This window comes from Klebsiella sp. SYXHC3, from assembly GCF_057196925.1.
In genome coordinates, this window is the sequence record NZ_JBXUNG010000003.1 from 55,617 (window position 1) to 169,362 (window position 113,746).

The window sequence follows — 113,746 nt, forward strand, 5'->3', positions numbered from 1 at the left end:
CAGGTGGGGTGAGTTTTTGACAGTAACCGGGATAAAGTGTTTCATAAAAGTTAGGTGGAAACCATATCCCGATATTGATGATACATATTTATCGACGTAACCCGAATCCATTCTATAAATTAATGGTGTTTGTATTGGTTAAAGTGGTAGGGAGAATGTTAATGTTTTTCTGGGAAATAAATTTGATGTTGGTTTGCTTTGTTGGTATTTAATAGAGAGAGTCGATTGAAATCAATAGTGCAGTTGTTCGGGGGGATTTATACTTCAAGTAAGATTACAACCGTCAGGATGTCACCTGTGTATTATGAGAACATGTAATAAATGTCTTAGATATATTCCAGTGTTGCGTGAAAATGATGGGGAAAAGAAATCGGAAATAAAACAACCACATGTGTGGTGAGGAAGCATTATGGATATCATGCTGTTTAACAGGGGCTGGAATAGAACCTGGTCAGATACAATGGTGAATTTGGAAGCCCGGAAACTTATAGAAACAGCAAACAGGCTGTCAGCATTCCATCTGCATGATGGCCTGACACGGATAAAGTTCGTTGAAGAGATAAAACAGGTCGTAGAAAAAGAATTTGCAGCAGCACGGCGGGCCAAAACAGACGAGGAATGTGTCGCATGCATCAAAAATCTGCGCGCTGAAACAAATAACCTGGAAGAACAAGGACGCCTGTTAAGAACCAGAGTCGCGCAGCTTTATGCAAAGATCGAGTTCGTTAGGGAAAATAATAAAATCGTCGGATATGTGATTTCAGCCATTCAAGTTGTGGTTTCTGGAATGGCTATTGCTGGCGGTGTTTTGATGGTTTCGACAATGACGCCTATAGGTATGCTGGCTGGAGCTATCCTTGTAATGGATGGAATCAATGGTCTCTCAAAAGAAATCATTCCTGGTATTTATGGCAAGGAATTTAAGACACAAGGGTTTGTAGCTGATGGTGCTATGGAAATGGCTCACTTTATGGGGTTCAAGCCGGAAACAGGACTAGCGCTTTATAACACACTTACATTAGGTGCGAGTGTTTATAGCATCTTCGGATTAGCAAGCAAACCTGAAGCGTGGAGGCTTTTTAGATGGATGCCTCGTGATTTCTATCGGCAGGTTGATACGATGAGTCGACCAAAAATAACAATGAAAATAGTAGGCTATGGACTCAAGGCTAAAGTTATTTTTGACTTGTTTTCCACAGAAGCGCCATACCATTAAACTCTATTTTTTCTCAAGAACCGCCAGGATTTGTAAGACAGGACTGGCGGCTGTATAAATAGAACAATGCCGATAGCGATCAGAATTGATATTCCACCACCAACCACGGTTTCTTTTGCAGAAAACACTACTAAAATGATAAAAACCATCAGGCAAGATGATGTTATCCATAAAATAACCCTGAATCGATTTGCCAGATCCTGGATCGCTTCCCCTAACGTTCCGCCGTAGCTTTCAATGTTGTTCTTTATCTTCTGCAAATCTGATGGTGTAAACCCAGAATGTAATAAAGCCTCATCAGTCACTTTCATATCCTATCATCCTTTATCTCGCAGAAAGTTGTTTCTCACTAGCTGATTGTGCAAACAATCATACTGATGGAATTTACTGTAAGCCAGCCAAAACTTTGCGGCAGACACTATCTAACGCTTGGGTTGATAAGAACTCCGATGGAGGTAGGAAGATTTCTGTCATGATGTGTTGTCCTTATTGTGGCCACTCTCCTCAGGGATATACTCAGTATGTCGGAACATCTCTAAAAGTGAATGGGCCGTTTTACCGGGATGCTTACACTATGACTGCCATCCTAACCCCCCCCTGATGGTGCGGGGCGGATATTTTTCGGGCAGAACATCAGAAGAGGGGGTGCTTGTTTACATTTTTCTCGTGGGGGGACAGGTGGGTTTCAGGATGTGGCGTGAGCCACACGCCGAAACCTACACTTCATCAAGATTTCAGCTATCACAGGAGCGCAACTATATACACTCCTGAAGTGAATCAAAATAAAACCCACATTACTTTAGTGGTAACACTTTTGTGATGCGAGAGTCGATCTCTACCGCAATTCTGTTTTGAAGAAAAACTAAGCAGACATTGCCATTTTCGCCTATTTGCCTATCAAACGATTCTAGTCATCAAAAGGTGCGATATAGACTAAATTAAACATGTCCCCATTAGATGTCCTAACAGTCAGTTTTTCCCAATCAACAATCGCATGGTCTGGAAGGTTGGGAGTAATCCATGCGCTTTGATATGTTCGATTGCCTTTTAATGTAAAATTACCTTTAGCGGTTAATTCTTGAGCAGGTCCTGCAAGAGGATTCAACTCATACCACCATACCCCTCCATCATTTCTTAAATTTCCATATAGTGGGTTTCCATCAGCATCTTGAATTTGATAAAAATCCTTTAAATCACTCATGTTTCTAACCTACCTCTATTTTTTATTGTCGACGGCAGTAATACCACAGGTCCATTATGATAGATTCTTTACTTAAGCTCAGTTGAGGTGGATGTAACGAGATGTTCCCAAGGTAAATCCTCATTGGCAGGCATCCCGGACAGTGTTCTTGCGTATAACTCAGCCTCGACATAGCTCCCGAAATTTTGGCTGGCGAGACATTCTGAGGCATACGACATAACTACGCTCCACCCTGCATCTCTTTCATAAATAGAGATAATCTTTCCGTCACTTTTCTTCATCTCTTGCATTACTCGTCCCATGACTCCCCCAGTAGAATGCTTTTTGATTAGTATATGGAATGTACCATTCATATTATCAATCAAATTCTTTCGAAAGCCAGATTTTAGACAATAGCAGCCATTTAGCGCCGCGATGGGACACCATAAAAGCGCTGTAGGCGCATCATTGGGGGAGGCAGGAACACCAATTGAGACAATCAGTAAGATGCTGAACCATAGCAGCCCAGCAGTCACTATAACGTACCTTGATATTACTCAGGACGAGGTGAACCAGATCTACCACGAGCTGAACATTTAAGGAGAGCGGGAAATGAAGAAGCTTTTAATATGTGCGCTGGCACTTCTGCCGGTGGCGGCTCATGCAGGTAAAATCACAATGAGCAACCCCGACGAACAAGAGTTAAAGGGCGGGAAGCGGCTTTGCACCTATGAGAACAGCATTTACCTGTTTACCTATGTTACTAAAGGAGAGTGTAAATATACGAAAACGTTCAACACCGAGGACAACGAAAAGTAGTTAACTTCAAGCACACCTCTTTCTCAAAGTTACCAGTAACTTGCACCTAATTATTTATAACAACGTCGAAGAAATCAGCACTCGATCAAATTTTGATTTTTTTTTCTGGTTTATTGACATCTTCTCCAGCCCTTATACGGCGTGGACTTAGCGATTATTACGCCTCCGCAACCTCAAATTAACGTCAAAATCAACCCTTGTGCTAAGAAGAATCCTTAATAGAATATTGCTTATGTAGTATCCAGGCATAATCAAGTTACTACATGTAGTGCCCGTGTCTGAATTTTAGACATAAAAAAGCCGGATTCACTTGTGCGAATCCGGCCTATGAAGCATGACCACCATGAGTTTGCAGACTCATAACGATTGTTAGCCTCGACATCATTTTTGACGACTTGATTGTGCCAGGCTTGGTTGGTTGTGTAAACCATAAGTTTTTACGCAAAAGGAATTACCATGCTTATTCAGAAAAAGCGAATTAGAAACATCAACAACTACATCACTGTTTTTGATGGCAGAGATGTATTTATCGCTCATGCACTGCCAAGCCAACAAAAGGGGCAATCAATTGGGTTCACTGCTAACCAATCTCTTGGAGAGGAAGTTCTTCCTCAAATCGTTGGTGCAATAACTCGCTTCAACGCCAACGGGAAATCAGTGCCAGACAAAACGTTGCCTAAAGAAACCGCTTATCGGCAGGTATCATGGACCTGGAAAAAATGGGTTGGTAGAGGCGAGACTGAAGAGGTCACTGAGACTCGAGAAATGGAGTATCAACGTTACCAAAGGATTTTCACTCCACCACCAAGTATCGAGTTGAAAATTGTTGAGAACTTGAATGGTCAAAAGCTAGTGATTTCACCTAAGTTGACTTTGACAGAAGAAAACAAAGACCTTGTAACACATTGCGTTAACTTGTTTTTAGAGTTATTTGGTCTTTGCGAAGTTGTTGACGAAGATCTCAACACTATCGTTACTACTCAATCTATAAAACTAAACTGGAGTCTCCTCCCTCAAGGACAATATCCTTGGACCACCATTGGTTCGCAAATTATGTCAGCTATCAAACCGAGAGGAAAAGGAAATGCTGCTGTTGTAGAGGGTAGACTTGAACTCATTAACAGTAAGCAACCTGATTTTGTCGCTGTCGGAAGAGCTGGCTTCCAGGGATATGTAATTTTTGGGTTCCCCAATCACAATACCTACGTATTGGAAAGCTCGCAATGTAACAATGCAACCTATATTTTTAACAACGATTGGCAACAATTATCCCAGCTAACTAAAGCTGAGATATTAGATGGAAATTTGCACCGCGCCAGAGTAATTCATCGAAGAAACTGGGCTGCTGAAATCCTCAGATACTTACCTTAACAGCCATGAGTGCGGGAGCTATGTTTCCCGCATTTTTCCTAATGATATACATTTAACTTCAGACAATAGAAGCCATAAAGCCCCGTTAGTGGTACAAACAACAAGCGGAGCGTAGCGACTTCATCAGGCCAACCTAGTTGGTTTCGCTTTGCGAAAGTCACCAGTGACCAAATCAGATTGTCAGAGGGTTCACACCTTATCAGGGTGCTCGTGTACCTTTCGGAGCGTGAGCGAAGCGCTTGCAGAGCCGGATCTGTAGCTTCCGGGGCATTACCACTATTCACCTGTTTACGCAGCCACAAGGCCGCACATCGGGCTTAAATGCGTGTGAACAATCTGTTTCGGGAGGATTTAGAGACGTTGGCAGCGTCATCAGCTTCGAGTTGATAGCGGTTCATGTGGACTGTTATCCGGTTCGATAATAAGCAGGTTACAACCCTGCGATAAAGATTATCGAATGAACCAATGGTTCACCGAGCATCGGCCCCGTTCACGCTTTGTACCTGTTCGAGCTTTACAACTACAGGCCGCTACGTGCTAACATCCCTGAGTAGCCACTGTTAACCATAGCGGCAACTGTTGGTCATAGAATCCCTTAAAAGAAGATCGTAACTTGAGAGGGAAATACTCTTTAATTTATTGTTTTTAATGGATTTTGTTGTGTGAGTGCCGATAATAGGAGTCGAACCTACGACCTTCGCATTACGAATGCGCTGCTCTACCAACTGAGCTATATCGGCCCTGAAAGGACGCGTTCACCTGCGTGAAGCACGGGATAGAAGGTTAAAACTAAGTGGGTGATGCGTCAATGCCCTTTCGAATCAAACGGCTACTTTTGCATCACCCGCTTAGCGTTAAGCACGAATGGTATCGTCGCCGAAACCAATCCACTTATAGGTAGTCAGCGCTTCCAGGCCCATCGGCCCGCGGGCGTGCAGCTTCTGGGTGCTGACCGCCACCTCCGCGCCGAGGCCGAACTGGCCACCGTCGGTGAATCGGGTAGAAGCGTTAACGTATACCGCCGACGAATCCACTTCATTAATAAAGCGATTCGCATGGCGCAGGGTACGCGTCAGAATGGCATCGGAATGCTGGGTGCCGTGCGCGCGAATATGGGCAATCGCCTCATCGAGGTCGGCGACAACTTTCACGTTCAGATCCAGCGACAAATACTCGTCGTCGTACTGCTCCGCTTTCACCGGCTCCACCTTCGCCGGACCATTCTGCAGGAGGGGCAGGGCGGCCGGGTCGGCGTGCAGCGTCACGCCGCTCTCCGCCATCTGTTTGCTCAGCGCAGGCAGGAAGGTATCGGCGATATTACGGTGTACCAGCAGCGTCTCGGCGGTATTGCAGGTGCTCGGGCGTTGGGTCTTGGCGTTAACGATGATCTTCAACGCCGGTGCGATCTCTGCCGAATCGTCGACGAAAATATGACACACGCCGATACCGCCGGTGATCACCGGGATCGTGGATTGTTCGCGGCACAGCTTATGCAGGCCTGCGCCGCCGCGCGGGATCAGCATATCGATGTATTTATCCATCTTCAGCATTTCGCCGACCAGCGCGCGATCCGGGCTCTCGATTGCCTGCACCGCGGCAGCCGGCAGGCCGCACTCCTGCAGCGCCTGCTGAATCACTTTCACCGTCGCGGCGTTGGTGCGCCAGGTCTCTTTACCGCCGCGCAGAATAGCCGCGTTGCCGGTCTTCAGGCACAGAGAGGCGACATCGACGGTCACGTTCGGCCGCGCTTCATAAATCACGCCGATCACTCCCAGCGGTACGCGGCGACGTTCGATACGCAGGCCGCTATCCAGCAGACCACCGTCAATCACCTGGCCGACCGGATCCGCCAGGCTACACACCTGACGCACGTCATCGGCGATGCCGCGCAGGCGCGCCGGCGTCAGCGCCAGGCGATCGAGCATCGCGTCGCTCAGGCCATTGGCGCGGGCGTCGCTGAGATCTTCGGCGTTGGCGCGCAGGATCTCTTCGGTCTGCGCTTCCAGATAATCAGCAATCTTGTTGAGAACCTGATTTTTCTCGCGGCTGGAAAGCAGCGCGAGTTGGTAAGAGGCCGCTTTGGCCGCAATGCCCATTTGTTCCAGCATTTTCAGCTCCTTAACGGGTAATCATATCGTCGCGATGGACGGCCACCGGGCCGTATTCATAGCCGAGGATGGCATCGATTTGCTGCGAGTGCTGCCCGGCGATCAGGCGCAGGGCGTCGCTGTTATAGCGGCTTACGCCGTGAGCGATATCGCGGCCTTCGCTACTGCGGATTCGGATAACTTCGCCGCGGGAGAAATTCCCGCTGACGGTTTTGATGCCTTTTGGCAGCAATGAGCTTCCTCTTTCCAGAATAGCCTGGGTCGCCCCGGCATCGACGGTGATTTCACCGGCCGGCGGCGCGCCGAAGATCCAGCGTTTGCGGTTCTCCAGCGGTGATTCCTGAGCGTGGAAACAGGTGCCCACCGGCAGGCCTTCCATCGCGTGGCCGATAACGTCCGGGCGGTTGCCGGCGGCGATAATGGTATCGATGCCTGCGCGACAGGCGACGTCCGCAGCCTGCAGTTTGGTGCCCATGCCGCCGGTGCCGAGGCCGGAAACGCTATCGCCTGCGATGGCGCGCAGCGCGTCATCGATGCCGTAGACATCTTTAATAAGCTCGGCCTGCGGATTGCTGCGTGGGTCGGCGGTAAAGAGTCCCGGCTGATCGGTTAACAGCAGCAGTTTATCGGCGCCGGCGAGAATGGCCGCCAGGGCGGAAAGATTATCGTTGTCGCCGACTTTGATTTCAGCGGTGGCGACGGCGTCATTCTCATTAATGACCGGCACAATATTGTTATCCAGCAGCGCGCGCAGGGTATCGCGGGCGTTGAGGAACCGCTCGCGATCTTCCATATCGGCACGGGTCAGCAGCATCTGGCCGACATGAATGCCGTAAATAGAGAAAAGCTGCTCCCACAGTTGGATAAGACGGCTTTGGCCGACTGCCGCCAACAGCTGTTTTGAGGCAATGGTGGCGGGCAGTTCAGGGTAGCCGAGGTGTTCACGTCCGGCGGCGATGGCCCCGGAAGTCACAATCACAATGCGGTGCCCCATGGCATGCAGCTGCGCGCACTGGCGCACTAACTCAACGATATGGGCGCGGTTCAGGCGTCGGGATCCGCCCGTTAAAACACTGGTGCCCAGTTTTACCACCAGCGTCTGGCTATCACTCATGATTTTCTGCCGTTCAAAAGGAATATCGAGATCGAGCTGATGTTGTAACAGGAGTCAGGCCGCTTGCCAACTGCTGGCGTATTGGTCAAGCCATTTTATTGCGCGGATCGGGCATTCTGCGCAGGCAAGGTGACATATTTATGACGGAAATATTTAAACATTCTTTTTTATAAAAAGTTCCATTTCGTCATAAATATTTAACACTACAGCGTTAAAAAACCTCCAGTTTTTGACGGGGCCTTCGCCCGGAATTGATAAGCGCGTGTAAATAAATCACCAGGACCACATAATGAAAAAGCGTTCACTGGCATTAATGATGATGGGTTTTGTTGCTTCTTCGGCTTCACAGGCAGCGGAAGTATACAATAAAGACGGCAATAAACTGGACGTGTACGGCAAAGTGAAAGCCATGCACTACTTCAGCGATTATGACAGCAAGGATGGCGACCAGACCTACGTTCGCTTCGGTATCAAAGGCGAAACGCAGATCAACGATCAACTGACCGGTTATGGCCGCTGGGAATCCGAATTCTCCGGCAATAAAACCGAAAGCGATTCTTCGCAGAAAACCCGTCTGGCGTTTGCCGGCGTGAAGTTAAAAGAGTTTGGATCATTTGACTATGGTCGTAACCTCGGCGCGCTGTACGACGTTGAAGCCTGGACCGATATGTTCCCGGAGTTCGGCGGCGACTCCTCCGCGCAGACCGATAACTTCATGACCAAACGCGCCAGCGGCCTGGCGACCTACCGCAACACTGATTTCTTCGGCCTGGTGGATGGTCTGAATATGACCCTGCAATATCAGGGAAAAAACGAAGGCCGTGAAGCGAAAAAACAGAATGGCGACGGCTTCGGCACCTCTTTAAGCTATGATTTCGGCGGCAGTGATTTCGCCGTCAGCGCGGCTTATACCAGTTCTGACCGTACCAACGATCAGAACCTGCTGGCGCGCGGCCAGGGCTCCAAAGCGGAAGCCTGGGCTACCGGCCTGAAGTACGACGCCAACAATATCTACCTGGCGACAATGTACTCTGAGACCCGCAAAATGACCCCGATCAGCGGTGGTTTTGCTAATAAAGCGCAGAACTTTGAAGCGGTCGCCCAGTATCAGTTCGATTTCGGTCTGCGTCCGTCTCTGGGCTATGTACTGTCGAAAGGCAAAGATATTGAAGGTGTCGGCAGCGAAGATCTGGTCAATTATATTGACGTCGGCCTGACCTACTACTTCAACAAAAACATGAACGCCTTTGTGGATTACAAAATTAACCAGCTGAAGAGCGATAATAAGCTCGGTATTAACGATGACGACATCGTCGCGCTGGGGATGACCTATCAGTTCTGATAAAACTGAGCGTAATAAAAATAAAAACCGCGGCCCTGAGCGCCGCGGTTTTTATTTGTCAGGATTAGCGGTTTTTCGCCAGATGCAGATCGTCGTTATTCATGGTGATCTGCGCGTTATATTCCTTCGGCAAGCGCCGCGCCTGATAAAAGACGCGGTTCCAGTACGGATTATCCAGAGACGAACGCATGACGCCCTGGCTGGCGGAGGCGTGCAGGAAGTTGTGGTCAGTATCGTAGAAACCGACGTGCATGCCGCCGTGAATGCGGAAGAAGACTAAATCGCCAGGTCGTAACTGCTGCTTGCTAACCCGCACGCCCATATGCAGAAGATCGCCGGTGGTCACGCGGTCCATTGGCAGATTGAAGCGGTCCTTCAGCGTACGCCAGACAAAGCCGGAACAGTCGACGCCGCTCTGGTCGGTGCCGCCCCATTCATAAGGGGTGCCGTCCCAGGTGTGCATCTGATCGTGCAGGGCGGCCAGCACCGGTATCAGATCGTCGGAGCCGCTGTCGATCGGCTCATAATGATGCTGCGCCACCGCCTTGGGCGGTTTTTTTGGGGAAGATGAACATCCTGCCAAAATCAATAAAGGAACAAGTAATAAAGCGTGGCTGAGTTTGGGCTTCATGTCGTTATTTTCATGTTAGGGATCGACCGTCGCCATTTATAGCGTATTCAGGGAAACGTCAGAATGATGAAACGCAAAATTTACGAAAACTTACGTACCGCAGGCATAAATTCGCCGGTACCGTAATAAGCACATTTTTCAGATAGTAAACGCGGTGATTTTATTTATTAATAAATGTTTACTATCTAAATCAAAATATAACAGGCCAGAATCAGGATGTTCTTATTTATCTGACGCGAGAGACAGGCGTGCCTCCTTTAAGATGGCGGATAAAAGAGGCTGGCGCATAGCCCATCGCTTTGCGGAACATGGCGGTAAACGCCGCCGGATGCTCATAGCCAAGGCTTAACGCCACGTCGGTAATGCTTCGCCCTTCTCGCAGGGCGGTGAGAGCGTACATCAGGCAGGCTTTATGACGCCAGTCGCGAAACGCCATCCCGGTCTCCTGCAAAAAGCGGCGGTTGAAGGTACGCAGGCTTTGACTCATCTTTTGGGCCCACAGCTCCGGCGTGCTGTGAATCTCCGGTTGGCGGAGAAACGCGCTGCATAGTTCAGCCAGCCGCGGATGTTGCGGTAGCGGCGTAAACATCGGCAGCGGCGGGGCGGCCTGCAGTTCAAACAGTAATAGGGCGATAAGCGCCGCATCATGTCCGCTCTCTTCATACAACAGCGGCAACTGGCAGGCGGCCAATAGCAGTTGATGTAGCAGCGGCGAAACCTGCAATACTTCGCAGCGTACCCCGGCGCGCGGCGCGTCCTGCGGTTCGATATACAGACTATGGGTGCTCACGCCCGGCATCCAGACGCGATGCGGTTTGTTAGCGGGTATCCATACGCCGCTGAACGGCGGCACCAGCCACTGACCGTCATCGGTTTCGACTTTCATCAAGCCATTCACGGCATAGAGAAACTGCGCTCGCCGGTGATGATGGCGCGGTAAAAGGGTGTCAGGCGGATAATCGCTACCCAGGCCTAATACCCGGCGCGGCAGATGATCGACATCATTAATCGCGATATTGCGCATGCGTACTCTCCTGGCTGAAAATCGTAATATATTGGCTTTTAATCGTAAGTCAGCCATTCCGCTATTCTATATCGTTACCTCCCTGAATGGAGGAACGGTATATGATATTTGGGCTTTTTGTTTGTGGACTGTTATCCGGGGTAACCACCTGGCTGTTTGGCTTCGGCGGCGGCTTTGTTACCGTGCCGCTGCTTTACCTGTTGCTGAGCCATCAGGGCACAGTAGGCGGTCAGGCGATGCAAATAGCGGTAGCGACGTCGGCGCTGGTGATGCTGTGCACGTCGCTGTTGGCAAGCGGCCGCCACCTGCGCGTCGGAACGGTTCACTGGCGCTCCCTGCTGCCGATACTTGGCGGCATCGCCATCGGCGGTATTGCCGGCGCGGCGCTGGCGCTGAGGGTTAACGGCGAGTGGATCCGCTGGCTGTTCATTTTGTACCTGGCGGTGACCATGGTGGATTGCTACGTTCGCCCCGGCTTTATGGCGCCGTCGACGGCTTGCGCACCGTCGAGTGCAGGGCGCGAGACTATCCTTGGCGGCGGGATTGGCCTGATTGCCGCCTTCCTTGGCGTTGGCGGCAGCGTGATGACCGTGCCGCTGATGCGCCGGCGTGGCGCGACGATGGCGCAGGCCGCGGCAATGGCCAACCTGCTGACGCTGCCGCTGGCGGCGACCGCCAGCCTGACGTGGCTGCTGATGGCGCCGATGGCGGCGCTGCCCTCCGGTTTCATCGGTAATATCTGGTGGCTGGCGGCCGGGCTGCTGGTGGCCGGGAGCTGGTTGGGATTGCGGGGCGCATCGCGCTGGCTGGCAAAACTCCCCGATCGCTGGCACGTGCGGATCTACCCGCTACTATTGCTACTGGTGCTGCTGGCGATGTGCTTTGGCGGGGTGGGCTGAAAGCGCTGGCGGATCATGCTCCTGTCATCTTCTTTATACATGCTCTCGCAGGCTTATATTACTGATTATGGAAAATGACCGATGTCTAATGCTGTGACGATTTTCGATCTGGATAACACCCTGATTAAAGGGGACAGTAGTACGCTGTGGAGCCAGTTTATGGTGCGCGAAGGCTGGGTGAGCGATCCGGAATATCTGGCGCGCGAGGCGCAACTGATGGCGGATTACGACCGCGGGGAAATGAATATCGCCGATTATGTTGCGCTGATTCAGGCGCCGCTGATCGGCATCCCGCAGGCGCAGGTGGATACGCTGGTGGCGCGATTCGTGCGCGAAAAGGTGTTGCCGCGGGTCTACCCGCAGGCATGGGACGTTATTCGTACCCTACAGGCGCGAGGGGAAAAAATGTTGGTGATCTCCGCCTCGGTGACGCTGCTGGTGCAGGCGATAGCCGCCGAGCTGGGGATTGAACAGGCGTTGGGTATTGATGTTGAAATGGCGGATGGCGGCTACAGCGGTGTGATTGTCGGTACTCCGAGCTATCAGCAGGGCAAAGTGACGCGCCTGGCACAGTGGCGGGAGGCGCATCCTGACTATACTGGCGAAGTCACTTTTTATACCGATTCGATAAACGACCTGCCCCTGTGCCTGCATGCGGATCGCGTGCGGTTGGTCAACCCGTGTCCGCAGCTGCTGGCAGCCAACGCCCGGCACGGCTGGCCGGTGCTGGCGTGGCGGATCGAATAACGAGACGTTTTCCCTGATTGGTAGCCCCGGTAAGCGTAGCGCCACCGGGGAGAGGGGGTTATTGCTGGCTTTGATACAACGGCACTACGCTGCCGCCGATATAACGGCGGCGCAGCCAGGCGGAGAGGGTGTCCATCACCATGACCACCGCGACCAGCAACAGGGTAATAAACATCACCACATCCCAGTTCCACAAACGCATATTTTCCGCGTAAATGAGGCCAATCCCCCCCGCGCCGACAAAACCTAACACCGCGGCGGAACGGGTGTTGGATTCAATCTGATATAAACTCAGCGCCAGGAAAGTCGGGAACGACTGGGTGAAAATGCCGAAGCGGTGTTTCTGCAGACCATTAGCGCCGACGGCGGTGAGGCCGCGGCCCGGCGAACGGTCTACCGCCTCGTGGCCTTCAGCATACAGGCGGCCCAGCAGGCCGGTATCCTGCATAATAATCGCCAGTACCCCCGCCAGCGGCCCGAGCCCTACGGCGCGCACGAAAATCAGACCCCAGATAGCCATATCGATACCGCGCAGCATGTCAAACAAGCGGCGCATCAACACGGCGATAATGCCGGGAATCACGCCGCGCATAATATTGCGCGCCGCCAGGAATGACAGCAACAGCGCGATGACCGTCGCGGTAATCGTCCCGGCGAAGACGATGGCAAGCGTAATGGCGATTTGCGTGAAGTAATAGGCAAACGGCCAGTTCCAGAAGTCGTGCCAGACAAACATCCGCAGCAGATAGCGCCCCATCTGCTGTAGTCCGGTAACCAGTTGTTCGCTGCTGATACCGAACTGCATAAAGAACCAGACGTAATAAAGTACGCTCGCCAGCGCCAGCAGGCCGACATAGCGCAGGTATCGCCCTTGGGTCTTATACAGCGCCTGATGCTGGCGGCGGCTGGCGGCGATATCCGGTTGATGTTGCCATTGACTCATTTTTTCCCCTCCAGAACCCACTGGCGCAGGCGGCCGGAAAGCATATCCAGCAGCGACACCACAATAATGATCAGCAGCAGCGTCATGCTGACCTGATCGTAACGATCGAGCTTAATGTTGGTCATCAGCTCCTGGCCGATCCCGCCGGCCCCTACCAGGCCAAGAATGGTGGATGAGCGGAAGTTGATCTCAAGGCGCATAAAACCGTAGGAGAGAAAAATCGGTTTCACCTGCGGCCACAGGGCAAAGCGCACCTTCTGCAGCGCCGATGCCCCGCAGGCCGCCAGCCCGCGCATCGGTTTATCCTGCGCGCTTTCCACCGCTTCGTAGAACAGTTTGGTCAGGCTGCCGACCGTATGCAGCATCAGCGCCAGAAAACCGGGGATCGCGCCGATACCGAACGCCATGACGAAAATGACCGCCCAGGCCAGCTCAGGCATGGTGCGTAAAAAGGCCACCAGCACGCGAACGGCGAAGCGTAGCGGCGCGGGTGACCAGGCATTATTGGCGGCGAGGAAAGCCAGTATTGTCGCTACCGCGACCGCCACCAGCGTGGAGGCCAGCGCCAGCTGCAGCGTCTCCCAAATCAGCGGTAGCTGAATCGGCAGGCGATACCCCCAGTACGCCAGCGAGCCTTTGGTATGTGAATCGGCTAACAGAACGCCCGGATGCAGCGTCGGCAGCGTCTCGAACATATAGTCGAGAAAGTTTGGCAGAGAACGCCAGATGGTGAACAGATTAAACTCGGCGGCATGCCCGGCGGCAAAGTAGAGCGCCAGCAGCACCAACGACCAGCCGAAGGTATCGCGCTTTTGCCGTGTCCTGACCTGCTGGTAATAACGTTCAAATTCGGTATGGGTATTATTCATGCGGCGAAAAGGTCTTTAACGTAGCGCCGCCGTCCGCATTGCGTCGCGGACGGCGGCATCGGTGCGGGATTAACGCGCGCTAACCAGCTCGCGTTTCATATCGATGATCTGCTGGAAATCGGCCACGCTGCCCGGGCCGATGTGCTGAGTACCGCCCATCGCTTTCACGAAACAGGCGTGATCGTCGGTATCCAGTTTTTTAAGCGCGGTGACGACTTTGGCTTTGAAGTCCGCCGGCAGCGCATTGCTAACGAGGATCGGGCCGTTCGGGATCAGAGGCGATTGCCAGATAATCCGGATTTGCTTCATCAGATCCGGATGATCCATGCGAATCAGGCGATTGAAAGCGCCCACGCTGTAGCCGCTGTTGTAGTCGCCGACCATTGAGGTCCAGGTGACCGCGCCGGCAAACTGGCCGTTCAGCACGCCGAGAATGTCCTGTTCGTGGCCGCCGGAGAAGGTGACGCTGGAGAAGAAATTATTGTATTTGTTATCCGCGTCGCCGCCGAATTTCTGTTTAAAGGCATGGTTTGGAATTAAATAACCGGAAGTGGAATCCGGGTCGGCGAAGCCAAAAGCTTTGCCTTTTAAATCGTCCAGCGTTCTATACGGGCTGTCAGCTTTGACGATGACCACCGAGTGGTAGCCGCGGGATTGATCTTTATCGTCAACGGCGATACCGACAATATCGACGGCTTTCGGGTTATTGATATAGACCGAGGCATAAGAAGAAGGCGACATACTTAATACGACATCGACTTTCCCGCCCAGCAGTCCCTGAATGACGCCAGAATAATCGGATGAGTTACGTAATTTGGTATCGACCTTCAGCTCTTTATCAAGAAACTGTTTCACGCACTGGTTATCGCCAATTTGCTGCGTGGCGTTTTGACCGCCGAGAATCCCCAGATTTAATTCCTTCGGCTGTTCAGCGGCGCTCGCTTGCCACGTCAGTAACAGAGCTGCGATTGCTGCGGATAAACGAACTGCGCCATTAATGTGTTTGTTCATTATTTTGCCTGTGTGTTTTTAACTAAAGGAAATTAATGCAATTGGCTAATTTCATCGCCGTACAACCGATGCAGGACATCCTGAGTCAGCTGTGCCGGATGATCGTCGAAAATGATGCGGCCTTTGGCGACGCCAATGACCCGGGTGCAGTACTCTTTGACCAGTTCGACCGAATGCAGGTTGACCATCACGCTAATCCCCTGGCCGCTGATTTCCCGCAGTACATTCATGATGCGCTGGGTGTTTTTGGGATCGAGCGAGGCGACGGGTTCATCCGCCAGCAGGATCCCGGGGTTTTGCATCAGCGCACGGCAAATCGCTACGCGCTGCATCTGGCCGCCGGAGAGGTTTTCCGCCCGCTGTAGGGCGTGCGGCAACATATTCATCCACTCGAGAAGGGAAATCGCGCGCGCCCGGTCGGCGTCGGTGAAAACCTTAAACAGCGACTTCAGGGTTGAGGTTTGACTCAGGCGGCCGAGCAGTACGTTAGTCAGCACATCAAGGCGCGGCACGAGGCAGAAGTCCTGGAAAATCATGCCGCATTCGCTGCGCCAGGCATTGAGCGCGCGTCCTTTCAGGCGTGAAACATCATGGGGCATACCGACTTCCGGAAAGCTGAGTATTTCACCGCCGGTGGCGCTATGAGTACCGTTCAGGACATGCAGCAGCGTGGATTTCCCGGCTCCCGAGCGGCCAATCACGCCCACCAGCTCGCCGGCATGGAGGTCAAAGCTGATGTTATCGAGCACGGTTTGCTGCGCATTATAAGATTTACTCAGGTTGCGCACGCTTAAGACTTTCCGCTGCCGGGTTGGGGCGATGGGCGTAGTTAGCGAAAATTCGGTTTCCGCCACCGCGGCAAGAGAGCTGTTCATAAGAGTGTCCTGGTTCGTCATAAACTGGTCACTATTAATCGCGTTTTGTGTGAACTTTCGATGACGGTAAGGCGAAAAAATAATGAAAGCGTGATGAAACGCTTACCTGCAAGGTAAAAGAAACATGCCAGCGGCAATCATAGCGTGATGGTCTACACTAATGAAAATGAGAGCAAATAAGAAAGAAATATGAGAACTAATCTCATTCTCTTAGATATCATTCTTTCATGGGATTAATAGTCCTCTGCAAGCGGTTTTTATGTTTGTGTTTAGGCATTTTGTGCGGTGCTTAAAACCATTCACGCAGCTTATGATTGGGCGGATCGTCTTGTAAATGGCTGTTTTGCGGTATTATCTTCTTAATTTTATGTGTTATTAAGATTTTTCGCAACGTCATTTATCTCATCCATTAAGAATATTCCTAATGAATTAGGGTTATGATCCTGGATGATATAATAATCGATTCGGATTGTAGGAATTTTCGATCAATAACCACATGAAATTAAATGTTTTTTGTTTTTGAGCAAAAAATAGGATTTCTGCAAAAAGCAAAAAATTGACATAAATGAGAATTAGCTTCACATCCTGCTTGTTGACACTTAATCAGAAAAAACCTAAATTTGAATCCAACAAAAAATATAAATCGATAAATAATTTCGACATTATTAATGATTAAATAATGCCGCTGGTGTTTTATTATAACCAATTTAAACAGGGGTAATTTGCAGGTTTAATCTCTGCAGGCCTGGCTATCGGCGATGGGGTGAAAGGTAGTATTCCAGGATGAAGAGGATAAACAGTATATGGACGATCAATGCTCCCTTGATAAGTGTATTTGGCCAGCACATGATACTTATTTTTTAAAAGGCTTGTCGGAACTCATCTTAGATATCGAAGAACTTATTTATTTGTCACTGGATAAAATATGTAAGGACTTTTTGTTTATCAATCTGAGTACCAATGCATTAAATTACTTTATTCGCTATGACAACGACTGGTTAGCCAAGGCCAAAGGCAAACAAATTATTCTGATTGCCGCGAGAAAGTCAGAAGCGTTAGCCAATTATTGGTATTACAACGGTGATATTCGCGGCGTGGTGTATGTCGACCTCGCGCGCGATATAAGAAAAGATCTGGCCTATGTAATTAATGGTCGGTTTCTGCGTAAAGATATTAAGAAAGAAAAAATTACTGACCGGGAAATGACGGTGATCAGAATGACGGCCCAAGGAATGCATCCGAAATCTATCGCCAGAATTGAAAATTGCAGTGTGAAAACTATTTATACCCATCGGCGAAATGCTGAGGCCAAGCTGTATTCAAAAATTTATAAATTAGTTATGTAACGTTTATTTAGTGGTACACCGGGACGACTTGTCCTTAATTAAACTCAGGATGAAAAAGCTATGAAAAAAAAGGTTATTGCTATTGCTCTGGTAACGGCGTTTGCTGGAATGGGTGTTGCTCAGGCTGCTGATGTCACTGCTCAGGCCGTTGCTACCTGGTCTGCAACCGCGAAAAAAGACACTTCCAGCAAACTGGTTGTTACCCCGCTTGGCAGCCTGGCTTTCCAGTATGCCGAAGGGATTAAAGGCTTTAACTCACAAAAAGGTCTGTTTGATGTTGCGGTTGAAGGCGATACCACGGCGACTGCCTTCAAACTGACTTCACGTCTTATCACTAACACTCTGACTCAGCTGGATACCTCCGGCTCAACGCTGAGCGTGGGCGTGGATTATAACGGCGCCGCGGTAGAAAAGAGTGCTGACACCATCATGATCGACACCGCTAACGGCGTACTGGGCGGCAACCTCAGCGCGCTGTCTAACGGCTACAACACCGCAGGCCGCACCACCGCGCAGGACGGCTTTAACTTCTCCATCATCAGCGGTACCACCGACGGCACCACCGCGGTAACCGATTACAGCACGCTGCCGGAAGGGATCTGGAGCGGTGACGTGAGCGTGCAGTTCGACGCAACCTGGACCAGCTGATTTTCTCGTAGCACCGGGCAGGGGAAATCCCCCTGCCTCTTCATGGACTGAACGCTTATGAAAAAACATCTTCTGGCCATTGGCCTGCTGCTGGGATTGGCGAATCCCGCGCTGGCGCTGGATGTCGGCGATATCTCTTCCTTTATGAACAGCGGCAGCAGCACGCTGAGTAAAGAGATTAAAAATACCACCGACAGCGGCCGCTTAATCAACATTCATCTGGAACGTCTCTCTTCACCGCTGGATGGCGGCAAAGTGATCCCGATGGATAAACAGGATGAAGTCCTGTTGACCCCCGCCAGCTTGTTATTGCCCGCAAAGGCCAGTGAAGTGGTGCGCTTTTTCTACAAAGGCCCGGCGGATGATAAAGAGCGCTACTACCGCATTGTCTGGTTCGATCAGGCCTTAAGCGATGCCCAGCGCAATGGCTCCCAGCGCAGCGCGGTGGCCACCGCTTCAGCCCGCATCGGCACCATTCTGGTGGTGGCGCCGCGTCAGGCTAATTTTCGCTACCAGTTTGCCGGCGACACGCTGACCAATACCGGTAACGCCACCCTGCGCATCATCGCCTACGGCCCGTGTCTGAAAATCGCTGATGGCAAAGAGTGCAAAGAAAACTATTACCTGATGCCAGGGAAATCGCGTCGCTTCACGCGCGTCAATATTGCTGACAAAAAAGGACGGGTCGCGCTCTGGCAGGGCGAGCAGTTTGTTCCCGTGAAATAGACATGTGTGCTGATGGATTAAGACTATGCCTTTACGACGGATCACCCCTGGACTGAACGCGCTGCTTGCCTCCGGCATGGTTCTTTTGCTGGCGCCTTATAGCGACAGCCTGGCCGCCGAGCGCGTGCAGCAAATCGGCGGCGTGATTATCCCGCAGGCTTTCAGCCAGGCTTTGCAGGACGGCATGAGCATTCCTCTGTTTATTCATCTTGAAGGCAGCCGCGATAATCAGAACGATCAGCGTATCGGCGCCGCGTATATCTGGCTTGATGGCGATGTGCTGCGGGTTCGGCAAATCACCCTCGAAGAGGGCGATGACAACGCTCGCGTCAGCGACGAGACACGTCAACAGCTCAGACGTTTATCCAATGAGGCTTTCAACGACGCGCTGAAGATCCCCTTAACCGATGCCGCGCAGCTACACCTTAGTCTGCGCCAGTTGCTGTTGCAACTGGTGGTGAAACGTGAGGCGCTGGGAACCGTGCTGCGGTCGCGCAGCGAGGATATTGGCCAGTCGAGCGTTAAAAGTTTCAGTAATAACCTTACCTACAACCTCGGGGTCTACAACAACCAGATGCGTAGCGGTGGCAGTAATACCTCCAGCTATCTGTCACTCAATAGCGTTAGCGCGCTGCGCGAGCATCACGTGGTGCTCGACGGCTCGCTGTACGGCATCGGCACCAGCCACCAGGACAACGAACTGTATAAAGCGATGTACGAGCGCGACTTCGCCGGGCACCGTTTTGCCGGCGGAATGCTGGATACCTGGAACTTACAATCGCTGGGGCCGATGACCGCGATTTCGGCCGGTAAAATCTACGGCGCGTCGTGGGGCAACCAGGCCAGCTCGACGGTATTTGATAACAGCCAGTCGGCGACGCCGGTGGTGGCATTCTTACCGGCGGCAGGCGAGGTCCACCTGATGCGTGACGGACGCCTGTTAAGCGTGCAGAACTTCGTCATGGGGAATCATGAAGTTGATACCCGAGGCCTGCCTTACGGTATTTACGACGTTGACGTCGAAGTTATCGTCAACGGAAGAGTGGTCAGCAAACGCACCCAACGCGTCAACAAGCTGTTTACTCGCGGACGCGGCGCGGGCGCGCCGCTGGCCTGGCAAATCTGGGGCGGCAGTTTCCATATGGACCGCTGGTCGGAAAGCGGTAAAAAGACGCAGCCGGCGAAAGAGAGCTGGCTGGCGGGGGCGTCGGCTTCCGGATCGCTGAGTACGCTCAGTTGGGCGGCCACCGGCTACGGTTATGATAACAATGCCGTCGGCGAAACGCGCATCACGCTGCCGCTGACCGAGGCGGTGAATATCAACCTACAAAACATGCTGGCCAGCGACAGCTCCTGGAGCAGCATCGGCAGCGTCAGCGCCACCTTACCCGGCGGCTTTAGCTCGCTGTGGATTAACCAGGAAAAGACCGTTATCGGCGATAAGCTGCGCCGCAGCGATGCCGACAACCGGGCGATCGGCGGCACGCTGAACCTGAACGCCCTGTGGTCAAAACTAGGCACTTTTAGCATCAGCTACAACGATGACCGCCGCTACAACAGCCATTACTACACGGCGGATTATTACCAGACGATTTATAGCGGCTCTTTTGGCTCGCTAGGCCTGCGCGCGGGCTTACAGCGCTATAACAACGGCGATAGCAACGCCAACACCGGGAAATATATCGCCCTCGATTTATCACTGCCGCTGGGCAACTGGTTCAGCGCCGGGATGACCCATCAGAACGGCTATACCATGGCTAACATTTCGGCGCGTAAGCAGTTTAATGAAGGGGCGATTCGAACCGTCGGCGCCAATATTTCGCGGGCGATTTCCGGCGATACCGGCGACGACAAAACCTTAAGCGGCGGCGCTTATACGCAGTTCGAAACGCGCTACACCAACGGCACGCTGAACGTCAACAGCGGCGCCGACGGCTACGTGAACACCAACCTGACCGCCAGCGGCAGCGTCGGCTGGCAGGGGAAAAATATCGCCGCCAGCGGGCGAACCGACGGCAATGCCGGGGTGATCTTCAATACCGGTCTGGAAGACGACGGCAAGCTCAGCGCTAAGGTTAACGGGCGCATCGTGCAGCTCAGCGGTAAACGCAACTACCTGCCGCTTTCGCCGTACAGCCGCTATGAAGTCGAACTGCAGAACAGTAAAAACTCGCTCGACAGCTACGACATTGTCAGCGGTCGTAAGAGTCACCTGACGCTTTATCCCGGTAACGTGGCGGTGATCGAGCCGGAAGTGAAGCAAATGGTCACCGTCTCCGGGCGCATCCGCGCCGAAGACGGCACGCTGTTGGCGAACGCGCGCATTAATAACCATATCGGGCGCACCCGTACCGATGAGAACGGTGAATTTGTCATGGATGTCGATAAAAAATATCCCACCATTGATTTTAGCTACGGCGGAAATAAAACCTGTGAAGTGGCGCTGGAGCTCAGCCAGGCGCGCGGCGCGGTGTGGGTAGGGGACGTGGTATGCAGCGGTCTCTCTTCATGGGCGGCGGTGCAGCAGACAGGAGAAGGTAATGAAAGCTAAGTGGCTACTCGCTTTGGCGACGCTGACGATTGCGCCGCTGGCGATGAACGCTAAGGCGGCGGTGACAAAATATTCTGAAGCCGCTGCTCCGGCGCGCGAATTTGTCTTTGTCGAGAACAACTCTGATGACAACTTCTTTGTCACCCCTGGCGGCGCGCTGGATCCCCGCCTGACCGGCTCAAACCGCTGGACCGGGTTAAAATCAACCGGTTCTGGTGATACCGCGTACCGTCAGGTCAGTCTGGGTTATATCGATGATGGTCACAACCATGGGATCTCCGCTAATTACCGGTTTGATATGTGGCTGGATAATGCGCCGGTCTCTCACCCTTTACTGGGCTTGCGGTGTATTAACTGGTACTCGGGATGCGACCTGGCAACCAGCCTGATTTTACCCCAGTCAACCGATGCTAATGGATTTTACGGCGTCTCAACGGGGAGCGGGACGAAATGGCGTCACGGGATGATGTCCGATGCCTTTTATCAATACCTGCAGCAGATGCCGATCGGCGGTACTTTTACGATGACCATTAATTCCTGTCAGACATCGGTCGCTTACGATGCGAGCAAAGGCGAGCGTTGCAAAGATCAGGCGTCAGGTACCTGGTATATCCGCGACGTAACCCATACCAAAGCGGGGCACTTACGCCTGATAAACACCCACTCACTGGCGGAAGTGTTTATCAATAGTGACGGCGTGCCCACGCTGGGCGAAGGCAATGCCGATTGCCGTACACAAACGATTGGTTCTCGTTCCGGTTTAAGCTGCAAAATGGTTAACTATACGCTGCAAACTAATGGGTTAAGCAACAGTTCGATTCACATTTTCCCGGCTATCAGTAACTCTGCGCTGGCATCGGCGGTAGGTAACTACGATATGCAGTTCAGCCTTGACGGTAACTCATGGAAACCGGTCAACGGCATTCTGCAGTATTACACTTTCAACGAGATGAAGAGCTCTGATTCTATTTACGTCTTTTTCTCGAGTAACTTTTTCAAGCAGATGGTGGCGTTGGGCATTAGTGACATCAACACCAAAGACTTGTTTAACTTCCGTTTTTATAACACCACTTCACCGGAATCCGGCTGGTATGAATTCTCGACATCCAATAGCCTGATTATCAAACCGCGTGATTTCAGCATCAGCATTATCTCCGATGAGTACACTTCGGCGCCGTCACGTGAGGGCTACGTCGGCAGCGGCGAACCGGCGCTGGATTTCGGCTACATCGTCACCACCAGCGGCAAAACCGCCGCCGATGAGGTGTTGATTAAAGTTACCGGCCCGTCACAGGCGATTAGCGGGCGCTCGTATTGCCTGTTCAGCTCGGCGGACGGTACCGCGCAGGTGCCATTCCCGGCGTCGCTCTCTTTCATTACCCAAAGCGGGGCGACGAAAAGTTACGACGCCGGCTGCGACAATAGCTGGCACGACATGACCGATGCGCTATGGCTGACCACGCCGTGGACTGATATTTCCGGCGATGTGGGGCAGATGGATAAAACAACGGTGCGCTTTTCGATTGCCATGGACGATCCTATCTCGCTGCGCACCATCACCGACAACGGCTGGTTTGGCGAGGTCAGCGCTTCAGGAGAGATTCATGTCCAGGCGACGTGGCGTAACATTAATTAAGCTGACGCTGGCGAGCCTGTGGCTGCTGGCCGCGCCGCTGGCGCAGGCGATTTCTGTCGGTAATCTGACCTTTTCGCTGGCCTCTGACGCTGAGTTTGCGGCGAAAAGGGTGATTAACAACAATAAAAGCGCGCGGCTATATCGGGTGTCGGTGGTGGGTATCGACCGGCCCGGCGGCCATGAGGTTCGTGCCCGCCCGGCGGACGGCGAACTGCTGTTCGCCCCGCGCCAGCTGACGCTGCAGGCGGGTGAAAGCGAATATTTTAAGTTCTATTATCACGGGCCGAAGGATAACCGCGAACGCTACTATCGGGTCTCGTTTCGTGAAATTCCCACCCGCAACCTGGTGATGCGCGCCCCGGCGGGCGGGCAGATCAGCATGGAGCCGGTGGTGGTGATGGATACCATTCTGGTGGTACGCCCGCGGCAGGTTCAGTTTAAATGGGCGTTCGATAAAGCGGCGGGGAGCGTCAGTAATACCGGCAATACCTGGTTTAAGCTGCTGATAAAACCGGGATGCGACACCACGGAAGAGGAAGGTGACGCCTGGTATCTGCGCCCCGGCGATGTCGTTCGCCAGCCGTCGCTGCGTAAGCCCGGCAACCACTACATTATCTATAACGAGAAATTTATTAAAATCAGCAATGATTGCCCGGTGAAATAGCCGGGCAATCGCCTGAATTATTCCTCGTTCAGCAACTCACTCACCAGCGCGATATGGGTCTTAATGCCGACCGCCAGCGCATCTTCGTCGATGCGAAAATGCGGGTTGTGCACGTTCCACGTCGCCCCTTTTTGCGCATTGCCGCAGCCGATAAACAGAAAGGTACCGGGGATTTTCTCCTGGTAGGAGGAGAAATCCTCGCTGCCGAATAGCGCCTTATCCTGCAGCTGCAGCGTACCTGCCGGGAAATGGCGGGCTATGGCTTCGCGGGCGATATGATTGGTGGCGTCGTGGTTGTTGCCCACCGCATAGCCCTGCTGCCATTTAATCTCGTAGCTGGCGCCGTGGGCGGCGGTGATGCCGTCGATAATCCGTGCCATCAGCGGCGGTACCGCCTCGCGCACCTGCTGGCTATGGGTACGCAGCGTCCCGGCCAGCCGCGCGCTGTCGGGGATCACGTTATAGCTATCGCCGGCCTGAAAAGTGGCGATAGTCAGCACCGGCGCGTTGCCCGGATCGATATTGCGGGCGACGATCTGCTGCAGCGCGCCGACCACTTCCGCGCCGATGGTCACCGGATCGATACAGTGCTGTGGCATCGAACCGTGGCCGCCTTTGCCGCGAATGGTGATATCAAAGTTATCGCTGGAGGCGACGTACACACCCTCTTTCAGGGTTATCACGCCAACCGGGCTGGTGGGGAAAACATGCAGGCCGAAAATATGTTCGACGTCGTCAACCACGCCCAGTTCAACCAGCTCACGTGCGCCGCCCGGCGGCACCTCTTCCGCAGGCTGGAAGATGAATTTAATGCTGCCGTGCAGCTGTTCGCGAAGCTGGCACAAGACTTTCGCCGCCCCCATCAGCATCGCGGTATGCGCGTCGTGACCGCAGGCGTGCATTACGCCGGGCTTCGTTGAGCAGAATGCTTCTCCGCTCTCTTCCTGGAGCGGTAGGGCATCGATATCGGCCCGCAGCGCCCACATCGGGCCCGGATGCGCGCCGCGCAGTACGGCAATCACGCTATTTTCCAGCGGGCGGCTTATCTCGAGACCGGAAAATAGCGCCAGCTCGCGGGCGATGTAATCGGCGGTCGGCTTCTCGTTAAACGACAGATCCGGATGGGCGTGGATATGGCGACGCCAGCGCAGCGCTTCCTCGGCCGCGGCGGAAATTAATTGTTCAGTGGCGTGATGCATCAGTGACTCCTTCAATCAATAACGGGCTGACTGACGACGGTTTTACGTTTCATGAGCGGCAGCACCGCCAGCGCGGAGCAAACCATCGCCAGTGAAAGAAACAGGAAAGCGCTGGCGTAACCGTGGGTTTTCTCCACCAGATAGCCAATGACGATCGGCGAGACAAAGCCGCCGAGAGTACCGCCGGTATTAATCAGACCGATGGCCGAGCCCATCATATTTTCCGGCAGGCGTTTCATCGGCAGGGTAAAGGCGGTGACGAAGGTCGACATCAGGAAAATTTCGCCGATAAACAGCAGCAGGCTGGCGGTCAGCGGCGTCCGGGCATGGAAGATAGCGAAGATCGCCACGGCGCTGATTAGCGCGCTAATCGCGATGACCAGCGGTTCGCGATTGAGAAAATATTTACCCACCAGCCAGCCGGTACCGAGCGATGAGATCCAGATCCCCAGACCGCCCGCGGCCACCACGTAGCCGGATGCAGACAGCGACATCCCCATACTCTGAACAAAAAACTTCGGTAGCCAGGCCATCAGGCCATAGCTGGGAATATTGACGCAAAAGATAGCCAGAAAGAGCAGGATTACCGTGGGGTTACGCCACAGGGCGGCGCCGGCGGCGCTCTGTTTCGCGACCACCGCCGTCGGTTGCCGGCGCGGCACGCGCAGGGCGATCAGCAGAGCGATGGCGCAGGCCACGATCCCCAGTACGGTGAACGAGAGATGCCAGCCGAGCAGCGCCAGCGCGTTAACGGCGATAATCGGCCCAATGGTCATCGCCAGTCCCGCTGACGACAGCAATATCGATTGGGCGAAGGTACGTTGTTCCAGAGTGAAGTTGCTTACCACCGCCTTGGCGCAGGAGCAGGGATAGCCTGAATGGCCGACGCCTGACAGAAAGCGGAACAGCAGCAGCAGGCCGAAGCTCGCTCCCAGCAGGCCAAAGCACAGCGCGAATATCCCCAGCGCCGCCAGCGACAGCACCAGCATCGTTTTGTAGCCAATGCGATCGTTAAGCCAGCCCGCCGGCACCTGAAACAGCGAATAGGCGAGAAAAAAGATGCCGGTAATGTAGCCCAGTTGTTCGGCGTTGAGCCCGAACTCCTTTTCGATAGGCAGCAGCGCGAAGCCGGTGACGGTTTTGTCGATATAAACGACCACGTAGCCGATAAACAGTAAGAAGATCATCTGAGACTGACTTTTCATTTTTTTCCGCCCGGTGTCTCATGGTTGCATGTGTTGTCGTGGGGGAATCCCCTACTGCATCCTCAGGCTTTACCCGCGCGGCGGGAAGATATAATTTTTCTATAGGTGATGCTTTTTTCTGATAGGGGTGAGCGGTGAAATATCTTCCCAAATTAAACCAGCTGCAGGCGCTACGGCAGGTGGCGCGTAGCGGCAGCATCCGCTCGGCGGCGCGTGAACTGGGGCAATCGCAGCCGGCGCTGAGCCGGACATTACGTGAGCTGGAGCAAATCCTCGGTACGCAACTTTTTCTGCGCAGTAAAGAAGGCGTCGCCCTGACCGAAGCGGGAATCGCTTTCTTACAGCGCGCGGAGTGGGTGCTGGAGGAGCTGCGGCGCGCGGCGGATGAGGTGGAACAGATTAACCATGTCACCCACGGTCGGCTGACGGTCGGCTTTTCGTCGTTGATTGCCCTGACGGTATTTCCTCAAGTGGCCGAAGGGTTTAAGCAGGCGCTGCCGCAGGTGCAGATGACGGTGAAAGAGGGGCAGCTTTCGTCGCTGCTGCCGGGCGTCCGCAGCGGAGAGATAGACCTGGCGATCGGATCGGTCGACCCGATGCATCCGCCGGAAGGGGTGATGCTGGAACCGCTGTTTACCGCGCCGTTCTGCGTCATCGCGCGCAAGGGGCATCCGCTGGCGCACGAGAGCGATCTGCTGGCGCTGCGTAAAGCCCGCTGGCTGCTGCCGGAGTCGCCGATGGGCTACTACCAGCAGTTACAAAACGAGCTGATTCACTTTTATCGCCAGGTGTCGATTACCCCGCTGCGCACCGACTCGGTCATTGTCGGTTTGCAGATGGTACTGGAATCCGATTATTTGACCATCGTCGCGCGCGCCATGAACCAGCCGCTGCAGCTTGGCGAAAAGCTGGTCACGCTGCCGGTATCCACGCTCCCGGCGGCGCAGTATTGCGCGGTGTGGTCGCAAAAATCGGCGCTCACCGCCAATGCCCGGCTGTTTCTCAATCGGCTGCGAAGCGCCTGTCAGCGCTACGCCTGGTAAAACGGCGGCTCGCCAGCTGGCTGAGGGCGCAGCACAGTAAATAGTAAACCGCGCCGGTAAAGACGAATATCGCCAGCGGGTAGATTTGCACCCGGTTATTGACCTGCCCGGCGACGGTAGTGAGTTCAGGCACGTTGACGATAAACGCCAGCGAGGTGTCCTTCAGCAGGCCGATAAAAATGCCGACCAGCGACGGCTGGACGTTGCGCAGCGCCTGCGGTAGCAGGATTAAGCGTAACGTCTGGCCAGGAGTGAAGCCCTGCGTCAGCGCCGCTTCATGCTGGCCACCGGGCAGGGCGCGCAGCCCCGCCAGCACCGAGTGCATCACCGAGGCGGCGGTGAACCACGCCAGCGCCAGGGTGACCGTTACTGCGCCCGGCAGATCGCCGCCGGTCAGCATCGGTAGCAGATACCACAGCCAGAAAATAACGAAGATCAGCGGGATACCGCGAATAATTTCCGCCCACAGGAATAGCAGACGACGGACCGCTCCGCCGTAGCGCCAGGCGGCGCAGGCTAGCAGAATACCGCCCGGTAGCGCCAGCGCGGTCGCGCCGATGGCCATCAGTAAGGTGAGCGCCACGCCGCCGGGTTGGCCTTCCGCCAGCCGTCCCCACAGCAGATAATCAAGGTTGTCGGCGATCACCGCGAGGTTAGCGTTCATGTTGTGCGCTCCGTGGCTGACGATATCCTGGACCGAAGCGCGTCAGCGCCAGTCCCATAACGATCCCTAGCGCAAGATATAGTGCGGTGCCGACAGCAAAGGCCTCCAGCGCATGGGCGTTATAGCTCTCGATTTGCCGTACCTGGTAGGTGAGCTCGGCGAAGCCAATACCGCTGGCCAGCGAAGAGAGTTTCATCAGATTCAGGTACTGGCCGACAATCGGCTGCCAGGCGTTAGCCAGCCCCTGCGGCAGCAGAATAAAACGTAATTCCCCCCACGGGCTAAATCCCTGCGACAGCGCCGCTTCGCGCTGGCCGTGGCTCACGGCGCGCAACCCGGCGGCAATCTCTTCCACCAGAAATGCCGAGGTAAATACGCCGAGCCCCCACATTGAGCAGAGAAATTCCGGCGTCAGCCACCAGACGTCGCCCGGTAGAATCGACCAGCTATGGGAGTCGTTGATAAAATCGCGCGCCGCCAGCGGCAGCAGGTTCCAGGCGGCGAAGTACCAGAACAGCAGTTGAACCAATAGCGGCGTATTGCGAAACAGCGATACCCACGCCGCCACCAGCCAGCGGCCGGGGCCTCCGCCGCCGAGACGCAGCGCCAGCAGTAGCAACGCCAGCGAGGTGGCCAGCAGTATCCCGGCCACGCCGACCCAGACGGTAGTGAGAAAACCGGAGATAATCCACTGCAGCGGCTGCCCGCTGAGCACGCCATGCCAGTCGAGAATCGCCATCACTCAACGCTCTCCTGATGTAGCGGGTCGAGCACCTTCTGCAGAAAACGGCGGGTACGCGCATGCTGCGGGCGGGCGAAAAATTCCGCCGGCGGCGCGGTTTCGAGGATTTCGCCACCGTCGATAAACACCACCCGATCGGCGATTTCGCGGGCAAACTGCATCTCGTGAGTGACCACCACCATGGTGATACCGCTGTGGGCCAGGGCTTTCATCACCTGCAGCACTTCGCCGATCATCTCCGGATCCAGCGCCGAGGTTGGTTCATCAAACAGGATGATTTGCGGCGAGGAGGCAAGGGCGCGGGCGATGGCGACGCGCTGCTGTTGGCCGCCGGAGAGCTGAGCGGGCATCTGCCGCGCTTTATCCGTGAGACCGACCTGGGTGAGTAATTCCAGCGCCCGCTTTTGGGCGGCATCGTGTTGCCAGCCGTGCACGCGCTCCAGCGCGAGGGTAATATTCTCCTGCGCCGTCAGGTGAGCGTAGAGATTGAACTGTTGAAAAACGAAACCGACCCGGCTGCGCAATTGGCGCAGCGCGCTGCCGGTCAGGCGGCGGGTCGGTTTGCCATCGATGAGGATCTCGCCGCCGCTTAAGGATTCAAGCTGGTTGATCAGGCGGATCAGCGTTGATTTACCCGATCCTGATGGCCCGAGGATCGCCACCACTTCGCCGGGATTGACCGTTAAATTAACGCCGTTTAGTACCTGATGATCGCCGTAGCGTTTAACCACGTCGCGAAAGGTAATACTGGCCTGCTGCAGATGCGAGAAATCCGCAGCCGAAGCCGCGGAGCGTGAAAATAAGGCGGAAAACATCTGGGTTATTTCGCTTCTATGGTAAAGGCGCGCGGCTGCGGAGAGGCGGTGCCAGGGCCAAACCAGGTGTCGTAGATTTTCGCCGCCTGGCCGGATTTTTCCAGCTTAACCAGTTCGTCGTTTACCGCTTTCAGCAGCGCCGGTTCGCCTTTTTTCACGCCGACGCCAATCTCTTCTTTGCTCAGCAAATCCGGCAGAATTTTAAAGTTGGCTTTATCCGGCGCGCCCGCCAGCAGCCCGGCGAGAATGGTGCTGTCCTGGGTTATCGCCTGCACGTTGCCGTTTCGCAGGGCGGTCAGCGCCAATGGAATATCGTCATAGGAGAGCACCCGCGACTGCGGGAAGCGCTGGTGCAGCGCCTGTTCGCCGGTGGTGCCTTTTACCGCGCCGATGCGCGCTTTGCTGTAGTCATCCAGTTTATCCGGCGACTTAGCCGGAACCAGGAACTGCTGGCCGGTCACAAAGTAGGGCGTTGAGAAATCAATGACCTGCGCACGCTCCGGGGTAATGGTGATATCGGCGACGATCAGGTCGGCCTTACCGGACTGCAGCAGAGGAATACGGTTAGCCGGGTTAGTGGCCACCAGCTCAAGCTTGACGCCAAGAGATTTCGCCAGCGCCTGCGCGAAATCGACGTCGTAACCCACCAGTTGATGGGTTTTGGCATCCACGGAACCAAACGGCGGGTTAGCGTCGAAGGTGGCGACCTTCACCACCCCGGCGGCTTTGATATCGGCTAACTGGTCGGCCTGAACCTGGGCGGTCAGCAGCAGCGCGCCCAGCGCAAAAGCGATTTTGGTATAAGTTTTATGCATCATCATTCCCCTGAATCCCTGTTTTGTTTTGTGTTTATCACGCTCCCACAAAAGCGCCTCGTCCGGCAAAGAAGAAAAAATTCTTATCTATAACCAAAATCTCTTAATAAAAATGGGGATATTGCTATTAACCAAATCGCTTTTACAGGAAGGGGTTAGTCACCGAAGCGCAGCGGCGAATATGCATCTTCCAGGATTACAAATTCGGAATTGATATTTCCCGCCCGTCGGCGATTGTGGTTGAAATAACAACAACGCAAACCCGACCGATGGAGGAGAAATGAAAGTAGCGCTGTGGCAACGGATTACCGGCTGGCTGGCTTTTTTATCTAACGGAGAAGCCGGGCAGCAAGATGGTCAACGGATGATGGAGGCGATCTTGCCGGTCGCCAGCCTGTATGGCGTGGATCTCGGCAACGTGGAAACCCGGTGGTTTCGCCATGACAAAACATACTGAGCGGCGCTGGACGCGCGAAGCCTACTGGAACGAGGTGTGCTCTGTGTAGCAGAAGGCTGCTTGCGGTTGCGGTAAAAAGGAGAGGCTCCGCAGCCCAAGCAGCTTTAAACCCAGGCTCCTACTCCTGTTCGCCCTGTTTTTTTCCCTTCCCCGTTTTGCAATTTCCCCGCCGTCACGGTATAAATGACCTTCATTTGGATGTTTAGACGTCCATACATAAAGAAGGCAATATGCAAACAACATCACAACAACAAGGTGGGCAACTTAAGCGCACCATGAAAACGCGCCACCTGATTATGCTCTCGCTGGGCGGCGTCATTGGCACAGGGTTATTCTTCAATACCGGCTATATTATCTCGACCACCGGCGCGGCGGGCACGCTTTTGGCGTATCTGATTGGCGCGCTGGTGGTCTGGCTGGTGATGCAGTGTCTTGGCGAACTGTCGGTGGCGATGCCGGAAACCGGCGCCTTTCACGTGTATGCCGCGCGTTATCTCGGCCCGGCGACCGGCTATACCGTGGCGTGGCTCTACTGGCTGACCTGGACCGTGGCGCTCGGCTCGAGCTTTACCGCCGCCGGCTTCTGTATGCAGTACTGGTTCCCGCAGGTGCCGGTGTGGGTCTGGTGCGTGATTTTCTGCGCGGTGATTTTCGCCCTGAATGTTATCTCTACCCGCTTCTTTGCCGAAGGCGAATTTTGGTTCTCGCTGGTCAAAGTGATCACCATCCTTGCTTTTATTATTCTCGGCGGCGCGGCCATCTTCGGCTTTATTCCGCTGACCGACGGTTCACCGGCGCCGGGGCTGCATAACATCACCGCCGAAGGCTGGTTCCCTCATGGCGGCCTGCCGATCCTGATGACCATGGTGGCGGTGAACTTCGCTTTCTCGGGCACCGAACTTATCGGCATCGCCGCCGGCGAGACGCAAAACCCGCATCAGGTGATTCCGGTCGCAATCCGCACCACTATTGCCCGGCTGATTATTTTCTTTATTGGCACCGTTTTCGTGCTCGCGGCGCTGATCCCGATGCAGCAGGCGGGGGTGGAAAAAAGCCCGTTCGTACTGGTGTTTGAAAAGGTCGGCATTCCTTATGCGGCGGATATTTTTAACTTTGTGATCCTGACCGCGATTTTGTCGGCGGCCAACTCCGGCCTGTATGCCTCCGGACGGATGCTGTGGTCGCTATCAAATGAGAAGACGTTGCCAGCCTGCTTTGCCAAAGTGAATAAACGCGGCGTGCCGCTAACCGCGCTGTCGGTAAGCATGCTGGGCGGCGTGCTGGCGCTGTTTTCCAGCGTAGTCGCGCCGGATACGGTGTTTGTCGCGCTGTCGGCGATTTCCGGTTTTGCGGTGGTCGCGGTATGGCTGAGCATCTGCGCGTCGCATTTTGTCTTCCGCCGCCGCCATCTGCAACAGGGCAAAGCGTTAAGCGAGCTGCACTATCGCGCGCCGTGGTATCCGCTGGTGCCGGTGCTGGGGTTTGTCCTCTGCCTGGTGGCCTGCGTGGGGCTGGCCTTTGACCCAAGCCAGAGTATTGCGCTGTGGTGCGGGATCCCGTTCGTCGCGCTGTGTTATGGTGCTTACTATCTGACTCGTACACGGAAATTAACTCAGGAGCCGCAACATGCCGCAGAATAATCCGCTAACCGCAATCCTTGAAACGCAACCGTTCGTGCTGCTGGATGGCGCGATGGCGACGGAGCTGGAAGCGCGCGGCTGCAATCTGGCCGATAGTTTATGGTCGGCGAAGGTACTGCTGGAGAATCCGCAGCTGATCCGCGATGTGCATCTCGACTATTTCCGCGCTGGCGCACAGGTGGCGATCACCGCCAGCTATCAGGCAACGCCGGCAGGCTTTGCCGCCCGCGGGCTGGATGAGGCGCAGTCGAAGGCGCTGATAGGTAAAAGCGTCGAGCTGGCGCGTAAAGCCCGCGAGGCGTATCTGGCGGAAAACCCGCAGGCGGGAACGTTGCTGGTGGCCGGGTCGGTCGGGCCGTATGGCGCGTATCTGGCGGATGGCTCTGAGTATCGCGGCGATTATCAGCGCAGCGCGGAGGCGTTTCAGGCGTTCCACCGCCCGCGCGTCGAAGCGCTGCTGGATGCCGGGGCGGACCTGCTGGCCTGTGAAACGCTACCGTCGTTTGCCGAAATCACGGCCCTGGCGGCGCTGCTGCGTGACTACCCGCGCGCCCGCGCCTGGTTCTCGTTGACCCTGCGCGACGCCGAACATCTCAGTGACGGCACGCCGCTGCGCGAGGTTGTTGCGGTATTGGCCGATAATCCCCAGGTGCTGGCGCTGGGGATTAACTGTATCGCGCTGGAAAATACCACCGCCGCGCTGCAGCATCTGCACAGCCTGACGTCGCTGCCGCTGGTGGTCTATCCTAACTCCGGCGAGCACTATGATGCGCTGACCAAGACCTGGCATCATCACGGTGAAGCCTGCGCGACGCTTGCGGCCTATTTGCCGCAGTGGCTGGCGGCTGGCGCCAGGCTGATTGGCGGCTGTTGTCGCACCACGCCGCAGGATATCGCCGCGCTGGCGGCGGGCCGCTAACACCTGTATTTCTTGCCCCCCGGATGGCGGCGCTCCGCGCCTGATCCGGGCTACCAGTACCGCGAGCCGGGGGAATCCATTTCTTTAATCCCTGTTTTTAACTATCTAATCCCGCTTTTCTTCTAAAAACGATTCGCTATTAGGCAGAATTTTTAATTACTTCATCTCCACGCTGATGCCGGAAATACTGCACCCATAACAACTAAGGGGAAGCAGACACTATGGCATTCACATCGCGAATTACTCTTCTGGCGGCGCTGGCTTTCGCTGCCTTCCAGGCGCAGGCGGTTAACGTCACCGTCGCCTATCAAACCTCCGCTGAACCGGCGAAAGTCGCCCAGGCGGATAACACCTTCGCCAAAGCCAGCGGCGCCACCGTTGACTGGCGTAAATTCGACAGCGGCTCCAGCATCGTACGCGCGCTGGCCTCAGGCGATGTGCAAATCGGCAACCTCGGTTCCAGCCCGCTGGCGGTGGCCGCCACTCAGCAGGTACCGATTGAAGTGTTCCTGCTGGCCTCAAAGCTTGGGAATTCCGAAGCGCTGGTGGTGAAAAAAGATATCACTAAGCCGGAAGATCTGATTGGCAAACGCATTGCGGTACCGTTTATTTCGACCACCCACTACAGCCTGCTTTCCGCGCTGAAACATTGGGGAATCAAACCGGGTCAGGTGCAGATTATCAACCTGCAGCCGCCGGCGATTATTGCCGCCTGGCAGCGCGGCGATATCGATGGCGCTTACGTGTGGGCGCCAGCCGTTAACGAACTGGAAAAAGAGGGCAAGGTGCTGACCGACTCCGCGCAGGTGGGGCAATGGGGCGCGCCGACGCTGGATGTCTGGGTCGTACGTAAAGACTTTGCCGAGCAGCATCCGGAAATCGTGAAAGCTTTCGCCAAAAGCGCCATCGACGCGCAGCAGCCCTATATCGCCAACCCGGAGGCGTGGCTGAAGCAGCCGGAAAATCTCAGCAAGCTGTCGCGACTGAGCGGCGTGCCGGAGGCGGATGTGCCGGTGTTAGTCAAAGGCAATACCTATCTTACCGCCGCCCAGCAGGCGCAGGAGCTTAACGGCCCGGTGAACCAGGCGATTATCGATACCGCGAAATTCCTCAAAGAACAGGGCAAAGTGCCGGCCGCAGGAACCGATTATAGCCAGTTCGTTACCGACCGTTTCGTGAAATAAAAGGAGGCTCTGATGCTGCAAATCTCGCATCTTTACGCTGATTATGGCGGTAAACCAGCGCTGGCGGATATCAACCTGACGTTGGACAGCGGCGAACTGCTGGTGGTGCTGGGCCCTTCCGGCTGCGGCAAAACCACACTGCTGAACCTGATTGCCGGATTCGTGCCTTACCAGCACGGCAGCATCACTCTCGAAGGCCGTCGCATCGACGGGCCGGGCGCCGATCGCGGCGTGGTGTTTCAAAATGAAGGTCTGCTGCCGTGGCGCAACGTGCTGGATAACGTCGCGCTGGGATTACAGCTGGCGGGAGTTGAAAAGACCCGACGCCGGGAAATCGCCGCGCAAATGTTGAAAAAAGTCGGCCTGCAGGGGGCGGAAAAGCGCTTTATCTGGCAGCTTTCCGGCGGCCAGCGCCAGCGTGTCGGTATTGCGCGCGCGCTGGCGGCGGATCCGCAGCTTCTGCTGCTGGATGAGCCCTTCGGCGCGCTGGATGCCTTTACTCGCGAGCAAATGCAAACCCTGCTGCTGCGACTGTGGCATGAAACCGGCAAGCAGGTGCTGTTGATTACCCACGATATCGAAGAAGCGGTATTTATGGCCAGCGAGCTGGTGCTGCTGTCTCCGGGGCCGGGGCGGGTGCAGGAACGCCTGCCGCTGGAGTTTGGCCGCCGTTTTGTCGCCGGTGAATCCTGCCGCAGCATTAAATCGGATCCGCAATTTATCGCCCAGCGCGAATATGTGCTTAGCAGGGTGTTCGAACAACGGGAGGCTTTCTCATGAGCGTGGTCCTTAATTATAAACCGCGCCAGCGCGCGCTGAAATGGCGCTGGCCGCTTTCACGGCAGCTGACCCTTAGCGTAGCGACGCTGGCAGTATTGCTGGCTATCTGGTGGGCGGTGACCGCGTTGCAGCTGATTAGCCCGTTGTTTTTACCCTCGCCGTGGCAGGTATTGCAGAAGCTACTGACCATTGCCGGGCCGCAAGGCTTTATGGACGCGACCCTGTGGCAGCATCTGGCGGCGAGCCTGACGCGTATCGCCATCGCGCTGGTACTGGCGGCGATCGTCGGCGTACCGGTGGGGATCGCCATGGGATTGAGCCCAACGGTACGCGGGATCCTCGACCCGCTGATCGAACTGTATCGTCCGGTACCGCCGCTGGCGTGGCTGCCGCTGGTGATCATCTGGTTCGGCATTGGCGAAACGCCGAAAATCTTACTGATTTATCTGGCTATTTTCGCTCCGGTAGTGATGTCGACGCTGGCGGGGGTTAAAAGCGCGCAGCAGGTCCGCGTTCGCGCCGCACAGTCTTTAGGGGCCAGTCGCGCTCAGGTGCTGTGGCTGGTGATCCTGCCGGGCGCGCTGCCGGAAATTCTTACCGGCCTGCGCATTGGCCTTGGCGTCGGTTGGTCAACGCTGGTGGCGGCGGAGCTGATTGCCGCCACTCGCGGCTTAGGTTTTATGGTGCAATCCGCCGGTGAATTTCTGGCGACCGATGTGGTGTTAGCCGGGATCGCGGTGATTGCGATAATCGCATTTGTTCTGGAACTGGGACTGCGCGCGTTGCAGCGCCGCCTGACGCCCTGGCATGGAGAAGTACAATGAGTGAACGTCTGAGCATTACCCCGTTGGGACCGTATATTGGCGCGCAGGTAGCCGGAGCCGATTTGACCCGTCCGTTAAGCGACAATCAGTTTGAGCAGCTATACCACGCGGTGCTGCGCCATCAGGTGGTGTTCCTGCGCGAGCAAAATATCACCCCGCAACAGCAGCGCGATCTGGCGTTACGTTTTGGCGATTTGCATATCCATCCGGTCTATCCGCATGCGCCGGGCGTGGATGAAATTATCGTGCTGGATACCCATAACGATAATCCGCCGGACAACGATAACTGGCATACCGACGTGACCTTTATCGATACGCCGCCGGCGGGGGCGATTCTGGCGGCGAAGGAGTTACCTTCTACCGGCGGCGATACCCTGTGGACCAGCGGTATTGCCGCCTGGGAAGCGCTATCCGAACCGTTCCGCCAGCTGTTGAGCGGGTTACGCGCGGAGCACGATTTCCGCAAATCGTTCCAGGAGTACAAGTACAACAAGACGGAAGCGGAGCATCAGCGCTGGCGCGAGGCGGTGGCGAAGAACCCGCCGCTGTTGCACCCGGTGGTACGTACCCATCCGGTAACCGGTAAGCAGGCGCTGTTCGTCAATGAAGGGTTTACCACCCGTATTGTGGATGTCAGCGAGAAAGAGAGCGAGGCGTTGCTGAATTTCCTGTTTGCTCACGTCACAAAACCGGAATTCCAGGTGCGCTGGCGCTGGCAGCCGAACGATGTGGCGATTTGGGATAACCGGGTGACGCAGCATTACGCCAACGCCGACTATCTGCCGCAGCGGCGCATCATGCACCGCGCGACAATTCTTGGTGATAAGCCGTTCTACCGGGCGGGATAAACGGCTAGAGATGCGCGCCGATGTAGCGCTGGTAGCGGTTGGCTTTCAGGTAGGTTAAATCCACCAGCACCAGCCCATCGACGCAGTGATTAAAGTCCGGGTCGCTGCCGAAATCGATAAACTGCACGCCGCCCGGCTCGCACACTTCCGAGTACTGTTTATACAGCGGCGGGATGCCGCAGCCGAGGTTGCCGAGCAGGGACTTCAGCCGCGTCAGGTCTTCGGTGTAATCCTCGCCGCCAAACTGCGCCAGCACCTCGGGTAGCGAAGCTGGGTAGGGGCGACGGGATTTGGCCAGTGGATGCGTCGCCGGAAACCATAAGCGGTAGAAGGCGACCAGCAAATCGCGGGCATCGGGCGGCAGTCCGCCGGAAATCGAGACCGGGCCAAAAAGATAGCGATAGTGCGGATTACGCGCCAGCCAGGCGCCGATGCCTGACCAGAGATAATCCAGCCCGCGGCGCCCCCAGTAGCGCGGCTGAATGAAGCTGCGCCCCAGTTCAATCCCGTGCTGCAGAATATCGTCCATCCGTGCGTCGTAGTGGAACAGGCTGTAGCTGTAGATGCCCTCCAGTCCTCGTTTCTCCAGTTGCATGGCGGTAGGCATAAAACGATAGGCGCCGACGATCTCCAGATCCTCTTCATCCCATAAAATCAGGTGCAGATAGTCATCATCGTAGCTATCGATATCGCGGCGTTTGCCGCTGCCTTCGCCGACCGCCCGGAAAGCGATCTCCCGCAGACGGCCCAGTTCGCGTAGCAGCGGCGCCTCTTCCTGGCCGTTGCGCTGCCACAGATAAATCAGCTTACCGTCCGCGGTTTTGCCCAGACATTCGGTTTTTGCCAGCTCGCGTTTGAGCAGCGCGCGGTCTTCCGGGCGGGCGATCGCGCTTTCGCTTTTAAACAGGCCGGGGTGTCCTTTACCGAGGCGCTCGACGTGGCGGTAGCAGCGGTCCGCCAGTTCGCGGGCGGAAAGCGGCGGCTGATGCCACGATGACCACGCGATTTGCTGGCCAATGCGTAACGGCAAGCTGCTATCGCGGCGGCGAAACATCTGCTGCATTAACAGCAGCAGCGGCAGATTCTCGGAGAACAGGGCGCTGGCGTAGAACAGCGGGCTGTTGTGGGCGCGGATCCACGCCGGCAGCAGAGGCGCGCGGTATTTCGCCGCCAGCTTGATGAAGCCGGGATGCCATTTTTTATCACGGATGCCGCGGCGGGTCAGACGCGAGACTTCCCCCGCCGGGAAGAAGATCAGCACGCCGCCCTGCTGAAGCTGTTGGTCCATCTGCTGCAGCGCTGCTTTGGCGGTACGGCCGTTGATATTATCCACCGGAATAAACAGCGAGCTCAGCGGTTCAAGATGGGTCAGCATGCGGTTAGTGACGACTTTGACATCGCGACGCACGCGGGAGACCGCATAGAGCAGAGCGAGACCATCGAGCGTGCCGGTCGGATGGTTGGCGATAATCACCAGCGGGCCATGTTCGGGGATTTGTTCGAGGTCATGCGCCGGAATAGCGCAACGGATATTGAGATGTTCGAGGACCTGTTCGACCGTATCCAGTCCTTTCAGGTGACGATGGCGGGCGGCAAATTGCTGGAACTCTTCTTCATGCAGAAGCTTTTTCAACACCTTTTTCTGCCAGGGGGCGGGCCTCGCCTGAGGCCACAGGTCATCGAGAACGTTGTCGAGACTAAACATAGTGACTCCTCCTCTGTCCTGCCCAGACAGTAGAAGGCGCAGATGTCGTTCAGATTACAATTCGGTGAAGATTCGGTCTCAGCAGGCGAGGTTTCCCGGATAGCGGCTTACGCCTTATCCGGGCTACGATCTGGCATTTGGTTGGTAGCCCCGGTAAGCGTTAGCGCTACCGGGGAGGATCCCCGGATAGCGGCTTACGCCTTATCCGGGCTACGGTTTGGCATTCGTTTGGTAGCCCCGGTAAGCGTCAGCGCCACCGGGGAGGATCCCCGGATAGCGGCTTACGCCTTATCCGGGCTACGGTTTGGCATTTGGTTGGTAGCCCCGGTAAGCGTCAGCGCCACCGGGGAGGGGCTATCGGCGTTCGCCGCAGCTAAGTTCAAAGCTTTCGCCAGCCCAGTTTGCAGGATATAGCCCGCGTTGGACATCTCGATGAAAGGTTGAAAATGGCCAATCTATAACCTGCGTAACCCAACCATGTTTTAATGGATTGATATGTATGTAATCAACATGGCGGCGATAATCTTCTTCATCACGTATAGCATGCTCCCAGAAGCGAGGTTGCCAGATATGTTGTCGTTTTAGTGTTCTGCTAAAGCAGCCTTTGATATCGCGCCAGCGTGAAGAAAAATCGTCATCATTATTGGGAAGTGTCCAGATACAGTGGAGATGTTCAGGCAATACCACCCAGGCATTAATGATAAAAGGGCGACGTTGTTTTACAACGGAGATGGAGTAGCGAAATAATTCAATTCTTTCAGTCAGAAGCATGCTTCTACGGTCCTTCAAATTAACGGTAAAGAACCAGGTTCCCCCCTTGATGTAATAGCGTCGATAAGCAACCACAGCTTCTCCTGGTAGGCAGCGTTTATAATGTGATTTAAGACGTTAAAGGAGAAGAGAAGGTTCGCCAAGGAGCCGTCACGGAAGATGGAAAGCAGCACGCAAAATCTGATTCCCGGATAGCGGCTCACGCCTCATCCGGGCTACAAGGTAGCCCCGGTAAGCGTCAGCGCTACCGGGGAGAGGGAAGGTTTAACGCAGGATTTTTTTCTCGGCCAGATCGAGGGCGAAATAGCTGAAGATCAGGTCCGCGCCCGCGCGTTTAATTGCGCCAAGGCTTTCCAGCACCACTTTCTCTTCGTCGATTGCGCCAGCCTGCGCGGCAAATTTGATCATCGCGTACTCGCCGCTGACCTGATAAGCGCCGAGCGGCAGGTCGGTGCGCTCGCGGATATCACGCAGGATATCCAGATAGGCGCCGGCCGGTTTCACCATCAGGCAGTCCGCGCCCTGGGCTTCATCGAGCAGCGACTCGCGAATTGCTTCGCGACGGTTCATCGGGCTCATCTGGTAGGTCTTACGATCGCCTTTCAGCGCGGTACCGGCGGCTTCACGGAACGGGCCGTAGAACGATGACGCGAATTTGGTCGAGTAAGACATAATCGCGGTATTGGTAAAGCCCGCGGCATCCAGCGAACGGCGGATCGCCTGTACCTGACCGTCCATCGCGGCGGATGGCGCGATGAAATCAGCGCCGGCGGCCGCGGCGACCACCGCCTGCTTACCGAGATTTTCCAGGGTCGCATCGTTATCGACGCCGTGCTCGCACAGCACGCCGCAGTGGCCGTGCGAGGTGTATTCGCAGAAACAGGTATCGGACATGACGATCATTTCCGGCACCGCCTGTTTGGCGATACGGGTCATCCGCGCCACCAGACCTTTTTCGTTCCAGGTATCGCTACCGGTCGCGTCGGTATGATGGGAGATGCCAAAAGTCATCACTGAACGAATACCGGCGTTGGCGATGCGCTCAATTTCGCGCGCCAGATGTTTTTCCGGAATACGCATGACGCCAGGCATCGCTTCGATGGCTTTGTAATCGTCAATTTCTTCTTCAACAAAGATCGGCAACACCAGGTCGTTCAAACTCAGTGTTGTCTCTTCAAACATGGCGCGCAGCGAGGCGGATTGACGCAGGCGGCGTGGGCGAGTGATTAAATCTGTCATGGTTTGCCTGATTTTGTGAAATGAAAGAAGGTAGTGTACCGCAAACGACAGCGGGATGTTTCGCCAAAACGATCCTTAACAATCAGTGGCAAAACATCCCGCAACGATTACTGGCTGGCGGTTTCCATATTCGGCTGCACGCCGCTTAAGGCGCTGACGAGATCGTTGACGCCGTCGCTCATGGCGCTGAAACGGGTTAACGCGGAACGGGTCACCACCACGAAGACCCCGACGTTTGCCTGCGGGTTCATCGCCATATAGGTAATAAATCCGCCGCCGCCGCCGGTTTTCTGAATAATGCCCGGATGGCCGTTTTTCGGCTTCATGTAAACCCAGCCCAGACCCAGCGCATCGGCTTTACCCGGTACATCCATGCCGATCACTCTGGTGAGCTGGGTACGTTGATAAATCAGCGTCTGCATGCGATCGGCCTGCTGGCCGCGGGTATAGAAATCTGAAGAGAGGAACTGCTGCATCCAGCGCATCATATCGCCCGGCGTCGAATACACGCCACCGCTGCCGATGGCCGCGAGGGTGTTATTACACGGGCTGGCGCCTTTCTCCGCCACCATCAGGCGCTGACACTGGTCCGGCGATGGGGTGAAGGTGGTGTCCTTCATGCCGAGCGGACGGGTGATTTGTTCTTCAAACAGCTGCGGGTAAGGCTTACCGGCGGCGGTCGATAGCGCATCGGCCAGCAGGTCGAAGGCCAGGTTGGAATAGGCCGCCTGCGAACCCGGCGTGGTTTTAAGCGTAGCCGTCGACAGCCAGTTCCAGCGCTGCTGGCGGGTCGGCCAGACGAAAACCGGGCGATGCGCCGCGCCGCCGGGCTGCTCGCGCGGCAGGGCGCTGGTGTGGGTCGCGAGGTTGACCAGCGTAATCGGTACGCCCTGGTAGGTTGGCACCCGTGCGCCAGGCGGCGCGTATTTGCTCAACGGATCGTCAAGCTTAACCACGCCCTGATCGAGGAGTTTCACCAGCATTTCACTGGTCATCAGCTTACTCAGAGAGGCGATACGGATAACGGAATCCAATTGTGGATGCTGATTGTTACCGGGACGCGTTTCGCCGAAGCTGCGGAATACGCGCTGATTGCCGTCGATAACCACCATCGCCATGCCGGTGGCGCCGCTGCCGTAATAAATATGTTCGGCGAAGCGGTCGACCACATCAGAAGTAAATACCGGATCAACGCTCGGCTGAACCGCCTGGGCTGAGGTCCAAGACGCCGCGCACAGCGCAGCAAAAATGAGCAAACTACGTTTCAACGGAGGCATCCATCGTTTATTAGGGGAATATACACTGTATTTATACTACGAAGTCGCAGCGAACAAAGTGGGAATAACGACAATATTCACAGAAAAGCGTAACGGTGCGTAAAAATGACTTTTTTCCGCTTTCAGATATCTGCTTTTCCGCCTGACGCGTATGATTAAGCTCTTATTCATCTTATAAAAGAGAGTGGTGATGGCATCTCAACGGGTTCTGATGGTAGTGGATATGCAAAACGGCGTATTCGAGACGCCGCGTGTCGATCGCGAACGCTGCGTGGCGCAAATCAATCGCCTGATTCACGCCGCCGATAGCGTTATTTTCATTCAGCACGCTGAAGCGGGTGGGCTGGAAGAGGGAAGCGAGGGGTTTGCGCTGCTGCCTGAACTGGCGCAACCCGCCGGGGCGCGCTACGTCACCAAAACGGCCTGCGATGCGTTTTATAAAACCGATCTTGAACAGGTGCTGCGCGAAATCGGAACTCACGCTTTTGTTATCTGCGGCTGCGCGACCGATTATTGCGTCGATACCACCATCAAAAACGGCACCAGCCGCGGCTACGCCATCACCATCGCCGAAGATGCCCATACCACCGCCAACCGCGCCGCTGCCGAGGCTAAAACGCTGATCGCTCACTATAACGAGGTGTGGCGGACTTTCACCCTCCCCGGTAATCCATTACGCGTGAAACCCGTAGAAACAATTCTTGCCGAATGGCAGACGAACTAAGTCGCTGATATCCGGTCTCATCATGGGTCCGCTTTACTTCGCCGCCGCGCGTTGCGGCGGGCGTACGTGTGGTACACAGCAAAAACAGAACGATAAGAAGTTAGCAGGAGAGTACGATGTTTAAAGCTTTTTTCCCCAAACCGGGGCCGTTTTTTATTTCTGCCTTTATCTGGTCGCTGCTGGCGGTGATCTTTTGGCAGGCGGGCGGCGGCGACTGGCTGCTGCGGATAACCGGCGCATCGCAAGATGTCGCCATCAGCGCGGCGCGGTTCTGGTCGCTCAACTATTTGGTATTTTACGCGTATTACCTGTTCTGCGTCGGCGCCTTTGCGCTGTTCTGGTTTATCTATAGCCCGCATCGCTGGCAATACTGGTCGATTCTCGGCACCTCGTTGATTATTTTTGTCACCTGGTTTTTGGTGGAAGTTGGGGTGGCGATCAACGCCTGGTATGCGCCGTTCTATGATTTGATTCAGAGCGCGCTGGCCACGCCGCACAAGGTCAGCATCAGTCAGTTCTACCACGAGATTGGTATTTTTCTTGGCATCGCGCTGATTGCGGTGGTGATTGGCGTGCTGAATAACTTCTTTGTCAGCCACTATGTGTTCCGCTGGCGTACCGCGATGAACGAACACTATATGGAACACTGGCAGCATCTGCGCCATATTGAAGGTGCAGCTCAGCGTGTGCAGGAAGACACCATGCGCTTCGCGGCGACGCTTGAAGACATGGGCGTAAGCTTTATTAATGCGGTCATGACGCTGATTGCCTTCCTGCCGGTGCTGGTTTCGCTGTCGGCGCATGTGCCGGACCTGCCGATCGTTGGTCATTTACCGTATGGACTGGTGATCGCCGCTATTGTGTGGTCGCTGATGGGAACCGGGCTGCTGGCGGTGGTCGGGATCAAGCTGCCGGGCCTGCAATTTAAAAACCAGCGGGTAGAAGCCGCCTATCGTAAAGAGCTGGTGTATGGTGAGGATGACGCCAACCGCGCCACGCCGCCGACCGTGCGAGAACTGTTCAACGCGGTGCGCCACAACTACTTCCGTCTCTATTTCCACTATATGTATTTCAATATCGCCCGTATTCTTTACCTGCAGGTGGATAACGTTTTCGGCTTGTTCCTGCTGTTTCCGTCGATTGTCGCCGGTACGATTACGCTCGGCCTGATGACCCAGATCACCAACGTGTTCGGCCAGGTACGCGGCTCGTTCCAGTATCTGATAAGTTCGTGGACCACGCTGGTGGAACTGATGTCCATCTATAAACGTTTGCGCAGCTTTGAGCGCGAACTGGATAACAAAGGGCTGCAGGAAGTCTCTTCAACCGTTAATTAATAAATGCAAGGAAGGTTTATGGCGCAGGTTTCTCGCGGTGTTTCACTCTCTTTTACGCTGCTGGCCGGGTTGGTGCTGAGCGCCTGTACCAGCCAGCAGGCGCCTAAGTTGAAAGAAGGCGAGAAGCCGGTGGATGTTGCCGCCGTGGTGCGGCAAAAAATGCCCGCCAGCGTCAAAGACCGCGAGGCCTGGGCGCAGGCGATTGCCAAAACCTTTGACAGCCAGAAGCTGGCGCCGACGGAAGAAAACGTCTGTTCGGTGCTGGCGGTCGCGCAGCAGGAATCAAACTATCAGGCCGATCCGGCGGTGCCGGGCCTGAATAAAATCGCCTGGCAGGAAATTGACCGCCGGGCGGAAAAAATGCATATCCCGGTATTTCTGGTGCATACCGCGCTGAAAATCACCTCACCAAACGGTAAAAGTTACAGCGATCGCCTGGATAACGTCAAAACGGAAAAACAGCTGAGCGCGATTTTTGATGACTTCATTGGCATGGTGCCGATGGGCCAGAAGCTGTTCGGCTCTCTCAACCCGGTGCATACCGGCGGGCCAATGCAGGTAAGCATCGCCTTTGCCCAGCAGCACACCGATGGTTATCCGTGGAAAATGGACGGCACCGTGCGCCAGGAGGTTTTCAGTCTACGTGGCGGGTTGTGGTTCGGCACCTATCATCTGCTCAACTACCCGGCTAACTACAGCGTGCCGCTGTACCGCTTTGCTGATTTCAATGCCGGTTGGTATGCCAGCCGTAATGCCGCCTTCCAGAATGCGGTGGTTAAAGCCACCGGCGTTAAGCTGACGCTGGATGGCGATCTTATTCGTTATGACAGCGATGAACCCGGAACGACTGAGATGGCGGTGCGCCGTTTAGCTGGGCAGTTGGGGATGAGCGATGGCGATATCCATCGTCAACTGAAGAAGGGGGATAGCCTGGCGTTTGAAGAGAGCGATTTGTATAAGAAAATATTCAAAATCGCCGAGAAAAAGGCCGGGAAAACACTTCCGCGCGAGATGTTGCCAGGGATCCAACTGGAAAGCCCGAAAATCACCCGCAATCTCACCACCGCGTGGTTTGCTAAGCGGGTCGACGATCGCCGCGCCAGCTGTATGGCGCGTCGTTAACGGTTATGGTACCAGCGCAGGATAAGCCCCAGCGCGCCGACCAGCAGGCTACCAAACAGGAACGGAATTAAACCGAACAGGGTACCGACGCCGAGCCCAATTTCAATACGCGGGCGGTTGGTATCCTGAATCTGAATGAGATGTTCGAATACGCCAGGCGCGTGTACCAGCATGCTCAACATTTGCGCGCCGGCCCAGATGCACAGCAGAACAAAAAGCGCGTAGGCAATGTTACCGCTGGTGACCGATACCTTCTTTTTGTTGCTCCCCATCAGCGTCTTTGAAAACGTAAATTCAGCCATATAAACCTCCGCAACACCTGTTCCGCTGGTTTTCCCCCAGCTCTATAGACAGGAATTCTGGCAGCGGCGGGCGTTTCCCTGTATCAGATTGCTGGTAATTTCTGCCAGGAATAATCCTGTTTTGACAAAACTGTCGGCGGGCCCGCATTGCCCAAAAGGGAGAGCGGCTTCGCATTGTGCGAACAATCTTGTTGGCGCGGCGGGCGGCTATGCGATGATGTTTTTTTTCTGCAGGAGTCGTTATGAAGCTGACCGACAAAATCCGCCGTGACTGGCACTACTACGCGTTCGCGCTGGGGTTAATTTTTATTTTGAATGGCGTGGTGGGGCTGTTGGGGTTTGACGCGCAGGGGTGGCAATCTTATGCCGTCGGTCTGGCGACGTGGGTCGTGAGCTTCTGGCTGGCGGGATTTGTTATTCGCCGCCGTCCGGCAGAAGAGGCGTAATATCCCCGGCAAGACGTGGTAGTTATTATTATCGGTTTGCGGTCGTTTCGACCTGGAAAAACGGTTGTTCTGTGCTGTTTCCAGGCACATTGCGCTCCTGATAATTCTTCTGCGTTATGTCTCTCATGGCGCAGGGAGCGCACAGAGGGCGGCCAGTCGCCGCCGCCATCCGGCGCGAAAGTGGCTTTTTACCCGCGGTTATTGCCCGGCGGCGCTACGCTTGCGCGGGCCTACAGATCACATGCCGGCGTAGATACTGTTATCGGTTTGCAACTTTTTAAGGGTTTTTCCCGGACGCGGCGCGTTGCGCCTTCATCCGGGCTACCAAATCGCAAAGCGCTGTAGCCCCGGTAAGCGGCAGCGCCACCGGGGGGTTGAGAGCACCAGTAGTGTCAGCCAGCGTGGTGAAGAAATTAACAGCAGGCCGCACGGACCGTAGGTCGGATAAGGCGTTAGCCGCCATCCGACAAAATAACGGCACCGCGGTAGCCCGGGTAAGGCGATACGCCGCTACCCGGGAAAGAGGCTTAGTTCATTGAGGTTTTCAGCGCGCGGTCGGCGGCGTGGCGTTCCAGCGCCAGCTCGATCAGGCGGCTTATCAGGCTGGTGTAATCCAGGCCGCTGGCCTGCCACAGCTTCGGATACATGCTGATGTTGGTAAAGCCAGGCAGCGTGTTGATTTCGTTGATCACTACCTCGTTATCTTCCGTCAGGAAGACGTCCACGCGGGCCATTCCGCTGCAGCCGAGCGTTTGGTAAGCGCGGACGGCGATATCGCGGATTTTGTCGTTGATCTCCGGGGCGATGGCTGCCGGAACCACCACCTGCGCGCCTTTGTCATCAATGTACTTGGTATCGTAGGCATAGAATTCGCTATTGAGAACGATCTCCCCGCAGGTGCTGGCCTGAGGATAATCATTGCCCAGCACCGCGCACTCGATTTCACGGCCCTTAATCCCTTGTTCAACTACCACTTTATGGTCGAATTCAAAGGCTAACGCGACGGCCTGCAGGTACTCTTCTTCGCTCTTCACCTTGCTGACGCCGACGGAAGAACCCTGGTTTGCGGGCTTCACGAACAGCGGTAACCCCAGCTTCGCTTTGACATCGGCAAAGCTGAACTGCTGGCGGTTGGCGCGAGTCAGGGTGATGAACGGCGCAATCGACAGACCGGCATCGCGTAGCAGGCGTTTAGTGACGTCTTTATCCATGCAGGCGGCGGAGCCCAGCACATCGGATCCGACGAACGGCAAATTCGCCATCCGCAGCATCCCCTGCAGCGAACCATCTTCGCCAAGGGTGCCGTGAACAATCGGGAAGATGACGTCGATGGCCGCCAGCGGCTGGCCGCTATCGGCATTGATCAACTGATGGGCATCGCGACCGGGAATTTGCGCCAGCGTCACGTCGGACGGGCGCAGCGCGATATGGGCGGGATCCTGCGGGTTCAGCAGATAGTTGCTGGCATCGTTGATATGCCAAAGCCCCTGTTTATCGATTCCCAGCAGCACAACATCAAAGCGCGTTTTATCAATTGCTTCGACGATATTTTTGGCTGACTGCAGCGACACTTCATGTTCTGCCGACTTACCGCCAAAAACGATCCCAACCCTCATTTTAGCCATTTCAACTTCCATCCTGATTACATCAAAACACATAACATAGCATGTGTTTTAGCGAGATGGCTGCCTGAATCTTTACCCTATGCTGCAGAGGGTTAAATGCTGCGCATTCGTCGCTATCCGCCGATGAGCCTCAGCACATCGCACTGACGAGAATGCGGTTATCTTCGATTATGTTTGTCTACTCCGCGGTCAGGGCGATAAAACACCAAACTCGCGGCATGCGCATCTCTGGTACTACGTGCGAAGACGGAAATTGCTAAGCTAGGTAATAATTTACGAAACACTAATGAATACGCGTAGTTATGGAATCCTGGAAGGTTAATCTCATTTCTGTCTGGTTCGGCTGCTTTTTCACCGGACTCGCCATCAGTCAAATTCTGCCCTTCTTACCGCTGTATGTCTCTCAGTTGGGCGTTACCTCACATGAAGCGCTGTCGATGTGGTCGGGCTTGACCTTTAGCGTCACCTTCCTGGTGTCGGCGATTGTCTCGCCGATGTGGGGGAGCCTGGCAGACCGCAAAGGGCGCAAACTGATGCTGCTGCGCGCCTCCCTTGGCATGGCGATAGCGATTTTGCTACAGGCTTTTGCGACCAACGTTTGGCAGCTTTTTATTTTGCGTGCGGTAATGGGGCTAACCTCAGGCTATATACCCAACGCCATGGCGCTGGTGGCCTCGCAGGTGCCGCGTGAACGCAGCGGTTGGGCGCTAAGTACGCTCTCGACGGCGCAGATAAGCGGTGTGATCGGCGGCCCGCTGCTTGGCGGTTTTCTTGCCGACCACGTCGGCCTGCGGGCGGTATTTTTCATTACCGCGATTTTACTGACTGTCAGCTTCCTCGTGACCTTGTTTCTGATTAAAGAGGGCGCCCGGCCGCAAATGAGCAAAGCTGAACGCCTGAGCGGTAAAGCGGTCTTTGCTTCATTGACCCATCCGGGGCTGGTGATTAGCCTGTTTTTCACCACCCTGGTTATCCAGTTGTGTAACGGCTCTATCGGGCCGATTCTGGCGTTATTTATCAAGTCGATGGCGCCGGATAGTAACAACATCGCGTTTCTTGCGGGGATGATTGCCGCCGTACCGGGGATTTCGGCGTTGATTTCCGCGCCTCGGCTGGGGAAACTCGGCGATCGCATCGGGACGTCGCGTATTCTGCTGGCGACGTTATGTTGCGCAGTGGTGATGTTCTTTGCGATGTCGTTCGTGACTTCGCCGCTGCAGCTCGGGGTATTGCGCTTCCTGCTGGGCTTTGCCGACGGCGCGATGTTACCGGCGGTCCAGACGCTGCTCTTGAAATACTGCAGCGATAACGTCACCGGGCGTATTTTCGGTTATAACCAGTCATTTATGTATCTGGGTAATGTCGCCGGGCCGCTCATTGGCGCTTCGGTCTCGGCAATGGCGGGTTTCCGCTGGGTGTTTATTGCCACTGCGTTGATTGTCCTGATTAATATCTGGCAACTGGCGATTATGTTACGCCGAAGCCGCCGCGCGGCCGTTTAAATAAAAATATTGGGCGCTCATAAGGGCGCCTTATATTAATCAGCTGATATAGCTATTAACCATTACCTTTAGTTATCCTTAAATAGTGCGACGCATATTCCATTATATTATTTACTATTAAATTTGGTTATAGAATTATCTTTTAGCTATTAATTATAGGAGCTTTCCCTTTGTTGTTCGGCGGTAATAAAAACGTTTCGCTGAATATTATTGCAGGAATAACCCTATTATTTGAAAATAATTCTGGTATCGATATGCCGATGTATGACATAACTAGGCCATTATGGATGTTGCTTAAGGATAATGCGTAATGAAAAATCTCATTGCTGAGCTGTTGGTCAATCTGGCGCAAAAAGAAGAAGAGGCAAAAGAGCTGACGGTACAGGTTGAGGCGCTGGAAATTGTCGTCACCGCGTTGCTGCGCCATATGGCTGAGGATGCGCAGCAACGTTTGATTCAGGATATCGAAACTGCCATGGAGCAGGTCAAGCCCGGGCCGCTGGTGGACGACCGTGACACCCAGCTTCTGCAGCAATATATAAAAAAGCTGCTCCGGCATCCTCGTAACTAATCATGTGACCAGTAAGGATGCTGTCATTTTTCTGTCACACCACTTTTATAAAGTCTCCCTCGTTTTGTTTTTTAAGTATTTTTTACATGGAGACGACAAAGTGAAATTATCTGCCCTCTTTATTGCCCTGTTACCGCTGCTGGCTCCCCCGGTTATTCATGCGCAAACCACTTCTTCGCCGGTGCTGGAAAATCGCGCGGCGCAGGGCGATATCACGACCCCTGGCGGGGCGCGCCGTTTAACGGGCGATCAGACCGAAGCGCTGCGCGCTTCGTTAATCAATAAGCCGGCGAAAAATATTATTTTGCTCATTGGCGATGGCATGGGTGATTCAGAAATTACCGCCGCACGAAATTATGCCGAAGGCGCCGGCGGTTTCTTTAAAGGTATTGATGCCCTGCCGCTGACGGGCCAATACACCCATTATTCTCTGGATAAAAAAACCGGCAAGCCGGATTACGTGACGGATTCCGCCGCGTCGGCAACCGCGTGGACCACCGGCGTGAAAAGCTATAACGGCGCGCTGGGCGTTGATATCCACGAAAAAGATCATCAGACCATCCTTGAGCTGGCGAAAGCCGCGGGTCTTGCCACCGGCAATGTCTCGACGGCTGAACTGCAGGATGCGACGCCGGCGGCGCAGGTGGCGCATGTGACCTCGCGTAAATGCTATGGCCCTGGCGTGACCAGCGAAAAATGCGCCAGCAACGCGCTGGAAAAAGGCGGCAAGGGCTCTATCACCGAACAACTGCTGAATGCCCGTCCGGATGTCTCTTTAGGCGGCGGGGCGAAGACCTTTGCTGAAACGGCGACCGCAGGGGAGTGGCAGGGGAAAACCCTGCATGAGCAGGCGGTCGCTCGCGGCTATCAGATTGTGACCGACGCCGCTTCACTCGCCGCTATCAGCGAAGCAAATCAGGGTAAACCGCTGCTCGGTCTGTTCTCCGATGGTAATATGCCGGTGCGGTGGGAAGGCCCGAAAGCCTCTTATCACGGCAATATCGACAAACCGCCGGTAACCTGTACCCCAAACCCGAAACGCGATGCTTCCGTACCGACGCTGGCGCAGATGACCGAAAAAGCGATTGATCTCCTGAGCCGCAACGAAAAGGGATTCTTCCTGCAGGTTGAGGGGGCGTCTATCGATAAACAGGACCACGCGGCAAACCCTTGCGGCCAGATTGGCGAAACCGTCGACCTCGATGAAGCGGTACAGAAAGCGCTGGAATTTGCCAAAAAAGAGGGTAATACCCTGGTGATCGTCACCGCCGATCACGCCCACTCCAGCCAGATTATCCCGGCAGACACGAAAGCGCCGGGTCTGACCCAGGCGCTGACGACCAAAGATGGCGCGGTAATGGTGATGAGCTATGGCAACTCTGAAGAAGAGTCGATGGAACACACCGGCACCCAACTGCGTATTGCCGCCTATGGCCCGCATGCGGGCAACGTGGTGGGTCTTACCGACCAGACCGATCTGTTTTACACCATGAAAGACGCGCTGGGCCTGAAATAACCCGCGGCCGGTAATGAATTTACGTTACCGGCTGGTTTTTTTGCTGATAGCGACCAGACTTACAGGGATCCACTAACAGAGGGATGGTGTGATGAAAATAACATTTCTGGTAACCCTACTTTTTGGTTTGGTCTTTGTTGCCGCGGTGAGTGCCGCAGATAAAACGTTAACGCCTCAGCAGCAGAAAATGAGCGCATGTAATACCGAAGCGGCGTCAAAGTCGCTGAAGGGTGATGAACGTAAAACCTTTATGAGCAATTGCCTGAAGAAGGATGCGCCAGCGGCCGGCAAGACGCTGACGCCTCAACAGCAGAAGATGAGCGCTTGTAGCAAAGAAGCGTCGTCGAAATCGCTGAAGGGTGACGATCGTAATAAGTTTATGAGTACCTGCCTGAAGAAATAAGATGACGGGTGGGGCGGTGGCGCCTCACCCGTAGTCTCTTTCAGGCTTATCAGGAACGACTCAGTTGCTCTGATTTTTCCATACACTTCGCCATCGCTTCGATAACGGCGGAACGGAAACCTTTCTCTTCCAGTACGCGAACCGCTTCAATGGTGGTGCCGCCTGGCGAGCAGACCATATCTTTCAGCGCGCCCGGATGTTCGCCGCTTTCCAGTACCATCTTCGCTGACCCCATGACCGCCTGCGCGGCGAATTTGTAGGCCTGTGCGCGCGGCATACCGCCGAGAACGGCGGCATCGGCCATGGCTTCGATAAACATAAAGACGTAAGCCGGCGCGGAACCGCTGACGCCAACCACCGGATGAATCATTGGTTCGGCGATGGTTTCCGCCTGGCCGAAGCAGCGGAAAATGGTTAATACTTCGGCGATCTCTTCCGTGCTGACCAGCGCGTTTGGCGTCACGGAGGTCATCCCAGCGTTCACCAGCGACGGGGTGTTCGGCATGGCGCGAATAATTTTGCGATCGTGGCCCAACGCGCGCGCCAGCTGATCCAGCGTGACGCCTGCGGCTATCGAGACCACCAGCGAATCTTTGTTCAGACTGGAAGCGATATCGCTTAACACCTTGGTCATGATCCCCGGCTTCACCGCGCCGAAGACGATATCGGCGACCTGAGCGACTTCCTGCGCGCTTTCCGCCGCATTAATACCGTACTGGTCATGCAGGGCGGCAACTTTGTCCGGCGATGGGGTATAGACCCAGATTTGCGCCGGTTGCACTTGTCCGCTGGCGATCAGGCCGCCGAGAATGGCTTTACCCATGTTGCCGCAGCCGATAAAGCCAATTTTCTTATCCATTACCTTTCCCCTCTGCATTTTTCGTTACGATCTCACTAGCTTATCATCCTGGCGCTTTTCTGGGGGAGAAAAGCAGGCGACAATGTCGCAACCTTTGCCGACGACAGGAGCCGAAATGGCGATTTGGGTAGATGCGGACGCGTGTCCGAATGTCATTAAAGAAATTTTGTTCCGCGCCGCCGAACGCACGCAGACGCCGCTGACGCTGGTCGCCAACCAGTCGCTGCGGGTTCCGCCGTCGCGCTACGTCCGCGCGCTACGGGTGGCGCAGGGTTTTGATGTTGCCGATAACGAGATTGTCCGTCTCTGTGAACCGGGCGATTTGGTGATCACCGCTGACATCCCGCTGGCGGCGGAAGTGCTGGCGAAAGGAGGTGCGGCGCTGAATCCGCGCGGCGAGCGCTACAGTGAGGCGACCATTCGCGAGCGCCTGACGATGCGTGATTTTATGGAGACGATGCGGGCCAGCGGCGTACAGACCGGCGGCCCGGATAGTTTATCGCAGCGCGATCGGCAGTTATTCGCCGCCGAGCTGGAGAAGTGGCTGCTTGCGGTTAAACGCCAGCAGGATTAAACCCAGCTGTCATCATCGCTACCGAAATCATCGTCATTGCCGAAGCCGGCGTCGAAATCGGAGTCGAAGGTATTATTGTCCGCCAGGAAAGGGTCGTCCTGCTGGCGGAACGGATCCTCGGCGGCGTTATTATCCAGCGTCGGGCTGACATCTTGTTGCTGCTGCGGCTGCTGTTCATCGATGATGTTCACAATCTCCTGCGGATGTGAACCACTGAACATATTGGTCAGCATATTGCCCAGCACCACGCCGCCTGCCACCCCGGCCGCGGTTTGTAGTGCGCCCGCCATAAAGCCGCCGCCGCTGCGGCCTGCCGCCTGCGGGGCATAGTTTTGCTGTGGCGCATACTGCGGTTGCGCGTTATTCGTCTGCGGGCGGCCATATTGCTCGGCTCCTGGGATCGGATCGGCGCCGCGGGACTGGCCGCCACCGAACAGGCCCGACAGGAAACCGCCGCTGCTCGGTTTTGCCGCCTGCAGCTGGCTAACCTGCGCCTCCAGCGCCTGAATGCGGTCGTTAAGCTGTTTGATAGCCGCTTCCTGAATCAGGATAGTTTGCGCCATATAGTATGGGGCCGCCGGCTGTTGGGTTACGTGCTGGGCAATCCGCTCCTCGGCGCTGGCGTCGCGCGATGCGCTGTGCGTCTCGGCCTCTTTTAAACGGGAAAACAGGCCATCAATAAGGCGTTGTTCTTCAGATTGCATGATACATTCCTCTGTCACACGGGTCATTTACCGTCAGAGTGCGACGGTCTGCCGGTGTTGTAAATATGTTGCAGCGTAAAGCTGTGCAGAAATGTGTTACCGTTTACGGCAAACGATGGATAAAAAATAATCCTTCGCCTTTAAGTAAAGCTGGCATAACACTAAATGCAATGATAAGTTTACATGCGGAATCCATTCAAACTCTGTGGTAAATAGGGTTTCCTAAAAAATGTAACGATTATTTTACGGTTATCGTGGCAGACATTTGCAGGTATCATGGCGTACTTTTCGCCTTTATTTCTCCGCGACACGCGGAACCAGGGGGTCTTCGGTAATGACACAACCAATTTTTCTCATCGGGCCGCGAGGCTGCGGTAAAACGACGATCGGCCATGCCCTGGCGCGCGCGCTGCATTTCCAGTTTTCCGATACCGATCATCGTTTACAGGCCCATGAGAAACGCACGGTAGCGGAAATCGTGCAACAAGAGGGCTGGGAGCGCTTTCGTGAACTGGAGACGCTGTCGCTGAAAGCCGTTACGTTGCCGGATACGGTGATTGCGACCGGCGGAGGGATTATTCTTGCTGAACGCAATCGTCTGTATATGCGTGAAAACGGCATTGTGATTTATCTGCAGGCTTCTGTTAACGCCTTGATTGAGCGGCTGGAAGCTTATCCGCAGGCGGAACAACGCCCAACGCTGACCGGTAAGCCTGTCCGTGAGGAAGTCGGCGAAGTGCTGGCGCAACGGGAAGCCCTGTACCGCGAAACCGCCCATCATACCGTAGACGCCACTGCGACGCCGGATGCGGTGGTTGAACAGATTATGACCATGCTGTGCGATGTGACGGTAAGTTAGGATTTTACCTGGGTCAGGGAAGAAAGCGGGGCCTATACTTAATTGTTCTGACAGCCGAAAAAGGAAGAACAATGCCAAACAGACCTCCTTATCCGAGACAAGCCCGCGTTGTCGCCGTTGAAAAAGGCGCCGCGGGTCAGACGGTCACCTGGTATCAGCTGCGTGCGGATTACCCGACACCCGATTCGCTGATCAGCGAGCATCCCTCCGAGCAGGAAGCGTTAGACGCCAAACGGCGTTACGAAGATCCCGAGAAAACCTAATCCCCCGGCCCGGTTTTCGTCATGAAGATGGCAATACCGGGCTCAGCTCACATTTTTAATTCATCAATGGTACTAATGAATACCTAACACACGGATTTTTCAGGAGCGACTCTGAAGCTTCTGGAATCTTTACATTCCGCAGCGGCGCTGAGCTGCTACGCTTCTCGACGGTTGATTTTTACTCACCAGGGGGGCGGATGTCGTGTGTGAAAAGCCTGTGTTGAAGCAGTGGTAGTGAAAAGGTACATGATATGAGTGCAACGATGGCAATTTTGACCATTGGCGTGGCGCCGGTGGCGGAAGTTTTGCCGCTGTTAACCGAACATATCAGGGAAGAGCAGATCACCCATATTAGCCTGTTAGGTAAAATGACGCGTGAAGACGTTATGGAAGATTATGCCGTGGAATCCGGCGACCAGGGGCTGCTGACCTTACTTAATGATAACCAACTGGTGGAAGTCTCCCGCCAAAAGGTGGAGCGCGATCTGCGCTGCGTTATCGAGATGCTGGATCGGCAGGAATATGATGTCATTCTTCTTCTCAGTTCCGAACAGTTGAGCGGCCTGGCGACGCACAACGCTATCCTTCTTGAGCCTGAACGGATTATTCCGCCGCTGGTGGCCTCGATCGTCGATGGCCATCAGGTGGGCGTGATTGTACCCGTTGAAGAAGTCTTGCCTCTACAGCGGCAAAAGTGGCTCACTTTAGAAAATACGCCTTATTATGCGCTGGCGAACCCGATGGGCGGCAGCGACAGCGATCTGCTGGATGCAGGAAGAGGTTTAGTCGAACAGGGGGCGGATGTACTGGTGCTCGACTGTCTTGGCTATCATCAGCATCACCGCGACGTATTACAAAAGGCGCTGGATGTCCCGGTATTATTGTCAAATGTGCTGGTTTCGCGACTGGCGGCAGAACTATTAGTTTAACCCGACGTTATCGATTAATTTTGCGTGACAGGGGCAAGGAGCGCCCCCTATATTGAAGCTTCAACCAACGATGATAAGGTCTTGTTTATGCTTCAAAGCAATGAGTATTTTTCAGGGAAAGTGAAATCTATCGGCTTCACCAGCAGCAGTACCGGCCGCGCCAGCGTTGGGGTGATGGCAGAGGGTGAATACGCCTTTGGCACCGCCCAGCCGGAAGAGATGACCGTGGTCAGCGGTGCGCTGAACGTGCTGTTGCCGGGTGAAACTGAATGGAAAGTTTACGCGGCAGGCGAAGTGTTTAACGTGCCGGGTAATAGCGAATTCCACCTGCAGGTGGCGGAACCGACTTCCTACCTGTGCCGTTATCTGTAATTTAAGCGCCTTCCTGCCGCGTCCACTTTCCGGGCCCGGCAGGAAGGTGGCGCGTTAGCGCTGGGCTTCGCCGCCCAGTCCTTCAACCAGGCTTTGAATCAATGCCGCCAGTTCGCCGGTCATCAAGATAAAGTCGGCGTCAAAACGCTGCGCAAAATCTTCGCGGTCAATATCTTCATTCTGGTCACGTAATTCGTCGCAGAACTTCAGACGTTTAATCGATGCGTCGTCGCAGATCACAAACTGGATACGCTGCTGCCAGTCGAGCGCTAGTTTGGTGACCACTTTACCTGCTTCGATATGTACGGCGATCTCATCGCTCACCAGATCCTGTTTTTTCGCGCGGATCACGCCGCCATCTTCCAGCATCGCTTTCAATTCGGCTTCGTCAAGCAGCTGGAAGCCCTGAGCCACGCTACCGGAGCGCACCCATTCGGTCAGCGTCAGCTCGATCGGATTTTCCAGCGTCAGCGGTACTACCGGCAGCGAGCCCAGCGTTTTACGCAGCAGCGCCAGCGTATCTTCCGCTTTCTTCGCGCTGGCACAGTCCACCATGATCAGGCCGTTGACGGTATCGATCCACATCATCGTCTGGCTGAAGCGGCTAAAGGCGCGCGGCAGCAGCGAGTGCAGAACTTCATCTTTCAGCGAATCTTTTTCCGTTTTCTTCAGCTTGCGGCCCTGATCGGCTTCGAGCTTGAGGATCTTTGCTTCCAGCGCCTGTTTGATCACCGGCGAGGGCAGGATCTTTTCTTCTTTACGGGCGCAGATAACGATCTGGCCGTTTGCCGTATGCGTCAGCGCGTCGCTGTGCGATCCCATCGGCGATACCCAACCGGTTTTCGCCATATCCTGGCTGCCACAAGGGGTAAATGTCAGCTCGGCCAGCTGTTTTTCCATCTCTTCGGCGCGCAATTCGATATCGCGGCTCAGACGGTAAACCATTAAATTTTTGAACCACAGCATGATAATTTCCACGGCTTTGTCGTTAAATCAGGCGGGCATGATAGCGAATTGTCGCTATGCTTGCATTGTTAATCGGGGTGAGGAGCAGACTGTGCGTATTGGTATTGATTTAGGTGGAACAAAAACAGAAGTCATCGCCCTGAGTGAGCAGGGCCAGCAGTTATTTCGCCACCGCTTGCCAACCCCGAGGGAGGATTATCGCCAGACTATCGAGACGATTGCCGCGCTGGTGGAGATGGCCGAGCAGGCGACCGGGCAGCGCGGCACCGTCGGTATGGGCATCCCCGGCTCGATTTCGCCGTATAGCGGGGTGGTGAAAAACGCCAACTCGACCTGGCTGAACGGCCAGCCCTTCGATAAAGATCTCAGCCTGCGCCTCAATCGTGAGGTCCGGCTTGCCAACGACGCCAACTGCCTGGCGGTTTCGGAGGCGGTCGATGGCGCGGCCGCGGGGGCGCAAACCGTGTTCGCGGTAATTATCGGTACCGGCTGCGGCGCGGGGGTGGCGTTGAACGGGCGCGCGCATATCGGCGGCAATGGCACCGCCGGCGAATGGGGGCACAACCCGCTGCCGTGGATGGATGATGATGAGCTGCGCTATCGTCAGCAAGTGCCTTGTTACTGCGGCAAGCAGGGGTGTATTGAAACCTTTATTTCCGGCACCGGTTTCGCCACCGACTATCAGCGGCTGAGCGGAAACCCGTTAACCGGCAGCGAGATTATGCGCCTGGTGGGTGAAGGTGACGAAAAGGCCGAACTGGCGCTGAGCCGCTACGAACAGAGGCTGGCGAAATCGCTGGCGCATGTGGTGAATATCCTCGACCCGGATGTCATTGTGTTAGGCGGCGGGATGAGCAATGTCGAACGCCTGTATCAAACGGTACCGGGGCTGGTGAAACAGTGGGTGTTCGGTGGAGAATGCGAAACGCCGATCCGCCGGGCGATGCACGGCGATTCCAGCGGCGTACGCGGCGCGGCATGGCTGTGGCCGCTGTGATCTCATTCCCTCTCCCCTGTGGGGAGAGGGTTAGGATGAGGGGAAGACTTCACTCCACCGCAAACGCTTTTTCCAACCGGCTGTATCCCAGACCGTTTATCTTCTTCACTTTAATCTGCACCGGGATGCGCTCTTTCATCGCCTCGACGTGGCTAATCACGCCAATCACTTTGCCGCTGGCGTTAAGCGCGTCGAGCGCATCCAGCGCGGTATCCAGCGTTTCGCTATCGAGGGTGCCGAATCCTTCATCAAGGAATAGCGAATCAATCCGCGTTTTATGGCTCACCAGGTCAGATAGCGCCAGCGCCAGCGCGAGGCTCACAAGGAAGCTTTCGCCGCCGGAAAGCGTGCGGGTATCGCGCACCGCGTCGGCCTGCCAGGTGTCCACCACTTCCAGCTCCAGCGCCTCGCTGGCTTTACGTTGCAACAAATAGCGGCCATGCAGGCGGTTGAGCTGCTGGTTAGCCAGCCACACCAGATTATCCAGCGTCAGCCCCTGGGCGAATTTACGGAACTTATCGCCTTCTTTTGAACCGATGAGCGCATTCAGCCAGGCCCAGTCTTCGACCTGCTGCGCGGCTTGTTCCATCTGCTGACGTAATGATTGCTGGCGCTGTTGGTTATCGCTGTTTTGCTTCAACTGCTGGCGGATCTCACCCTGACGGGCGCTGTTTTCCCGCAACTGGCGTGCCAGTTGCTCCAGCCTATTCTCTAGCTGCTCCAGCGGCTGGTTAATATCAATATCGGCGGGCGGCTGTTGCTGATGGCGTTCAAGCGACGTCTGCGCCCGCAGGGCCAGCGTTTGGTTCTGCTGAACTTCTTTTTCCAGCGTCTGCTTGAGTTGTTCCAGCCGCTGGCGGGTTGCCTCGTCAAGCAAAGCGGCAAGAAAGGCCGCTTGGTCGGCAAACGGGCTGGCGGCCAGCGCGGCAGTAAACTGCTTTTCGCTTTCCTTCACCTGTGCCTGCTGCTGGCTTTCTTGCTGGCCCAGCGTTTGCCACTGGCTCTGTAGCGCCAGGCAATCATCATGCACCTGCCGCCAGCCCTCCAGCGGCGCGGGATCCGCGGCTTCCGTTGACTCAGGCAGGGTTTCCAGCAGCGGCGTTAGCTGCTGGCGCTGTTCCTGCAGCGCGGCGGCTTCATTTTGTTTCGCCTGCCAGCCGCGGGTTTCGGCTTCACGCTGGGCCAGCCAGTCGTTAGCCTCCGCGGCAGGCGGCAGCGCCAGGGTATAAACGTCCAGCTCCGCCTGCAGCGCGCGACGGCGCTGTTCGAGATCCTGCTGTAACTGCTGCAGCTGCAGCTGGCTCTCCTGCTGTTGCGCCTGCCAGGCCAGCCGTTGTTGATGCTGATACAGCTGCTGTTCATGCTGCTGTTGGCTATCCAGCCAGCCGGCAATATCATCCTGCGGCGTCAGCGTAATCGCTAATTCCGCGAGGGTGGCTTGCCATTGAGAGGTGAGCGCTTGCTCCTGCTGCAGAAGCGATGTTTTCTCGTCAGCGTCTTTTTGTTGTTGTTTAAGCAACGCTTCAAGCTGGCCGCGCAGCTGCGCGCCTTCTTCCGCCAGCTGTCGCACGTCACGCTCCAGCGCGTCGCGGCGAGTTTGGTTGATGCCGGGCACCAGCGCCTGGTATTCCGCGACCGCCGGATGATGTTCAGAACCGCACAGTGGACAAGGCGCGCCCGGCTGCAGGCGGGCGCGCTCGGCTTCCAGCCCGGCGATACGCGCTTCCAGTTCGCAGATGGCTTTTACATCGCTGAGCTGTTGATTTTTTTCCTTCCACGCCTGACGACGCTGTTGTAGCGCGGCTTCAAGCTTCTCTTTTTCCTGCTGTGAGGCGTTTTCCGCGCTCTGTAGCTGCCGCAGACGCAGGAACAGCGGCTGCAGCTGGCGATGGAGGGTTGAGAGCTGCTGGCGCAGCGGGCGGGCGGCGGCATGCTGTGTCAGCTCGCGGCTGACCTGTTCTCCATCCAGAGTCAGCGCAGTGGCCGGCAATTCGCCGAGCTTACGGCTGGCATCCTGCAGGCGCTGCTGTAGCGTCAACTCTTGCTGAGCGTCGCGGTTAAGCTGCTGGAAGGTGGCTTTCCAGCCTGCCAGCGCCGTGCTCCACTGCTGGAATCGCTCGTGCGCTTTAAGCCACTCATTTAACGATTGCTGGCTGGATTCTAGTTGAGCCAGACGTTGTTGGGCAGCCAGGCGGATCCCGGCGCGACGGCGCAGGCTGTCCTGTAAGCGAGTATTTACTTCCTCAACCTGACGGCGAGTTTGCGCCAGCGCGCTACTGTGTTCCTGCAGCCGCGACCATAATGGACGCAGTTGCTCTGCCGGCTGCGCGGTTTGTAGCGCCGCCAGCTGCGGCGCGGCGGCTTCCTGCGCCAGCAGCGCCTGCTGTAAAGCAGCCTGCGCCTGGGTGGCTTCCGCGTTTAGCTCCTGACGGCGGCGCAGCCACTGTAGGCCATTTTGCTGGCAGGTCTGTTCGGCAAGCTGCTGCTGTTCTTCAGCAGTAAGTACTTGCAAACTTTGCTGTAACGCCTGCTGCTGCTCATCATTTAACAGTACGACGCCGGAGGCCTGCGCCTGCAGCTTTTCCAGCTCAATGCGGGCGAGTTTATGTTTTTCAAAGACCTGCGCGGAAATTTGCCCGTAAATTTCAGTCCCGGTCAGCTCTTCCAGCAGCTCGGCGCGCTCTTTCGGTTTGGCATTGAGGAAAGCGGCGAATTGCCCCTGCGAAAGCAGCATTGAACGGGTAAAGCGCCCATAGTCGAGGCCGGTAATTGATGCCGTCAGCTCCAGTTTATCTTTGACCTTGTCGGCAAGAATTTTCCCGTCGTCGCAGCGCGCCAGCTCAACGCGCGGCGCCTGTAGATTGCCATCCGGCTGGTTGCGGGCGCGGTTCTGGCTCCAGAAGGCGCGATAGGCGGTGCCCCGGACCTCAAATTCAACTTCCGCCAGGCACTCGGCGGTGTCGCGGGTCATCAGATCGTTTTGCGATTGCGATACGCTGCTCAGGCGCGGCGTTTCGTGGTACAGCGCGAGACAGATAGCATCTAACAGGGTGGTTTTCCCGGCGCCGGTCGGCCCGGTAATCGCGAATAACCCATTGCTGGCGAACGGTTCAGCGGTAAAGTCGATTTTCCATTCGCCTTTCAGCGAGTTAAGGTTTTTCAGGCGTAGGCTCAGGATTCTCACAGGCGTTCCTCACCGTTCAGGCTATGCAGCGTTTCCGTAAACAGTTGCTCCAGCCGCTGTTGCTGTGGAGCATCAAGAGTTTCCAGCGCCAGGCGGCGGGCAAACACCTCTTCGACCTGCAGTTCGCTCAGCGTTTCCCGCTGAACGCCGGCCAGAATGCGTTCACGCTGGGCGCGACTGCGACGCACCAGCAGCACTTCCACCGGCAGCGATTCGGTCTGCTGCTGAATTTTTCTTTGGATATCGTGCAGGTATTCATCGCTGGTGATTTCGATATCCAGCCATACCGGCGGCTGCTGCGCGCTATCCTGCCACTGCTGAAGTTGTTCGGTGATGCTGGCGAAATCGCCTTTCAGTACCGCCAGCGGCTGGGTGATCGGCACCGTTAGCGGGGTGACTTCACTGAGCTTGCCCTCGCTGAATGAGACCAGATTAACGCTTTTGTTTTTTCCGGTTTCATCAAAACTCAGCGGCAGCGGCGAACCGCTGTAGCGAATATGCTCGCAGCCGCCAACCAACTGGGCGCGATGAATATGGCCGAGCGCGATGTAATCGGCGGGCGGAAAGCGGTTGGCCGGGAAGGCGTCGAGGGTGCCGATATAGATTTCACGGACCGCGTCGCTTTTGCTGGCGCCGACGGTGGTGAGGTGGCCGCTGGCAATAATCGGTAGTGCCCGTTCGCCGCGCAGATCGCAGGCCTGCTGATATTGCTGCTGATAGTAGTCGCTGATGGCGGTGAGCAACTGCTGCTGTTTTTCGCCGCTGGAGTGGCCAGCCTGGCTGACCACCAGTTCGCGCGGGCGCAAAAACGGCACCGGGCAGAAGACCGCGCCGGGCTCGCCGTCGCGCCGCGGCAAGATAAAGGGCGCGTGGCCGGCGTTGGCGACCACGGTGGTTTTCAGAAAGGCGAGAATTTCGCGCGACTCGTTTAACGTCGCTACCGAATCGTGGTTGCCCGCCAGCACCACCAACTGGCAGCCGGTTTGCTGCAGCTGAACGACAAAACGGTTATACAGTTCGCGGGCGTAGCTCGGCGGAGAGCCGGTATCAAAAATATCGCCAGCGACGATAATGGCATCCACCTCGTGTTCCTGCGCGCGCGCCAGCAGCCAGTCGAGAAAGGCGGCGTGTTCGTCCGCGCGGCTTTTGCTATAGAAGTTCTGGCCGAGGTGCCAGTCGGAGGTATGAAGGATGCGCATAAAAATTCCGTTGCGATAAAAGCCAGGCGGCCATTATAACGTCGATCCCGCCGCCCGTATTCCTTTTGCCATATTACCGCGAGACTGGATGCGTTAAGTGCGTGTCATCATTCAAAATCCGCATTCATCAGACGGTCATTTTTTCATAAATCTGTCACAAATCTGACGCATAATGGCCGCGCACTTCTATACTGATGGCTAAAAAACACAGGGTAAATAATGGCGAGAAGAATTCTGGTCGTTGAAGATGAAGCTCCAATCCGCGAAATGGTCTGCTTTGTTCTGGAGCAAAACGGCTTTCAGCCCGTCGAGGCGGAAGATTTTGACAGTGCGGTGAATCAACTCAATGAACCCTGGCCCGATTTGATTCTCCTTGACTGGATGTTGCCGGGCGGATCGGGGCTACAGTTTATTAAACAGCTTAAGCGCGAAGCGATGACCCGCGATATTCCGGTGGTGATGCTGACGGCGCGCGGCGAAGAAGAAGATCGCGTTCGCGGTCTGGAAACCGGTGCGGATGATTACATTACCAAACCGTTTTCGCCGAAGGAGCTGGTGGCGCGAATTAAGGCGGTGATGCGGCGTATTTCGCCAATGGCGGTCGAAGAGGTGATTGAGATGCAGGGGCTGAGCCTGGATCCCTCCTCGCATCGCGTCATGACCGGTGAAAACCCGCTGGATATGGGGCCGACCGAGTTTAAATTATTACACTTCTTTATGACCCACCCGGAACGCGTATACAGCCGTGAACAGCTGCTGAATCACGTTTGGGGAACCAACGTTTACGTTGAAGACCGGACGGTGGATGTGCATATTCGCCGCCTGCGCAAAGCGCTGGAACATAGCGGCCATGACCGGATGGTACAGACGGTTCGCGGCACGGGATATCGTTTCTCCGCCCGTTTCTGAATTTTGACAGGAGTGTGACCCGTGCTGGAACGGCTGTCATGGAAAAGGCTGGCGCTTGAGCTTTTCTTATGTTGTATACCGGCCCTGATCCTCGGGGCGTTTTTCGGTCATCTGCCGTGGTTTTTACTGGCGGCGGTGACCGGATTGCTTATTTGGCATTTCTGGAATTTGTTACGTCTGTCGTGGTGGCTGTGGGTCGATCGCAGTATGACGCCGCCGCCGGGAAGCGGCAGTTGGGAACCGCTGCTGTATGGTCTGCATCAAATGCAGATGCGTAATAAAAAACGTCGTCGCGAACTGGGAAGCCTCATCAAGCGCTTTCGCAGCGGGGCGGAATCCTTACCCGATGCGGTGGTGCTGACCACCGAAGAGGGCGCCATCTTCTGGTGTAACGGCCTGGCGCAACAAATCCTTAATCTACGCTGGCCGGACGATAGCGGGCAGAATATCCTCAACCTGCTGCGCTACCCAGAGTTTGCTAACTATCTGAAAAACCGTGATTTCACCAAGCCCCTTAATCTGGTGCTCAATAACGCCCGTCATCTGGAAATTCGCGTGATGCCTTATAGCGATAAACAGTGGTTGATGGTGGCGCGCGATGTCACGCAAATGCACCAGTTGGAAGGCGCGCGGCGCAACTTTTTCGCCAACGTCAGCCACGAGCTGCGCACGCCGCTCACCGTACTGCAGGGTTATCTCGAGATGATGCAGGAGCAGGTGCTGGAAGGGCCGACGCGGGAAAAAGCGCTGCATACCATGCGTGAGCAAACGCAGCGGATGGAAGGGTTGGTGAAGCAGTTGCTGACGCTCTCGCGTATTGAAGCCGCGCCGGTGCTGGCGATGAATGATAAAATCGACGTCCCGATGATGCTGCGGGTGGTTGAGCGCGAGGCGCAAACCCTCAGCCAGGGTAAGCATCAGCTGCACTTTAGCGTCGATGAAACTCTCCAGGTGATGGGCAACGAAGAGCAGTTGCGCAGCGCGATTTCCAATCTGGTGTACAACGCCGTTAACCATACGCCAGCGGGAACTGAGATTCACGTCAGCTGGCAGCGGGCGCCACACGGCGCGCTGTTTAGCGTTGAGGACAACGGCCCTGGCATCGGGCCTGAACATCTCCCCCGGTTGACCGAGCGGTTCTACCGCGTCGACAAGGCGCGCTCCCGGCAAACCGGCGGCAGCGGTTTAGGGCTGGCTATTGTGAAACATGCGGTTAGCCATCACGAAAGCCGGCTGGAAATCGAAAGTACGGTCGGGAAGGGAACGCGCTTTAGCTTCCTGTTGCCGGAACGTTTAATTGCCAAAAATGTCGCCTGAGGCGGCGTCTGTCAGCTTTCCTTGCCAATGACCAGCTTCGGCTGGTCATTTTCATTTGCAGTCAACTTTTCGTTGCGTATTAAACGAACGCCTGGTTATTTATTGTTCGCATGATTAGCCACGCGTTTTGCGTCGTTATGGTCAATTAATCCAGGTTCAAAATCATAGTTAGCATAATCATCTGGTTTTACGATCCCACCTTGCTTTAAAACGTTATAAGCGTTTAAATTGCCCCCTATGCAGTCCCGGTAAGACTGCTTTTGCGTGGTAATTCAAAAAACAATTCTTTTCCACGCCGCTTCGAGAGCATATCTCGCTGAGTTTACAGGCAATGGCCGCTGTATCATCCCGAAAGGAAGGCACGGTATTTTTCCGTTTTTTACAACACCACATCCACAGGCAGTAATGAATTTATGACCCATCAGTTAAAATCTCGCGACATCATCGCGCTGGGCTTTATGACCTTCGCGCTGTTCGTTGGCGCAGGCAACATTATCTTCCCTCCGATGGTTGGCTTACAGGCCGGCGAACACGTCTGGACCGCAGCCATTGGCTTCCTGATTACCGCCGTGGGTTTGCCGGTGCTAACGGTAGTCGCGCTGGCGAAAGTCGGCGGCGGCGTTGAGCGTCTGAGCTCGCCAATCGGCAAAGTTGCGGGCATTCTGCTGGCCGTGGTGTGCTACCTGGCGGTTGGGCCGCTGTTCGCGACCCCGCGTACCGCCACCGTTTCATTTGAAGTGGGGATTGCTCCGCTGACCGGCGACGGCGCGCTGCCGCTGCTTATCTATAGCGTTATCTATTTCGCGCTGGTGATTCTGGTTTCTCTCTATCCGGGCAAACTGCTGGATACCGTCGGCAATTTCCTGGCGCCGCTGAAAATTATCGCCCTGGTCGTGCTCGCGGTGGCCGCGGTTATCTGGCCGGCCGGCCCGATTAGCGACGCGATGGAAGCCTATCGTACCGCGCCGTTCTCTAATGGTTTCGTCAATGGCTACCTGACCATGGACACGCTGGGGGCGATGGTCTTTGGTATCGTTATCGTTAATGCTGCGCGTTCCCGCGGCGTTAGCGAAGCCCGATTGCTGACCCGATACACCGTCTGGGCTGGTCTGATGGCCGGCGTGGGCCTGACGCTGCTGTACCTGGCGCTGTTCCGCCTGGGTTCCGATAGCGCGACGCTGGTCGATCAGTCGGCAAACGGCGCGGCTATTCTGCACTCCTACGTGCAGCATACCTTCGGCGGCGCGGGCAGCTTCCTGCTGGCGGCATTGATATTTATCGCCTGTCTGGTCACCGCGGTTGGCCTGACCTGCGCCTGCGCTGAGTTCTTCGCGCAGTATCTGCCGCTGTCGTATCGTTCGCTGGTGTTTATTCTCGGCCTGTTCTCCATGGCGGTTTCTAACCTGGGGCTCAGCCATCTGATTCAGATCTCGATTCCGGTGTTAACCGCTATTTATCCGCCGTGTATCGCACTGGTGGTATTAAGCTTTACCCGCGGTTGGTGGCATAATTCCTCCCGCGTTATCGCGCCGGCAATGTTTATCAGCCTGATGTTTGGTATCATTGACGGTGTTAAAGCATCGGCGTTCGCAGATATCCTGCCGCAATGGACCGCGAGCCTGCCGCTGGCAGCGCAAGGTCTGGCATGGTTGCTGCCAACCGCGGTGATGGCTGTGCTGGCCGCGATCATCGATCGCGCAGCGGGTAGCCCGGTGGTCTCAAAAGCCCACTAACCGACGCTTTACGCAGGTGTTTAACCACGGGACTTAAGGTCCCGTGGTTTTTTGTTTTTTTGGTCATTCCCTTTTGCGTTTTGCCCCCGCAAAGCACAAACGAGAAAAACGGCATGGAACACGATGGAAAGTAGTAACAAGCTTAAGCGCGGGCTAAGTACCCGGCACATTCGCTTTATGGCCCTTGGTTCCGCTATTGGTACCGGCCTGTTCTATGGTTCGGCAGACGCCATTAAAATGGCGGGGCCGAGCGTATTGTTGGCATACATTATCGGCGGCGTGGCGGCGTATATCATCATGCGCGCGCTGGGCGAAATGTCGGTGCATAACCCTTCCGCCAGCTCTTTCTCGCGTTATGCGCAGGAGAACCTCGGCGGGCTGGCCGGCTATATCACCGGCTGGACCTATTGTTTTGAAATCCTGATCGTCGCGATTGCCGACGTGACCGCCTTCGGTATCTATATGGGCGTCTGGTTCCCGGCGGTGCCGCACTGGATATGGGTACTGAGCGTGGTGCTGATTATCTGCGCCGTCAATCTGATGAGCGTGAAGGTGTTCGGCGAACTGGAGTTCTGGTTCTCATTCTTTAAAGTCGCCACGATTATCATCATGATCCTTGCCGGTTTCGGCATCATCATCTGGGGTATCGGCAACGGCGGTCAGCCAACCGGTATTCATAACTTATGGAGTAACGGCGGCTTCTTCAGTAACGGCTGGCTGGGGATGGTGATGTCGCTGCAGATGGTGATGTTCGCCTACGGCGGGATTGAGATTATCGGTATCACCGCCGGTGAAGCGAAGGATCCTGAAAAATCCATTCCGCGGGCGATTAATTCGGTGCCGATGCGTATCCTGGTGTTCTACGTGGGGACGCTGTTCGTCATTATGTCTATCTATCCCTGGAACCTGGTGGGGACTAACGGCAGCCCGTTCGTGTTGACCTTCCAGCATATGGGAATTACCTTTGCCGCCGGCATCCTGAACTTCGTGGTGTTAACCGCCTCGCTATCGGCGATTAACAGCGACGTATTCGGCGTTGGCCGTATGCTGCACGGAATGGCCGAGCAGGGGAGCGCGCCGAAAGTGTTCGCCAAAACGTCGCGTCGTGGTACGCCGTGGGTGACGGTGCTGGTGATGACCGTGGCGCTGCTGTTTGCGGTCTATCTCAACTACATCATGCCGGAAAACGTCTTCCTGGTGATTGCGTCGTTGGCGACCTTCGCCACGGTGTGGGTGTGGATTATGATCCTGCTGTCGCAAATCGCTTTCCGTCGCCGCCTGTCGCCGGAAGAGGTGAAAGCGCTGAAGTTTAAAGTACCGGGCGGCGTGGCCACCACTGTGGTCGGCCTGCTGTTCCTGGTCTTTATCATCGCGCTTATCGGCTACCATCCGGATACCCGCATTTCGCTGTACGTCGGCTTTGCGTGGATCGTGCTGCTGTTGGTTGGCTGGAAAATTAAGACCCGCCGCGATCGCCAGTTAGCGCAGGCGCAGTAATTCTCCACTCTTCCGGGTCCGGCTTTGCCGCGGCCCGGAAAATCACATCCTCCTCCTTTCTCCTCCCCCAATTATTCTATTGATGATGAGTTATACGCCTGTTCACTGTGGCAAGGTGTGGCCATTACGCAAAAAGAGGAATGATGATGTTGAAGGCCTGGCACCTGCCGGTTGCTCCTTTTATTAAAGAGCAGCAGGAACGACTCGTTATCACATTGTGGCTAAGCGGCGAAACAATGCCGCAGCGAATTACGCTGCGCGCGGAAGAAGACAATGAAGAGCTGTCGTTGCCCATGCAGCGCCTGCGCCAATCCCCACACGCCGATGTCGTCGCCTGGCGTGGAGAGATAAACCTGATGAACGGCCAGCCGCGCCGCCGCTATAGCTTTAAGCTGCTGTGGGCGGACCGTCAGTTGTGGTTTACGCCGCAGGGATTCCAGCGTTTCCCGCCCGCGAGGCTGGAGCAGTTTGCGGTCGATGTGCCGGATAGCGGCCCGCAGTGGGTCGCCGATCAGGTGTTTTATCAAATTTTCCCCGATCGTTTCGCCCGTAGCGAGGCGCGAGAAGCCGGGCAGGACGAGGTTTATTACCACCATGCGGCCGGTCAGGATATTGTGCTAAAAGCGTGGGATGAGCCGTTAACCGGCGAGGCGGGCGGTTCGACCTTTTATGGCGGCGACCTCGACGGTATTAGCGAGAAGCTTCCTTATCTGAAGCAGCTTGGCGTGACTGCGCTGTATCTCAATCCGGTATTCGTCGCGCCCAGCGTACATAAATACGATACCGCTGATTACCGCCGTGTCGATCCGCAGTTCGGTGGCGATGCCGCGCTGCTGCGCCTGCGCCACAATACGCAGCGTGAAGGGATGCGCCTGATCCTCGACGGCGTGTTTAACCATACCGGTGATTCGCACCCGTGGTTCGATCGCCACCAGCAGGCGAGCAACGGCGCCTGCCATCAGCCGGATTCCCCGTGGCGTGAGTGGTTTAATTTTTCCCCGGACGGGGTGGCGCATAACTGGCTGGGTTACGCCAGTCTGCCAAAACTTGACTACCGTTCATCGAGCCTGGTTAACGAAATCTATGCGGGCGAAGACAGCGTGGTGCGCCACTGGTTAAAAGCGCCGTGGAGTATGGACGGCTGGCGGCTGGACGTGGTGCATATGCTGGGCGAGGATGGCGGCGCGCGTAATAACCTGCGTCATATTGCTGGTATCACCCAGGCGGCGAAGCGGGAGCAGCCGGAGGCTTTTGTATTCGGCGAACATTTTGGCGATGCGCGCCAGTGGCTGCAGGCTGATGCCGAAGACGCGGCGATGAACTATCGTGGTTTTACCTTCCCGCTGTGGGGGTTCCTCGCCAATACCGATATTTCCTACGATCCGCAGCACATCGATGCGCAAACCTGTATGGCGTGGATGGACAACTATCGCGCCGGGCTGTCGCATCAGCAGCAATTGCGGATGTTTAACCAACTGGACAGCCACGATACCGCGCGTTTTAAATCCTTGCTGGGTAAGGATGTGGCGCGACTGCCGCTGGCGGTGGTCTGGCTGTTCTGTTGGCCGGGCGTTCCGTGTATTTACTATGGTGACGAAGTCGGCGTCGATGGCAACAACGATCCCTTCTGCCGTAAACCCTTTCCATGGGATCCGGCGCTGCAGGATGAAAACTTGTTGGCGTTATATAAGCGTATGACCACCTTGCGTAAGGGGCATCAGGCGCTGCGCTATGGCGGCTGCCAGGTCATCTATGCGGAAGATAACGTGGTGGTCTTTGTTCGCGTTTACAAACAGCAGCGGGTGCTGGTGGCGATAAACCGCGGTCATGCCTGCGAGGTGGTAATCGACGCATCGCCTTTGCTGGAGGGGAAAACGTGGCAGCGAAAAGAAGGCGCGGGCGACATGCACGATGATGTGCTGAGTTTGCCCGCGATTTCCGCAAGCGTCTGGTGTAGCCGTTAACGGTAGAGCTGGCTCAGACAGCTATCTTCGAGAATAGCCTCTCGCCACCAGCGCTGAGCCAGACCGTTATTGCCGCTACGCCAGGCCATATAGGTTATATCTTTCTCACGGCTCGAAATCACCGGTTTCTCCAGCAACTCACCGCTCTCCAGCCACGGGAGGGCGATGTGGCGGGGAAGGAATCCGCATCCCAAACCGGCGCGCAGGAGCGCGACTTTGGTGGCGAAATCATCTACCCGGATTTGCTCCTGCTCATCGAGCAGGTTGCTGTTCAGTGGATGACAGTAGCGGGCGCTATCGCTAATAACCACCGCGCGATGCAGGCTGAGTTGTTTGTTGGTCAGTGGCTGGGTTGTTGCCGCCAGCGGGTGGCCGGGCGCGACAACGAACACGTTGTCCATCGCGCCGAGCATTTTCCACGACCATTCCGCTGAAGTCGGCGGTTCGTTAATCGCCCCAAGAATAATATCCGCGCCGTTGTGAGTCAGCTCTTCCCACGAGCCCGCCAGGGTATGGTGGGTAAAGTTGAGCCGGGTTTGCGGATATTGCGCGTAAAATTTTTCAATCAGCGGCAATAGGGCCCGGAAAGGAAAAGAGTCGTCCAGCGCAATCGCCAAATCCCGCTCCCAGCCGGAACTCAGCAGCTGCGCCTGTTTTTCCAGATCGTTGGCGGCATTGAGCAGCAGGCGCCCCTTTTCCAGCATCATTTTACCGGTATCGGTAAATTTCGCCCGGTGCCCGGAACGATCCAGCAGACTGATGTTCAGATCGTTTTCCAGTTTTTGGATCATATAGCTCAGCGCGGCGGGGGTTTTAAATAGCGACTCCGCCGCCAGCGCGAACGAGCCATGCCTATCCAGAGCATCAAGAATCAAAAGTACATCAAGGTTTAAACGCATTAGTCTCGATCCGCCAGTCTAATAATAACGTTGTTTTACCGAAGGCCGATGTTCAATTCCAGTGAATAAATTAGAACAGTTCCCATTAATTTTTTGATTAGTCTTTTTTTATTATTCAAACGGTCACTATTTTTACTCAAGTGAATTAAAACGGAAAGATTTCTTTAATAACTCGTTAGAAATTACTGACTATACTCATCATGCGTTATTGGCCACAATCAGCACAGCACAACGGCAGTGTATTATCTTCCTAACTAATTGATTAATAGGATGTGTTATGTCTATTCGTGAACTGATTGATCCGTCTAATTCCACCCTTATTTTTATTGACCACCAGCCGCAAATGGCTTTTGGTGTGGCCAATATCGATCGCCAGACGCTGAAAAATAACACCGTCGCGTTGGCCAAAGCGGGCAAGATTTTTAACGTTCCGGTTATTTATACCTCTGTCGAAACCAAAAGCTTCAGCGGCTATATCTGGCCAGAACTGCTGGCGGTTCATCCTGAAGTGAAACCGATTGAACGTACTTCTATGAACTCCTGGGAAGACGCCGGTTTTGTTAATGCGGTGAAAGCCACCGGACGTAAAAAACTGATTATTTCCGCGCTGTGGACTGAAGTGTGCCTGACCTTCCCGGCGCTGATGGCGCTGGAAGAAGGTTATGAAGTGTACGTGGTAACCGATACCTCCGGCGGTACCTCCGTTGACGCTCACGAGCGCGCCATCGACCGTATGGTGCAGGCCGGCGCGGTACCGGTGACCTGGCAGCAGGTCCTGCTGGAGTACCAGCGCGACTGGTCACGTAAAGAGACTTATGACGCGGTGATGGATCTGGTTCGCGAACATAGCGGCGCCTACGGTATGGGCGTGGATTATGCTTATACCATGGTGCACGGCGCGCCGGAACGTAAAGCCTAAAACACTTCATCCTGCAAGCTGCCTCTTTGTTGGCTTCGCTTGCCCGCCCCGGTCACTGGCTGATGTCAGCGCTCGAGGGCGGGCAATCTTGCCGCCTCAATGCGGCATGAATGATTTTGTGTATTGTCATTTATGGCTGATGGCGGGAGAAATCCCGTCATTCCCCTGAAGCAAGGAACTCTTAATGGCGCAACAGAAATCAGTGACGCTGGTCATCAGTCATCATCTCGATCCACAAAACGGCCAGCGCTATGAAGCATGGTTGGGCAAAATCATGCCGGTTGCGGCGGAGTTTCCCGGCCATCTTGGCGCCAACGTGATCCGTCCGGCGGCCGGGCAAAATCTCTGGAGCGTGATAATTCGCTTCGACACCATTGAACATCTCTACGCCTGGACGCAGTCGGAAACCCGTCGTGAATTAGTCGCGGAAATCGCGCCGTTTCTCAATGATGGCGATCGTACCGAAATCCGCACCGAACCGGCGTTCTGGTTTACCCCGCCTGCGGCCAATATTCGCCAGCCGCTGCGCTGGAAACAGTTCCTGATAACCCTGCTGGTCATCTTCCCAAGTACCAACCTGGTACCATGGCTGACCGGCATGGCGCTACCGGAGTTACGGGGAAGCTTGTTACTGCATCTGATTAACGATGCCCTGGTGGTCGCGTTGGTGGTCTGGTTGTGGATGCCTATCGTGACCCGTCTGTTTGCCGGTTGGTTGAAAAAAAACTAGCTCAACCCGCTTAAAGGAGTGCGTTATGTCGCAAACTGCCACACTGATTCTGACCCACGGTCAGATTCATACACTCGACCGCGCGAACCCACTGGCGGAAGCCGTGGCCATCGCCGATGGAAAAATTCTCGCGACCGGAAGCCACGATCGAATCATGACGTTCGCCGCCGAGGGGACGCAAATTGTCGATCTTAAAGGCCATACGGTGATCCCAGGTCTTAACGACTCCCACCTGCACCTGATTCGTGGCGGCCTGAACTATAACCTCGAGCTGCGCTGGGAAGGCGTGCCATCGCTGGCGGATGCGCTGCGTATGCTAAAAGATCAGGCCGATCGCACGCCGTCGCCGCAGTGGGTGAGGGTGGTCGGCGGCTGGAGCGAATTCCAGTTTGCCGAACGCCGCATGCCGACGCTGGAAGAGCTGAATGAAGCGGCACCTGACACGCCGGTATTCGTGCTGCATCTGTACGATCGCGCGCTGCTTAACCGCGCGGCGCTGAAAGCCGTTGGCTATACCAAAGAGACGCCGGACCCGGCGGGCGGCGAGATCGTTCGCGATAACAACGGCAACCCGACCGGGATGCTGATCGCCAAACCTAATGCCATGATCCTGTATGCGACGCTGGCCAAAGGACCGAAGCTGCCGCTTGAGCTGCAAGTCAACTCCACGCGCCAGTTTATGCGCGAACTGAACCGTTTAGGATTAACCAGCGCCATCGATGCCGGCGGTGGTTTCCAGAACTACCCGGAAGATTACGAAATTATCGAGCAACTGCACGCCAAAGAGCAGATGACCGTGCGTATCGCCTATAACCTCTTTACCCAGCGGCCGAAGCAGGAGCTGGAAGATTTCGAGCGCTGGACCGACATGCTGAAGCCGGGGCAGGGCACCGATTTCTACCGTGCCAACGGCGCTGGTGAAATGCTGGTCTTCTCGGCGGCGGATTTTGAAGACTTCCTGCAGCCGCGGCCGGATCTGCCGCAAGGCATGGAGGATGAGCTGGAGCGGGTGGTGCGTCATCTGGTAGAACACCGCTGGCCGTTCCGTCTGCATGCCACCTACGATGAGTCGATTAGCCGAATGCTGGATGTGTTCGAGAAGGTGAACCGCGATATTCCATTTAACGGCCTGCACTGGTTCTTCGACCACGCCGAAACCATCACCGAACGTAATATTGAACGTGTGAAGGCGTTAGGCGGCGGCATCGCGGTACAGCACCGGATGGCCTTCCAGGGGGAATATTTCGTCGATCGTTACGGCAAAGAGGCGGTGAAACATACGCCGCCGGTGGCGAAAATGCTGGAACTGGACGTGCCGGTAGGGTTGGGGACCGATGCGACCCGCGTCGCCAGTTATAACCCGTGGACCGCACTGTACTGGCTGGTTTCCGGGCGTACCGTCGGCGGCATGGCGATGTACGACGATAACAACCGTCTGCCGCGCGACGTCGCCCTTGAGCTATGGACCGCCGGTAGCGCGTGGTTCTCCAGCGAGCAGGGTAAAAAAGGACGCATTGAGAAAGGGCAACTGGCTGACCTGGTGGTGCTGTCAAAAGACTACTTCAGCGTTGCCGAAGAAGAAATTAAGGGCATAGAGTCAGTGCTGACGGTAGTAGATGGCAAGGTAGTGTACGCGGCCGGTCATTTCTCGCCGCTGGCGCCGCCGCCAATTCCGGTATTGCCGGAGTGGTCGCCGGTGGTAAAAGTGCCAGGGCATTATCGCTCGGCGCCGCCTGCGGCCGCGAAGATTGGCGCGGTGGTGCAGATGCACCAGTGCTGCGGCAGCTGCGGCGTGCACGGACATCAGCATGATATTGCGCGCAAGTCGTCGATTCCGGTGGCGGATGAGCAGGCTTTCTGGGGCGTATTAGGCTGTTCTTGCTTCGCGTTCTGATACTTTTGCCCGGTGGCGCTGCGCTTACCGGGCTCACAGCGAATATAACAGGCACAAAAAAGGCTCGCATTTGCGAGCCTTTTTATGGAAACGTCTAGCCGATTACAGGCTGGATACGTTTTCGGTCAGGTATTTAGCTACGCCTTCCGGAGAAGCGGCCATACCTTCTTTTCCTTTTTCCCACTGAGCCGGGCAAACTTCACCGTGCTCTTCGTGGAACTGCAGCGCGTCAACCATACGCAGCATTTCGTCGATGTTACGGCCCAGCGGCAGGTCGTTAACAACCTGGTGGCGAACGATGCCGTTAGCGTCGATCAGGAAGGAACCACGCAGCGCAACGCCTTCGTCCGGATGCTCGATGCCGTAAGCTTTCTGAATTTCACGTTTGATGTCGGCAACCATCGCGTATTTAACCGGGCCAATACCGCCCTGGTCTACCGGGGTGTTACGCCATGCGTTGTGAACGAACTCGGAGTCAAAGGAAACGCCAACCACTTCTACGCCGCGTTTCTGGAATTCTTCGTAGCGCTTGTCGAAAGCGATCAGTTCAGACGGGCAAACGAAAGTGAAGTCCATTGGCCAGAAGAACAGGACGGTAGCTTTACCGTTGGTGTGCTGTTTGAAGTTGAATTTCTCAACGATTTCGCCGTTACCTAATACTGCTGCAGCGGTAAAGTCCGGAGCCTGACGAGTAACCAGAACCATATGATTCTCCTGTTATTACTAAGGTTAATTGGAACGCAACGCGGGCCAGTATAGGCAGAGGCGGGCAGGAACTCAATGCGGCGCTGACAATCGATGAGATAGGTTTTGCCTATTGATAATTATTCAATAACGCTTTCAGAATAATCGTTTTGTGAGAAAGCGCAAGGTTTTACAGCGTTCTCTTTTTCGCCTGCTCCATCATTCGCGGATAAAAACGCCAGAATTGCTGCTCCAGCTGCCCATAGTGGTTATCAAGGTCGTACCATGAATCACGCAGCGCATCGAGGCGCGGGCGGCGACTGGCCATACCGTTCAGGACGCGCTGAATGAATTCCATATCCTGATAACGTTCCAGCCAGCGTTCAGACCACATATATTCGTTGAGATTAACAAAGCGCGGCGGCGAATCCGGCAGAATTTGCGCTACCTGCGCGTGGGCGTAACGCACAAACTCGTTTAGCGGCAGATCCGGCGACAGCTGCGCCCAGTGATGCGACAGGAAATGATCCCACATGACGTCGAGGGAAATTGGCGCGACGCGGCGGGTCTCGGGGCGAAACCATTCGCGCGCCGTTTTAACTTCCGCCAGATTGTCGGTCATTACATCTATACGCCGATGCATATAAATGCCGTCAACCACATCCGCAGGATACTCGCCCTGCGGGTTACCGCGGACAAAATCGGCCAGCAGGTTGCCCGGCAGCGAGCTATCCGCAAGATGGGCGAGATGTAAATGCGCGAGAAAATTCATATCGACTTCAATCCTTCACACGGTCATGCCGTTCTTGCTGGTTAATCATGGTATTCCGCTATTATATCCAGCGTTGAATAGGGTAACGGTTGCAGGAAGACCCGCCCGGCACTAGACTACCCGCCTCTTTATTTAGTCTGAGTCATCGTCATGCGCGTTACCGATTTTTCCTTTGAATTACCTGAATCCCTGATTGCTCACTATCCGCAGCCGGAGCGCAGTAGCTGCCGCTTGCTGTCGCTGGACGGGCCGACGGGCGCGCTGACGCACGGTACTTTCACCGATCTGCTCGATAAGCTCAACCCTGGCGATCTGCTGGTCTTTAACAACACCCGGGTGATCCCGGCGCGTCTGTTTGGCCGTAAAGCCAGCGGCGGCAAGATTGAAGTGCTGGTCGAGCGAATGCTGGATGATAAACGTATTCTGGCACATATTCGCGCCTCTAAAGCGCCGAAGCCGGGGGCGGAGCTGCTGTTAGGCGATGACGAAAGCATTAACGCCACAATGCTGGCGCGCCACGGCGCACTGTTTGAAGTTGAGTTCAACGATGAGCGCCCGGTTCTCGATATCCTGAACAGCATCGGTCATATGCCGCTGCCGCCGTATATCGACCGCCCGGACGAAGACGCCGATCGCGAGCTGTACCAGACAGTTTACGGCACCAAGCCGGGCGCGGTCGCCGCGCCGACCGCTGGCTTGCATTTTGACGACCCGCTGCTGGAAAAACTGCGCGCTAAAGGCATTGAGATGGCGTTTGTGACGCTGCATGTTGGCGCGGGGACCTTCCAGCCGGTGCGCGTCGACAGCATCGAAGAGCACATCATGCACTCAGAATATGCGGAGGTGCCGCAGGATGTGGTTGATGCGGTTCTGGCGGCGAAAGCGCGCGGTAACCGCGTCATCGCCGTCGGCACCACTTCCGTGCGTTCGCTGGAAAGCGCGGCGCAGGCGGCTAAAAATGGCCTGATTGAGCCGTTCTTTGCCGATACGCAGATCTTTATCTATCCGGGATATCAGTACAAAGTCATCGATGCGCTGGTGACTAACTTCCATCTCCCTGAATCCACACTGATTATGTTGGTCTCCGCTTTCGCTGGCTATCAGCACACCATGAACGCCTATAAGGCTGCGGTAGAACAAAAATATCGCTTTTTTAGCTACGGGGACGCGATGTTTATCACGTACAATCCGCAGGCTATTTCTGAGCGTCCCTAAAAAGGCCGGCACGCCGGCTTTCTGACGCCTTGACGCATTTTTTAGCCACGGAATCATTCCGTGGCGAGTATTTAAACGTCGGACTGTTTTTCTGACGCAGGAGCAATAATGAAATTTGAACTTGATACCACCGATGGCCGCGCGCGTCGCGGCCGTTTGGTGTTTGATCGCGGCGTAGTTGAAACGCCAGCCTTTATGCCCGTGGGTACCTACGGCACCGTCAAAGGGATGACGCCGGAAGAAGTTGAAGCCACCGGCGCGCAAATCATCCTCGGCAACACCTTCCACCTGTGGCTGCGCCCGGGCCAGGAAATCATGAAGCTGCACGGCGATCTGCATGATTTCATGCAGTGGAAAGGGCCGATCCTCACCGATTCCGGCGGTTTCCAGGTCTTCAGTCTTGGCGATATCCGTAAGATCACCGAGCAGGGCGTGCACTTCCGCAATCCGATCAACGGCGATCCGATTTTCCTCGATCCGGAAAAATCGATGGAGATTCAGTACGATCTCGGTTCCGATATCGTAATGATCTTCGACGAATGTACGCCGTACCCGGCAGACTGGGATTACGCTAAGCGTTCGATGGAAATGTCTCTGCGCTGGGCCAAGCGCAGCCGTGACCGTTTCGATGGCCTCGGCAACAAAAACGCGCTCTTTGGCATCATTCAGGGCAGCGTTTACGAAGATTTACGAGATATCTCGGTGAAAGGTCTGGTAGAGATTGGCTTTGATGGCTACGCTGTCGGCGGTTTGGCTGTCGGCGAGCCGAAGGAAGACATGCACCGTATCCTGGAGCACGTTTGCCCGCAGATCCCGGCAGATAAACCGCGATACCTGATGGGCGTCGGGAAACCGGAAGACCTGGTGGAAGGGGTACGTCGCGGCATCGATATGTTTGACTGCGTTATGCCGACGCGCAACGCGCGTAACGGCCATCTGTTTGTGACCGATGGCGTAGTGAAAATCCGCAACGCGAAGCATAAAAGCGATACATCGCCGCTGGATGCCGAGTGCGATTGCTATACGTGTCGCAATTATTCACGTGCTTACTTGCATCATCTTGATCGTTGCAACGAAATATTGGGCGCGCGCCTCAATACCATTCATAACCTGCGCTACTATCAGCGTTTAATGGCTGGTTTACGCAAGGCTATCGAAGAGGGTAAATTAGAGAGCTTCGTGACCGATTTTTACCAACGTCAGGGGCGTTCCGTTCCTCCTTTGAACGTTGATTAATTTTAATAATGAGGGAATTTCAATGAGCTTTTTTATTTCTGATGCGGTAGCAGCAACCGGCGCGCCGGCGCAGGGCAGCCCAATGTCTCTGATTCTGATGCTGGTGGTGTTCGGTCTGATTTTTTACTTCATGATCCTGCGCCCACAGCAGAAACGTACTAAAGAGCACAAGAATCTGATGAACTCCATCGCCAAAGGTGATGAAGTCCTGACTAACGGTGGTCTGGTTGGTCGTGTGACTAAAGTCGCGGAAAACGGCTACATCGCTATCGCGCTGAACGATACCACCGAAGTGGTTATCAAACGTGACTTCGTAGCTGCCGTTCTGCCGAAAGGCACCATGAAGGCGCTGTAATTACCATTTTCCCTAAGGGAACTGCCGTGTTAAACCGTTATCCTTTGTGGAAGTACGTGATGCTGGTCGTCGTGATTATCGTCGGCCTGATTTACGCGCTTCCCAACCTGTATGGTGAGGATCCGGCTGTTCAAATCACTGGCGCGCGCGGCGTCGCCGCCAGTGAGCAAACGCTGATCCAGGTCCAGAAAACTTTACAAGAAGAAAAAATCACCGCGAAGTCTGTGGCACTGGAAGAGGGCGCAATTCTTGCGCGCTTCGACACCACCGACACTCAGCTGCGAGCGCGTGAAGCGCTGGTTAACCTGCTGGGTGACAAATACGTCGTGGCGCTAAACCTTGCTCCTGCTACCCCGCGCTGGCTGGCGGCGATGTATGCCGAGCCGATGAAGCTGGGTCTTGACCTACGCGGCGGCGTGCACTTCCTGATGGAAGTTGACATGGACACCGCATTAGGCAAACTGCAGGAACAAAACATCGATAGCCTGCGCAGCGAGCTGCGTGACAAAGGCATTCCTTACTCCACCGTGCGTAAGGAAGACAACTACGGTCTGAGCATCGTCTTCCGCGACAGCGCGGCGCGCGATCAGGCTATCTCTTATCTCAGCCCGCGCCATCGCGATCTGGTTATTTCAAGCCAGGGTAACAATGCGCTGAAAGCGGTGATGACCGACGAACGTCTGAAAGAAGCCCGTGAATACGCCGTTCAGCAGAACATCAACATTCTGCGTAACCGTGTAAACCAGCTCGGCGTGGCCGAACCGCTGGTGCAGCGTCAGGGTTCCGACCGTATCGTGGTTGAACTGCCGGGTATCCAGGATACCGCGCGTGCGAAGGAAATCCTTGGCGCGACCGCGACGCTGGAATTCCGTCTGGTGAACACCAACGTCGATCAGTCCGCTGCCGCTTCTGGCCGCGTACCGGGCGATTCGGAAGTGAAAGATACCCGTGAAGGCCGTCCGGTGGTGCTGTATAAGCGCGTGATCCTGACCGGCGACCATATCACTGACTCCACTTCCAGCATGGACGAGTACAACCAGCCGCAGGTTAACATCTCGCTCGATAGCGCGGGTGGCAACATCATGTCTAACTTCACCAAGGACAATATCGGTAAACCGATGGCGACCCTGTTCGTGGAGTACAAAGACAGCGGTAAGAAAGATGCCAACGGTCGCGCTATCCTTGCGAAAGAGGAAGAGGTGATTAACATCGCCAATATCCAGTCTCGCCTTGGCAATAGCTTCCGTATCACCGGTATCAGCAACCCGACCGAAGCGCGTCAGCTTTCTCTGCTGCTGCGTGCGGGCGCCCTGATTGCGCCGATTCAGATCGTTGAAGAACGTACTATCGGCCCAACTCTGGGTATGCAGAACATCAAGCAGGGCCTGGAAGCGTGTCTGGCCGGTCTGGTGGTCTCTATCCTGTTCATGATCTTCTTCTATAAGAAGTTCGGTCTGATTGCGACCTCCGCGCTGATTGCTAACCTGGTGCTGATTGTCGGCATTATGTCCCTGATTCCTGGGGCAACGCTGACCATGCCGGGTATCGCGGGTATCGTCTTAACCCTTGCGGTGGCGGTCGATGCTAACGTACTGATTAACGAGCGTATCAAAGAAGAGCTGAGCAACGGACGTACCGTTCAGCAGGCGATTGACGAAGGTTATAAGGGCGCATTTAGCTCTATCTTCGACGCCAACGTGACGACGCTAATTAAGGTTATCATCCTGTACGCGGTCGGTACCGGTGCCATTAAAGGGTTTGCGATTACTACCGGTATCGGTATCGCGACCTCAATGTTTACCGCTATCGTCGGCACCCGTGCCATCGTGAACCTGCTGTACGGCGGCAAGCGCGTGAAAAAGCTGTCTATCTGAGGAGTGCGTTGTGGCACAGGAATATACTGTTGAACAATTGAACCACGGCCGTAAAGTCTGGGACTTTATGCGCTGGGACTACTGGGCCTTCGGCATTTCAGGTTTTCTGCTGATTGTGTCGATCGCCATCATCGGCGTCCGCGGGTTTAACTGGGGTCTCGATTTCACCGGCGGTACGGTGATTGAAATTACCCTCGAAAAACCGGTTGATATGGACCAGCTGCGCGATTCGCTGCAGAAAGCGGGCTTTGAGGAGCCGCAGTTGCAGAACTTCGGCAGCAGCCGCGACATCATGGTGCGTATGCCGCCGGTACACGATGCCAACGGCAGCCAGGAGCTGGGCAGCAAAGTCGTTAACGTGATTAACGAATCGACCAGCCAAAGCGCGACGGTGAAACGTATTGAGTTCGTTGGCCCGAGCGTGGGCGCGGACCTTGCGCAAACCGGCGCTCTGGCGCTGATTGCGGCGCTGGTGTGTATCCTTATCTATGTCGGCTTCCGCTTTGAATGGCGACTGGCGGCAGGGGTCGTTATTGCACTGGCGCACGACGTAGTCATTACCATGGGCGTGCTGTCGTTGTTCCACATCGAGATTGACCTGACCATCGTCGCATCACTGATGTCGGTAATTGGTTACTCGTTGAACGATAGTATCGTGGTGTCGGACCGTATCCGTGAAAACTTCCGTAAGATCCGTCGCGGTACGCCGTACGAAATCTTTAACGTGTCGTTGACCCAGACGCTGCACCGTACCTTGATCACCTCCGGTACCACCCTGATGGTGATCCTGATGCTGTTCCTCTTCGGCGGCCCGATTCTGGAAGGCTTCTCGCTGACCATGCTGATCGGTGTATCCATCGGTACGGCTTCTTCTATCTACGTCGCGTCCGCGCTGGCGTTGAAACTGGGCATGAAGCGCGAGCATCTGATCCAGCAGAAGGTCGAAAAAGAAGGGGCGGATCAGCCGTCCATTCTGCCGTAATTTGGTTCAGTTGATATAAAGCAATCCCGGCCTCGATGGCCGGGATTTTTTTGCCCGCCAGAAACCTGCTGACAGTATGCTGTCAGGAGCCCTCTCGTACACTGCTTCTGAACTCACTAACGAGCTGGAGGAAGTATGAACAACGTCATTAACTGGTTTGAAATTCCTGTCGCAGATATGGATCGCGCCGTCGCGTTTTATGAGCCGGTAATGCAGGTGACGCTGCGTCGTGAAACCATGGATTGCGCGGACCTGGCCGTCTTCCCGCATCAGGACCCGGCCCCCGGCGGCGCGTTAGCTAAATTTGATGGTATCGCGCCATCGCCGCAGGGCGCTATTATTTATCTGCACACCGACAACCTTGCCGCCACACTGGATCGCGTCGCCTCGGCGGGCGGATTGTGCGTGTTTGGCCCGCTGGCGCTGCCGAATGATATTGGCACCATCGCCCTGTTTACCGACAGCGAAGGTAACCGCGTAGGTTTGCATCAACCGGCTTAACCTGACTATTTAGCGAAACGAGAAATGACCCGACGCGCCGACCGTTTATTTCAGATTGTACAGATCCTGCGCGGCAGGCGGCTAACCACCGCGGCGCTGCTGGCGGAGCGGTTGGGCGTGTCGGAGCGAACCGTCTATCGCGATATCCGCGACCTCTCGCTCTCCGGTGTACCGGTTGAGGGCGAGGCCGGGAGCGGTTATCGTCTGCTGGCGGGCTATGATCTGCCGCCGCTGATGCTGACCAGCAAAGAATCCGAAGCGCTAATCGCCGCGATTCGACTACTGAAGACCTGGGGCGGAGATGCGCTTTCGCAGTCGTTGGAGTCAGCTCAGGAAAAAATGCTGGCGATTTTGCCGGAAGACCGGCGGCGCAAAGCGGAGCAGACCCGGCTGTTTGCCCCTGACTTTGGCGCGCATCGTTATGCTAAAACCCATTTTGACGTTATCCATCAGGCCGTATCCAATCAGCAGGTGTTGCAGCTTCACTATCAGGATGAATCCGGTCAGGTAACGCGGCGTGAAGTGCTGCCGCTGGGGCTATTTTTCTGGGGGGAGCGTTGGCTGCTGGTGGCCTGGTGCGAACTGCGCAGTGATTATCGTAACTTTCGTCTCGATCGTTGTCTGGAGGTGAAGGTGATCGAACGTCGTTTCAGCGAGTGCGCCGACCGTTCACTGAGCGATTTCTTACGTAAGGTGAGATGTGAGGAGCGATAAAAAAACGCCCGGTAAGCGTAAAACGCGTCCCGGGCGCTGTCTTGCTGTATCAGCAATTAGAAGTTGTAACCGACAACGAAGTAGCCACCCCAGCCGGTAGAGCGAACGCTGAAGTCGCCGTCGCCGAAGTTCAGCTTAGCATCATCAGCCCACTGGCCGCCGTTATGGAAGTAACGCGCGACGATAGAGTAGTGCCAGTGCGCATAGTTCAGCGCCAGGATGTGGCTGGACGCGATAGAGTTGCTGGTACGCGCGTGCTTACCGTTCATATCGTAGAAGTTGTCGTCGCCAAGGTCAGAACCCCAGTCGAAGTTGGTGAAGCCAATATAGCTCAGCGAACCGCCCCACAGGTCGGTCAGCGGAACGAAGTATTTCACCTTGAAGCGGTAGCCGTCCCACTCGTTTTCGTTGGAGGCGCCGTAGTTCTGCCACTGGTATTTAGCATAGATATTCAGCGACAGGCTCATCGGCAGACCGGTATCGATGTCGGTACCCAGACCCATATACCAGGTGCTCTGCTCCTGAGAGTCGTTGCGGCCCATATCGTAGATATAGTTGTTCGCGAAGTACCACTCTTTGAACGGCCCGAAGCTCAGGTCGGTGTTGGTCAGCTTGTCGATAGAGAAACGCGGTTCGATCTCCATAAACAGCGGGGAGCCTTTGTTCCAGATACCTTTCGCCGTGCTGTTGCCGCCGAAGAAGACCGGCGCATCAATATAGCCGTAGAAATCAAACCAATCTTTTTTAGCAAACGCTTCGTATTCCAGATAGGTATCGTTACGGATCTGCGGTCCAAAACGAGTGTGGTAGCTACCGACCACGTTCACACTCTGGTGCCACCAATCAGACAGGTACTGCGGTTTTTCAGTTTCTGCCGCGCCAGCGGTGAAAGAAGCGGAAAGCGCCACAACAGCGCTCGCTGCCAGTAATGTTTTTTTCATGTTGATGCCACTGTTTAAATTAAGCCAAAAGGCGTTAAGAAAATTGCCGAAGCGTTGCTAAATATTTCGTCTTTCTGTGGGGGTCTATTATAGAAATCATTGCTCACAAAAATACGTGTTGTTTCACATAACCAGAACATGCGTAATCGATTGCGTTCACGATTCTATGCATTTCTTGACAAAATGCTACTGAAAATCGCCTTCAGGAGCGATTTCTAATGAACTCTTATGAAAAGTTGTAAATGGATAACTTCGATAGATGAAAAGCGGGCGCCGGGCCGTTTTGCCCGGCGTGAGCGCTTACTGCGCGCTGGCGGGTTGGATATCGTGGATATGAATAAAGCCGACTTTATCAGGCGTCACATTCAGGCGCAGCGGGATATCCACATCGCTGGGCGCCAGGATGCTGGCCGGGGCGCTAATCAGCTGATCCTGGACGTTGACTTCCTGATAGCTGTGGGTGGTGCCGGTAATCTGTCCGGAAGCGACGGTCGCGGTGAAGGCCGGGAGCGGATCGTTAGACTCGCCCTGGATGCGTAAGGTCAGGCGCGAACCGTCGCCATCTGGCGTAATGCTACCCACTGACATGCGCAGGGTGCCGATCTGGCTCTCCAGCCGCGCGGGGGTTTTGGCCTCCGGCAGCAGATAAACGCCGCGGGTTGATTTAGCATTCAGTGCGTTTTGCTGGGTGATTTTTATCGTTTGCTGATTCAGTTGGGTCATCTCTTTGCTCAGCGTACTGACGCTCTCGTTCATCTGACGAACTTCGCTTTGCTGGGCGCAGGCGGTAAGGGTGAACAGGCTGCTGATGATAGCCAGTTGTAGGTAACGTCTTGTCATGGTCAGGATTCCGTTTACAGAGGATGATTAATGGTAGCTAAACTGAATTGACCTACCATAGATCCTTTGTCTCAAAAGCTCTTTCTTTGTAGTCCGCTGACTTCAGGGTAAACTATCCTTCAGATTAACTACCTGTCAGGACGCGCCATGCATTGCCCTTTCTGTTTCGCCGTGGATACCAAAGTCATCGATTCTCGCCTGGTCGGCGAAGGCTCCTCCGTGCGTCGTCGTCGGCAGTGTCTGGTCTGCAATGAACGCTTTACCACTTTTGAAGTGGCTGAGCTGGTAATGCCGCGGGTGGTAAAAAGCAACGACGTGCGCGAACCTTTCAACGAAGACAAGCTGCGTAGCGGGATGTTGAAAGCGCTTGAAAAGCGCCCAGTCAGCGCCGATGACGTCGAAATGGCGGTAAATCACATTAAAACCCATCTGCGCGGCACCGGTGAGCGTGAAGTCGCGAGTAAAATGATAGGTAATCTGGTGATGGAGCAGCTGAAGAAGCTCGATAAGGTCGCCTATATTCGCTTCGCTTCCGTCTATCGCAGTTTCGAAGATATTAAAGAGTTCGGCGAAGAAATCGCCCGTTTACAGGACTAAGCCATGCAGGACGAAATGTACATGGCGCGAGCGCTGAAGCTTGCCGCGCGCGGACGCTTTACTACCCATCCTAATCCCAACGTCGGCTGTGTGATTGTAAAAGACGGCGAGATCGTCGGCGAGGGCTTCCACTATCGGGCCGGCGAGCCGCACGCCGAAGTGCACGCGCTGCGTATGGCCGGCGATAAAGCCAAAGGCGCGACCGCCTACGTCACCCTGGAGCCCTGTAGCCACCATGGTCGCACGCCGCCGTGCTGCGACGCGCTGATCGCCGCAGGCGTGGCTCGCGTGGTAGCGGCAATGCAGGACCCGAATCCACAGGTGGCCGGTCGCGGCCTGTACCGCCTGCAGCAGGCCGGCATTGACGTCAGCCATGGGCTGATGATGAATGAAGCGGAAGCGCTGAATAAAGGTTTTCTGAAGCGGATGCGCACCGGTTTTCCGTGGATCCAACTGAAGATGGGCGCTTCGCTTGATGGCCGTACGGCGATGGCCAGCGGCGAAAGCCAGTGGATCACCTCGCCGCAGGCGCGACGCGACGTGCAGCGCCTGCGCGCGCAGAGCCACGCTATTCTCACCAGCAGCGGGACCGTGCTGGCGGACGATCCGGCGCTGACCGTGCGCTGGCAGGAGCTGAGCGCCGATACGCAGGCGCTCTATCCGCAGGAGAACCTGCGTCAGCCGCTGCGTATCGTCATCGATAGCCAAAACCGCGTCACGCCGGAGCATCGAATTATCCAGCAGCAAGGTGAAACCCTGTTCGCTCGCACCCATGTCGATGAACGTGCCTGGCCTGACAACGTGCGTACCCTGCTGGTGCCGGAGCATAACGGCCATCTCGACCTCGTGTTGCTAATGATGCAGCTCGGTAAACAGCAGGTGAACAGCATTTGGGTGGAAGCGGGGCCGACGCTGGCCGGCGCTTTGCTACAGGCCGGGCTGGTGGATGAGCTTATCGTCTATATTGCGCCTAAACTGTTAGGCAGTGACGCGCGCGGTTTATGCGCGCTGCCGGGGCTTGAGAAACTGAGCCAGGCCCCCCATTTCAAATTCAACGAGATACGTCAGGTCGGGCCCGATGTCTGCCTGCATTTAACGACTGCGTGATGTATTCCTAATATTAGGAAGCAGCGCCCAGAATATTATGATAAAATCCGCCCCCCTTGCGGGGCACATGAACCCGAAGGAAGAGTATGAACATTATTGAAGCTAACGTTGCTACCCCGGACGCTCGCGTCGCCATCACCATTGCGCGTTTCAACAACTTTATCAATGACAGCCTGCTGGAAGGCGCGATTGACGCCCTCAAGCGCATTGGTCAGGTAAAAGACGAAAACATCACCGTTGTTTGGGTACCAGGCGCGTATGAGCTGCCGTTGGCGGCTGGCGCACTGGCAAAAACCGGTAAATATGACGCGGTAATCGCGCTGGGTACGGTGATTCGCGGCGGTACCGCCCACTTTGAATATGTGGCTGGCGGTGCAAGCAATGGCCTGGCGCACGTCGCTCAGGACAGTGAAATCCCGGTAGCCTTCGGTGTTCTGACGACTGAAAGTATTGAACAAGCCATCGAACGCGCTGGCACCAAAGCCGGTAACAAAGGCGCAGAAGCCGCGCTGACCGCGCTGGAAATGATTAACGTATTGAAAGCCATCAAGGCCTGATTTTTTGTAAGGGGAATTCCGTGAAACCTGCTGCTCGTCGCCGCGCCCGTGAGTGTGCCGTCCAGGCGCTCTACTCCTGGCAGTTGTCCCAGAACGACATCGCTGATGTTGAATACCAGTTCCTGGCGGAACAGGATGTAAAAGATGTAGACGTTCTGTATTTCCGTGAACTGCTGTCCGGAGTGGCGACTAACAGCGCGTATCTCGACGGTCTGATGAAGCCATACCTGTCACGTCAGCTGGAAGAGCTGGGGCAGGTAGAAAAAGCGGTACTGCGTATTGCGCTGTTTGAGCTGTCGAAGCGTGACGACGTGCCGTACAAAGTGGCTATCAACGAAGCTATCGAGCTGGCGAAAACCTTCGGCGCTGAAGATAGCCACAAGTTCGTCAACGGCGTGCTGGATAAAGCGGCCCCGGTAATCCGTCCCCGCAAAAAGTAAACTGCAGGCCGGGCTTTGCAGGATCTGATCCTGCGAACCCGGCCTTATTCTTTTCTTTGCTGAGGCATAACGTATGGCATGCGGCGAATTTTCCCTGATTGCCCGTTATTTTGATCGCGTTAAAAGCGCCCGCCTTGATGTTGAAACCGGCATCGGCGATGACTGCGCGCTCCTGAATATCCCCGAGAAAAAAACGCTGGCAATCAGCACCGACACCCTGGTGGCGGGCAACCACTTTTTAGCCGACATCGACCCTGCTGACCTGGCGTATAAAGCGCTGGCGGTGAACCTGAGCGATTTGGCGGCGATGGGGGCGGAACCGGCATGGTTGACGCTGGCCCTCACTTTGCCGGAAGCAGACGAAGCGTGGCTTGAAGCCTTTAGCGACGGTCTGTTTGTCCAGCTTAACTATTACGATATGCAGCTGATCGGCGGCGACACCACCCGTGGGCCGCTGTCGATGACGCTGGGTATCCACGGCTTTGTGCCGCCGGGCCGCGCGATGAAGCGTTCCGGGGCCAGGCCTGGCGACTGGATTTATGTCACCGGCACGCCCGGTGATAGCGCCGCCGGGCTGGCGCTTTTACAGGACCGGCTAACGGTTGATTCGCCAGCGGATGCCGATTATCTGCTGGCGCGCCATTTGCGTCCAATGCCCCGCGTGCTGCAGGGGCAGGCGCTGCGCGATCTGGCTAATTCAGCGATCGATCTCTCTGACGGTCTTATCTCTGACCTTGGTCATATTCTCAAGGCCAGCGCCTGCGGCGCGCGTATCGATCTCGATGCGATGCCGTATTCCGATGCCATGCTGCGCCAGGTTGATCCTGAACAGGCGCTACGCTGGGCGCTCGCTGGCGGCGAAGATTATGAATTGTGCTTTACCGTTCCCGAGCTGAACCGCGGAGCGTTGGATGTCGCGATTGGTCAGCTTGGCGCACGCTTTACCTGTATCGGCCAGATCGTGGCGGAAGCGGATGGACTGCAGTTTACCCGTGAGGGTAAGCCGATTAAATTGGATTTAAAGGGGTACGATCATTTTGGCACGCAGTAGAGACGAGGCGAAAAGCCGCCTCAATATGCGCAATCCCTGGCATCTGCTGGCGACCGGGTTCGGCAGTGGGCTGAGCCCGGTGGTGCCGGGAACGATGGGGTCTCTGGCGGCGATTCCGTTGTGGTATCTGATGACCTTTCTTCCCTGGCAGCTCTATTCGCTGGTGGTGATGATGAGCATCTGTATCGGCGTCTATCTTTGTCACCGTACGGCTAAGGATATGGGCACTCATGACCACGGCAGCATCGTTTGGGATGAGTTTGTCGGGATGTGGATCACTTTGATGGCGTTACCGACGATGGACTGGCAGTGGGTGGCCGCCGGTTTCGTTATTTTCCGCATCTTTGATATGTGGAAGCCGTGGCCAATTCGTTGGTTCGACCGCAACATCCATGGTGGAATGGGGATCATGGTCGACGATATCGTCGCCGGGGTGATCTCCGCCGGCGTACTGTATCTGATTGGCCACCACTGGCCGATAGGTCTACTCTAAATCTACGCCCCGGCTCGGCCGGGGTTTAAATTGCGGCGTTACTTGAAGCCGACGATTGGGTGGGGCCGATAGGGCGCCTCCAGCTTGTCGATCTGTTCTGGCGTCAGGGTTAAATCGACGGCATGCAGGAGCTCATCCAGCTGTTCCTGCCGCGAGGCGCCAATAATCGGCGCAGCCACGCCGGGCTTGCTTAATAGCCAGGCCAGCGCCACCTGCGCGCGGTTGGCATCTAATTCTTCAGCCACCTCCTCCAGCTTCTGTGCTATCTGCTCATCATTGGCGTCGGTGGCGCTATACAGCGATTTGCCGAATTCATCGGAGACGAGACGCGCGGTGGTTTCTCCCCATGGTCGTGTTAGTCGGCCGCGCGCCAACGGGCTCCACGGCATGACCGCAATCCCTTTGCGCTGGCATAGCGGCAGCATCTCGTTTTCTTCTTCGCGATAAATCAGGTTGTAGTGATCCTGCATGGTGACGAAGCGCGCCCAATTGTTCTGTTCCTGCAGGGCGAGCGCCTGGGCGAACTGGCGGGCATGCATTGATGATGCGCCGATATAGCGCGCTTTCCCGGCGCGTACGACGTCGCTGAGCGCCTCCAGCGTCTCTTCGATGGGCGTGGAGTAATCCCAGCGGTGGATCTGCAACAGGTCGACATAGTCCATTCCCAGACGACGCAGGCTATCGTCAATGGAGCGCATGATTTGCGCGCGAGACAGCCCCTGCGGCAGATCGCCGACCTGATGATAAACTTTGGTGGCGACGATCACCGAATCGCGGCGAGCGTACTCCCGCAGCGCGCGGCCGAGGATCTCTTCGCTGCTGCCGTCGGAGTAGTTGTTCGAGGTATCGAAGAAGTTAATTCCGCCTTCCAGCGCACGTTTAATCAGCGGACGGCTACTCTCTTCTGGCAGCGTCCAGGCATGATTGCCGCGGTCAGGTTCGCCGAAGGTCATGCAGCCGAGACAGAGTCGGGAAACGCGAAGATGGGTATCGCCAAGAGGAATGTAGTGCATAAGACGCTCCTGCTACTTTAAAAGGTATCCTTTAAGCATAGCAGGAGCGGTATGGGCAATTATGCCAACCAGTCGCGGATTTTGGTTTCGATCCCGGCGGCATCCAGGCCGAGGTCGGCGCGAACTTCTTCCTGAGTCCCCTGCGGGATAAAGAAGTCCGGCAGACCGATATTCAGCACCGGCACCGCGCGACGGTGGGCCATCAACAGCTCGTTTACGCCGCTGCCTGCCCCGCCCATGATGGCGTTCTCTTCAAGGGTGACCAGCACCTCGTGATCGGCGGCAAGCTGCAGGATAAGCGCCTCATCAAGCGGCTTCACAAAGCGCATATCGACCAGCGTCGCATTGAGTTTTTCCGCGACCTGAGCGGCTTCCGGCAGTAAAGTCCCGAAGTTAAGGATCGCCAGCTTCTCGCCGTTTCTTTTCACCACGCCTTTCCCGAGCGGCAGCGGCGCCAGTGGTTCCAGTTCCGCGCCGGTACCTGTGCCGCGCGGATAGCGTACCGCGCTAGGGCCATCGTTATAGTGGTATCCGGTGTAGAGCATCTGGCGACATTCATTTTCGTCGCTCGGGGTCATGATCACCATTTCCGGAATGCAGCGCAGGAAGGAGAGATCGAACGCTCCCTGGTGGGTCTGACCGTCGGCGCCGACGATGCCCGCACGATCGATTGCAAACAGCACCGGCAGCTTTTGAATGGCGACGTCATGGATCACCTGATCGTAAGCGCGCTGCAGGAAGGTGGAATAGATCGCCACGATCGGCTTATAGCCGCCAATCGCCATCCCGGCGGCAAAGGTCACCGCGTGCTGTTCGGCAATCGCGACATCGAAATAGCGATCGGGGAATTTTTTCGAGAACTCGACCATCCCGGATCCTTCACGCATCGCCGGGGTGACGGCCATCAGTTTGTCGTCTTTGGCCGCGGTTTCGCACAGCCAGTCGCCAAATATTTTCGAATAGGAAGGCAGGCCGCCGCTGCTTTTCGGCAGCACGCCGCTGGTGTGATCGAATTTCGGTACCGCGTGGAAGGTGATGGGATCTTTTTCCGCCGGTTCATATCCACGGCCTTTTTTGGTCATGATATGCAGGAACTGCGGCCCTTTCAGGTCGCGCATATTCTTCAGCGTATTAACCAGACCCAGCACATCGTGGCCATCTACCGGGCCGATGTAGTTAAAGCCCATCTCTTCAAACAGCGTGCCGGGCACCACCATACCTTTAATATGCTCTTCGGTACGTTTAAGCAGTTCTTTAATCGGCGGTACGCCGGAGAAGACTTTTTTGCCGCCTTCACGCAGCGAGGAATACAGCTTGCCGGACAGCAGCTGCGCCAGGTGATTATTCAGCGCCCCGACGTTTTCTGAAATCGACATTTCATTGTCGTTCAGCACCACCAGCATGTCTGGTTTGATATCCCCCGCGTGGTTCATCGCCTCAAACGCCATCCCGGCGGTGATAGCCCCATCGCCGATGACGCAAACGGTGCGCCGCTGTTTGCCTTCTTTTTCGGCGGCAATAGCGACCCCAATACCCGCGGAGATAGAGGTAGAAGAGTGGCCAACGCTCAGTACGTCATATTCGCTTTCGCCGCGCCACGGGAACGGATGCAGCCCGCCTTTCTGGCGGATAGTGCCGATTTTGTCGCGGCGGCCAGTGAGAATTTTGTGCGGGTAAGCCTGGTGGCCGACATCCCAAATTAAGCGGTCGAACGGCGTGTTGTAGACATAGTGCAGCGCCACGGTCAGTTCAACCGTGCCAAGGCCAGAGGCAAAATGGCCGCTTGAGCGGCTCACGCTGTCCAGAAGATAGCGGCGCAGCTCATCGCAAAGCTTGGGCAGGCTATCTTTTGGCAGCAGGCGCAACTCCTGGGTGGAATCTACCAGCGCCAGGGTTGGGTATTTGGCAATATCAAAACTCATCAGAGACTCATTTATTGTTTATTTATCGCGCTGAATAATGTAATTCGCGAGCGCTTCCAGTGCCGTGGTATCCAGCGATTGCGCAGCCAGTTCATCTAAAGCCTGGCGGGCATCGGCAATCAGATCGCGCGCTTTCTGCTGGGCTTGCTCAAGACCCAAAAGCGCCGGATAGGTACTTTTGCCTAACTGTTGGTCGGCACCCTGACGTTTGCCAAGAGTCGCAGTATCACCTACCACATCCAGAATGTCATCCTGCACCTGGAAGGCGAGACCGATATTCTCCGCAAAGCGATCGAGTGCTGGTAGCGCCTGACGGCCACGTTCGCCGGCGCTCAGCGCTCCAAGACGAACCGCCGCGCGAATAAGCGCTCCGGTCTTATGGCGGTGAATTCGCTCCAGCGCCTGTAGATCGACCTGCTTGCCTTCCGCCTCGAGATCCAACGCCTGACCGCCGCACATTCCGGCGACGCCGCTGGCCTGGGCCAGTTCGGAAACCATCGCCAGACGGTCGCGATCCGGTACTTCCGGCATCGGCGTATCACTCAGTATAGAAAATGCCAGCGTTTGCAGGGCGTCACCGGCAAGAATAGCGTTCGCTTCGCCAAACTTGATGTGGCACGTGGGTTGACCGCGGCGCAGATCGTCGTCGTCCATCGCCGGCAGATCGTCATGCATCAGCGAGTAGGCATGAATGCATTCGACGGCAGCGGCTGGGGCATCCAGTGTGGAACGGCTAACGCCGAACATCTCGCCGGTGGCGTAAACCAGGAAAGGACGCAGGCGTTTGCCGCCTAATAATGCGCCATAGTGCATGGCTTCAACCAGCGGAGTGTTCTGAAATGGCAGCGGAGAGATAAAGCGGCGCAGCGCGTCATTGGCCTGGGTGACACAGGTCTGTAATTGTTGCGGGAAGTCCATTTATTCAGCGTCCGGCGTAAAGGGAGTCAACGGCGCATCTTCGCTATCGGCTAGCAGGATTTGGACACGCTGCTCGGCCTGTTGCAGTTTCGTCTGGCCCTGGCGCGCGAGCTGCACGCCGCGTTCAAATTCGCTGAGCGCTTCTTCCAGCGGTAGTGAGCCGCTTTCCAGACGATTAACGATCTGCTCGAGTTCGCCTAAAGCGCTCTCAAAGCTGGCCGGGGCCTCATTTTTCTTTGGCATAGTGAATATAGACTCTTGTTATGTCTCGATGGCTATCAGTATGGTAACGGAGTCGGGCGGTTAAGCAAACTCGCGGCATTCACCCTACGGATACATTTTTGCGAAAATGCGCAATGCCAGGCGAAAAGCGAACAATGATGGTATACTCCGCGCCCTGGATGCAGACGCTGAATCGCGCCTGTACAACTTTTTTGCTTAAAGCCCCGTCGGGCTTGCCAACGAACTATTGTCGCCATGAAGTTTATCATTAAATTGTTCCCGGAAATCACCATCAAAAGCCAATCTGTGCGGTTGCGCTTTATTAAAATCTTAACCGGGAACATTCGTAACGTTCTCAAAAACTATGATGAGACGCTCGCCGTCGTTCGTCATTGGGATCATATCGAAGTTCGCGCGAAAGACGAAAACCAGCGGCCGGTTATTCGCGATGCGCTGACCCGTATCCCTGGCATTCATCATATTCTGGAAGTGGAGGACGTACCTTTTACTTCTCTGCATAACATTTTTGAACAGACGCTACCGCTGTGGCGCGAACAGCTAGAAGGCAAAAGCTTCTGCGTGCGTGTGAAGCGCCGTGGTAAACATGAATTCACCTCAATTGAGATTGAGCGCTACGTTGGCGGCGGCCTGAACCAGCATATCGAATCGGCGCGCGTGAAGCTCACCGATCCGGACGTGACGGTTAACCTGGAAATCGAAAACGATCGTCTGTTGCTGGTGAAAGGGCGCTATGAAGGTATTGGCGGCTTCCCCATTGGTACTCAGGAAGATGTGCTGTCGCTTATTTCCGGCGGCTTCGACTCCGGCGTCTCCAGCTATATGCTGATGCGTCGCGGCTGCCGCGTACACTACTGCTTCTTCAACCTCGGCGGCGCCGCGCATGAAATTGGCGTTCGTCAGGTGGCGCACTATTTGTGGAACCGCTTCGGCAGCTCCCATCGCGTTCGCTTCGTGGCAATCAATTTCGAGCCTGTGGTTGGCGAAATCCTTGAGAAAGTCGAGGATGGCCAGATGGGCGTGGTGCTCAAACGTATGATGGTGCGTGCGGCATCGAAAGTCGCTGAGCGTTATGGCGTGCAGGCACTGGTGACCGGCGAAGCCTTGGGCCAGGTATCCAGCCAGACGCTGACTAACCTGCGTCTTATCGATAATGTCTCAGACACGCTGATCCTGCGCCCGCTGATTTCTCACGATAAAGAACACATTATCAATCTTGCGCGCGAAATCGGCACTGAAGATTTTGCCCGCACCATGCCGGAATACTGCGGCGTTATCTCGAAGAGCCCAACCATAAAAGCGGTAAAAGCGAAGATCGAAGCGGAAGAAGAAAACTTCGATTTTAGCATTCTGGATAAAGTGGTTGAGGAAGCGAATAACATCGACATTCGCGACATCGCTCAGCAAACGCAGCAGGACGTGGTGGAAGTCGAAACCGTCAGCGGCTTCAGCGCGAACGACGTGATTCTCGATATTCGTTCTGTCGATGAGCAGGATGATAAGCCATTGAAAGTGGAAGGCGTCGATGTTGTTTCGCTGCCGTTCTATAAACTGAGCACCCAATTCGGCAACCTCGATCAGAGCAAAACCTGGCTGTTGTGGTGTGAGCGCGGCGTAATGAGCCGTCTGCAGGCGCTGTACCTGCGTGAGCAGGGCTTTACTAACGTGAAAGTGTATCGTCCGTAATTCGCCTGTACTACTTATGAAAAGCCTTCCCTTAGAGAAGGCTTTTTTACATCTATTGGCTGGCGTATCAGCGTAGCGTCATCGCCAGGGCATTCAACTGATCGATAACGATATTCCAGCCTTCAAAAAATCCCATCTTTTCGTGTTGCTCACGGGTTTCATCATCTGCATGCAGTACCGTAGCCGTATAGCGACAGCCGTCGTTTTCATCCGCAAAGGTAATAATAGCCGTCATAGCAAAAGGGGTAACGGCCGGCCGAAAGTTCTCGGTTAGCATTGAGGTCATGACTAATTTTTGCTGCGGAATGACTTCAAGAAAGCAGCCGGGGTTATCGCTACGTTCACCGTCAGGGCCGTGCATCACGGTGTGAAAAGCCCCACCTGGACGCAAATCAAAGGCCAGAACGTCGGTATACCATGGCTTCGGGCACCACCAGGTTTTGAGTAATGCCGGGTCGGACCACGCGCGCCAGAGAGCTGAAGTGGGCGCGCTGAGCCAGCGGCTAATGACGAGGTCACGAGAATCGGTTGCGCTACGGGACATGCTACGGCTCCTCAAGATACAGGGGGGCCAGTCCGCTGCGCGGACCGGCTATCAGGATTCGTAGTAATTATAGATGCCAGCAGCCATGACCAACTGCGAAGCCACCTCGTGCGCTTTTTCGCGACCGACCAGCAGGTCAATCATTTTTAGCGCGAAATCAATAGAGGTTCCCGGACCCTGGCTGGTTAACAGATTAACCCTTGGGTCCCAGACGACGCGTTTATCCTGCCACTGTTCGGCGGGGATATGCTCTTTTAGCGCCGGGAAACCGGTCATGTTGCCGATAGGGAACAGATTATGTGGCACCAGAACGGTCGCTGGCGCGGCACAGATTGCCGCCACGATGCGCCCGGATAAATGAAATTGTCTTACGGTTTCTACCAGCAAAGGGCTGTCGCGGAAGCACTCGGCGCCTTTAATTCCGCCAGGCAAAACGATGATATCAAAATCGCCATCGGCGACTTCGACCAGCGGCGCATCCGCGAGGAGCTTCACGCCTCTTGAGCAGACAATCGTTAGATTGCCATCACTGGCGACGCTGGCGGTGGTCACTTTCACACCGCCGCGCGCTAATAAATCGATAGTGGTGACCGCTTCGGTCTCTTCGCTACCAGGGGCGAGGCAAATCAGTGCCGACGCGCTCATAAATATTCTCCTTTCGCTTTACCTGTTCAAATAAACGGGCATTTTCCGGCACTGACAGACCGTGGGCCCGGGCGCGATTAAGCAGAAAACCGGTGATATAGTCGATTTCCGTATGCCGCTGCGCGCGGATGTCCTGCAACATCGATGAAATATTATCTGCAGTACTTTCAATGACCTGATTCACATACAATAACAGGTTTTCTGCCGACGTATGAATGCCTTCACGTTGCATTACCGCTGCGACTTCATGACAGATTGCGCCGATCTCTTGCGGAAAATCTCGCAGATCGCCGTTTCTACAATCTTTCAGCGCAGTCAGGGGATTAATCACACAGTTGACGGCCAGCTTACTCCAAAGAGCAGGGTGAATATTGTCGTGCCAGGCGACATCCGGCAGGACGTTTTGCAGAATGTCGGCGAGACCGCTGTAATCTTCGCTATAGCTTTTGGCTGGTCCAATATGAGTTGTTCCCTGCGCGACGTGAATGATGACGTTGCCATCGCGGCGGGCGGCATGAGTGGTGGACGCCAGCAGCAGTGGGTGTTTAACGCTTTTTAATTCATCAAGAGTGCCCATGCCGTTATGAATGAGCAAGATAGGCGCAGAAGCCGGTAAGATAGCAGCCAGATTTCTCACTGCCTGGGAAACCTGCCATGCCTTTAGCGTCACCAGTAGTAAATCGCTGGTGGCGAGAAAATCAGGATCGTTAGCGGTCATTGATTCGTTGAAATTACTACCGTCAGTCTCAATGAGATTAACGCTACAAAATGGTTGCGGGACGCGTAACCAGCCCTGAACCTCATGTCCGTTTTTATACAGCGCGGTTAACCATAGTTGCCCCAATGCACCGCATCCCAGTACGGTTACTTTCATTATTCCTCCTCACCTGCAACTTCCCAGGCGCTTGTAGCTAAAGTATAGCGTTATCAGCTAAGCTTCCGGGATAACAAGTTGAGTTATGCCGCGTTGTGGGTATTATGCAACGCAAAAGAAACGGAAGGAGAGGAAAAGATGCCATCTTTCGATATTGTCTCTGAAGTCGATCTTCAGGAAGCGCGTAATGCGGTCGAAAACGCAAGCCGCGAAGTCGAGTCACGATTTGATTTTCGTAATGTTGAAGCCACCTTTGAGCTGAACGAAACCAGTAAAACCATCAAGGTGCTGAGCGAGTCTGATTTCCAGGTCAATCAGCTGTTGGACATCCTGCGTGCAAAGCTACTCAAGCGCGGTATTGAGGGAAGCTCGCTTGACGTGCCGGAAAACTTCGTACACAGCGGAAAAACCTGGTTTGTTGAAGCTAAGCTGAAGCAGGGTATTGAGAGCGCGATACAGAAGAAAATCGTTAAACTGATTAAAGACAGCAAACTCAAAGTACAGACGCAGATTCAGGGCGAAGAAATTCGCGTCACTGGCAAATCCCGTGACGATCTGCAGTCGGTTATGGCGTTGGTTCGCGGCGGCGATCTTGGCCAGCCATTCCAGTTCAAAAACTTCCGCGATTAAAACGCAAAGCGATTCAGGCATTGTGTTGATATCCAGGCCGGAGAAGGCATTAAGCCTCTCTCCGGCAAATTAAGTCCTCATAACCTATCTCTTCTGAACTTCTTTTTAATCTTTCACAAGACATTTCATCATGCCGGCTTCATTACCCGCCGCAGGCTTATTGTGCCCATCTGCTTTCAAATACAAATTCATAAAGATGAATTCACGCATGAATGATGAAGTTGAAGGATGAATAATCCCTGGGAGAGAAGAGGCGAGGGTCGTGATCTCAATCATGAAGTGAAGAAAATTGAATATGTATAGAAAGAATTCACTTTTTGTTCATTATATTGATCGGGGAAACTGTAACGGAGTAAGGATATGGTGTTGTACGTGGCATTATTTATTACGCATCACGAGAACAGGTGATTTAGCGCTTGAAAAATGATGAGTCAACAACGCTTAAACGAGGAATTACGCTCGATGCACGGACAGGGGATGTCTCATATTTCGTATGAATTAAATCAACTTTCTTTGTGCCATGTAGGTATATGCATTCGGCGTAAATGATCTGAAATATATAATTTTTAACTTATTTAATATTAATTTGTTGAATAGAACTGCATATAACGTTTGATGAGTTTACGTGCTTTTCACAGGGATTTTGTACGCATGACGCGTACTTAAAATAGTCAGGGTGAATATCGCTGCATAAGCGCAGGTTATTCTTTCTGGCTGCACTCAATCAATACTATCTTAGAAAGGTTCATATGAAATATCACGAAAATAAAAAAAGGTCCGTGAAATTAAACCCAATTGCGGCATCATTATTACTGCTGATGCCTGTAGTGGCGCAAGCGGAAATTTCTATTAAAAATGGCAGCGTTACTGAAGCCTCAAATGGTGTGCCGATTGTCAATATCGCGAAACCGAATAGCAATGGTCTTTCGCATAACGTATATGACACCCTGAACGTTGGCGCTGAAGGGGTGATCTTTAACAACGCGACAAGCGCGGCGCAGTCCGTGCTGGCTGGGCAGATTGCGGCCAACCCGAACCTTACGGACCGCAGCGCGATGGTTATTCTTAACGAAGTGACTTCAACGAATGCGAGTACCATTAATGGCATGATGGAAGTTGCCGGGGATTCCGCTCACTTAATCATTGCCAACCCTAATGGCATCACGACTCAGGGAGGCGGGTTCATCAACGCTGAAAAAGGGACGTTGACGACAGGTACGCCAAAATTAGGTGAGGATGGGCTGTTAAATGGCTATTCCGTTAATGGCGGAACGATTAATGTAAGTGGCTTTCAGAGCGAATCACCGACCGAAATTCTGGCGCGTAGTGTCGTTGTGAATGGTGCGCTTTCAGCCAGTGAGCTTAAGATTGTCGCAGGGAGTAATGCGGTCAACGCCGACGGTGTGGTCACCGACTCCGTAACGCCTACCGGTAACGCAAGTACCTACGGCGTGGATGTTTCTAAGCTTGGTGGTATGTATGCGAATAAAATTAGTCTTGTCAGCACAGAAAATGGCGTAGGCGTGCGTAATCTGGGGACGATTTCTGCCGGGGATAGCGGTATTAAGATTACCAGTAACGGTAAACTGCTTAACAACAATGCGGTTATTCAATCCAGTGGTGATATCACCCTGAACACCAACGGTGTTTTAGAAAATAGCGCAGGGAAAATCAACAGCGACAAAATGATCGCCATTGATACCGCGGGTAATAAAGTTAGTAATATCAACGGTGGCAATATTTTAGCAACCACTAATAACTATATTACCAGCGGTAAATTCGATAATAGCAATGGTAAACTGGCTGCCGGACAAACGCTGGCTGTCAATACTAGCGGTAATACTTTTACCAATACCGGAAAAGCTAAAACGGCGGGTATTGAGGCGGGTGTCGTTGCAATCGAATCAGGTGATTTTAATAATAACAACGGTCAGATTCATGCTGGCTATGTTGGCCTGAAAAATACATCGTTAACTAATAATGGCGGCACTATTGATTCAACTGGAAATGTTGAAGTTGAAAGTACGGGGAATATTGAAAACGTAACTGGTTTGATTCGCTCCAGTGCTGGTGCTGTAAAATTAACGACAACCAAAGCAGTTAAAAACAACGACAACAAATCGGCCGATACCACGGGCGGTGAATCCTTGGGTATCGTCTCAGGTAATGGCATCGAGATTGCTGCTGACTACTTATTTAACTGGGCTGGCGAAATTGCCTCAGATGGTGATGTGAGCATCCAAACCACCAGTGATATTGATAACTATATGGGTAAAATTGAAAGCAGTAAGACTGTGTCAATTACTGGTCGCAACATGAATACCAGTCAATCGGGTATCAATGGCGGGGCGGGTGTTAATATCGATCTTAACAACTATTATAGCCGTCTGGGCGTAATAACTTCCGTGAACGGTGACGTAACTATCAAAGCCGATACAGTCAGTACAGACAGTTCGGTGATCAAAGCTAAAAATATCAGTATTGATTCAGGCGCTGATATTGATGCGAAATATACAATGATGGTTGCGGATGAAAAACTAGCGCTTAATGCGGTTGGTAAAATAACCAGTACTGACAGTGACAAATTTGGTTTCTATGTGGGGCAATACTTCGGCTATGGGAATCAGCAAGGCGGTCTAATTGGCGGTGAAGGGGTTGATATTACGGCTAAGAGCCTGAATAACGAATCTGGCCGTATTATTGCGCAAACCGGTGACGTAAATATTAATCTGACTGGCGATCTCGCAAGTAACAAAGGGCAGGTTGTTGCTAATTCAGGGGGGATGACGATTGCTGCGAAGAAAATCGCTGCTGATTACGCAACTATTTATAGCTCTGGTAACATGCAAATTGATGCATCTTCATTGTCATCAAAAGCAAGCGGTTCCATTGCAAAGAATACGGCTAACGGAGTCATCTCTTCAGATAGCGACGTCTTGATTAATATTAATGGTGATTATAATAACACCGGATGGGTGAATGCTAAAGGTAATCTGACGGTTAATGCCTCCGGTTACTTGACAAATAATCACGCCTTTAATGCTGATGGTGACTTGAACCTGACCGGGAAAACCATCACTAACAACAGCGATATTGCTGCTGGTAATACTTTGAACATTTCGACGGCGAATGATTTGACCAATAATCTTGGCGCAAACATTTCTGCCAAAACAACTAACGTCACAGCTAAAAATATCTCAAACTGGGCTAATTTAGTTGCTGATAGCCAGTTGAATGTCACTGCAAGTAATAACATCTACAACTATGGCAACCTTTATACAGCGGGTAAGGCGGTAATCGATGCTAAGAAAATTGTCAACACTGGTTTCTGGGCTGTATTAGGTGGAGCTCAAGGATTTGAGACTACAGCTAATGTTGTAAACGTATTTGGTACCGTTGTAGGTAAATAAATAACTTAGGTTGAAGGTAAAAGCGGTAAGGGATTACTGCTTTTACCTGATTAGGGTATGAAATGGATATTCGCAATATAGTAATTATTAGCCTGGTATTGTTGATTACCGGCCCTGCAGTAGCGGCTGATGCTCAGTTAGGGCGGCTTGTAAAAGACCAGCAAAGCAATGATAACGCTGCGTTCAAAGACCGAAAAATAGAACAAAAGGATGTGTTCTCCGATGCCGTCGCAAAAAAAGAAACCGATAGCACATTCCCGCTGGAAACTCCGTGTTTTCAAATTGATGAATTAGTGCTTAGCAATGATTTTTTAGACGACCGCGGATTAAATAAAATTAAAAAACAGGTTGCTGGAAAATGCTTAGGGATGAATGGGTTGAAAAAAGCGGCTGTGCTTTTTCAAGATTACTATATAAATGCGGGGTATATAACAACGAGGGTGGAAATTCCATCTCAAGATCTCTTGACTAAAAAATTAAGTTTGGCAGTGATACCAGGAAGGATTTCTGAGATTGTCATTGTTGATAACGATATAAGTAAATGGGTTTTGCCATTTTCAGAAGGTGATATTCTCAATATCAGGGATGTTGAGCAGGGCCTGGAAAATATACAGAGAACACCTGAGGTTGATGTTAAAATTAACATAGTGCCAGGTACTAAAAATGGCACGAGCAAGCTGGTAATTAATACGCAACGAAAAAAAATATGGAGTGCCAGAGCTTCGTACAATAACTATGGTGATGATAGCACTGGAAACCAACTTATTGGTGGAGTGGGGTATTTATATAATGTCACTAGTTTGAGCGATGTTTTTTACCTGGCGGGGACGGGTAGCCAGACCGGTGGGTATAAAAATGCTAGTGCCTATTATAGTGTGCCTTTTGGATATACCGATCTAAGTCTTTTTTATAGTAAAAGTAAATCTACTCAGGGTATTGATGTTGGTACATATACTTTTGATTATGTAGGTGAGACTGAGTATTTCAGCCTCAAAGGTAATCGTATGCTATACCGCAATGTGAACTCTAAATTGTCTGCGAGTGCTGAATTTATCAGACGGAAATATGACTACACATTGGGTGGGACAGAACTAGTTTTGCAAAAACGAGATATGGGTAACATACGGTTAGGATTAAATTATAAAAGAAACTTTACTGGGGCTGCATTGGATTCTACTTTAACCTGGCAACGGTTTACCAGGGCTTTTGGTGGCACTGACACACCAGACATGCGTACTGGCACTGTGAGTAAGAAAAGTCAAATTGTAAACCTTAATCTGAACTATGTGAAATGGTTAACGATGTTGCCAGCCAACGCCTATTACGAACTTAATTTTGGTGCCCAGTATTCACCAGATAATTTGACGTTACAGGATCAATTTACAATAGGCGATCGTTGGAGTGTACGTGGTTTTCAAAACAGCGATGGTATCTATGGGAATAAAGGTTTTTTTATACAAAATACCCTGAATGTGGTGACTGGATTTGACGGTATCACCCCTTATGTTGGCACAGATTATGGACAAATAATTGGTAAGTTACCTTCACAAGACCTGAGTGGGAAAAGGATAATGGGTGGAGTCTTAGGAGTTAAAGGCGCGGTGAAAGCTGTCGAGTATGATGCTTCGTTATCAACACCTTTTCTCTATCCGGATGATTTCGATGTGGATAAGTATAAGCTTAATTTCAATTTTGCGTACCAGATTTAATTCTTTTGGAAATATGTAATGCGTATTGGTACAGATATTGTCGAAGTAGCAAGAATAAAAAAGGCTATTATTAATCATAAGTCGGGGTTTCTTCAGAGAGTATTTACGAATAATGAAATAAAAGAAATCGATATTATTGATCTAAATTATGAACGAGCCTCAGGATTTTGGGCTGCAAAGGAGTCTCTGGTAAAAGCCATTGGCTACGGATTTGGCCATGGAATTCGATTCCATGATATTGAAGTTGTTCATGACGAATATGGAAAACCTGAGTTTATATTATCCGGTAGAGTTAGGGATATTCTTAATGAGCAGCGAGTGATGAATATTTCATTAAGTATTTCACATTGCCGGACATATGCGATAGCCGTAACCATCATATATTAATTTAAGGCATTCATATAAAATGTATAAATATAACGATCTTGCAAGTAAAAAGGTGCTGGTTACTGGTGCTAGCGGCGACATAGGTCTTGCAATTTGTGGGAAATTTCTTGAGCAAAAATGTATTGTTTATGCATTATATAAATCGAATGACGAACCGCTGCTTGCACTGAAAGAAAATCATGCCAATGGTGACTTGCTACATATTTTGCCTTGCGATCTCACGAACCGGGAAGAAGTCGTGGCGTTGTGCGAGCGCCTGACCATAGATGCCGGAAGACTGGACGTGCTGGTGAATAATACGGGAATTGTTAAAGATAGCCTCTTTGCATCAATGAGTTTTGATGATTTTTATTCGGTTATCAACATCAATTTACTTAGTCTGTTTCGGTTAACGAAAGAAGCATTAATGTTATTACGTTCAGCGGAAAGTCCAGTTGTTATCAACGTTGCATCTGTTGCAGCTCTGGTACCAAGCATTGGCCAGGCAAACTATTGTGCATCCAAAGGTGCAATTTTAAGTTTCACCCGCACTCTTGCGGCTGAGCTGGCCCCGCGGGGAGTGCGTGTTAATGCGGTAGCGCCAGGAATGATTGAATCTAAAATGGCGAAGAAGGTTCCCCGTACCGTGGTTCGTGAGGTGACTAACTCAATTCCATTAAAACGACTCGGAAAATGCGATGAGGTAGCAAACGTCATTGTTTATTTAAGCTCTTCAGCATCCAGCTATATTATAGGGCAAACCATCGTGGTCGATGGTGGTATGGTAATGCGGTGATTTATGTCTAAGTATCCGATACCGCCGAAAATATTTCTTGCTATGGGGGGCTGGCGTCAACCTCTACTTATGGTCGATCAGATAGTTGATTATAAGTATGGCGAGAATGGTTTCATCAAAGTTATAAAGCATGTGACTTATAATGATCCGTATCTGCTTGGGCATTTCCCAGAAGATCCCATTATGCCAGGAGCTATTATTTCTGAAATATTTGGTCAGGCAAGCGAGTATTACTCTTTTCTCACTGATATCTGTGATATTTACCAGGGGCGAACGGGTGAAGAACTGAGAACATTGCGTGACATTCATGCTTATATAAAGCATCCGGATATGCTAAGTACAATACGTACGAGGCGGTCGCAGGTCCGTGGAGTGTTAGCTTCTCAGAACTTGAAGTTTAAAGGGACAGCGTACCCGGGAGATACGATTGAAGTGGTAAGTAAACTCTCATTTTCTGATGAGAGTGGGTTTAAACATTATTCAGTCACAGCTAATGTCGGGAAGAAGATCATTAGCCAGGGCGTGATTATTAATTTTAGAGAAGTCATTTAATTACCAAGGAGAACAGGTGTGACCAACATTAATGATGAAATCGATGAAAGAAAAAAAATAATTATGACGATTAAGTCCGAAATTATTCAACGCCTAAATGTTCAACGTGAGGCACATCAAATTGATGATGACACACCGCTGTTTGGCAATGGACTGAAACTAGACTCTGTAGATGCCACGGAAATCATCGTAATGCTTGATAAAACCTTCAACATTCAGGTCTCGGAAGGTGATGATCCAGCCTATATGCGAAGCATAAATAATCTGGCATCTTTCATTCTAAAGAAAAAAACATCCTGAATTGATAAGGTTATATTAAAGGCTATTTTATGAATTTACTTTCTGATCTTCATTTTAAAAATAATGCGGTTATGGGAATCTATAATCATCAACGCGTACCTTCTTCATATCATGATATTTTTGAAGAATATAAGGCTGTGCGTGAAAATGCCTTGTTGGTGGATTATTCTCATATGTCTATCACCAGTGTGATGGGAGATGATGCATGGGCGTTGGTAAACTACATGGTTTCGGCTGATGTATCAATCATCCGTGATGAGCAGGGTATTTACTCCCTACTGCTAAACGCTGACGGGGATATCCGTGGTGATGCATATGTTTTGTGCGCCGCTGATGGTTATTATATTTTATCCGAGAACCTTACTTCTAAAGAAATTATAGATGTACTCAACGAAGTACTGACTAAAGCTGAGGAGTTAGATATTCAGGAGATCCCTGAAATCAAAGCGATGGAGGAAAATAATTGGGGGACTATTATGCTGGAAGGCCCCTATGCCTGGGAGATAATGGCGGAGGTCTATGGCTTTGATATCATTGGTCTACCCTATTATGAATATATGAACACTGATGATGAGTTAATGGTTTTCCGCTGCGGAAAACATGGTGAATTTGCATATCAGTTGATCGGCCCACAAGCAACGCTAGTCACAATGTGGATGAAGTTACAAGAAATAGGTGCTAAGTATTTGCTCAAAACCGGTGGTTTAGATTATCAACGTCTGGTGAGAGTAGAAAACCCGGGATGGGACGAAAGCCTTTATAATAATTACTCCCGTAATCCAGTAGAACTACAAATGCAGTGGGCTATTCAGTATGACAAGGAAGACTTTATTGGTAAGAGTGCGGTAGAAGAACTATCGCGGAAGGGGGCTGAGCGCAAACTTGTTGGAATTGCTCCTGATGTTGGATGTAGTCACATCGACTCAAATGACCTTGTGATGGTTAATGGACATCAAGTCGGTGTTATTGTTAAAGCAGCATATTCTCCTGCGAAACAGCATTGGATCGCGTTGGCACTTATTGACGAATGCTATGCATTAGCGGATATCTCCGGTTTTACTATTCAAACTGTAAATGGGGAAATCACAGCCAAAACCCAAAATGTCCCTTTTATTTATAATCTGAGTTTATTGGTTAACCCAACAATCCATAGTTATGTTGATGAATTGAAGGCGAAAAGCGCGCTTGAAACGGTATAACAATTAGCGACTTTATTCTTAACTCGGCATTCTCGGAATCGTTGTTAACCACTCTGGATAGAACAGAAAAATATGAAAACGAGCAGAAAAAGAGTAGTTATTACCGGCATGGGAATATTGTCATCCCTCGCCGACAATATTGCAGACTTCAGGCAAGCGCTGTTGGCTAAAAAAAATGGTATTGCTGACAGCGCTCGCTTTTCTAAATGGTTTGCGAATGCCCGAGCGGCTGAAATGCTGCATAAAATTCATTGTCCCGAATTATCTGAAGAAATTGTTGCATCGCTCGATAATGCCGCGCTTTGGGCTTACAAAGTTGGTAAGGAAGCACTAGAGCAGGCAGAACTGGCCGCCAATCGCGAGTGTCTGGAAGAGATGGGGATGATTGTGGGCGTTTCTTCTGCGGGTACAGAAGCGTTTCTCCCTCTCTTCGAGCAGCGTATTCAGGACTTTTCATTAAGAAAGGCTCTGTTTTCGGGCAGTTTTTCATCATGTTGCTCCAGCGCTTCAACGCTACTGGGCTTGAAGGGCGGAGTGGAACTTGTTGCGACGGCTTGCACCGCAAGCCCGAATGCCGTCGGTATGGCTTTTGATTATATCCAAAATGGCAAAAGTAAGGCTATGTTGGCGGTAGGTACAGAACCCATCTATTTACCCACTTTCGCGGGTTTTTATGCCTTGAATGTTATGCATCCGCAATCATGCTCGCCATTTTCAGGGCATTCAGGTATGTCTATTGGCGAGGGCGCGGGGGCCATTGTACTCGAAGAGTATGAACATGCGGTGGCGCGTGGCGCGACCATCTTCGGTGAAATTCTTTCTTACGCGACATCTTGCGACGCATATCATGAAACAGGTCCCGACCCACGCGCCAGTGGTGCAGTGCAGGTTATGCAAAAAGCGATGGCGAATGCTGGGGTCAAGCCTGAACAAATTGATTATGTCAATGCGCATGGCACGGGTACGGAAGCTAATGATCAAATCGAAACTCTGGCAATGAAGAAGGTTTTCTCCGGAGCAGAAAATTTGTTAATAAGTTCCACAAAATCTTATTTTGGTCACAATATTGGGGCGGCAGGAATTGTCGAACTTATTGCGTGCCTGGTGACTCTGCCAGAAAAAAAAGTTCTGCCAACACTCAGTTTTTCGCAGGCTCGTCCCAATTGCGATCTGGACTATGTACCGAACGAGTTTCGTAATAAAGATATCAATATCTTTATGAAGAACAATTATGCTTTCGGCGGTAATAACTGCTGCATGATTGTCAGCACTAAACCTTGTTCAGTTCCACTCACCTCCTATGAAGCAAAACGAGTTGCTATTACTGGAGTAGGCGCTGTATCGGCTATAGGTCACACTCTAAATGAGATTCTTCACTATATCCATGAAGGCGACAGCTCAGTAGAACTCAGCGGTGTTGTCTTTCCTGATGACACGCTTGACGAGGCGAAAGAGCTGTTGGGTGTATTGGCCAAAACCAATCAGTTTGCGGATATATTTGGTGGTGAATATCAGGAAGAGGAGTACAAGCAGCCGGAGACAGAAGAGAATTTTAAAACTTATCAGGTGAAAGGCCTGGAACCACGCAAACATCTACGTCGATACGACCCGCGTAAGGCAACTCGCGGCGGTACGTTTGCTCTACTCGCACTTTCAGAAACTTTGCATATGGCTAAACGCAAGATCAAACGAGATGGAGATGATCTGGGTATGGTTCTGGGAATGGCGCGAGGGCCGCAAGAAACAACCTATAAGTATTTGCAAAGTTTGAAACCTGACCCGCGGAAAGTTCGGACTTCGGAATTTCCCGGCTCTCTAATGAACTCAATTACAACATTTTGTGGGATCTCAGAAGGGGTCAAAGGATATACAACAACGTTGGCTACCGGTGAAAATGCTGCGCTTGGCGCATTGACCTATGGCTATGAAATTGTTCGCCAACAGCTCCAACCGCAGGTTGTAATTGGCGGGGCTGATGAATACTTTCCTTCTATGTCGCTTTATATGGATGCGGTGACAAATAAAATTCATATGATGTCCGATCCGGCTGATTATCAGATATATGGCAAAGAAGCACAGGGCTACGTACCAGGTGAAGGCGCATGCATGATGCTCCTGGAAGATCCACAGTCAGCAGTGGCCCGCGGCGCTGAGGTATTAGCTGAAATCGCTGGTTATGGTAAGGCATGTAGCAATACCTATTTTGACGTGACACAGGTTGAGGAGAAGTCCGCAGCAATGTCTATGGCAATTACTCGCGCGCTTGCGGATGCGGGTATTACCTCGAAAGAAATTGATTTAGTTTGCGGGACCAGTAATGGTAGCGAAGTAAATTCAATGATAGAAACGAATGCGATATATACGTCATTTAATTGCCTTAATCCTCATGTACCGGTTGTGAATTACAATGCATTCTTTGGTTTTGTCGCCTCTTCTGCAGGTCTGCTAAACCTGGCGGTTCTTCTTGATTGTATTCGCAGACAATCGGTTCCTGCTATTCCTTATACTCGACAATTTTCTGATGAGAGAGTCAACTTTGTGAACCAATCACTTAATCTAACTATTAGATACGTTCTTTTAATTGGAGCGACTGAAGGCGGAAACTATTACGCTATTGTGATAAAAGGATTATAAGGTGAGCGAAAGGGCTATTATTTCTGGTTTCAGTGTGTGTTTACCGTATGCAGAGAATAGTTCGCTGTTAATTGAAAATTTGCGGCAAGGTAAACGTGTACACTTATCTCCATGGTTTACTTCAGATAAACAGGCTATCGACTGTGGATTTTCTGGCAATATACTGATAGCGAAACTAAAACGGGATAATGATAGCGCTTTTGACCTGGTATATAAACTTATCAATGAAACCTTAATTCAGGCTGGCCTCAATGAAGACTGCCTGAAAGGTAATAGGGTCAGAGTATATATTACAGGGATAGGTCCGCGCGTTGATGTCATGGATTATAGAAATTTCTATAATTATAATGATATGGAAGATGTTTCATTGATATCCTCAATCAAAAATTTATCAGTGAAAAATATGTCGCAGGACACGGCTTCCTATCGCCTTGCAAAACGATACGAATTAAAACATCTTCCCCCAAATATGAACTGCACCAGTAACTCTTCACTCACTGCTATCCACCTGGGGATCAGGGCAATAGAGCAAGGTGGTATTGATCTGGCGCTGATCATCAATATTTCAAAAATTAAATATCAAGATCTAGTGTTCCTTGAGAGCCAGGGAATGTTGGAGAGTGAAATGGTCCAACCCTTCGGTATAAACAGTAATGGTGTAATTTTTGCTGAGGGGTATGGCGCTATGTTACTGGAAAGTCAACAGCACCGATTAGGGCGAGGGAAAAGCCATGGAATAAGCATTACTTCGGCTTACAAGCAGATTAATGCTGGGCGTAGTAATGATTCCTACTGGCAAAGTACTAGTATTCTAAAGTTGATTAATGCAATGTTAAATGATAAGGATATAAAAAAAGAAGACCTTTGTGCATTTATTCCCCATGGTAATGGTACCTCATCAAGTGATAATGTTGAGGCAAAAGCCATCACCATGTATGCCGGTGAAAATAGTCTTCCAGTTTTGGCCTATAAGGGACAAATTGGCTATACCGCAACAGGTTCTGGATTAATCGATTTAGTTATTGGGCATCATATACTGCTTAATAGAGAATTAATTTTCCCTGTCGTTAAAGATCGGATTATAAAGGATGTCGCACACCATATCTCTTTAGCGGGGGGGGGATGTAAACATACTAAAAAACACCTTCTGAAAACTGGCTTGGGGGTCGACGGTTCCGTCGTTGCACTTTTGATGACTAATTTGCATAATAATACTGACTAATATGGAGAATAGTATGTATCTGTCTTCATATTCGTTCATGGAACCAGACGAGCCATTTTATTTATACTATCCAAGTTGGTTGAATGTATGGGAGTCTCACTCATACAATACTGCCTTGAAAACTACGGGAGCTAACGGCTGGAGATTCAAACGTTTTGGCTCAAGAAGGGAAATTTATACTCGAGAGATTACACGACGTCCTGAACATACTCCTTATATTAACGCCCTCGATAAAGTATCAGATGCCGCATTACATAGCATGTCAGCGAAAGAAAGGATGCTGTTACTGAAATCGAGAACTGCTTTTATTTATATTGATTCCTGGGGAGAATCAGGCGTCTTTGAGTACAATATCAGTAGCCTTAATTTATCTACTATTGATACTCTACCAAAGAACTTGGTTAAGAAATTTTCAATAAGTGATGTTACTTGCAAAATTCGCGGCGAAAATTTTTCCCTTTATCAGGCGATGGCAATGGCGCAGGATTATCTTGCATGGGATGTATTTGATTTTGTCGTTATCTGCGGAGGATATCGTGCTGTGCCATTGTTGGCATTTACAGCTGAAAGTATGATCCAGAGTGAAGTAAAAAACAATAAAAGACTCATTCCCGGGATAAATATATCAATAGAAAGAGTGGGATGTTTTATTTTTAGTAAAAGGGAAAGTGATCTAAAAATACATTGTGGGCCATATATACCTACTGCAACCAATAACCCACATTTACCAGATGTTGAAAATACTGATGATATAGATCTCCTTGCATATGCCGGAGGAATCAATAAAACAAAACCATTTCCTCATACCGGCATCGATCTTATTGCTCGCTACGGCTGTAGCGGATGTATGACACCGGCGCTAAGTTGGCAATATATTAATCAGTATGCATTGCATAATGGCTGTCTCAGAACCGTTATTCCGGGAGTAGTTAGCGGCTATGCCTATTTTGATACCTGGTACCAATAGGAGGGGATATGCGCAGCAATATAACAGAATTACCTGATATTTCATTATCTGGTATATATAAGACTTATGGTTATCAGGACAATATGACTTATGCTCTAAACAATATTAATCTGGATGTTGTGAAAGGCGAGTTTCTTGCGTTATGCGGGCCTTCTGGTAGTGGTAAGAGTACTTTACTTAATATACTTTCCGGTATTGATACACCGACTGCTGGCAATGTCTTCTTTCTGCATAAAAATCTCAATATGTTGTCAGACAAAAATCTTGCACGCCTTCGCAGTCGTCATTTAGGTTTCATATTTCAATTTTTCAATTTAATACCGGTGCTGAGTGTTTTTGATAATGTTTATTATCCCCTGACGCTCAACGGTCATTTTAGTACGAAAGAGGCTAGAGAGAGAACGTTACATTTCCTTGAGAGTGTTGGTTTATCCCACTTATTGGCAAGAAAACCTGGCCAATTGTCAGGCGGTCAACAGCAACGGGTCGCTATTGCAAGGGCGCTAGCGCATAGCCCTGAAGTTATTGTCGCTGACGAACCTACAGGTAACCTGGATCTTGCTACTGGTGAATCAATTCTTGACCTCCTGCTTGAGATTAATCAACGGACGAAAACAACATTTATTATCTCAACACATTCGACTCAGCTTAAAGATCGTGCTCGACGGAGAGTAGATATCAAAGATGGAGCAATAATTTATGATTCAGCGAAGTAATCTTTGTAGAGTTTTACTCCTGTGTCTTAGCATGGTTACATTTTCAGTATTTGCTGAGAAGGTTTCAACCCCTGCGACTGCCCGAGTCTTACAGGATGGATTTCCTGGTGAACCACAGGCTTTAGCATCTATCACTTCTGATTTATTTAAAGAGTATGAACGTACTAACAAAGTTGGCGCGCTGATCTTTTATTCGTGGGGAATGCTGCGACAGGCTAACTATTATCAGAGTATCAATGATCTCATTAACGCTTCTGAATATGCAAAGACGGGCTTTTTTTATCTTGATGAAGCGGTAGATACCAATGAAGACAACATGCTGATTCGATACTTACGTGCCAGAGTTGATGCCTGGCTACCAGTGGGGTTAGGGCGCTGTGTGATTACCATCGAGGATACTGACCTACTGCTGAAGAATAAAGATAAATTTAGCAGTGAGATCATTGGTAATATACTAATAATGCGTTTAAGGGCCCTTCATAATTGCCATATGAAACAGCAAGAAAAACAGCTCGTTGATCATCTGCGGAGAGTTAATCAGCAGCGTGAAATTGATTTTGAAAATAACGAAATGCCGGCTTGGGAAATGGTTGAAGTATTACAGATTATTGTTCCCGTTATTAAAGGTGAATGAATGTCAAAGGATATGATATTTATTAATTCAATTGTGGTGTTGCTATTAATATTTGTTGTTTATAACATTATTTTTAATTTTGGCGATGCTAAATTCTCATTTTTGAACTTGCTACGGCACCGGCGAAGAACGTTTTCTACCATTTTCGCCATTATATTAGGTGGTTGCGCCATATTTTTGTATGGTGGTTTTATCAACTACTCTTTTTGGATACTCAAAGAGCAAACAATACGTACAAATATTGGTCATGTACAGATTTATAATAGCACCTACTTTGAAACTGCTAACAAAAATAAGAGTCTGATATCTGATTATATTACACTGAAAAATAAAATTTTGCAGAACGCCGATTTTTCTGATGTGATTTCTACAATTTCCGGACAACTTGAGTTTAGCGGAATAATCTCACATTACGAAACTGAAACATCCAATTATTTTTCAGCACAGGGCGTTGAGCCATTACCGGCCCTGAAGTTGGGAGCTTTTGATAAGATAATTTTTGGTAGCGACTTATCTCGTGTCAAACATGATGAGATTACTATTGGCAGCGGCCTGGCAAAAACCTTAGATAGCCACTACGGTGACTGGCTTGATATCATGACTGTTAATATAGCGGGAGGTCAGGGAGCTATATCTGTAAAATTACGTGGAATATTTGAATCAGGTATAAAGGATTATGATGATGTTGTAATCAAAATGCCCCTTGAGACTGCACAGCAAATCATGGGTACTAATGGTGTTAGTAAGATAGTCATTTTGCTGAATAACGATGATGTAACGTCGTTTGTTAAGAAAATGAGAAGATATATAGCGGACCAGCATTTACCTTTGATCGTTAAGGATTGGAGGGAGAATTCTATTTTTTACCAGCAGGTGGAAGGTATGCTGTCCGGTATCTATTTTTTTATCAAACTTATCGTGGCACTTATCGTAGTATTTATGATCGGCAATTCAATGACGATGAGTATTGTCGAGCGAACCCGAGAAATTACTACGCTGCGCGCAATTGGCTTACAATCAAACCGTGTTACGCGTTTATTCTGGCTGGAAGGCATATATATCGGTATCTTTGGCGCATTAGGGAGTCTTCTCTTTGGATTCACTATTGCCGCTATAATTAATATCTCAGGTATTGCGATGCCACCTTCGCCTGGACAATCTGTAGGTTATACCGCATTTATTAAAACGAATGATGTGGGATTGATTTGGATAACCTTGATATTACCAATTTTAACATCTGCCGTGGCTTCCATTATTCCCGCATATCGTGCATCGCGCCTCAACATTACCGATGCATTCAAATTTTCATAGAGGACAGTATGAAAACCAATGCATGGTATTTATTCATAATAGCTATATTTTCATATTCAGCCCCTGGACATGCGACGAGTGATAGCCAGCAAGCCCTGGAGATTATTCGCAAAGCTGATGATGTTCGCTCACCAAATGAACCTTTCCGCTATAACGTGACTGTACTTGAGTATAAAGAAGGTAGAACAGAGCCTGAAAATAAGCAATCGCTGGATATATCGATGCGATTTATTAAGCCGGTAAACGGTTTGAAAGCTGATGCTCGTTCACTTATACGTTTTACCTATCCTCCGCGAGATAAAGGCAAGATCATGTTATCTGATTGGTATGATTTATGGTTTTATACACCCGAACTACGCAGACCTATTCCTATTTCGCGCTCACAACGATTAATTGGTCAGATCTCTAATGGTGATGTTATCGTCACGAACTTCGAGTATGCCTATGATTCCACTCTGGAAGGGGAGGAACCCTGCGGTGATAAAATTTGCTATCGACTGTCTCTCACTCGTAACTCCGAGGCCGTTACTTATCCTAAAGTGATTTATCTGGTGGAGAAAGATGCAGAATGCCGGCCATTCAAAGCATCATATTACACTCTCGATAATAAACTTCTCAAAAGTGTCTTATATACAAACTATCAGATGGTATTAGGGAAATACCGTCCAACAGAGATCATTGTGCAGAATGCGCGCTATGAAAAGGGGTATTCTGTCATGAAGTATAGTGATGTCCGCCTGGAGTCGTTACCTGAATTTCACTTCACTAAAGAGTTTATTCAGAGAGGCGTGAAGTGAAAGGCCATCTGGTTACTTTGCTGCTTTCTATATTAATAACTCCATTATGGGGAGGGGCTAATTGTTTGTCAGGTGATGAAATACGTTCTAATAGTCAGTTTATTTTGACCGGTCAGACATCTGTTGCGCACAAAAGCGA

113 protein-coding genes and 1 tRNA gene (2 of these 114 only partly in view) are annotated in these 113,746 nt (G+C 53.3%); 73 read left to right on the forward strand and 41 right to left on the reverse strand.

The genetic code is table 11. The features are described from left to right. Together AC2CGP_RS09775 and AC2CGP_RS09780 are read left to right on the forward strand one after the other, a co-directional pair. Positions 1–12 carry the 3' portion of an ECs1377 family protein gene (locus tag AC2CGP_RS09775; protein WP_171830077.1) on the forward strand. Its footprint begins 615 nt before the window's first position, so 12 of the gene's 627 nt are visible here — the last part of the coding sequence; its start codon lies beyond the left edge, outside the window; the stop codon is at positions 10–12. 397 nt (positions 13–409) lie between these two features. Then, complete coding sequence (locus AC2CGP_RS09780; protein ID WP_045366681.1) at positions 410–1,216, forward strand: DUF4225 domain-containing protein; 807 nt, start codon at positions 410–412, stop codon at positions 1,214–1,216. Here AC2CGP_RS09780 and AC2CGP_RS09785 read toward each other — a convergent pair. The 3 genes from AC2CGP_RS09785 to AC2CGP_RS09795 all read right to left on the reverse strand — a co-directional run bounded on the left by AC2CGP_RS09785 (position 1,213) and on the right by AC2CGP_RS09795 (position 2,932). After that, a complete protein-coding gene (locus AC2CGP_RS09785; protein ID WP_045366680.1) occupies positions 1,213–1,527 on the reverse strand; it encodes a hypothetical protein in 315 nt (104 codons plus the stop codon). The genes AC2CGP_RS09780 and AC2CGP_RS09785 overlap by 4 nt on opposite strands. A gap of 596 nt (positions 1,528–2,123) precedes the next feature. After that, positions 2,124–2,417, reverse strand: a complete 294-nt coding sequence (locus AC2CGP_RS09790) for a hypothetical protein (protein ID WP_126027543.1) — start codon at positions 2,415–2,417, stop codon at positions 2,124–2,126. Between the two features lie 68 nt (positions 2,418–2,485). Next, a complete protein-coding gene (locus AC2CGP_RS09795) occupies positions 2,486–2,932 on the reverse strand; it encodes a hypothetical protein (RefSeq protein WP_225987862.1) in 447 nt (148 codons plus the stop codon). Between the two features lie 76 nt (positions 2,933–3,008). Between AC2CGP_RS09795 and AC2CGP_RS09800 the strand changes: the two genes are divergently transcribed. Next, on the forward strand, positions 3,009–3,215 hold the full coding sequence (locus tag AC2CGP_RS09800; protein WP_045366676.1) for a hypothetical protein: 207 nt from the start codon (positions 3,009–3,011) through the stop codon (positions 3,213–3,215). A 456-nt stretch (positions 3,216–3,671) separates the two neighbouring features. Next, on the forward strand, positions 3,672–4,586 hold the full coding sequence (locus AC2CGP_RS09805; protein ID WP_045366674.1) for a hypothetical protein: 915 nt from the start codon (positions 3,672–3,674) through the stop codon (positions 4,584–4,586). 667 nt (positions 4,587–5,253) lie between these two features. Here the strand turns inward: AC2CGP_RS09805 and AC2CGP_RS09810 are convergent. The 3 genes from AC2CGP_RS09810 to proB all read right to left on the reverse strand — a co-directional run bounded on the left by AC2CGP_RS09810 (position 5,254) and on the right by proB (position 7,808). Beyond that, positions 5,254–5,326: transfer RNA gene (locus AC2CGP_RS09810), tRNA-Thr, on the reverse strand. Between the two features lie 114 nt (positions 5,327–5,440). Then, positions 5,441–6,694, reverse strand: a complete 1,254-nt coding sequence (gene proA, locus AC2CGP_RS09815) for a glutamate-5-semialdehyde dehydrogenase (RefSeq protein ID WP_015368076.1) — start codon at positions 6,692–6,694, stop codon at positions 5,441–5,443. 10 nt (positions 6,695–6,704) lie between these two features. Beyond that, a complete protein-coding gene (proB, locus tag AC2CGP_RS09820; protein ID WP_015368077.1) occupies positions 6,705–7,808 on the reverse strand; it encodes a glutamate 5-kinase in 1,104 nt (367 codons plus the stop codon). A 289-nt stretch (positions 7,809–8,097) separates the two neighbouring features. On the opposite strand from proB, the gene phoE reads away from it, so the two are divergent. Further along, positions 8,098–9,150, forward strand: coding sequence for a phosphoporin PhoE (gene phoE, locus AC2CGP_RS09825; protein ID WP_015368078.1), 1,053 nt, complete (start codon positions 8,098–8,100; stop codon positions 9,148–9,150). Between the two features lie 64 nt (positions 9,151–9,214). Here phoE and AC2CGP_RS09830 read toward each other — a convergent pair whose 3' ends face one another. Next, the gene (locus tag AC2CGP_RS09830; RefSeq protein WP_032712701.1) at positions 9,215–9,781 is read right to left on the reverse strand and encodes a C40 family peptidase; all 567 of its coding nucleotides are present in this window, start codon (positions 9,779–9,781) and stop codon (positions 9,215–9,217) included. Between the two features lie 226 nt (positions 9,782–10,007). Beyond that, a complete protein-coding gene (locus AC2CGP_RS09835) occupies positions 10,008–10,805 on the reverse strand; it encodes an AraC family transcriptional regulator (protein ID WP_015368080.1) in 798 nt (265 codons plus the stop codon). 101 nt (positions 10,806–10,906) lie between these two features. Between AC2CGP_RS09835 and AC2CGP_RS09840 the strand changes: the two genes are divergently transcribed. Continuing rightward, positions 10,907–11,704: a sulfite exporter TauE/SafE family protein gene (locus AC2CGP_RS09840; protein WP_032707511.1), complete on the forward strand. Its 798-nt coding sequence runs from the start codon at positions 10,907–10,909 to the stop codon at positions 11,702–11,704. 81 nt (positions 11,705–11,785) lie between these two features. Then, positions 11,786–12,451 carry an HAD family hydrolase gene (locus AC2CGP_RS09845; protein WP_213759336.1) on the forward strand — a complete coding sequence of 222 codons (666 nt, stop codon included), beginning with the start codon at positions 11,786–11,788 and terminating at the stop codon, positions 12,449–12,451. A gap of 58 nt (positions 12,452–12,509) precedes the next feature. On the opposite strand, the gene phnE (AC2CGP_RS09850) is transcribed toward AC2CGP_RS09845, so the two are convergent. From phnE (AC2CGP_RS09850) to phnC, 4 genes are all read right to left on the reverse strand, one after another. Further along, positions 12,510–13,394 carry a phosphonate ABC transporter, permease protein PhnE gene (gene phnE / locus AC2CGP_RS09850; protein WP_047058583.1) on the reverse strand — a complete coding sequence of 295 codons (885 nt, stop codon included), beginning with the start codon at positions 13,392–13,394 and terminating at the stop codon, positions 12,510–12,512. After that, a complete protein-coding gene (phnE, locus tag AC2CGP_RS09855; RefSeq protein ID WP_047058582.1) occupies positions 13,391–14,263 on the reverse strand; it encodes a phosphonate ABC transporter, permease protein PhnE in 873 nt (290 codons plus the stop codon). The genes phnE (AC2CGP_RS09850) and phnE (AC2CGP_RS09855) overlap by 4 nt, the downstream gene beginning before the upstream one ends. 69 nt (positions 14,264–14,332) lie before the next feature. Continuing rightward, the gene (phnD, locus tag AC2CGP_RS09860) at positions 14,333–15,274 is read right to left on the reverse strand and encodes a phosphonate ABC transporter substrate-binding protein (protein ID WP_047058581.1); all 942 of its coding nucleotides are present in this window, start codon (positions 15,272–15,274) and stop codon (positions 14,333–14,335) included. 32 nt (positions 15,275–15,306) lie between these two features. After that, a complete protein-coding gene (phnC, locus tag AC2CGP_RS09865) occupies positions 15,307–16,149 on the reverse strand; it encodes a phosphonate ABC transporter ATP-binding protein (RefSeq protein ID WP_047058580.1) in 843 nt (280 codons plus the stop codon). A gap of 803 nt (positions 16,150–16,952) precedes the next feature. On the opposite strand from phnC, the gene ecpR reads away from it, so the two are divergent. Genes ecpR through AC2CGP_RS09895 form a run of 6 tightly spaced genes read left to right on the forward strand, consistent with a single transcriptional unit; the run spans position 16,953 to position 23,720 of the window. Further along, positions 16,953–17,495 (forward strand): ECP biosynthesis operon DNA-binding transcriptional regulator EcpR, encoded by a 543-nt coding sequence (gene ecpR, locus AC2CGP_RS09870; RefSeq protein ID WP_015704518.1) that lies wholly within the window; start codon positions 16,953–16,955, stop codon positions 17,493–17,495. Between the two features lie 60 nt (positions 17,496–17,555). Then, complete coding sequence (gene ecpA, locus AC2CGP_RS09875) at positions 17,556–18,143, forward strand: common pilus major fimbrillin subunit EcpA (protein ID WP_015704519.1); 588 nt, start codon at positions 17,556–17,558, stop codon at positions 18,141–18,143. Between the two features lie 57 nt (positions 18,144–18,200). After that, complete coding sequence (locus AC2CGP_RS09880; RefSeq protein ID WP_015368090.1) at positions 18,201–18,869, forward strand: EcpB family pilus assembly chaperone; 669 nt, start codon at positions 18,201–18,203, stop codon at positions 18,867–18,869. Positions 18,870–18,894: 25 nt separating this feature from the next. Further along, positions 18,895–21,420 (forward strand): fimbrial biogenesis outer membrane usher protein, encoded by a 2,526-nt coding sequence (locus AC2CGP_RS09885; protein ID WP_077203174.1) that lies wholly within the window; start codon positions 18,895–18,897, stop codon positions 21,418–21,420. Between the two features lie 43 nt (positions 21,421–21,463). Next, a complete protein-coding gene (gene ecpD / locus AC2CGP_RS09890) occupies positions 21,464–23,056 on the forward strand; it encodes a fimbrial adhesin EcpD (RefSeq protein WP_228304137.1) in 1,593 nt (530 codons plus the stop codon). Beyond that, a complete protein-coding gene (locus AC2CGP_RS09895; protein WP_015704522.1) occupies positions 23,025–23,720 on the forward strand; it encodes a fimbrial biogenesis chaperone in 696 nt (231 codons plus the stop codon). The genes ecpD and AC2CGP_RS09895 overlap by 32 nt, the downstream gene beginning before the upstream one ends. A gap of 17 nt (positions 23,721–23,737) precedes the next feature. On the opposite strand, the gene AC2CGP_RS09900 is transcribed toward AC2CGP_RS09895, so the two are convergent. Together AC2CGP_RS09900 and AC2CGP_RS09905 are read right to left on the reverse strand one after the other, a co-directional pair. Continuing rightward, a complete protein-coding gene (locus tag AC2CGP_RS09900; RefSeq protein WP_058649522.1) occupies positions 23,738–24,919 on the reverse strand; it encodes an amidohydrolase in 1,182 nt (393 codons plus the stop codon). 11 nt (positions 24,920–24,930) lie between these two features. Further along, positions 24,931–26,124 carry an MFS transporter gene (locus AC2CGP_RS09905; RefSeq protein ID WP_015368095.1) on the reverse strand — a complete coding sequence of 398 codons (1,194 nt, stop codon included), beginning with the start codon at positions 26,122–26,124 and terminating at the stop codon, positions 24,931–24,933. 134 nt (positions 26,125–26,258) lie between these two features. On the opposite strand from AC2CGP_RS09905, the gene AC2CGP_RS09910 reads away from it, so the two are divergent. Continuing rightward, entirely contained in the window at positions 26,259–27,167 is a 909-nt protein-coding gene (locus AC2CGP_RS09910) for a LysR substrate-binding domain-containing protein (RefSeq protein WP_015368096.1), read from the forward strand. Here AC2CGP_RS09910 and AC2CGP_RS09915 read toward each other — a convergent pair. From AC2CGP_RS09915 to AC2CGP_RS09930, 4 genes are read right to left on the reverse strand one after another with little or no spacing between them, the layout of a single operon-like run. Next, positions 27,127–27,831: an amino acid ABC transporter permease gene (locus AC2CGP_RS09915; RefSeq protein ID WP_020079527.1), complete on the reverse strand. Its 705-nt coding sequence runs from the start codon at positions 27,829–27,831 to the stop codon at positions 27,127–27,129. The genes AC2CGP_RS09910 and AC2CGP_RS09915 overlap by 41 nt on opposite strands. Then, positions 27,821–28,573: an amino acid ABC transporter permease gene (locus tag AC2CGP_RS09920; protein ID WP_213759338.1), complete on the reverse strand. Its 753-nt coding sequence runs from the start codon at positions 28,571–28,573 to the stop codon at positions 27,821–27,823. The genes AC2CGP_RS09915 and AC2CGP_RS09920 overlap by 11 nt, the downstream gene beginning before the upstream one ends. Then, complete coding sequence (locus AC2CGP_RS09925; protein ID WP_032707519.1) at positions 28,570–29,388, reverse strand: amino acid ABC transporter ATP-binding protein; 819 nt, start codon at positions 29,386–29,388, stop codon at positions 28,570–28,572. Before AC2CGP_RS09925 ends, AC2CGP_RS09920 begins: the two co-directional genes overlap by 4 nt. A 5-nt stretch (positions 29,389–29,393) precedes the next feature. After that, complete coding sequence (locus tag AC2CGP_RS09930; RefSeq protein WP_370429554.1) at positions 29,394–30,203, reverse strand: ABC transporter substrate-binding protein; 810 nt, start codon at positions 30,201–30,203, stop codon at positions 29,394–29,396. Positions 30,204–30,483: 280 nt separating this feature from the next. On the opposite strand from AC2CGP_RS09930, the gene AC2CGP_RS09935 reads away from it, so the two are divergent. The 7 genes from AC2CGP_RS09935 (at position 30,484) to tauD (ending at position 36,855) form a co-directional block, all read left to right on the forward strand. Then, complete coding sequence (locus AC2CGP_RS09935; RefSeq protein WP_015368101.1) at positions 30,484–30,660, forward strand: hypothetical protein; 177 nt, start codon at positions 30,484–30,486, stop codon at positions 30,658–30,660. A gap of 230 nt (positions 30,661–30,890) precedes the next feature. Beyond that, on the forward strand, positions 30,891–32,300 hold the full coding sequence (gene mmuP, locus AC2CGP_RS09940) for an S-methylmethionine permease (RefSeq protein ID WP_015704529.1): 1,410 nt from the start codon (positions 30,891–30,893) through the stop codon (positions 32,298–32,300). Beyond that, entirely contained in the window at positions 32,287–33,219 is a 933-nt protein-coding gene (mmuM, locus tag AC2CGP_RS09945; protein ID WP_015368104.1) for a homocysteine S-methyltransferase, read from the forward strand. The genes mmuP and mmuM overlap by 14 nt, the downstream gene beginning before the upstream one ends. Positions 33,220–33,440: 221 nt before the next feature. Further along, on the forward strand, positions 33,441–34,403 hold the full coding sequence (tauA, locus tag AC2CGP_RS09950) for a taurine ABC transporter substrate-binding protein (protein WP_015368105.1): 963 nt from the start codon (positions 33,441–33,443) through the stop codon (positions 34,401–34,403). A gap of 12 nt (positions 34,404–34,415) precedes the next feature. After that, a complete protein-coding gene (gene tauB / locus AC2CGP_RS09955; RefSeq protein ID WP_042893523.1) occupies positions 34,416–35,183 on the forward strand; it encodes a taurine ABC transporter ATP-binding subunit in 768 nt (255 codons plus the stop codon). Next, a complete protein-coding gene (gene tauC / locus AC2CGP_RS09960) occupies positions 35,180–36,007 on the forward strand; it encodes a taurine ABC transporter permease TauC (RefSeq protein ID WP_213759339.1) in 828 nt (275 codons plus the stop codon). The genes tauB and tauC overlap by 4 nt, the downstream gene beginning before the upstream one ends. Further along, positions 36,004–36,855 (forward strand): taurine dioxygenase, encoded by an 852-nt coding sequence (gene tauD, locus AC2CGP_RS09965; protein ID WP_015704533.1) that lies wholly within the window; start codon positions 36,004–36,006, stop codon positions 36,853–36,855. The genes tauC and tauD overlap by 4 nt, the downstream gene beginning before the upstream one ends. A 4-nt stretch (positions 36,856–36,859) precedes the next feature. Here the strand turns inward: tauD and olsF are convergent, their stop codons facing one another. From olsF to ampH, 4 genes are all read right to left on the reverse strand, one after another. After that, complete coding sequence (gene olsF, locus AC2CGP_RS09970; RefSeq protein ID WP_045361751.1) at positions 36,860–38,560, reverse strand: bifunctional ornithine lipid synthase OlsF; 1,701 nt, start codon at positions 38,558–38,560, stop codon at positions 36,860–36,862. Between the two features lie 354 nt (positions 38,561–38,914). Beyond that, a complete protein-coding gene (locus AC2CGP_RS09975; protein ID WP_015704536.1) occupies positions 38,915–39,406 on the reverse strand; it encodes an REP-associated tyrosine transposase in 492 nt (163 codons plus the stop codon). Between the two features lie 189 nt (positions 39,407–39,595). Then, positions 39,596–40,570 (reverse strand): porphobilinogen synthase, encoded by a 975-nt coding sequence (hemB, locus tag AC2CGP_RS09980; protein ID WP_213759340.1) that lies wholly within the window; start codon positions 40,568–40,570, stop codon positions 39,596–39,598. A gap of 107 nt (positions 40,571–40,677) precedes the next feature. Beyond that, positions 40,678–41,838, reverse strand: a complete 1,161-nt coding sequence (ampH, locus tag AC2CGP_RS09985) for a D-alanyl-D-alanine-carboxypeptidase/endopeptidase AmpH (RefSeq protein ID WP_020079517.1) — start codon at positions 41,836–41,838, stop codon at positions 40,678–40,680. 220 nt (positions 41,839–42,058) lie between these two features. On the opposite strand from ampH, the gene AC2CGP_RS09990 reads away from it, so the two are divergent. The 3 genes from AC2CGP_RS09990 to AC2CGP_RS10000 all read left to right on the forward strand — a co-directional run bounded on the left by AC2CGP_RS09990 (position 42,059) and on the right by AC2CGP_RS10000 (position 45,030). Next, entirely contained in the window at positions 42,059–42,571 is a 513-nt protein-coding gene (locus AC2CGP_RS09990; RefSeq protein ID WP_213759394.1) for an isochorismatase family protein, read from the forward strand. Positions 42,572–42,687: 116 nt separating this feature from the next. After that, a complete protein-coding gene (sbmA, locus tag AC2CGP_RS09995; protein ID WP_015368033.1) occupies positions 42,688–43,908 on the forward strand; it encodes a peptide antibiotic transporter SbmA in 1,221 nt (406 codons plus the stop codon). An 18-nt stretch (positions 43,909–43,926) separates the two neighbouring features. Continuing rightward, a complete protein-coding gene (locus AC2CGP_RS10000) occupies positions 43,927–45,030 on the forward strand; it encodes a DUF1615 domain-containing protein (RefSeq protein ID WP_213759341.1) in 1,104 nt (367 codons plus the stop codon). Here AC2CGP_RS10000 and AC2CGP_RS10005 read toward each other — a convergent pair. Further along, entirely contained in the window at positions 45,027–45,332 is a 306-nt protein-coding gene (locus AC2CGP_RS10005) for a DUF2755 family protein (protein ID WP_015368031.1), read from the reverse strand. The two genes, AC2CGP_RS10000 and AC2CGP_RS10005, sit on opposite strands and share 4 nt — an antisense overlap. A 242-nt stretch (positions 45,333–45,574) precedes the next feature. Here AC2CGP_RS10005 and AC2CGP_RS10010 point away from each other — a divergent pair, with 242 nt between their 5' ends. Then, entirely contained in the window at positions 45,575–45,778 is a 204-nt protein-coding gene (locus AC2CGP_RS10010) for a DUF2754 family protein (RefSeq protein ID WP_015368030.1), read from the forward strand. A gap of 527 nt (positions 45,779–46,305) precedes the next feature. On the opposite strand, the gene ddlA is transcribed toward AC2CGP_RS10010, so the two are convergent. Next, positions 46,306–47,403 carry a D-alanine--D-alanine ligase gene (ddlA, locus tag AC2CGP_RS10015; protein WP_015368029.1) on the reverse strand — a complete coding sequence of 366 codons (1,098 nt, stop codon included), beginning with the start codon at positions 47,401–47,403 and terminating at the stop codon, positions 46,306–46,308. A 302-nt stretch (positions 47,404–47,705) separates the two neighbouring features. Between ddlA and AC2CGP_RS10020 the strand changes: the two genes are divergently transcribed. From AC2CGP_RS10020 to AC2CGP_RS10035, 4 genes are all read left to right on the forward strand, one after another. After that, positions 47,706–48,905 (forward strand): multidrug efflux MFS transporter, encoded by a 1,200-nt coding sequence (locus AC2CGP_RS10020; protein WP_020079514.1) that lies wholly within the window; start codon positions 47,706–47,708, stop codon positions 48,903–48,905. 310 nt (positions 48,906–49,215) lie between these two features. Next, the gene (gene iraP / locus AC2CGP_RS10025; RefSeq protein ID WP_015368026.1) at positions 49,216–49,476 is read left to right on the forward strand and encodes an anti-adapter protein IraP; all 261 of its coding nucleotides are present in this window, start codon (positions 49,216–49,218) and stop codon (positions 49,474–49,476) included. 100 nt (positions 49,477–49,576) lie between these two features. Continuing rightward, positions 49,577–50,992 (forward strand): alkaline phosphatase, encoded by a 1,416-nt coding sequence (gene phoA / locus AC2CGP_RS10030; RefSeq protein WP_020079513.1) that lies wholly within the window; start codon positions 49,577–49,579, stop codon positions 50,990–50,992. Positions 50,993–51,083: 91 nt separating this feature from the next. Beyond that, positions 51,084–51,395 (forward strand): PsiF family protein, encoded by a 312-nt coding sequence (locus tag AC2CGP_RS10035; RefSeq protein WP_020079512.1) that lies wholly within the window; start codon positions 51,084–51,086, stop codon positions 51,393–51,395. Positions 51,396–51,444: 49 nt separating this feature from the next. Here AC2CGP_RS10035 and proC read toward each other — a convergent pair whose 3' ends face one another. After that, positions 51,445–52,254, reverse strand: a complete 810-nt coding sequence (proC, locus tag AC2CGP_RS10040) for a pyrroline-5-carboxylate reductase (RefSeq protein WP_015704543.1) — start codon at positions 52,252–52,254, stop codon at positions 51,445–51,447. A 115-nt stretch (positions 52,255–52,369) separates the two neighbouring features. Here proC and AC2CGP_RS10045 point away from each other — a divergent pair, with 115 nt between their 5' ends. Beyond that, positions 52,370–52,828 (forward strand): YaiI/YqxD family protein, encoded by a 459-nt coding sequence (locus tag AC2CGP_RS10045; RefSeq protein WP_015368022.1) that lies wholly within the window; start codon positions 52,370–52,372, stop codon positions 52,826–52,828. Here the strand turns inward: AC2CGP_RS10045 and AC2CGP_RS10050 are convergent. Continuing rightward, a complete protein-coding gene (locus AC2CGP_RS10050; protein WP_020079511.1) occupies positions 52,825–53,532 on the reverse strand; it encodes a DUF2076 domain-containing protein in 708 nt (235 codons plus the stop codon). The genes AC2CGP_RS10045 and AC2CGP_RS10050 overlap by 4 nt on opposite strands. A gap of 334 nt (positions 53,533–53,866) precedes the next feature. Between AC2CGP_RS10050 and aroL the strand changes: the two genes are divergently transcribed. From aroL to ppnP, 4 genes are all read left to right on the forward strand, one after another. After that, positions 53,867–54,391, forward strand: coding sequence for a shikimate kinase AroL (aroL, locus tag AC2CGP_RS10055; protein WP_015704546.1), 525 nt, complete (start codon positions 53,867–53,869; stop codon positions 54,389–54,391). Between the two features lie 71 nt (positions 54,392–54,462). Further along, on the forward strand, positions 54,463–54,654 hold the full coding sequence (locus tag AC2CGP_RS10060; protein WP_015368019.1) for a YaiA family protein: 192 nt from the start codon (positions 54,463–54,465) through the stop codon (positions 54,652–54,654). Positions 54,655–54,905: 251 nt separating this feature from the next. Continuing rightward, positions 54,906–55,583, forward strand: a complete 678-nt coding sequence (locus AC2CGP_RS10065; RefSeq protein ID WP_015704547.1) for an AroM family protein — start codon at positions 54,906–54,908, stop codon at positions 55,581–55,583. 87 nt (positions 55,584–55,670) lie between these two features. After that, positions 55,671–55,955 (forward strand): pyrimidine/purine nucleoside phosphorylase, encoded by a 285-nt coding sequence (gene ppnP / locus AC2CGP_RS10070; RefSeq protein WP_015368017.1) that lies wholly within the window; start codon positions 55,671–55,673, stop codon positions 55,953–55,955. Positions 55,956–56,009: 54 nt separating this feature from the next. Here ppnP and rdgC read toward each other — a convergent pair whose 3' ends face one another. Next, positions 56,010–56,921 carry a recombination-associated protein RdgC gene (gene rdgC / locus AC2CGP_RS10075; RefSeq protein WP_015368016.1) on the reverse strand — a complete coding sequence of 304 codons (912 nt, stop codon included), beginning with the start codon at positions 56,919–56,921 and terminating at the stop codon, positions 56,010–56,012. A gap of 91 nt (positions 56,922–57,012) precedes the next feature. On the opposite strand from rdgC, the gene mak reads away from it, so the two are divergent. Beyond that, on the forward strand, positions 57,013–57,918 hold the full coding sequence (gene mak / locus AC2CGP_RS10080) for a fructokinase (RefSeq protein WP_047038816.1): 906 nt from the start codon (positions 57,013–57,015) through the stop codon (positions 57,916–57,918). A 49-nt stretch (positions 57,919–57,967) separates the two neighbouring features. On the opposite strand, the gene sbcC is transcribed toward mak, so the two are convergent. After that, a complete protein-coding gene (gene sbcC, locus AC2CGP_RS10085; RefSeq protein WP_484502332.1) occupies positions 57,968–61,102 on the reverse strand; it encodes an exonuclease subunit SbcC in 3,135 nt (1,044 codons plus the stop codon). Further along, entirely contained in the window at positions 61,099–62,301 is a 1,203-nt protein-coding gene (sbcD, locus tag AC2CGP_RS10090; protein ID WP_049033522.1) for an exonuclease subunit SbcD, read from the reverse strand. The genes sbcC and sbcD overlap by 4 nt, the downstream gene beginning before the upstream one ends. Positions 62,302–62,520: 219 nt before the next feature. Between sbcD and phoB the strand changes: the two genes are divergently transcribed. From phoB to malZ, 5 genes are all read left to right on the forward strand, one after another. Then, the gene (gene phoB, locus AC2CGP_RS10095) at positions 62,521–63,210 is read left to right on the forward strand and encodes a phosphate response regulator transcription factor PhoB (RefSeq protein ID WP_004099401.1); all 690 of its coding nucleotides are present in this window, start codon (positions 62,521–62,523) and stop codon (positions 63,208–63,210) included. Positions 63,211–63,231: 21 nt separating this feature from the next. Continuing rightward, entirely contained in the window at positions 63,232–64,527 is a 1,296-nt protein-coding gene (phoR, locus tag AC2CGP_RS10100; RefSeq protein ID WP_032707533.1) for a phosphate regulon sensor histidine kinase PhoR, read from the forward strand. A gap of 413 nt (positions 64,528–64,940) precedes the next feature. Continuing rightward, the gene (gene brnQ, locus AC2CGP_RS10105; RefSeq protein ID WP_015368011.1) at positions 64,941–66,260 is read left to right on the forward strand and encodes a branched-chain amino acid transporter carrier protein BrnQ; all 1,320 of its coding nucleotides are present in this window, start codon (positions 64,941–64,943) and stop codon (positions 66,258–66,260) included. 123 nt (positions 66,261–66,383) lie between these two features. Beyond that, complete coding sequence (gene proY / locus AC2CGP_RS10110) at positions 66,384–67,757, forward strand: proline-specific permease ProY (protein WP_015368010.1); 1,374 nt, start codon at positions 66,384–66,386, stop codon at positions 67,755–67,757. 146 nt (positions 67,758–67,903) lie between these two features. Further along, entirely contained in the window at positions 67,904–69,721 is a 1,818-nt protein-coding gene (gene malZ / locus AC2CGP_RS10115) for a maltodextrin glucosidase (protein ID WP_049033527.1), read from the forward strand. On the opposite strand, the gene AC2CGP_RS10120 is transcribed toward malZ, so the two are convergent. Beyond that, positions 69,718–70,620 (reverse strand): LysR family transcriptional regulator, encoded by a 903-nt coding sequence (locus AC2CGP_RS10120; protein ID WP_015368008.1) that lies wholly within the window; start codon positions 70,618–70,620, stop codon positions 69,718–69,720. The genes malZ and AC2CGP_RS10120 overlap by 4 nt on opposite strands. A 277-nt stretch (positions 70,621–70,897) precedes the next feature. Between AC2CGP_RS10120 and AC2CGP_RS10125 the strand changes: the two genes are divergently transcribed. The 3 genes from AC2CGP_RS10125 (at position 70,898) to AC2CGP_RS10135 (ending at position 74,163) form a co-directional block, all read left to right on the forward strand. After that, positions 70,898–71,539 (forward strand): hydrolase, encoded by a 642-nt coding sequence (locus AC2CGP_RS10125; protein ID WP_020079504.1) that lies wholly within the window; start codon positions 70,898–70,900, stop codon positions 71,537–71,539. 184 nt (positions 71,540–71,723) lie between these two features. Then, complete coding sequence (locus AC2CGP_RS10130) at positions 71,724–72,269, forward strand: antibiotic biosynthesis monooxygenase (protein ID WP_015368006.1); 546 nt, start codon at positions 71,724–71,726, stop codon at positions 72,267–72,269. Positions 72,270–72,294: 25 nt separating this feature from the next. After that, positions 72,295–74,163: an amidohydrolase gene (locus AC2CGP_RS10135; protein WP_047466664.1), complete on the forward strand. Its 1,869-nt coding sequence runs from the start codon at positions 72,295–72,297 to the stop codon at positions 74,161–74,163. Between the two features lie 102 nt (positions 74,164–74,265). Here AC2CGP_RS10135 and AC2CGP_RS10140 read toward each other — a convergent pair whose 3' ends face one another. Together AC2CGP_RS10140 and acpH are read right to left on the reverse strand one after the other, a co-directional pair. Continuing rightward, on the reverse strand, positions 74,266–74,868 hold the full coding sequence (locus AC2CGP_RS10140; protein ID WP_015368004.1) for a peroxiredoxin: 603 nt from the start codon (positions 74,866–74,868) through the stop codon (positions 74,266–74,268). Between the two features lie 169 nt (positions 74,869–75,037). Continuing rightward, positions 75,038–75,619: an ACP phosphodiesterase gene (gene acpH / locus AC2CGP_RS10145; protein WP_015704556.1), complete on the reverse strand. Its 582-nt coding sequence runs from the start codon at positions 75,617–75,619 to the stop codon at positions 75,038–75,040. 150 nt (positions 75,620–75,769) lie between these two features. Between acpH and queA the strand changes: the two genes are divergently transcribed. The 7 genes from queA to AC2CGP_RS10180 all read left to right on the forward strand — a co-directional run bounded on the left by queA (position 75,770) and on the right by AC2CGP_RS10180 (position 82,496). Then, positions 75,770–76,834, forward strand: coding sequence for a tRNA preQ1(34) S-adenosylmethionine ribosyltransferase-isomerase QueA (gene queA, locus AC2CGP_RS10150; protein WP_015368002.1), 1,065 nt, complete (start codon positions 75,770–75,772; stop codon positions 76,832–76,834). A 108-nt stretch (positions 76,835–76,942) separates the two neighbouring features. After that, on the forward strand, positions 76,943–78,070 hold the full coding sequence (tgt, locus tag AC2CGP_RS10155) for a tRNA guanosine(34) transglycosylase Tgt (RefSeq protein ID WP_015368001.1): 1,128 nt from the start codon (positions 76,943–76,945) through the stop codon (positions 78,068–78,070). 22 nt (positions 78,071–78,092) lie between these two features. Beyond that, entirely contained in the window at positions 78,093–78,425 is a 333-nt protein-coding gene (gene yajC, locus AC2CGP_RS10160; RefSeq protein WP_003859109.1) for a preprotein translocase subunit YajC, read from the forward strand. Between the two features lie 26 nt (positions 78,426–78,451). Next, a complete protein-coding gene (gene secD / locus AC2CGP_RS10165) occupies positions 78,452–80,299 on the forward strand; it encodes a protein translocase subunit SecD (RefSeq protein ID WP_015704558.1) in 1,848 nt (615 codons plus the stop codon). A gap of 10 nt (positions 80,300–80,309) precedes the next feature. Beyond that, positions 80,310–81,281 carry a protein translocase subunit SecF gene (gene secF, locus AC2CGP_RS10170; protein WP_015367999.1) on the forward strand — a complete coding sequence of 324 codons (972 nt, stop codon included), beginning with the start codon at positions 80,310–80,312 and terminating at the stop codon, positions 81,279–81,281. A 135-nt stretch (positions 81,282–81,416) separates the two neighbouring features. Then, a complete protein-coding gene (locus tag AC2CGP_RS10175) occupies positions 81,417–81,782 on the forward strand; it encodes a VOC family protein (RefSeq protein WP_020079502.1) in 366 nt (121 codons plus the stop codon). A 24-nt stretch (positions 81,783–81,806) separates the two neighbouring features. Next, a complete protein-coding gene (locus tag AC2CGP_RS10180) occupies positions 81,807–82,496 on the forward strand; it encodes a helix-turn-helix transcriptional regulator (protein ID WP_020079501.1) in 690 nt (229 codons plus the stop codon). A 56-nt stretch (positions 82,497–82,552) separates the two neighbouring features. On the opposite strand, the gene AC2CGP_RS10185 is transcribed toward AC2CGP_RS10180, so the two are convergent. Together AC2CGP_RS10185 and AC2CGP_RS10190 are read right to left on the reverse strand one after the other, a co-directional pair. After that, positions 82,553–83,437, reverse strand: coding sequence for a nucleoside-specific channel-forming protein Tsx (locus AC2CGP_RS10185; protein WP_015367996.1), 885 nt, complete (start codon positions 83,435–83,437; stop codon positions 82,553–82,555). A 300-nt stretch (positions 83,438–83,737) separates the two neighbouring features. After that, positions 83,738–84,277 (reverse strand): SadB/YajI family lipoprotein, encoded by a 540-nt coding sequence (locus AC2CGP_RS10190; protein WP_484502333.1) that lies wholly within the window; start codon positions 84,275–84,277, stop codon positions 83,738–83,740. Between the two features lie 147 nt (positions 84,278–84,424). Between AC2CGP_RS10190 and nrdR the strand changes: the two genes are divergently transcribed. From nrdR to pgpA, 6 genes are all read left to right on the forward strand, one after another. Then, positions 84,425–84,874, forward strand: coding sequence for a transcriptional regulator NrdR (gene nrdR / locus AC2CGP_RS10195; protein WP_002890417.1), 450 nt, complete (start codon positions 84,425–84,427; stop codon positions 84,872–84,874). 3 nt (positions 84,875–84,877) lie between these two features. Continuing rightward, positions 84,878–85,981: a bifunctional diaminohydroxyphosphoribosylaminopyrimidine deaminase/5-amino-6-(5-phosphoribosylamino)uracil reductase RibD gene (gene ribD, locus AC2CGP_RS10200; protein WP_020079499.1), complete on the forward strand. Its 1,104-nt coding sequence runs from the start codon at positions 84,878–84,880 to the stop codon at positions 85,979–85,981. An 86-nt stretch (positions 85,982–86,067) separates the two neighbouring features. Next, positions 86,068–86,538: a 6,7-dimethyl-8-ribityllumazine synthase gene (gene ribH / locus AC2CGP_RS10205; RefSeq protein WP_001021161.1), complete on the forward strand. Its 471-nt coding sequence runs from the start codon at positions 86,068–86,070 to the stop codon at positions 86,536–86,538. 20 nt (positions 86,539–86,558) lie between these two features. Beyond that, positions 86,559–86,978 carry a transcription antitermination factor NusB gene (gene nusB, locus AC2CGP_RS10210; protein WP_015367993.1) on the forward strand — a complete coding sequence of 140 codons (420 nt, stop codon included), beginning with the start codon at positions 86,559–86,561 and terminating at the stop codon, positions 86,976–86,978. 73 nt (positions 86,979–87,051) lie between these two features. Then, positions 87,052–88,029 carry a thiamine-phosphate kinase gene (gene thiL / locus AC2CGP_RS10215; RefSeq protein WP_020079498.1) on the forward strand — a complete coding sequence of 326 codons (978 nt, stop codon included), beginning with the start codon at positions 87,052–87,054 and terminating at the stop codon, positions 88,027–88,029. Beyond that, positions 88,010–88,522 (forward strand): phosphatidylglycerophosphatase A, encoded by a 513-nt coding sequence (gene pgpA, locus AC2CGP_RS10220; RefSeq protein ID WP_259678478.1) that lies wholly within the window; start codon positions 88,010–88,012, stop codon positions 88,520–88,522. Before thiL ends, pgpA begins: the two co-directional genes overlap by 20 nt. Before the next feature lie 38 nt (positions 88,523–88,560). On the opposite strand, the gene AC2CGP_RS10225 is transcribed toward pgpA, so the two are convergent. Genes AC2CGP_RS10225 through xseB form a run of 4 tightly spaced genes read right to left on the reverse strand, consistent with a single transcriptional unit; the run spans position 88,561 to position 92,618 of the window. Next, positions 88,561–89,535, reverse strand: coding sequence for an aldo/keto reductase (locus tag AC2CGP_RS10225; protein WP_020079496.1), 975 nt, complete (start codon positions 89,533–89,535; stop codon positions 88,561–88,563). A 59-nt stretch (positions 89,536–89,594) separates the two neighbouring features. After that, positions 89,595–91,457 carry a 1-deoxy-D-xylulose-5-phosphate synthase gene (gene dxs / locus AC2CGP_RS10230; protein ID WP_020079495.1) on the reverse strand — a complete coding sequence of 621 codons (1,863 nt, stop codon included), beginning with the start codon at positions 91,455–91,457 and terminating at the stop codon, positions 89,595–89,597. Positions 91,458–91,475: 18 nt separating this feature from the next. After that, on the reverse strand, positions 91,476–92,375 hold the full coding sequence (gene ispA / locus AC2CGP_RS10235) for a (2E,6E)-farnesyl diphosphate synthase (protein ID WP_015367988.1): 900 nt from the start codon (positions 92,373–92,375) through the stop codon (positions 91,476–91,478). After that, a complete protein-coding gene (gene xseB, locus AC2CGP_RS10240) occupies positions 92,376–92,618 on the reverse strand; it encodes an exodeoxyribonuclease VII small subunit (protein ID WP_015367987.1) in 243 nt (80 codons plus the stop codon). It abuts the gene before it with no gap. Positions 92,619–92,852: 234 nt separating this feature from the next. Between xseB and thiI the strand changes: the two genes are divergently transcribed. Further along, positions 92,853–94,301 (forward strand): tRNA uracil 4-sulfurtransferase ThiI, encoded by a 1,449-nt coding sequence (gene thiI, locus AC2CGP_RS10245; protein WP_020079494.1) that lies wholly within the window; start codon positions 92,853–92,855, stop codon positions 94,299–94,301. Positions 94,302–94,368: 67 nt separating this feature from the next. On the opposite strand, the gene AC2CGP_RS10250 is transcribed toward thiI, so the two are convergent. The 3 genes from AC2CGP_RS10250 to panE are packed head-to-tail and all read right to left on the reverse strand — an operon-like array spanning position 94,369 to position 96,364. After that, a complete protein-coding gene (locus AC2CGP_RS10250; protein ID WP_020079493.1) occupies positions 94,369–94,845 on the reverse strand; it encodes an SRPBCC family protein in 477 nt (158 codons plus the stop codon). A 51-nt stretch (positions 94,846–94,896) separates the two neighbouring features. Further along, positions 94,897–95,490 (reverse strand): protein deglycase YajL, encoded by a 594-nt coding sequence (yajL, locus tag AC2CGP_RS10255; protein WP_020079492.1) that lies wholly within the window; start codon positions 95,488–95,490, stop codon positions 94,897–94,899. Then, a complete protein-coding gene (gene panE / locus AC2CGP_RS10260) occupies positions 95,453–96,364 on the reverse strand; it encodes a 2-dehydropantoate 2-reductase (protein WP_020079491.1) in 912 nt (303 codons plus the stop codon). Before panE ends, yajL begins: the two co-directional genes overlap by 38 nt. Positions 96,365–96,502: 138 nt before the next feature. Between panE and AC2CGP_RS10265 the strand changes: the two genes are divergently transcribed. From AC2CGP_RS10265 to AC2CGP_RS10340, 16 genes are all read left to right on the forward strand, one after another. Beyond that, positions 96,503–96,994, forward strand: a complete 492-nt coding sequence (locus tag AC2CGP_RS10265) for a YajQ family cyclic di-GMP-binding protein (RefSeq protein ID WP_015367982.1) — start codon at positions 96,503–96,505, stop codon at positions 96,992–96,994. 749 nt (positions 96,995–97,743) lie between these two features. Continuing rightward, positions 97,744–100,404, forward strand: coding sequence for a two-partner secretion domain-containing protein (locus AC2CGP_RS10270; protein WP_020079489.1), 2,661 nt, complete (start codon positions 97,744–97,746; stop codon positions 100,402–100,404). 62 nt (positions 100,405–100,466) lie between these two features. Further along, on the forward strand, positions 100,467–102,113 hold the full coding sequence (locus AC2CGP_RS10275) for a ShlB/FhaC/HecB family hemolysin secretion/activation protein (RefSeq protein ID WP_020079488.1): 1,647 nt from the start codon (positions 100,467–100,469) through the stop codon (positions 102,111–102,113). 18 nt (positions 102,114–102,131) lie between these two features. Beyond that, a complete protein-coding gene (gene acpS / locus AC2CGP_RS10280) occupies positions 102,132–102,500 on the forward strand; it encodes a holo-ACP synthase (RefSeq protein WP_020079487.1) in 369 nt (122 codons plus the stop codon). 19 nt (positions 102,501–102,519) lie between these two features. Further along, positions 102,520–103,275, forward strand: a complete 756-nt coding sequence (locus AC2CGP_RS10285; protein WP_020079486.1) for an SDR family oxidoreductase — start codon at positions 102,520–102,522, stop codon at positions 103,273–103,275. Between the two features lie 3 nt (positions 103,276–103,278). Continuing rightward, positions 103,279–103,827, forward strand: a complete 549-nt coding sequence (locus AC2CGP_RS10290; protein ID WP_020079485.1) for a hotdog family protein — start codon at positions 103,279–103,281, stop codon at positions 103,825–103,827. Positions 103,828–103,845: 18 nt separating this feature from the next. Next, the gene (locus AC2CGP_RS10295) at positions 103,846–104,127 is read left to right on the forward strand and encodes an acyl carrier protein (protein ID WP_020079484.1); all 282 of its coding nucleotides are present in this window, start codon (positions 103,846–103,848) and stop codon (positions 104,125–104,127) included. A 29-nt stretch (positions 104,128–104,156) separates the two neighbouring features. Then, positions 104,157–105,326 carry an aminomethyl transferase family protein gene (locus tag AC2CGP_RS10300; RefSeq protein WP_020079483.1) on the forward strand — a complete coding sequence of 390 codons (1,170 nt, stop codon included), beginning with the start codon at positions 104,157–104,159 and terminating at the stop codon, positions 105,324–105,326. A 72-nt stretch (positions 105,327–105,398) separates the two neighbouring features. Further along, positions 105,399–107,960 (forward strand): beta-ketoacyl-[acyl-carrier-protein] synthase family protein, encoded by a 2,562-nt coding sequence (locus AC2CGP_RS10305; RefSeq protein WP_213759352.1) that lies wholly within the window; start codon positions 105,399–105,401, stop codon positions 107,958–107,960. Between the two features lies 1 nt (position 107,961). Then, positions 107,962–109,182: a beta-ketoacyl synthase N-terminal-like domain-containing protein gene (locus AC2CGP_RS10310; RefSeq protein ID WP_213759353.1), complete on the forward strand. Its 1,221-nt coding sequence runs from the start codon at positions 107,962–107,964 to the stop codon at positions 109,180–109,182. Positions 109,183–109,195: 13 nt separating this feature from the next. Then, positions 109,196–110,149 (forward strand): ATP-binding protein, encoded by a 954-nt coding sequence (locus AC2CGP_RS10315; protein ID WP_213759354.1) that lies wholly within the window; start codon positions 109,196–109,198, stop codon positions 110,147–110,149. Between the two features lie 8 nt (positions 110,150–110,157). Next, positions 110,158–110,865: an ABC transporter ATP-binding protein gene (locus AC2CGP_RS10320; protein WP_015367971.1), complete on the forward strand. Its 708-nt coding sequence runs from the start codon at positions 110,158–110,160 to the stop codon at positions 110,863–110,865. Between the two features lie 31 nt (positions 110,866–110,896). Continuing rightward, complete coding sequence (locus AC2CGP_RS10325; protein ID WP_227502747.1) at positions 110,897–111,499, forward strand: hypothetical protein; 603 nt, start codon at positions 110,897–110,899, stop codon at positions 111,497–111,499. Then, positions 111,500–112,810, forward strand: coding sequence for an ABC transporter permease (locus AC2CGP_RS10330; RefSeq protein ID WP_020079478.1), 1,311 nt, complete (start codon positions 111,500–111,502; stop codon positions 112,808–112,810). It begins immediately after the preceding gene. A gap of 8 nt (positions 112,811–112,818) precedes the next feature. Continuing rightward, positions 112,819–113,607, forward strand: coding sequence for an outer membrane lipoprotein-sorting protein (locus AC2CGP_RS10335; protein WP_032713981.1), 789 nt, complete (start codon positions 112,819–112,821; stop codon positions 113,605–113,607). Then, positions 113,604–113,746, forward strand: the 5' end (the start) of a protein-coding gene (locus AC2CGP_RS10340) for a hypothetical protein (RefSeq protein WP_050483357.1). 1,246 nt of this gene lie beyond the right edge of the window; only the first 143 of its 1,389 coding nucleotides appear in the window; its start codon is at positions 113,604–113,606; its stop codon lies beyond the right edge, outside the window. The genes AC2CGP_RS10335 and AC2CGP_RS10340 overlap by 4 nt, the downstream gene beginning before the upstream one ends.

What these genes read in the sequence shown, in the direction of transcription:
- thiI (WP_020079494.1), top strand. Translation starts at nt 92,853, where the DNA reads ATGAAGTTTATCATTAAATTGTTCCCGGAAATCACCATCAAAAGCCAA.
- brnQ (WP_015368011.1), top strand. Translation starts at nt 64,941, where the DNA reads ATGACCCATCAGTTAAAATCTCGCGACATCATCGCGCTGGGCTTTATG.
- iraP (WP_015368026.1), top strand. Translation starts at nt 49,216, where the DNA reads ATGAAAAATCTCATTGCTGAGCTGTTGGTCAATCTGGCGCAAAAAGAA.
- AC2CGP_RS10330 (WP_020079478.1), top strand. Translation starts at nt 111,500, where the DNA reads ATGTCAAAGGATATGATATTTATTAATTCAATTGTGGTGTTGCTATTA.
- yajC (WP_003859109.1), top strand. Translation starts at nt 78,093, where the DNA reads ATGAGCTTTTTTATTTCTGATGCGGTAGCAGCAACCGGCGCGCCGGCG.
- AC2CGP_RS10135 (WP_047466664.1), top strand. Translation starts at nt 72,295, where the DNA reads ATGTCGCAAACTGCCACACTGATTCTGACCCACGGTCAGATTCATACA.
- AC2CGP_RS09905 (WP_015368095.1), bottom strand. Translation starts at nt 26,124, where the DNA reads ATGAAAAGTCAGTCTCAGATGATCTTCTTACTGTTTATCGGCTACGTG.
- tauB (WP_042893523.1), top strand. Translation starts at nt 34,416, where the DNA reads ATGCTGCAAATCTCGCATCTTTACGCTGATTATGGCGGTAAACCAGCG.
- panE (WP_020079491.1), bottom strand. Translation starts at nt 96,364, where the DNA reads ATGAAAGTAACCGTACTGGGATGCGGTGCATTGGGGCAACTATGGTTA.
- AC2CGP_RS09790 (WP_126027543.1), bottom strand. Translation starts at nt 2,417, where the DNA reads ATGAGTGATTTAAAGGATTTTTATCAAATTCAAGATGCTGATGGAAAC.
- AC2CGP_RS09885 (WP_077203174.1), top strand. Translation starts at nt 18,895, where the DNA reads ATGCCTTTACGACGGATCACCCCTGGACTGAACGCGCTGCTTGCCTCC.
- tauA (WP_015368105.1), top strand. Translation starts at nt 33,441, where the DNA reads ATGGCATTCACATCGCGAATTACTCTTCTGGCGGCGCTGGCTTTCGCT.
- AC2CGP_RS10250 (WP_020079493.1), bottom strand. Translation starts at nt 94,845, where the DNA reads ATGTCCCGTAGCGCAACCGATTCTCGTGACCTCGTCATTAGCCGCTGG.
- ribH (WP_001021161.1), top strand. Translation starts at nt 86,068, where the DNA reads ATGAACATTATTGAAGCTAACGTTGCTACCCCGGACGCTCGCGTCGCC.
- AC2CGP_RS10120 (WP_015368008.1), bottom strand. Translation starts at nt 70,620, where the DNA reads ATGCGTTTAAACCTTGATGTACTTTTGATTCTTGATGCTCTGGATAGG.
- xseB (WP_015367987.1), bottom strand. Translation starts at nt 92,618, where the DNA reads ATGCCAAAGAAAAATGAGGCCCCGGCCAGCTTTGAGAGCGCTTTAGGC.
- AC2CGP_RS10020 (WP_020079514.1), top strand. Translation starts at nt 47,706, where the DNA reads ATGGAATCCTGGAAGGTTAATCTCATTTCTGTCTGGTTCGGCTGCTTT.
- AC2CGP_RS09845 (WP_213759336.1), top strand. Translation starts at nt 11,786, where the DNA reads ATGTCTAATGCTGTGACGATTTTCGATCTGGATAACACCCTGATTAAA.
- AC2CGP_RS10185 (WP_015367996.1), bottom strand. Translation starts at nt 83,437, where the DNA reads ATGAAAAAAACATTACTGGCAGCGAGCGCTGTTGTGGCGCTTTCCGCT.
- AC2CGP_RS09780 (WP_045366681.1), top strand. Translation starts at nt 410, where the DNA reads ATGGATATCATGCTGTTTAACAGGGGCTGGAATAGAACCTGGTCAGAT.
- AC2CGP_RS10265 (WP_015367982.1), top strand. Translation starts at nt 96,503, where the DNA reads ATGCCATCTTTCGATATTGTCTCTGAAGTCGATCTTCAGGAAGCGCGT.
- AC2CGP_RS10140 (WP_015368004.1), bottom strand. Translation starts at nt 74,868, where the DNA reads ATGGTTCTGGTTACTCGTCAGGCTCCGGACTTTACCGCTGCAGCAGTA.
- ddlA (WP_015368029.1), bottom strand. Translation starts at nt 47,403, where the DNA reads ATGGCTAAAATGAGGGTTGGGATCGTTTTTGGCGGTAAGTCGGCAGAA.
- tgt (WP_015368001.1), top strand. Translation starts at nt 76,943, where the DNA reads ATGAAATTTGAACTTGATACCACCGATGGCCGCGCGCGTCGCGGCCGT.
- AC2CGP_RS10335 (WP_032713981.1), top strand. Translation starts at nt 112,819, where the DNA reads ATGAAAACCAATGCATGGTATTTATTCATAATAGCTATATTTTCATAT.
- AC2CGP_RS09840 (WP_032707511.1), top strand. Translation starts at nt 10,907, where the DNA reads ATGATATTTGGGCTTTTTGTTTGTGGACTGTTATCCGGGGTAACCACC.
- proB (WP_015368077.1), bottom strand. Translation starts at nt 7,808, where the DNA reads ATGAGTGATAGCCAGACGCTGGTGGTAAAACTGGGCACCAGTGTTTTA.
- tauD (WP_015704533.1), top strand. Translation starts at nt 36,004, where the DNA reads ATGAGTGAACGTCTGAGCATTACCCCGTTGGGACCGTATATTGGCGCG.
- AC2CGP_RS09805 (WP_045366674.1), top strand. Translation starts at nt 3,672, where the DNA reads ATGCTTATTCAGAAAAAGCGAATTAGAAACATCAACAACTACATCACT.
- dxs (WP_020079495.1), bottom strand. Translation starts at nt 91,457, where the DNA reads ATGAGTTTTGATATTGCCAAATACCCAACCCTGGCGCTGGTAGATTCC.
- sbmA (WP_015368033.1), top strand. Translation starts at nt 42,688, where the DNA reads ATGTTTAAAGCTTTTTTCCCCAAACCGGGGCCGTTTTTTATTTCTGCC.
- yajL (WP_020079492.1), bottom strand. Translation starts at nt 95,490, where the DNA reads ATGAGCGCGTCGGCACTGATTTGCCTCGCCCCTGGTAGCGAAGAGACC.
- AC2CGP_RS10005 (WP_015368031.1), bottom strand. Translation starts at nt 45,332, where the DNA reads ATGGCTGAATTTACGTTTTCAAAGACGCTGATGGGGAGCAACAAAAAG.
- AC2CGP_RS09800 (WP_045366676.1), top strand. Translation starts at nt 3,009, where the DNA reads ATGAAGAAGCTTTTAATATGTGCGCTGGCACTTCTGCCGGTGGCGGCT.
- AC2CGP_RS09915 (WP_020079527.1), bottom strand. Translation starts at nt 27,831, where the DNA reads ATGAACGCTAACCTCGCGGTGATCGCCGACAACCTTGATTATCTGCTG.
- AC2CGP_RS09930 (WP_370429554.1), bottom strand. Translation starts at nt 30,203, where the DNA reads ATGCATAAAACTTATACCAAAATCGCTTTTGCGCTGGGCGCGCTGCTG.
- phnE (WP_047058583.1), bottom strand. Translation starts at nt 13,394, where the DNA reads ATGAGTCAATGGCAACATCAACCGGATATCGCCGCCAGCCGCCGCCAG.
- AC2CGP_RS10130 (WP_015368006.1), top strand. Translation starts at nt 71,724, where the DNA reads ATGGCGCAACAGAAATCAGTGACGCTGGTCATCAGTCATCATCTCGAT.
- acpH (WP_015704556.1), bottom strand. Translation starts at nt 75,619, where the DNA reads ATGAATTTTCTCGCGCATTTACATCTCGCCCATCTTGCGGATAGCTCG.
- AC2CGP_RS09900 (WP_058649522.1), bottom strand. Translation starts at nt 24,919, where the DNA reads ATGCATCACGCCACTGAACAATTAATTTCCGCCGCGGCCGAGGAAGCG.
- AC2CGP_RS09830 (WP_032712701.1), bottom strand. Translation starts at nt 9,781, where the DNA reads ATGAAGCCCAAACTCAGCCACGCTTTATTACTTGTTCCTTTATTGATT.
- AC2CGP_RS10050 (WP_020079511.1), bottom strand. Translation starts at nt 53,532, where the DNA reads ATGCAATCTGAAGAACAACGCCTTATTGATGGCCTGTTTTCCCGTTTA.
- ecpA (WP_015704519.1), top strand. Translation starts at nt 17,556, where the DNA reads ATGAAAAAAAAGGTTATTGCTATTGCTCTGGTAACGGCGTTTGCTGGA.
- AC2CGP_RS10275 (WP_020079488.1), top strand. Translation starts at nt 100,467, where the DNA reads ATGGATATTCGCAATATAGTAATTATTAGCCTGGTATTGTTGATTACC.
- AC2CGP_RS10325 (WP_227502747.1), top strand. Translation starts at nt 110,897, where the DNA reads ATGGTTACATTTTCAGTATTTGCTGAGAAGGTTTCAACCCCTGCGACT.
- AC2CGP_RS09895 (WP_015704522.1), top strand. Translation starts at nt 23,025, where the DNA reads ATGTCCAGGCGACGTGGCGTAACATTAATTAAGCTGACGCTGGCGAGC.
- thiL (WP_020079498.1), top strand. Translation starts at nt 87,052, where the DNA reads ATGGCATGCGGCGAATTTTCCCTGATTGCCCGTTATTTTGATCGCGTT.
- ecpD (WP_228304137.1), top strand. Translation starts at nt 21,464, where the DNA reads ATGAACGCTAAGGCGGCGGTGACAAAATATTCTGAAGCCGCTGCTCCG.
- phnE (WP_047058582.1), bottom strand. Translation starts at nt 14,263, where the DNA reads ATGAATAATACCCATACCGAATTTGAACGTTATTACCAGCAGGTCAGG.
- AC2CGP_RS10010 (WP_015368030.1), top strand. Translation starts at nt 45,575, where the DNA reads ATGAAGCTGACCGACAAAATCCGCCGTGACTGGCACTACTACGCGTTC.
- AC2CGP_RS10305 (WP_213759352.1), top strand. Translation starts at nt 105,399, where the DNA reads ATGAAAACGAGCAGAAAAAGAGTAGTTATTACCGGCATGGGAATATTG.
- proA (WP_015368076.1), bottom strand. Translation starts at nt 6,694, where the DNA reads ATGCTGGAACAAATGGGCATTGCGGCCAAAGCGGCCTCTTACCAACTC.
- hemB (WP_213759340.1), bottom strand. Translation starts at nt 40,570, where the DNA reads ATGACAGATTTAATCACTCGCCCACGCCGCCTGCGTCAATCCGCCTCG.
- mmuM (WP_015368104.1), top strand. Translation starts at nt 32,287, where the DNA reads ATGCCGCAGAATAATCCGCTAACCGCAATCCTTGAAACGCAACCGTTC.
- AC2CGP_RS10060 (WP_015368019.1), top strand. Translation starts at nt 54,463, where the DNA reads ATGCCAAACAGACCTCCTTATCCGAGACAAGCCCGCGTTGTCGCCGTT.
- tauC (WP_213759339.1), top strand. Translation starts at nt 35,180, where the DNA reads ATGAGCGTGGTCCTTAATTATAAACCGCGCCAGCGCGCGCTGAAATGG.
- AC2CGP_RS09935 (WP_015368101.1), top strand. Translation starts at nt 30,484, where the DNA reads ATGAAAGTAGCGCTGTGGCAACGGATTACCGGCTGGCTGGCTTTTTTA.
- ribD (WP_020079499.1), top strand. Translation starts at nt 84,878, where the DNA reads ATGCAGGACGAAATGTACATGGCGCGAGCGCTGAAGCTTGCCGCGCGC.
- phoE (WP_015368078.1), top strand. Translation starts at nt 8,098, where the DNA reads ATGAAAAAGCGTTCACTGGCATTAATGATGATGGGTTTTGTTGCTTCT.
- proY (WP_015368010.1), top strand. Translation starts at nt 66,384, where the DNA reads ATGGAAAGTAGTAACAAGCTTAAGCGCGGGCTAAGTACCCGGCACATT.
- rdgC (WP_015368016.1), bottom strand. Translation starts at nt 56,921, where the DNA reads ATGCTGTGGTTCAAAAATTTAATGGTTTACCGTCTGAGCCGCGATATC.
- sbcD (WP_049033522.1), bottom strand. Translation starts at nt 62,301, where the DNA reads ATGCGCATCCTTCATACCTCCGACTGGCACCTCGGCCAGAACTTCTAT.
- AC2CGP_RS09925 (WP_032707519.1), bottom strand. Translation starts at nt 29,388, where the DNA reads ATGTTTTCCGCCTTATTTTCACGCTCCGCGGCTTCGGCTGCGGATTTC.
- AC2CGP_RS10190 (WP_484502333.1), bottom strand. Translation starts at nt 84,277, where the DNA reads ATGACAAGACGTTACCTACAACTGGCTATCATCAGCAGCCTGTTCACC.
- phoB (WP_004099401.1), top strand. Translation starts at nt 62,521, where the DNA reads ATGGCGAGAAGAATTCTGGTCGTTGAAGATGAAGCTCCAATCCGCGAA.
- AC2CGP_RS10300 (WP_020079483.1), top strand. Translation starts at nt 104,157, where the DNA reads ATGAATTTACTTTCTGATCTTCATTTTAAAAATAATGCGGTTATGGGA.
- AC2CGP_RS09835 (WP_015368080.1), bottom strand. Translation starts at nt 10,805, where the DNA reads ATGCGCAATATCGCGATTAATGATGTCGATCATCTGCCGCGCCGGGTA.
- AC2CGP_RS10320 (WP_015367971.1), top strand. Translation starts at nt 110,158, where the DNA reads ATGCGCAGCAATATAACAGAATTACCTGATATTTCATTATCTGGTATA.
- AC2CGP_RS10285 (WP_020079486.1), top strand. Translation starts at nt 102,520, where the DNA reads ATGTATAAATATAACGATCTTGCAAGTAAAAAGGTGCTGGTTACTGGT.
- olsF (WP_045361751.1), bottom strand. Translation starts at nt 38,560, where the DNA reads ATGTTTAGTCTCGACAACGTTCTCGATGACCTGTGGCCTCAGGCGAGG.
- AC2CGP_RS09880 (WP_015368090.1), top strand. Translation starts at nt 18,201, where the DNA reads ATGAAAAAACATCTTCTGGCCATTGGCCTGCTGCTGGGATTGGCGAAT.
- AC2CGP_RS10125 (WP_020079504.1), top strand. Translation starts at nt 70,898, where the DNA reads ATGTCTATTCGTGAACTGATTGATCCGTCTAATTCCACCCTTATTTTT.
- AC2CGP_RS10045 (WP_015368022.1), top strand. Translation starts at nt 52,370, where the DNA reads ATGGCGATTTGGGTAGATGCGGACGCGTGTCCGAATGTCATTAAAGAA.
- phnC (WP_047058580.1), bottom strand. Translation starts at nt 16,149, where the DNA reads ATGAACAGCTCTCTTGCCGCGGTGGCGGAAACCGAATTTTCGCTAACT.
- AC2CGP_RS10270 (WP_020079489.1), top strand. Translation starts at nt 97,744, where the DNA reads ATGAAATATCACGAAAATAAAAAAAGGTCCGTGAAATTAAACCCAATT.
- AC2CGP_RS10035 (WP_020079512.1), top strand. Translation starts at nt 51,084, where the DNA reads ATGAAAATAACATTTCTGGTAACCCTACTTTTTGGTTTGGTCTTTGTT.
- acpS (WP_020079487.1), top strand. Translation starts at nt 102,132, where the DNA reads ATGCGTATTGGTACAGATATTGTCGAAGTAGCAAGAATAAAAAAGGCT.
- ecpR (WP_015704518.1), top strand. Translation starts at nt 16,953, where the DNA reads ATGGACGATCAATGCTCCCTTGATAAGTGTATTTGGCCAGCACATGAT.
- phnD (WP_047058581.1), bottom strand. Translation starts at nt 15,274, where the DNA reads ATGAACAAACACATTAATGGCGCAGTTCGTTTATCCGCAGCAATCGCA.
- AC2CGP_RS10225 (WP_020079496.1), bottom strand. Translation starts at nt 89,535, where the DNA reads ATGCACTACATTCCTCTTGGCGATACCCATCTTCGCGTTTCCCGACTC.
- AC2CGP_RS10290 (WP_020079485.1), top strand. Translation starts at nt 103,279, where the DNA reads ATGTCTAAGTATCCGATACCGCCGAAAATATTTCTTGCTATGGGGGGC.
- AC2CGP_RS10000 (WP_213759341.1), top strand. Translation starts at nt 43,927, where the DNA reads ATGGCGCAGGTTTCTCGCGGTGTTTCACTCTCTTTTACGCTGCTGGCC.
- AC2CGP_RS10315 (WP_213759354.1), top strand. Translation starts at nt 109,196, where the DNA reads ATGTATCTGTCTTCATATTCGTTCATGGAACCAGACGAGCCATTTTAT.
- AC2CGP_RS10065 (WP_015704547.1), top strand. Translation starts at nt 54,906, where the DNA reads ATGAGTGCAACGATGGCAATTTTGACCATTGGCGTGGCGCCGGTGGCG.
- AC2CGP_RS09785 (WP_045366680.1), bottom strand. Translation starts at nt 1,527, where the DNA reads ATGAAAGTGACTGATGAGGCTTTATTACATTCTGGGTTTACACCATCA.
- nrdR (WP_002890417.1), top strand. Translation starts at nt 84,425, where the DNA reads ATGCATTGCCCTTTCTGTTTCGCCGTGGATACCAAAGTCATCGATTCT.
- ppnP (WP_015368017.1), top strand. Translation starts at nt 55,671, where the DNA reads ATGCTTCAAAGCAATGAGTATTTTTCAGGGAAAGTGAAATCTATCGGC.
- AC2CGP_RS10175 (WP_020079502.1), top strand. Translation starts at nt 81,417, where the DNA reads ATGAACAACGTCATTAACTGGTTTGAAATTCCTGTCGCAGATATGGAT.
- malZ (WP_049033527.1), top strand. Translation starts at nt 67,904, where the DNA reads ATGTTGAAGGCCTGGCACCTGCCGGTTGCTCCTTTTATTAAAGAGCAG.
- AC2CGP_RS09990 (WP_213759394.1), top strand. Translation starts at nt 42,059, where the DNA reads ATGGTAGTGGATATGCAAAACGGCGTATTCGAGACGCCGCGTGTCGAT.
- mmuP (WP_015704529.1), top strand. Translation starts at nt 30,891, where the DNA reads ATGCAAACAACATCACAACAACAAGGTGGGCAACTTAAGCGCACCATG.
- AC2CGP_RS10180 (WP_020079501.1), top strand. Translation starts at nt 81,807, where the DNA reads ATGACCCGACGCGCCGACCGTTTATTTCAGATTGTACAGATCCTGCGC.
- ispA (WP_015367988.1), bottom strand. Translation starts at nt 92,375, where the DNA reads ATGGACTTCCCGCAACAATTACAGACCTGTGTCACCCAGGCCAATGAC.
- queA (WP_015368002.1), top strand. Translation starts at nt 75,770, where the DNA reads ATGCGCGTTACCGATTTTTCCTTTGAATTACCTGAATCCCTGATTGCT.
- proC (WP_015704543.1), bottom strand. Translation starts at nt 52,254, where the DNA reads ATGGATAAGAAAATTGGCTTTATCGGCTGCGGCAACATGGGTAAAGCC.
- aroL (WP_015704546.1), top strand. Translation starts at nt 53,867, where the DNA reads ATGACACAACCAATTTTTCTCATCGGGCCGCGAGGCTGCGGTAAAACG.